At 37.2% G+C, this 115,343-nt stretch carries 97 protein-coding genes, 2 tRNA genes, 2 rRNA genes and 1 pseudogene (2 of these 102 only partly in view); 40 read left to right on the plus strand and 62 right to left on the minus strand.

All coding sequences use genetic code 11. The features are described from left to right. Together ACSSV9_RS06870 and rrf are read left to right on the plus strand one after the other, a co-directional pair. Positions 1–1,177 (plus strand): 23S ribosomal RNA (locus tag ACSSV9_RS06870); it begins 1,840 nt to the left of the window's first position. Between the two features lie 68 nt (positions 1,178–1,245). Further along, positions 1,246–1,362 (plus strand): 5S ribosomal RNA (gene rrf / locus ACSSV9_RS06875). An 884-nt stretch (positions 1,363–2,246) separates the two neighbouring features. Here the strand turns inward: rrf and dnaX are convergent. The 3 genes from dnaX to lon are packed head-to-tail and all read right to left on the minus strand — an operon-like array spanning position 2,247 to position 6,770. Next, entirely contained in the window at positions 2,247–3,830 is a 1,584-nt protein-coding gene (gene dnaX, locus ACSSV9_RS06880) for a DNA polymerase III subunit gamma/tau (RefSeq protein WP_437346507.1), read from the minus strand. A gap of 4 nt (positions 3,831–3,834) precedes the next feature. Further along, positions 3,835–4,350, minus strand: a complete 516-nt coding sequence (msrC, locus tag ACSSV9_RS06885; RefSeq protein ID WP_437346508.1) for a free L-methionine (R)-S-oxide reductase MsrC — start codon at positions 4,348–4,350, stop codon at positions 3,835–3,837. Then, entirely contained in the window at positions 4,350–6,770 is a 2,421-nt protein-coding gene (lon, locus tag ACSSV9_RS06890) for an endopeptidase La (protein WP_437346509.1), read from the minus strand. Before lon ends, msrC begins: the two co-directional genes overlap by 1 nt. Positions 6,771–6,922: 152 nt before the next feature. Here lon and ACSSV9_RS06895 point away from each other — a divergent pair, with 152 nt between their 5' ends. From ACSSV9_RS06895 to ACSSV9_RS06940, 10 genes are all read left to right on the plus strand, one after another. Then, positions 6,923–7,690: an inositol monophosphatase family protein gene (locus tag ACSSV9_RS06895; RefSeq protein ID WP_437346510.1), complete on the plus strand. Its 768-nt coding sequence runs from the start codon at positions 6,923–6,925 to the stop codon at positions 7,688–7,690. 209 nt (positions 7,691–7,899) lie between these two features. Next, positions 7,900–8,688 (plus strand): 3-methyl-2-oxobutanoate hydroxymethyltransferase, encoded by a 789-nt coding sequence (gene panB / locus ACSSV9_RS06900; protein ID WP_437346511.1) that lies wholly within the window; start codon positions 7,900–7,902, stop codon positions 8,686–8,688. Further along, positions 8,688–9,446 carry a pantoate--beta-alanine ligase gene (panC, locus tag ACSSV9_RS06905; protein WP_437346512.1) on the plus strand — a complete coding sequence of 253 codons (759 nt, stop codon included), beginning with the start codon at positions 8,688–8,690 and terminating at the stop codon, positions 9,444–9,446. The genes panB and panC overlap by 1 nt, the downstream gene beginning before the upstream one ends. Further along, positions 9,433–10,692, plus strand: coding sequence for a bifunctional phosphopantothenoylcysteine decarboxylase/phosphopantothenate--cysteine ligase CoaBC (gene coaBC / locus ACSSV9_RS06910; RefSeq protein ID WP_437346513.1), 1,260 nt, complete (start codon positions 9,433–9,435; stop codon positions 10,690–10,692). The genes panC and coaBC overlap by 14 nt, the downstream gene beginning before the upstream one ends. Then, complete coding sequence (locus ACSSV9_RS06915) at positions 10,676–11,458, plus strand: type III pantothenate kinase (protein ID WP_437346514.1); 783 nt, start codon at positions 10,676–10,678, stop codon at positions 11,456–11,458. The genes coaBC and ACSSV9_RS06915 overlap by 17 nt, the downstream gene beginning before the upstream one ends. Then, positions 11,455–11,796, plus strand: a complete 342-nt coding sequence (panD, locus tag ACSSV9_RS06920) for an aspartate 1-decarboxylase (RefSeq protein WP_437346515.1) — start codon at positions 11,455–11,457, stop codon at positions 11,794–11,796. The genes ACSSV9_RS06915 and panD overlap by 4 nt, the downstream gene beginning before the upstream one ends. Positions 11,797–11,835: 39 nt before the next feature. Then, complete coding sequence (gene cmk, locus ACSSV9_RS06925) at positions 11,836–12,543, plus strand: (d)CMP kinase (protein ID WP_437346516.1); 708 nt, start codon at positions 11,836–11,838, stop codon at positions 12,541–12,543. An 82-nt stretch (positions 12,544–12,625) separates the two neighbouring features. After that, a complete protein-coding gene (rpsA, locus tag ACSSV9_RS06930; protein ID WP_437346517.1) occupies positions 12,626–14,455 on the plus strand; it encodes a 30S ribosomal protein S1 in 1,830 nt (609 codons plus the stop codon). Positions 14,456–14,558: 103 nt separating this feature from the next. Further along, entirely contained in the window at positions 14,559–15,884 is a 1,326-nt protein-coding gene (gene mtaB / locus ACSSV9_RS06935) for a tRNA (N(6)-L-threonylcarbamoyladenosine(37)-C(2))-methylthiotransferase MtaB (protein ID WP_437346671.1), read from the plus strand. Positions 15,885–15,886: 2 nt separating this feature from the next. After that, on the plus strand, positions 15,887–16,615 hold the full coding sequence (locus ACSSV9_RS06940) for a hypothetical protein (RefSeq protein WP_437346518.1): 729 nt from the start codon (positions 15,887–15,889) through the stop codon (positions 16,613–16,615). Between the two features lie 38 nt (positions 16,616–16,653). Here the strand turns inward: ACSSV9_RS06940 and ACSSV9_RS06945 are convergent, their stop codons facing one another. Continuing rightward, positions 16,654–17,883 (minus strand): RagB/SusD family nutrient uptake outer membrane protein, encoded by a 1,230-nt coding sequence (locus tag ACSSV9_RS06945; RefSeq protein WP_437346519.1) that lies wholly within the window; start codon positions 17,881–17,883, stop codon positions 16,654–16,656. A 16-nt stretch (positions 17,884–17,899) separates the two neighbouring features. Further along, a complete protein-coding gene (locus ACSSV9_RS06950) occupies positions 17,900–20,791 on the minus strand; it encodes a TonB-dependent receptor domain-containing protein (RefSeq protein ID WP_437346520.1) in 2,892 nt (963 codons plus the stop codon). Between the two features lie 182 nt (positions 20,792–20,973). Between ACSSV9_RS06950 and truA the strand changes: the two genes are divergently transcribed. The 6 genes from truA to ACSSV9_RS06980 are packed head-to-tail and all read left to right on the plus strand — an operon-like array spanning position 20,974 to position 25,311. Beyond that, on the plus strand, positions 20,974–21,726 hold the full coding sequence (gene truA, locus ACSSV9_RS06955) for a tRNA pseudouridine(38-40) synthase TruA (protein ID WP_437346521.1): 753 nt from the start codon (positions 20,974–20,976) through the stop codon (positions 21,724–21,726). Next, on the plus strand, positions 21,707–22,456 hold the full coding sequence (locus ACSSV9_RS06960; RefSeq protein WP_437346522.1) for an SDR family NAD(P)-dependent oxidoreductase: 750 nt from the start codon (positions 21,707–21,709) through the stop codon (positions 22,454–22,456). The genes truA and ACSSV9_RS06960 overlap by 20 nt, the downstream gene beginning before the upstream one ends. A gap of 16 nt (positions 22,457–22,472) precedes the next feature. Beyond that, positions 22,473–22,922: a DUF2231 domain-containing protein gene (locus ACSSV9_RS06965; RefSeq protein ID WP_437346523.1), complete on the plus strand. Its 450-nt coding sequence runs from the start codon at positions 22,473–22,475 to the stop codon at positions 22,920–22,922. Next, the gene (locus ACSSV9_RS06970) at positions 22,923–23,513 is read left to right on the plus strand and encodes a hypothetical protein (protein ID WP_437346524.1); all 591 of its coding nucleotides are present in this window, start codon (positions 22,923–22,925) and stop codon (positions 23,511–23,513) included. It begins immediately after the preceding gene. Between the two features lie 11 nt (positions 23,514–23,524). After that, positions 23,525–24,304: an enoyl-CoA hydratase/isomerase family protein gene (locus tag ACSSV9_RS06975; RefSeq protein ID WP_437346525.1), complete on the plus strand. Its 780-nt coding sequence runs from the start codon at positions 23,525–23,527 to the stop codon at positions 24,302–24,304. A gap of 17 nt (positions 24,305–24,321) precedes the next feature. Next, positions 24,322–25,311 (plus strand): hypothetical protein, encoded by a 990-nt coding sequence (locus ACSSV9_RS06980; protein ID WP_437346526.1) that lies wholly within the window; start codon positions 24,322–24,324, stop codon positions 25,309–25,311. Here the strand turns inward: ACSSV9_RS06980 and ACSSV9_RS06985 are convergent. From ACSSV9_RS06985 to ACSSV9_RS06995, 3 genes are read right to left on the minus strand one after another with little or no spacing between them, the layout of a single operon-like run. Then, complete coding sequence (locus ACSSV9_RS06985; protein WP_437346527.1) at positions 25,308–26,666, minus strand: M16 family metallopeptidase; 1,359 nt, start codon at positions 26,664–26,666, stop codon at positions 25,308–25,310. The genes ACSSV9_RS06980 and ACSSV9_RS06985 overlap by 4 nt on opposite strands. Further along, positions 26,659–27,942, minus strand: coding sequence for a M16 family metallopeptidase (locus ACSSV9_RS06990; protein WP_437346528.1), 1,284 nt, complete (start codon positions 27,940–27,942; stop codon positions 26,659–26,661). Before ACSSV9_RS06990 ends, ACSSV9_RS06985 begins: the two co-directional genes overlap by 8 nt. Position 27,943: 1 nt before the next feature. Next, positions 27,944–29,152, minus strand: coding sequence for an alkaline phosphatase family protein (locus tag ACSSV9_RS06995; protein WP_437346529.1), 1,209 nt, complete (start codon positions 29,150–29,152; stop codon positions 27,944–27,946). A gap of 419 nt (positions 29,153–29,571) precedes the next feature. On the opposite strand from ACSSV9_RS06995, the gene ACSSV9_RS07000 reads away from it, so the two are divergent. Then, positions 29,572–32,280 carry a TonB-dependent receptor gene (locus tag ACSSV9_RS07000; RefSeq protein WP_437346530.1) on the plus strand — a complete coding sequence of 903 codons (2,709 nt, stop codon included), beginning with the start codon at positions 29,572–29,574 and terminating at the stop codon, positions 32,278–32,280. 41 nt (positions 32,281–32,321) lie between these two features. On the opposite strand, the gene ACSSV9_RS07005 is transcribed toward ACSSV9_RS07000, so the two are convergent. Continuing rightward, positions 32,322–32,819, minus strand: coding sequence for a YajQ family cyclic di-GMP-binding protein (locus ACSSV9_RS07005; protein ID WP_437346531.1), 498 nt, complete (start codon positions 32,817–32,819; stop codon positions 32,322–32,324). 238 nt (positions 32,820–33,057) lie between these two features. On the opposite strand from ACSSV9_RS07005, the gene ACSSV9_RS07010 reads away from it, so the two are divergent. Both ACSSV9_RS07010 and ACSSV9_RS07015 read left to right on the plus strand, forming a co-directional pair. Continuing rightward, positions 33,058–34,212: a hypothetical protein gene (locus ACSSV9_RS07010; protein WP_437346532.1), complete on the plus strand. Its 1,155-nt coding sequence runs from the start codon at positions 33,058–33,060 to the stop codon at positions 34,210–34,212. Further along, positions 34,202–35,530, plus strand: coding sequence for a hypothetical protein (locus ACSSV9_RS07015; RefSeq protein ID WP_437346533.1), 1,329 nt, complete (start codon positions 34,202–34,204; stop codon positions 35,528–35,530). The genes ACSSV9_RS07010 and ACSSV9_RS07015 overlap by 11 nt, the downstream gene beginning before the upstream one ends. A 200-nt stretch (positions 35,531–35,730) precedes the next feature. On the opposite strand, the gene ACSSV9_RS07020 is transcribed toward ACSSV9_RS07015, so the two are convergent. The 4 genes from ACSSV9_RS07020 to ACSSV9_RS07035 all read right to left on the minus strand — a co-directional run bounded on the left by ACSSV9_RS07020 (position 35,731) and on the right by ACSSV9_RS07035 (position 36,654). Beyond that, a complete protein-coding gene (locus ACSSV9_RS07020) occupies positions 35,731–35,946 on the minus strand; it encodes a GIY-YIG nuclease family protein (RefSeq protein WP_437346534.1) in 216 nt (71 codons plus the stop codon). A 62-nt stretch (positions 35,947–36,008) separates the two neighbouring features. Continuing rightward, positions 36,009–36,257: a GIY-YIG nuclease family protein gene (locus ACSSV9_RS07025; RefSeq protein WP_437346535.1), complete on the minus strand. Its 249-nt coding sequence runs from the start codon at positions 36,255–36,257 to the stop codon at positions 36,009–36,011. A gap of 62 nt (positions 36,258–36,319) precedes the next feature. Next, on the minus strand, positions 36,320–36,568 hold the full coding sequence (locus ACSSV9_RS07030) for a GIY-YIG nuclease family protein (protein ID WP_437346536.1): 249 nt from the start codon (positions 36,566–36,568) through the stop codon (positions 36,320–36,322). Between the two features lie 11 nt (positions 36,569–36,579). After that, a tRNA-Pro gene (locus tag ACSSV9_RS07035) sits at positions 36,580–36,654 on the minus strand. A gap of 73 nt (positions 36,655–36,727) precedes the next feature. Between ACSSV9_RS07035 and ACSSV9_RS07040 the strand changes: the two genes are divergently transcribed. The 5 genes from ACSSV9_RS07040 (at position 36,728) to ACSSV9_RS07060 (ending at position 43,072) form a co-directional block, all read left to right on the plus strand. Beyond that, positions 36,728–37,813, plus strand: coding sequence for an OmpA family protein (locus ACSSV9_RS07040; protein WP_437346537.1), 1,086 nt, complete (start codon positions 36,728–36,730; stop codon positions 37,811–37,813). Between the two features lie 102 nt (positions 37,814–37,915). Next, complete coding sequence (locus ACSSV9_RS07045; RefSeq protein ID WP_437346538.1) at positions 37,916–39,937, plus strand: sensor histidine kinase; 2,022 nt, start codon at positions 37,916–37,918, stop codon at positions 39,935–39,937. Position 39,938: 1 nt separating this feature from the next. After that, complete coding sequence (locus tag ACSSV9_RS07050) at positions 39,939–40,382, plus strand: response regulator (protein ID WP_437346539.1); 444 nt, start codon at positions 39,939–39,941, stop codon at positions 40,380–40,382. 60 nt (positions 40,383–40,442) lie between these two features. Then, entirely contained in the window at positions 40,443–40,772 is a 330-nt protein-coding gene (locus ACSSV9_RS07055) for a hypothetical protein (protein ID WP_437346540.1), read from the plus strand. An 8-nt stretch (positions 40,773–40,780) separates the two neighbouring features. Further along, positions 40,781–43,072, plus strand: a complete 2,292-nt coding sequence (locus tag ACSSV9_RS07060) for a FlgD immunoglobulin-like domain containing protein (protein WP_437346541.1) — start codon at positions 40,781–40,783, stop codon at positions 43,070–43,072. Between the two features lie 129 nt (positions 43,073–43,201). On the opposite strand, the gene ACSSV9_RS07065 is transcribed toward ACSSV9_RS07060, so the two are convergent. The 20 genes from ACSSV9_RS07065 to apbC all read right to left on the minus strand — a co-directional run bounded on the left by ACSSV9_RS07065 (position 43,202) and on the right by apbC (position 68,062). After that, complete coding sequence (locus ACSSV9_RS07065) at positions 43,202–44,356, minus strand: KamA family radical SAM protein (RefSeq protein ID WP_437346542.1); 1,155 nt, start codon at positions 44,354–44,356, stop codon at positions 43,202–43,204. 17 nt (positions 44,357–44,373) lie between these two features. After that, entirely contained in the window at positions 44,374–44,847 is a 474-nt protein-coding gene (locus tag ACSSV9_RS07070) for a GNAT family N-acetyltransferase (RefSeq protein ID WP_437346543.1), read from the minus strand. Further along, the gene (locus ACSSV9_RS07075) at positions 44,825–45,883 is read right to left on the minus strand and encodes a D-alanine--D-alanine ligase family protein (RefSeq protein WP_437346544.1); all 1,059 of its coding nucleotides are present in this window, start codon (positions 45,881–45,883) and stop codon (positions 44,825–44,827) included. Before ACSSV9_RS07075 ends, ACSSV9_RS07070 begins: the two co-directional genes overlap by 23 nt. Further along, entirely contained in the window at positions 45,880–46,836 is a 957-nt protein-coding gene (locus ACSSV9_RS07080; protein WP_437346545.1) for a D-alanine--D-alanine ligase family protein, read from the minus strand. Before ACSSV9_RS07080 ends, ACSSV9_RS07075 begins: the two co-directional genes overlap by 4 nt. 192 nt (positions 46,837–47,028) lie before the next feature. Then, positions 47,029–49,200, minus strand: coding sequence for an ATP-dependent DNA helicase RecG (gene recG / locus ACSSV9_RS07085; protein WP_437346546.1), 2,172 nt, complete (start codon positions 49,198–49,200; stop codon positions 47,029–47,031). A 53-nt stretch (positions 49,201–49,253) separates the two neighbouring features. Further along, entirely contained in the window at positions 49,254–50,255 is a 1,002-nt protein-coding gene (locus ACSSV9_RS07090) for an NAD(P)H-dependent glycerol-3-phosphate dehydrogenase (RefSeq protein ID WP_437346547.1), read from the minus strand. Next, positions 50,256–50,915 (minus strand): glycerol-3-phosphate 1-O-acyltransferase PlsY, encoded by a 660-nt coding sequence (gene plsY / locus ACSSV9_RS07095; protein WP_437346548.1) that lies wholly within the window; start codon positions 50,913–50,915, stop codon positions 50,256–50,258. A 57-nt stretch (positions 50,916–50,972) separates the two neighbouring features. After that, positions 50,973–51,668 (minus strand): 2-C-methyl-D-erythritol 4-phosphate cytidylyltransferase, encoded by a 696-nt coding sequence (gene ispD, locus ACSSV9_RS07100; RefSeq protein ID WP_437346549.1) that lies wholly within the window; start codon positions 51,666–51,668, stop codon positions 50,973–50,975. Between the two features lie 5 nt (positions 51,669–51,673). Further along, on the minus strand, positions 51,674–52,711 hold the full coding sequence (queA, locus tag ACSSV9_RS07105; RefSeq protein WP_437346550.1) for a tRNA preQ1(34) S-adenosylmethionine ribosyltransferase-isomerase QueA: 1,038 nt from the start codon (positions 52,709–52,711) through the stop codon (positions 51,674–51,676). Between the two features lie 76 nt (positions 52,712–52,787). Beyond that, on the minus strand, positions 52,788–55,592 hold the full coding sequence (gene ppdK / locus ACSSV9_RS07110; RefSeq protein WP_437346551.1) for a pyruvate, phosphate dikinase: 2,805 nt from the start codon (positions 55,590–55,592) through the stop codon (positions 52,788–52,790). Positions 55,593–55,606: 14 nt separating this feature from the next. After that, complete coding sequence (lpxK, locus tag ACSSV9_RS07115; protein ID WP_437346552.1) at positions 55,607–56,674, minus strand: tetraacyldisaccharide 4'-kinase; 1,068 nt, start codon at positions 56,672–56,674, stop codon at positions 55,607–55,609. Beyond that, the gene (locus tag ACSSV9_RS07120) at positions 56,667–57,326 is read right to left on the minus strand and encodes a lysophospholipid acyltransferase family protein (RefSeq protein WP_437346553.1); all 660 of its coding nucleotides are present in this window, start codon (positions 57,324–57,326) and stop codon (positions 56,667–56,669) included. The genes lpxK and ACSSV9_RS07120 overlap by 8 nt, the downstream gene beginning before the upstream one ends. Next, complete coding sequence (gene lpxB, locus ACSSV9_RS07125; RefSeq protein WP_437346554.1) at positions 57,316–58,449, minus strand: lipid-A-disaccharide synthase; 1,134 nt, start codon at positions 58,447–58,449, stop codon at positions 57,316–57,318. The genes ACSSV9_RS07120 and lpxB overlap by 11 nt, the downstream gene beginning before the upstream one ends. After that, a complete protein-coding gene (locus ACSSV9_RS07130) occupies positions 58,446–59,030 on the minus strand; it encodes a methyltransferase family protein (RefSeq protein WP_437346555.1) in 585 nt (194 codons plus the stop codon). Before ACSSV9_RS07130 ends, lpxB begins: the two co-directional genes overlap by 4 nt. A 2-nt stretch (positions 59,031–59,032) precedes the next feature. Next, complete coding sequence (locus tag ACSSV9_RS07135; RefSeq protein ID WP_437346556.1) at positions 59,033–59,761, minus strand: MtnX-like HAD-IB family phosphatase; 729 nt, start codon at positions 59,759–59,761, stop codon at positions 59,033–59,035. Continuing rightward, the gene (gene smc, locus ACSSV9_RS07140; RefSeq protein ID WP_437346557.1) at positions 59,758–63,348 is read right to left on the minus strand and encodes a chromosome segregation protein SMC; all 3,591 of its coding nucleotides are present in this window, start codon (positions 63,346–63,348) and stop codon (positions 59,758–59,760) included. Before smc ends, ACSSV9_RS07135 begins: the two co-directional genes overlap by 4 nt. Before the next feature lie 9 nt (positions 63,349–63,357). Further along, positions 63,358–65,763 (minus strand): sugar-binding domain-containing protein, encoded by a 2,406-nt coding sequence (locus tag ACSSV9_RS07145; protein WP_437346558.1) that lies wholly within the window; start codon positions 65,761–65,763, stop codon positions 63,358–63,360. 175 nt (positions 65,764–65,938) lie between these two features. Then, a complete protein-coding gene (gene tpiA, locus ACSSV9_RS07150) occupies positions 65,939–66,697 on the minus strand; it encodes a triose-phosphate isomerase (protein WP_437346559.1) in 759 nt (252 codons plus the stop codon). A gap of 29 nt (positions 66,698–66,726) precedes the next feature. Then, positions 66,727–66,963 carry a NifU family protein gene (locus tag ACSSV9_RS07155; RefSeq protein WP_437346560.1) on the minus strand — a complete coding sequence of 79 codons (237 nt, stop codon included), beginning with the start codon at positions 66,961–66,963 and terminating at the stop codon, positions 66,727–66,729. 10 nt (positions 66,964–66,973) lie between these two features. Further along, positions 66,974–68,062, minus strand: a complete 1,089-nt coding sequence (gene apbC, locus ACSSV9_RS07160; protein ID WP_437346561.1) for an iron-sulfur cluster carrier protein ApbC — start codon at positions 68,060–68,062, stop codon at positions 66,974–66,976. A gap of 176 nt (positions 68,063–68,238) precedes the next feature. On the opposite strand from apbC, the gene ACSSV9_RS07165 reads away from it, so the two are divergent. The 3 genes and pseudogenes from ACSSV9_RS07165 (at position 68,239) to feoB (ending at position 72,094) form a co-directional block, all read left to right on the plus strand. Further along, positions 68,239–68,910 (plus strand): metal-dependent transcriptional regulator, encoded by a 672-nt coding sequence (locus tag ACSSV9_RS07165; protein ID WP_437346562.1) that lies wholly within the window; start codon positions 68,239–68,241, stop codon positions 68,908–68,910. Next, positions 68,910–69,908, plus strand: coding sequence for a metal-dependent transcriptional regulator (locus tag ACSSV9_RS07170; protein WP_437346672.1), 999 nt, complete (start codon positions 68,910–68,912; stop codon positions 69,906–69,908). Before ACSSV9_RS07165 ends, ACSSV9_RS07170 begins: the two co-directional genes overlap by 1 nt. Continuing rightward, a pseudogene (gene feoB / locus ACSSV9_RS07175) lies at positions 69,905–72,094 on the plus strand (ferrous iron transport protein B). The gene ACSSV9_RS07170 and the pseudogene feoB overlap by 4 nt, the downstream one beginning before the upstream one ends. Here the strand turns inward: feoB and ppk1 are convergent. The 5 genes from ppk1 to ACSSV9_RS07200 form a co-directional block, all read right to left on the minus strand. After that, on the minus strand, positions 72,095–74,224 hold the full coding sequence (gene ppk1 / locus ACSSV9_RS07180) for a polyphosphate kinase 1 (RefSeq protein WP_437346563.1): 2,130 nt from the start codon (positions 74,222–74,224) through the stop codon (positions 72,095–72,097). A 13-nt stretch (positions 74,225–74,237) separates the two neighbouring features. Further along, entirely contained in the window at positions 74,238–74,726 is a 489-nt protein-coding gene (locus tag ACSSV9_RS07185; protein WP_437346564.1) for a deoxycytidylate deaminase, read from the minus strand. Positions 74,727–75,009: 283 nt separating this feature from the next. After that, positions 75,010–76,224 carry a sensor histidine kinase gene (locus ACSSV9_RS07190; protein ID WP_437346565.1) on the minus strand — a complete coding sequence of 405 codons (1,215 nt, stop codon included), beginning with the start codon at positions 76,222–76,224 and terminating at the stop codon, positions 75,010–75,012. 27 nt (positions 76,225–76,251) lie between these two features. Continuing rightward, on the minus strand, positions 76,252–77,520 hold the full coding sequence (locus ACSSV9_RS07195; protein ID WP_437346566.1) for an adenylosuccinate synthase: 1,269 nt from the start codon (positions 77,518–77,520) through the stop codon (positions 76,252–76,254). Positions 77,521–77,613: 93 nt separating this feature from the next. After that, positions 77,614–77,958, minus strand: coding sequence for an STAS domain-containing protein (locus tag ACSSV9_RS07200; protein WP_437346567.1), 345 nt, complete (start codon positions 77,956–77,958; stop codon positions 77,614–77,616). Between the two features lie 155 nt (positions 77,959–78,113). Here ACSSV9_RS07200 and ACSSV9_RS07205 point away from each other — a divergent pair, with 155 nt between their 5' ends. From ACSSV9_RS07205 to ACSSV9_RS07230, 6 genes are read left to right on the plus strand one after another with little or no spacing between them, the layout of a single operon-like run. After that, a complete protein-coding gene (locus ACSSV9_RS07205; protein ID WP_437346568.1) occupies positions 78,114–78,701 on the plus strand; it encodes an RNA polymerase sigma factor in 588 nt (195 codons plus the stop codon). Beyond that, positions 78,701–79,819 (plus strand): hypothetical protein, encoded by a 1,119-nt coding sequence (locus tag ACSSV9_RS07210; RefSeq protein ID WP_437346569.1) that lies wholly within the window; start codon positions 78,701–78,703, stop codon positions 79,817–79,819. The genes ACSSV9_RS07205 and ACSSV9_RS07210 overlap by 1 nt, the downstream gene beginning before the upstream one ends. A gap of 4 nt (positions 79,820–79,823) precedes the next feature. Next, the gene (locus ACSSV9_RS07215) at positions 79,824–81,845 is read left to right on the plus strand and encodes a PP2C family protein-serine/threonine phosphatase (RefSeq protein WP_437346570.1); all 2,022 of its coding nucleotides are present in this window, start codon (positions 79,824–79,826) and stop codon (positions 81,843–81,845) included. A gap of 24 nt (positions 81,846–81,869) precedes the next feature. After that, positions 81,870–82,229 carry an STAS domain-containing protein gene (locus tag ACSSV9_RS07220; RefSeq protein WP_437346571.1) on the plus strand — a complete coding sequence of 120 codons (360 nt, stop codon included), beginning with the start codon at positions 81,870–81,872 and terminating at the stop codon, positions 82,227–82,229. Next, positions 82,226–82,660, plus strand: a complete 435-nt coding sequence (locus ACSSV9_RS07225; protein WP_437346572.1) for an ATP-binding protein — start codon at positions 82,226–82,228, stop codon at positions 82,658–82,660. The genes ACSSV9_RS07220 and ACSSV9_RS07225 overlap by 4 nt, the downstream gene beginning before the upstream one ends. Further along, positions 82,660–84,327 carry a PP2C family protein-serine/threonine phosphatase gene (locus ACSSV9_RS07230; protein ID WP_437346573.1) on the plus strand — a complete coding sequence of 556 codons (1,668 nt, stop codon included), beginning with the start codon at positions 82,660–82,662 and terminating at the stop codon, positions 84,325–84,327. Before ACSSV9_RS07225 ends, ACSSV9_RS07230 begins: the two co-directional genes overlap by 1 nt. Before the next feature lie 29 nt (positions 84,328–84,356). Here ACSSV9_RS07230 and secF read toward each other — a convergent pair whose 3' ends face one another. The 10 genes from secF to ACSSV9_RS07280 form a co-directional block, all read right to left on the minus strand. Further along, positions 84,357–85,463 (minus strand): protein translocase subunit SecF, encoded by a 1,107-nt coding sequence (secF, locus tag ACSSV9_RS07235; RefSeq protein WP_437346574.1) that lies wholly within the window; start codon positions 85,461–85,463, stop codon positions 84,357–84,359. A 52-nt stretch (positions 85,464–85,515) separates the two neighbouring features. After that, positions 85,516–87,402, minus strand: a complete 1,887-nt coding sequence (gene secD, locus ACSSV9_RS07240; protein WP_437346575.1) for a protein translocase subunit SecD — start codon at positions 87,400–87,402, stop codon at positions 85,516–85,518. Positions 87,403–87,489: 87 nt separating this feature from the next. Continuing rightward, on the minus strand, positions 87,490–87,933 hold the full coding sequence (gene rplI / locus ACSSV9_RS07245) for a 50S ribosomal protein L9 (protein WP_437346576.1): 444 nt from the start codon (positions 87,931–87,933) through the stop codon (positions 87,490–87,492). Between the two features lie 11 nt (positions 87,934–87,944). Further along, positions 87,945–88,157, minus strand: a complete 213-nt coding sequence (gene rpsR, locus ACSSV9_RS07250; protein WP_014856529.1) for a 30S ribosomal protein S18 — start codon at positions 88,155–88,157, stop codon at positions 87,945–87,947. A gap of 17 nt (positions 88,158–88,174) precedes the next feature. Beyond that, positions 88,175–88,663 carry a single-stranded DNA-binding protein gene (locus ACSSV9_RS07255; protein ID WP_437346577.1) on the minus strand — a complete coding sequence of 163 codons (489 nt, stop codon included), beginning with the start codon at positions 88,661–88,663 and terminating at the stop codon, positions 88,175–88,177. Between the two features lie 26 nt (positions 88,664–88,689). Further along, on the minus strand, positions 88,690–89,070 hold the full coding sequence (rpsF, locus tag ACSSV9_RS07260) for a 30S ribosomal protein S6 (RefSeq protein ID WP_437346578.1): 381 nt from the start codon (positions 89,068–89,070) through the stop codon (positions 88,690–88,692). A gap of 144 nt (positions 89,071–89,214) precedes the next feature. Beyond that, on the minus strand, positions 89,215–89,778 hold the full coding sequence (gene pth, locus ACSSV9_RS07265) for an aminoacyl-tRNA hydrolase (RefSeq protein ID WP_437346579.1): 564 nt from the start codon (positions 89,776–89,778) through the stop codon (positions 89,215–89,217). A gap of 6 nt (positions 89,779–89,784) precedes the next feature. Beyond that, positions 89,785–90,420, minus strand: a complete 636-nt coding sequence (locus ACSSV9_RS07270; RefSeq protein ID WP_437346580.1) for a 50S ribosomal protein L25 — start codon at positions 90,418–90,420, stop codon at positions 89,785–89,787. A 23-nt stretch (positions 90,421–90,443) separates the two neighbouring features. Next, a complete protein-coding gene (locus tag ACSSV9_RS07275) occupies positions 90,444–91,385 on the minus strand; it encodes a ribose-phosphate diphosphokinase (RefSeq protein WP_437346581.1) in 942 nt (313 codons plus the stop codon). Positions 91,386–91,460: 75 nt separating this feature from the next. Then, on the minus strand, positions 91,461–92,120 hold the full coding sequence (locus ACSSV9_RS07280; protein WP_437346582.1) for a hypothetical protein: 660 nt from the start codon (positions 92,118–92,120) through the stop codon (positions 91,461–91,463). 128 nt (positions 92,121–92,248) lie between these two features. On the opposite strand from ACSSV9_RS07280, the gene ACSSV9_RS07285 reads away from it, so the two are divergent. Beyond that, a complete protein-coding gene (locus tag ACSSV9_RS07285; RefSeq protein ID WP_437346583.1) occupies positions 92,249–92,470 on the plus strand; it encodes an FmdB family zinc ribbon protein in 222 nt (73 codons plus the stop codon). Positions 92,471–92,504: 34 nt separating this feature from the next. On the opposite strand, the gene ACSSV9_RS07290 is transcribed toward ACSSV9_RS07285, so the two are convergent. From ACSSV9_RS07290 to uppS, 14 genes are read right to left on the minus strand one after another with little or no spacing between them, the layout of a single operon-like run. Beyond that, on the minus strand, positions 92,505–95,669 hold the full coding sequence (locus ACSSV9_RS07290) for a peptidase MA family metallohydrolase (RefSeq protein ID WP_437346584.1): 3,165 nt from the start codon (positions 95,667–95,669) through the stop codon (positions 92,505–92,507). An 18-nt stretch (positions 95,670–95,687) separates the two neighbouring features. Next, the gene (gene rnr, locus ACSSV9_RS07295; RefSeq protein ID WP_437346585.1) at positions 95,688–97,787 is read right to left on the minus strand and encodes a ribonuclease R; all 2,100 of its coding nucleotides are present in this window, start codon (positions 97,785–97,787) and stop codon (positions 95,688–95,690) included. Further along, positions 97,788–102,272: a translocation/assembly module TamB domain-containing protein gene (locus ACSSV9_RS07300; RefSeq protein ID WP_437346586.1), complete on the minus strand. Its 4,485-nt coding sequence runs from the start codon at positions 102,270–102,272 to the stop codon at positions 97,788–97,790. Continuing rightward, positions 102,272–102,748 carry a D-glycero-beta-D-manno-heptose 1-phosphate adenylyltransferase gene (gene rfaE2 / locus ACSSV9_RS07305; RefSeq protein WP_437346587.1) on the minus strand — a complete coding sequence of 159 codons (477 nt, stop codon included), beginning with the start codon at positions 102,746–102,748 and terminating at the stop codon, positions 102,272–102,274. The genes ACSSV9_RS07300 and rfaE2 overlap by 1 nt, the downstream gene beginning before the upstream one ends. Beyond that, on the minus strand, positions 102,745–103,743 hold the full coding sequence (gene rfaE1, locus ACSSV9_RS07310; RefSeq protein ID WP_437346588.1) for a D-glycero-beta-D-manno-heptose-7-phosphate kinase: 999 nt from the start codon (positions 103,741–103,743) through the stop codon (positions 102,745–102,747). Before rfaE1 ends, rfaE2 begins: the two co-directional genes overlap by 4 nt. A gap of 12 nt (positions 103,744–103,755) precedes the next feature. Further along, positions 103,756–104,814, minus strand: coding sequence for a ligand-binding sensor domain-containing protein (locus tag ACSSV9_RS07315; RefSeq protein WP_437346589.1), 1,059 nt, complete (start codon positions 104,812–104,814; stop codon positions 103,756–103,758). A 42-nt stretch (positions 104,815–104,856) separates the two neighbouring features. Continuing rightward, positions 104,857–105,624: a lipoate--protein ligase family protein gene (locus tag ACSSV9_RS07320; protein WP_437346590.1), complete on the minus strand. Its 768-nt coding sequence runs from the start codon at positions 105,622–105,624 to the stop codon at positions 104,857–104,859. After that, on the minus strand, positions 105,621–106,400 hold the full coding sequence (gene lpxA / locus ACSSV9_RS07325; protein WP_437346591.1) for an acyl-ACP--UDP-N-acetylglucosamine O-acyltransferase: 780 nt from the start codon (positions 106,398–106,400) through the stop codon (positions 105,621–105,623). The genes ACSSV9_RS07320 and lpxA overlap by 4 nt, the downstream gene beginning before the upstream one ends. Before the next feature lie 3 nt (positions 106,401–106,403). Beyond that, the gene (locus tag ACSSV9_RS07330; protein ID WP_437346592.1) at positions 106,404–107,819 is read right to left on the minus strand and encodes a bifunctional UDP-3-O-[3-hydroxymyristoyl] N-acetylglucosamine deacetylase/3-hydroxyacyl-ACP dehydratase; all 1,416 of its coding nucleotides are present in this window, start codon (positions 107,817–107,819) and stop codon (positions 106,404–106,406) included. After that, positions 107,819–108,874, minus strand: coding sequence for a UDP-3-O-(3-hydroxymyristoyl)glucosamine N-acyltransferase (lpxD, locus tag ACSSV9_RS07335; protein ID WP_437346593.1), 1,056 nt, complete (start codon positions 108,872–108,874; stop codon positions 107,819–107,821). Before lpxD ends, ACSSV9_RS07330 begins: the two co-directional genes overlap by 1 nt. Positions 108,875–108,880: 6 nt before the next feature. Then, the gene (locus ACSSV9_RS07340) at positions 108,881–109,381 is read right to left on the minus strand and encodes an OmpH/Skp family outer membrane protein (protein WP_437346594.1); all 501 of its coding nucleotides are present in this window, start codon (positions 109,379–109,381) and stop codon (positions 108,881–108,883) included. Between the two features lie 11 nt (positions 109,382–109,392). Next, positions 109,393–109,923 (minus strand): OmpH/Skp family outer membrane protein, encoded by a 531-nt coding sequence (locus ACSSV9_RS07345; protein ID WP_437346595.1) that lies wholly within the window; start codon positions 109,921–109,923, stop codon positions 109,393–109,395. 30 nt (positions 109,924–109,953) lie between these two features. Further along, positions 109,954–112,443, minus strand: a complete 2,490-nt coding sequence (gene bamA, locus ACSSV9_RS07350; RefSeq protein ID WP_437346596.1) for an outer membrane protein assembly factor BamA — start codon at positions 112,441–112,443, stop codon at positions 109,954–109,956. After that, positions 112,412–113,245, minus strand: a complete 834-nt coding sequence (gene uppS / locus ACSSV9_RS07355) for an undecaprenyl pyrophosphate synthase (RefSeq protein WP_437346597.1) — start codon at positions 113,243–113,245, stop codon at positions 112,412–112,414. The genes bamA and uppS overlap by 32 nt, the downstream gene beginning before the upstream one ends. 208 nt (positions 113,246–113,453) lie before the next feature. On the opposite strand from uppS, the gene ACSSV9_RS07360 reads away from it, so the two are divergent. The 4 genes from ACSSV9_RS07360 to porU all read left to right on the plus strand — a co-directional run. Beyond that, positions 113,454–113,527, plus strand: a tRNA-Glu gene (locus tag ACSSV9_RS07360). Between the two features lie 57 nt (positions 113,528–113,584). After that, entirely contained in the window at positions 113,585–114,232 is a 648-nt protein-coding gene (gene nth / locus ACSSV9_RS07365; RefSeq protein ID WP_437346598.1) for an endonuclease III, read from the plus strand. Next, complete coding sequence (locus ACSSV9_RS07370) at positions 114,229–114,795, plus strand: HDIG domain-containing metalloprotein (RefSeq protein ID WP_437346599.1); 567 nt, start codon at positions 114,229–114,231, stop codon at positions 114,793–114,795. Before nth ends, ACSSV9_RS07370 begins: the two co-directional genes overlap by 4 nt. Positions 114,796–114,966: 171 nt before the next feature. Beyond that, on the plus strand, positions 114,967–115,343 hold the 5' end (the start) of the coding sequence (gene porU / locus ACSSV9_RS07375) for a type IX secretion system sortase PorU (protein ID WP_437346600.1). The gene runs 3,529 nt beyond the window's last position; the window shows 377 of its 3,906 coding nt (coding positions 1–377); the start codon lies at positions 114,967–114,969; its stop codon lies off the right edge, out of view.

The following is a 115,343-nucleotide window of genomic DNA, read 5'->3' on the forward strand; positions in this document are numbered from 1 at the left end:
GAAAAAGGTCGCAGTGAAATGGCCCAAGCGACTGTTTAACAAAAACACATGTCTCTGCGAAGTCAATTAAGACGACGTATAGGGACTGACACCTGCCCGGTGCTGGAAGGTTAAGGGGAGGGGTTATGGCGTCTTTGACGTCAGAAGCTCTGAACCGAAGCCCCAGTAAACGGCGGCCGTAACTATAACGGTCCTAAGGTAGCGAAATTCCTTGTCGGGTAAGTTCCGACCTGCACGAATGGTGTAACGATTTGGGCACTGTCTCAACCACGGGCTCGGTGAAATTGTGGTACCGGTGAAGACGCCGGTTACCCGCATATGGACGGAAAGACCCCGTGCACCTTTACTGCACCCTAGCATTGGGTTCGAGTAAAGCATGTGTAGGATAGGTGGGAGACTGTGAAGCGGCACCGCTAGGTGTCGTGGAGTCGCCGGTGAAATACCACCCTTGCTTTATTTGGATTCTAACCTCGACTCTTTTATCAGGGTCAGGGACAGTGTTAGGCGGGTAGTTTGACTGGGGCGGTCGCCTCCCAAATTGTAACGGAGGCTCCCAAAGGTTCTCTCAGCATGGTTGGTAATCATGCGTTGAGTGCAAAGGCATAAGAGAGCTTAACTGCGAGACACACAGGTCGAGCAGATGCGAAAGCAGGGCTTAGTGATCCGGTGGTTCCGAGTGGAAGGGCCATCGCTCAAAGGATAAAAGGTACGCCGGGGATAACAGGCTGATCTTGCCCAAGAGTTCATATCGACGGCAAGGTTTGGCACCTCGATGTCGGTTCATCGCATCCTGGGGCTGAAGAAGGTCCCAAGGGTTTGGCTGTTCGCCAATTAAAGCGGTACGTGAACTGGGTTCAGAACGTCGTGAGACAGTTCGGTCCCTATCCTATGCGGGCGCAGGATACTTGAGAAGAGTCGCTTCTAGTACGAGAGGACCGAAGCGAACGTTCCTCTAGTGTACCAGTTGTCGCGCCAGCGGCAGCGCTGGGTAGCTATGAACGGATGTGATAAGCACTGAAAGCATCTAAGTGCGAAGCACACTTCAAGATGAGGTATCCCTTCCCAACGAAAGTTGGGTCTAAAGACTCCTCGGAGATTACGAGGTTGATAGGCTGCAGGTGTAAGCCCGGTAACGGGTTCAGCCAAGCAGTACTAATAGGTCGTGAGACTTAGCCATTAATTTTATTCCAAGATAGATGCATATGTTTTCGTTCTCTCCAATCTTTATTAAATTTTGAAGAATTTTCTGGTGGTTATAGCTACGGGGAAACACCTCTTCCCATTCCGAACAGAGAAGTTAAGCCCGTAAACGCCGATGGTACTGCACTGGCAACGGTGCGGGAGAGTAGGTAGCTGCCAGGATTAAAATTAAAGCCCGATTAAATGTCGGGCTTTTTTATTTTAAAATAAATGAAAAATTAATAAGGCAACGGTGCGAGAGTCCCGCCGTTGGCGGGATAAAATCCGGTAGCTGCCAGGATTAAAATTAAAGCCCGATTAAATGTCGGGCTTTTTTATTTTAAAATAAATGAAAAATTAATAAGGCAACGGTGCGAGAGTCCCGCCGTTGGCGGGATAAAATCCGGTAGCTGCCAGGATTAAAATTAAAGCCCGATTAAATGTCGGGCTTTTTTATTTTAAAATAAATGAAAAATTAATAAGGCAACGGTGCGAGAGTCCCGCCGTTGGCGGGATAAAATCCGGTAGCTGCCAGGATTAAAATTAAAGCCCGATTAAATGTCGGGCTTTTTTATTTTAAAATAAATGAAAAATTAATAAGGCAACGGTGCGAGAGTCCCGCCGTTGGCGGGATAAAATCCGGTAGCTGCCAGGATTAAAATTAAAGCCCGATTAAATGTCGGGCTTTTTTATTTTAAAATAAATGAAAAATTAATAAGGCAACGGTGCGAGAGTCCCGCCGTTGGCGGGATAAAATCCGGTAGCTGCCAGGATTAAAATTAAAGCCCGATTAAATGTCGGGCTTTTTTATTTTAAAATAAATGAAAAATTAATAAGGCAACGGTGCGAGAGTCCCGCCGTTGGCGGGATAAAATCCGGTAGCTGCCAGGATTAAAATTAAAGCCCGATTAAATGTCGGGCTTTTTTATTTTAAAATAAATGAAAAATTAATAAGGCAACGGTGCAAGAGTTCCGCCCTTGGCAAGATGTTTAATAGTAAAAATTATATTTATTTTAGGTGTAAAAGGTCTTCTATATTACGTGTCAAATCCTTGGCTATCTTAACATTAAATTTCCTTTCCGCCGAGCTTTTCTATAACAGCCCTGGTTAGAGGATCAACTTCTTCTAAATTGGAATGACTTTTTGCTTTTGATATGTTGAATTCAATCTTTTTACCAAAAACTTCTTTTGTCTTTTGTTCTAAATAATTTTTGTGGTCATTAATAATGTCAAAGTCATCGGGGTGCTCAACTTCCAGCACAATATGGTTGTCAATAAAATCGATAGGATTAGTTTTGGTTAAAAGCGATCCGAAAAAAAGTTTTTCAGATTTTACCTGTTCAACAAATTCGTTCCATCTAGAGATGATACTTTTTAATTCTTTTTCGTCCTTAGGTGAAGGCGAAATGAATTGCTTTACTTCAGGTACATTGACCTCTTCTTTAAAAGCTGGTCTTACATTCGATATTTTCTGTTTAACATTTTGTATGCCGGCAGATTCTATGTTTTTGCTAGCCGATGTTGAAGATATTTGTTTGATAATTTCGCTAATTGTTGCAGTTTTTTCCAAACCAATTAATTGACACAAAGCAATTTCGATTTTGAGTCTTTGATCGGTAGCAGATTTGATTTCATACTGAGTTTTATTTATAAATGTTAATATCCGCAGTAAGTCGCTTTCAGAAAAACTATCTTTATATTGCATATATTTTTGTTTATACAAATCTGCTGCTTCTACAAGATCAGTAGATTTTCTTAAAACCACAGTAAAAATATTTCTGAAATGTTCATTTAGCTCGTTCAAAAAATCGATAAAGTTCCAGCCATTATCATAGATTATGCGTGTAACTTCGAATGCTGTATTGAAATCTCTGGTAATTATTGCATCGGAAATCCGAAAATAAATATCCTGGTCGATTAAATTTAGCATTTGTGAAATTTCTTCTGAACTAACTTTTTTGCCACTGTATGAGACAATTTGGTCAAAAAGGCTTTCAGCGTCTCTCAGTGCTCCGTCGGCTTTCTTAGCTATTAACGAAAGAGCAGTGTCGTCAATATCGATATTCTCTGCTCTGGCTATCTTAGAGAGGAGATCCTTTATTGTATTTAATTCGATTCTTCTAAAGTCAAATCGCTGGCAGCGCGAAACGATTGTCAAGGGGACTTTATGAACATCGGTAGTGGCAAAGATGAAAAGAGTATGTTCAGGTGGCTCTTCCAGTGTTTTTAAAAGTGCATTAAAAGACTCGGGTGTTAGCATATGAACTTCGTCGATGATATAAACTTTGTAATTTCCTTTAGTAGGAGCATACTTTACAGATTCCCTCAAAGATCGGATCTCCTCAATTCTTCTATTAGAAGCACCGTCGATCTCTATCACATCGAGAGATTGAGAATTTAGAAAAGAGATACACATTTCGCATTCGTTACATGGTTCTCCATCGACTGGATTGAGACAATTGAGGGCCTTCGCTAATATACGTGCAGTAGTTGTTTTGCCTACTCCACGAGGACCAGCGAAAAGATAGGCATGAGCTATACGATTGTTCTTAATGGCATTTTTCAGTGTGGTGGTTATATGCTCCTGACCAACTACTTCCTCAAATTTTTGAGGCCGCCATTTACGCGCTGTTACTAAGAAATTACTCATAATGTTATATCGTTATCCGTTCTAATTTATCTAAATTTAATTTTTCAGACAAAATTTCCACGAGGCGTTCAAGGTAAATTTTATCCGTGTTGTTAAATGCCGAAGGAATATAACTGTCTAAATCCAGTACTCCATATTTAATCTTATCTTTGATAATAGGAACTACTATCTCTGATTTTGAATCGGCGTCACAATAGATATGACCAGGAAATTTTTCTACATCTTCAACTATAATGGTATGTCCGGCTTCAATTGACTTCCCGCAAACTCCTTTCCCAAAGTTGATTTTTGTACAGGCTGTTTTACCCTGGAAAGGACCGAGATAAAGAATTTCGTCTTTGCTAAAATAAAAACCAACCCAGCTAATCTTTTCAAAAGTCTCTTTCAAAAGTGCTGTAATATTCGATAAATTTGACAATAGAGGTACGCTCTCGTCAATTAAACTCAAAGCTTGTTTAATGACCAGTTTATATTTTTCTTCCTCTGGAAGAGTAGGATCTATCTGAAAGAAATATTCCATTATTTTCTACTTTTTTTAGTCGTTGTTTTCTTTTTCCTTGTTCTGGTTGTTTTCTCAAACACATATGGAATAGCATCTTTAATATTTTCGATCGGAATAATTTGAAGACCCTCTTTTACTTCGGGTTTGATCTCGCTTAAATCTTTTTCGTTATCTTTTGGAATAAGAACGATCGACATACCGTTTCTTTGTGCTGCAAGTAATTTTTCGTTCAAACCTCCAATCGGAATTACTTTACCTCGCAGTGTAATTTCACCGGTCATAGCAACGTCGTTGCGAGCCGGTTTACCGCTGAAGACTGAATAAAGTGCCATAGCCATTGTTATTCCTGCCGAAGGTCCATCTTTTGGAATAGCGCCTTCGGGTAGATGGATATGAATTTCTTTGCCTTTATTGAAATTTGACGGTAAACCCAATTCTTTAGCATTCGAACGGAGATAACTTAATGCAGCGAGTGCAGATTCTTTCATAACATTACCGATTTGTCCTGTAAGCGTAAGTTTTTCCTGACCTTCCATCACAGTGGCGTCGACCTGCAAGATTTCGCCTCCGACACTCGTCCATGCCAGACCAGTAACGCTTCCAACGCGCAATTCTTTGTCGGCTTTTTTAGGACGAAAACGGGGTACCCCGAGATATTTTTCAATTGTTTCCGGTGTTATTATAATCGTCGGTTTTGTTTTTTTTCTGCCGTTTGAAGAAATTATAATCTCATGGGCGGTTTTTCTAAAAACGGATGCTATTTCACGTTCAAGATTTCTTACCCCAGCTTCTCGAGTATATTCATTAATGATTTTTTTAATTGCTTCATCCTGAATTTCAATTTTAAATTTATCCAGTCCATGAGCTTTTAACTCTTTGGGAATGATATGTCTTTTGGCAATTTCAAGTTTCTCAAATTCAAGGTAGCCGGGCAATTCGATTATTTCCATTCTATCCTGAAGTGGAAGAGGAATGTTATATCTCACGTTGGCTGTGGTAATAAACATTACCTGCGATAGGTCATAATCGACATCTAAATAATGATCGTTAAAAGAATGATTTTGTTCTGGGTCCAGAACTTCGAGCATAGCCGAAGACGGATCTCCTCGAAAATCCATGCTCATCTTATCGATTTCGTCAAGAAGCATTACGGGATTGATGGTTTTAGCTTTTTTCATCGATTGAATAATTTTTCCCGGCATCGAACCGATATATGTTCTGCGGTGTCCTCTAATTTCAGCTTCATCACGTACACCGCCCAGTGAAATCCTTACAAAATTTCTCCCGAGCGCTCTTGCAATTGACTTTCCCAACGAAGTTTTTCCAACTCCGGGAGGTCCTACAAAACAAAGTATTTGTCCCCTCATACTTTTAACGAGATTAAGAACTGCAATATGTTCGACTATTCTTTCTTTCGGTTTTTCAAGTCCGTAATGGTCTTCGTCGAGAATTTTTCTAACATTTTTAACATCAAGATTGTCGCGTGTTTTCTTGTGCCATGGAACCGCAATTAACCAATCGAGATAGTTTCTTATTACTGTGGCTTCGGGAGAAGAAGGAGGGGTTTTCTTTAGTTTATTTAATTCGTCAATTGCTTTTTCATAGACTGGTTGCGGCATTTTCGCTTTTTCAATCTGTTCTTTCAATTTGACAAATTCAGGAGCAATTTCCTCTTCATCTCCCAGTTCTTCCTGTAATATTCTAATCTGTTCCTGTATAATAAATTTGCGTTGTGTCTTAGCAATATTTTCCTGGACTTTATTCTCGATCTCTTTTTCTATCTTGAGAATTTCTATTTCTGAAGTGAGTATTCTAATAACTTCGTAAAGTTGGTCTTTGAGCGAAAAGTTCTGCAATATCTTTTGCTTAACTTCGATAGATTGATTTATGTTAGCGGCAACATAAAATAGTTTTCTGTCAGGCTCGTCGATATTTTCGAATGCATTAATTGCTTCGGGCGGAATTGCTTTGTTGATCTTTACATACTCTTTGAAAAGGTTGGTCATTTGACGCAATAATGCATTAAGCTCGCGTGGATTTTCTTCCGTCGGCGTTATAACTTCCAACTCAGCTTCAAAAAATTCTTTTCTGTCCGTAAAGCGTACAATTCTACCCTGTATAACACCGTCGACCAAAATCTTAAGTAAACCGTTGGGGAGTTTAAGAATCTGGATAATCTTTGCTATTGTCCCTTCCGGATAAATATCCTCTGCAGTTGGCTCCTCGATCGATGCCTTCTTTTGTGCAGCAAGAAAAATATATTTGGAAGTTTCAAGTGCATAATTAGCAGCCCTTATCGATTGTTCTCTACCGACGAGTACGGGAAAAATCATGTATGGAAAAACAACCGTATCCCTCAATGGCAGCACAGGTAGTTTATTGGGGATATCCTCGATCATCGAATAATCAGTTTCGCTGGCTTTAATTTTATCTTCCATAAAAAACTTTGTTCCTCTGGATTATTTGAATTAAATATACATAATAATGAGTAAGCTATCAATTAATATAAACAGGTTGTAGAAGTTACAAATTTTATTCCCACAAAAATACTATTTTTGAGTGATATAATTTTTATTTATATGGAGTATAAATGCTTGACAAAGTAATAGAGGTTGCAAAAATAGCAGGCGAAATAATAAAAGAAGGCTACAGAAAGAATGTATCCGTTGAGTATAAAACCAATTTAGCAAATCTTGTTACAGAGGTAGACAAAAAATCCGAAAAAGCAATTATTGAATTCATTACATCAAATTTCCCCGGGCATTCGATACTGGCTGAAGAAAGTGGTGTTAAAGAAATGGATTCAGAATATAAATGGATTATCGATCCATTAGACGGGACGACGAATTTCGCGCACGGACTCCCTATTTTTTCGGTTTCGATTGGAGTGCAAAAAAACAACGAGATTATATGCGGTGTTGTGTTTGATATAATGAGAGATTCAATCTACAGTGCTGAAAAAGGAAGTGGAGCCTTTTGCAACAATCGAAAGCTAAAAGTAAGTTCGAATGACGATTTGAGAAAAAGTTTACTTGTAACGGGTTTTCCGTATAATATTGATGAAAATCCCGACCATGCAATTGAGCGTTTCGAGATATTTCTTAAGAATTCCAGAGCGGTCAGACGTCTCGGATCAGCGGCTATCGACTTATGTTATGTGGCCGAGGGTATTTTTGACGGCTTCTGGGAAGTCTACTTAAATCCGTGGGATATGGCTGCTGGTAAATTAATTATCGAAGAAGCAGGTGGTGTAGTGACCAATTTTAAAAATGAACCGTTAGATCTAAATGGTAAACAGATTCTTGCCACAAACGGTAAGATTCATAATAAAATGCTGAGTCTGCTCAACAGCTTCTGATGCTTGTTAAATTGAGGTTATTATTATAATTTTGTAGCCAATAATAGAACCGATTCGTAAGAACGGTTACTGTAATTAAATAACATTATTAAATAAGAAAGACAGGACTTGATCCTCGGGACAGGTACCATAAAGTAGGTCAAAGCTTCTTTTCAAATCGCTCGCTGCTCGATTGTACTCGCCCGGCATTAGTCCTGTAAATGAATTAGATGAAAACAGTATCTGAATTTAGAAAATCGAAATCGGAAAGAAAAATTTCGGTTGTAACCTGCTACGACTATTGGTCAGCAAGGATAATTGACGAATCGGGTATTGACGCGGTTCTGGTCGGCGATAGTCTTTCGATGGTAATTCACGGCTTTGAAACTACTGTAAACGCCGATATTGAATTAATGGTTCTACATACATCTGCAGTTAAACGAGGGGTCAAAAACAAACTAATAATAGCCGATCTGCCTTTTCTTGCGCATCGAATGGGTAGGGATAAGCTGATGGAAAATGCAGGGAAGTTAATAAAAGCTGGAGCACAAGCATTAAAAATTGAAGGAGGGGATGGTAACACAATCGATTCAATTGGATACCTGGTTGAATCCGGTATTCCTGTTATGGGACATCTTGGTTTGACACCGCAATCTGTCCATCAATTCGGCGGATTTAAATTGAGAGGAAAAGAAAAAAAAGATGCAGATTATATAATTGAAAGCGCAGTGAAACTCGAAGCTGCAGGATGTTTCGGAATTGTTCTCGAAATGATTCCTTCAGAGATTGCTAAAATAGTTACGGAAAAAATTTCGATTCCAACAATTGGTATTGGCGCGGGAATGTACACCGACGGGCAAGTGCTAGTTCTTCATGATATGTTAGGATTTAATAAAGATTTTAGTCCGAAATTCCTAAGAAAATATCAGGACGGTTATAGCCTGATTAAAGAAGCATTAAACAATTATTCGCGTGATGTCAAAAATGGAAATTTCCCGAATATAAATGAGAGCTACTGATGACACAAATAGTAAAAAAAATTTCCGAGTGGAAATCTATAAGAAATACCATCGTTAATAAAACAATTGGTTTCGTTCCAACAATGGGTGCTTTACATCGCGGCCACGAATCATTAATCGAAAGAAGTATAGATGATAATGACATTACAGTTGTAAGTATATTTGTCAATCCGACACAATTCAACGACCCGCAGGACCTGGAAAATTATCCCAGAACTTTTGAAGAAGATCTTCTGATATTGAATTCACATAATGTGGATTATCTATTTTATCCAGACTATGAAGAAATTTATAACGACAATTACAGGTATAAAATCAGCGAATCCGATTTGAGTAAAATTCTCTGCGGAAAATTCAGACCCGGTCATTTTGATGGAGTACTTACCGTGGTCATGAAACTTTTTAACATAATAAAACCGCATAAAGCTTATTTCGGCGAAAAAGATTATCAGCAGCTGAAATTAATTGAAGGGATGTGCAGGGCGTTTTTTATCGATACAGAAATTGTCCCTTGCCCTATCGTAAGGGATGAAGATGGACTTGCGCTGAGTTCGAGAAATAAATTACTTACTGAAGAAGAGCGAAAGTTTGCACTTAATTTCCCGCGCCTTTTGAAATCAAATAAATCGAAAGAGGACTTATTCAAAGAACTCGAAAATCTTGGTTTCAAAGTTGATTATATCGAAGAGCTGGACGGTAGAAGATTTGGTGCTGTACATGTAGGAAAAGTTAGGTTGATTGACAATGTTAAACTCTAAAAAAATACTAATCGGGATTACAGGTTCGATTGCAGCTTATAAGGCGCTTTATTTGATTTCACGATTGGTTCAGGAAGGCTGCGATGTTAAAGTAGTGACTACAAAGTCGGCACTGCAGTTTATAGGGAAAGCTTCGATCGAAGGGCTTACAGGAAATCCAGTTTATAACGATTTATTCGAAACTGGCGCTGTAATGAGTCACATTAATTTGATCAAGTGGTGCGATATTTTTGTGATTGTGCCCGCTACGGCCAATATTATAAATAAAATTGCTGGTGGCATCGCCGATGATTTGCTGACTTCGCTTGCTCTGGCAAGAGATAAAAACACGCCTTTTCTTTTGGCTCCGGCAATGAACACTAATATGTATTTTAATCCTGCTACACAGTCGTCTATCAAAAAGTTAATGGAATTCGGTATCGATGTTTTACCAACGGCAGAAGGTTATCTTGCTTGTGGAGATGAGGGCGCTGGTAAGCTTTTAGAGCCCGATATTATTTTTAATTTTATTAGAGCGTATTTGCTTAAAAAAGAGAGAAGCCGTAAAAAATTAAAAATTTTGATTACTGCAGGCGCTACGAAAGAAAATATCGACGGGGTTCGATTCCTTACCAATTTGAGTACAGGCAGGACGGCGGCTGTAATGGCCAATTATTTTAATTCACGAGGACACATTGTCGACTATCTTTCGTCGAAAGATGCAGCTAAACCGGCTCTCATAAATAATATACATTACTTCACCGACTTTGTAAGTCTGGATAATCAATTGAAATTGTTGCTTGGGAAAAATGATTATGACCTTGTCATTCATAATGCTGCAGTGAGTGATTATTCTCCAGTTTCAATAGAAACAACAAATAAGAAAATTGAGTTACCGGCGTTGACTAAGCTATCGTCGGATTTCGACAGTATTAGAATTAATTTTAAGAGGAACCATAAAATTCTTACAAATCTAAGAGAATATAGTCGGGAAAAAAGTATTTTCATCGTTGGATTTAAATTTACAAATACACTGAATGAGGACCAAAGAAGAGATGCGGTAAATAAACTTTTTATGGAAAGTAATTGCGATCTGGTAGTGCAGAATGATTTGAACGATCGTACAAATGACGGTGTACAACAAAATTTTAATCTTTATGACAAAGACGGAAAAATAGTTTCGTCTATCGATCCTTTTACTCTTGCTATGCATCTGGAAAATTATATTGAAAAAATAAACGGAATAGAAAATGATTATATGTCTTGATGTTGGGAATTCTCACATTTACGGAGGATTGTACCGTAATTCCGAATTGGTATTACAATTCAGGAAGACATCACGCGAACGCTTCACGTCAGATGAATTCGGAGTTTTTTTAAGGAGCGTACTGAAAGAAAATAATTTTACGCCTGAGGAAGTTAGCGACATATCCATTTGCAGTGTTGTGCCCGATCTCAATCATTCAATTCGTTCTGCGGCATTAAAATATTTCGGTATCGAGCCGTTTTTTTTGAAAGCGGGTGTGAAGACGGGGCTAAAAATAAAATACAGGAATCCGCTTGAAGTAGGTGCTGATAGAATTGCAAATGCAATTGCGGCGGTCGACAAATTCCCCGGAAAAAATCTGATTGTTGTCGATTTTGGTACTGCCACTACTTTCTGTGTAATCAGCAAACAAAAAGAATATTTAGGAGGAGTTATTATTCCAGGTGTGAAAATATCGATGGAAGTTCTGGAAAGTTCAACTGCTCAATTACCTGCTGTGGAAATAATCGAAGCTAAGGAAGTTGTAGGTCGCTCGACAGTCGAAAGTATTCAATCAGGACTGTATTTCGGGCAAATTGGTATGGTTAATGGAATCAAAAAAAGAATTATCGAAGAAGCTTTCGGAGATGATAAACCAGTGGTAATTGGTACGGGAGGATTTTCGCGGCTATTTGAATCAGCAGGCTTGTTCGATATTATTATTCCTACATTGGTACTTGATGGTTTATACAAAGCAATATTAATTAACAGAGAAACAGAAAAATGAAAAGAACATTACTAAAATCAAAACTGCACAGGGCAATTGTTACATCAGCCGACTTGAATTACGAAGGCTCAATTTCAATTGATAGAGAATTATGTGAACTGGCAGACATTAAAGAATTTGAAAAAGTTGATATTTATAATATCAATAATGGAGAACGTTTTTCGACGTACGTTATTTATGGTGGTAAAGGGGAAATAGGGTTAAATGGAGCGGCAGCCAGATTAGTACACCCTGGCGATTTAATCATTATTGCCAGCTATGCCCTCTTCGACGAGACAGAGATTATAAATTTCAAACCTAAAATCCTGCTCCTCGACGACCAAAACCGTGTAAAATAATTTGCAGTAAGATTTCTCTTTTCATATTTTTGTAAGCCAATGTCGAAAAAAATTATTATAGCAATAGATGGTCCTGCTGGCTCGGGTAAATCGACAGCCGCAAAGAATTTAGCCCGTAAGCTTAATTTCACTTATCTTGATACCGGAGCGATGTATCGGGCAATTACATACTTTGCTTTAAAGAGCGGCATTGTCGACGATGCAGACGCTGTGGTAGAGATGACCAAAAATTTGGATTTAAAATTACGTTACGAAAACGGAATTACCCGTGTATTTGTTAACGGGGAAGAAATTACAGACAAAATCAGATCGGCTGAAGTTAATTCAAAAGTGAGCGAAATCAGTGCAATCCCGTGTGTGCGTAAGGAAATGGTTAAACTACAACGGTCAATCGGAAATGATTGCAATATAATAGCTGAAGGACGCGATATAGCAACTGTGGTTTTTCCCGATGCCGATGTGAAAATCTTTTTAACTGCTTCGCTCGACGAGAGAGCTAATAGAAGATTTAAAGAATATCAGGAAAATAATGTTAGTATTACTTTTGAAGAAGTAAAAAATAATCTTGCTAAACGAGATGCAATTGACAGTGGTCGGGACATTGCACCTCTTAAAAAAGCCGACGACGCTTTTGAAATTGACAATACTGGTTTAACTCCTGATGACGATCTGGAATTATTGGTCAAAAAAATTCAAGAAGCTCTGGAAAAAAAAGGAATTCAGTTGAAAAGTTTATTGCCATCGTAATTAACTCTATGTGTAACAAATTATTACTGCTTCGGCTTTTTTGATGGCAGAAAGACGTAAGCAGTTAACATTAGGAGGACTAATGTCCGATAAACAAGAAAATCTAAGAAATCAATCAGACATCGTCAAATTTATCAATCCGGAAGAATATTCAGAAGAAGAGCTTAAAGCGCTTACCAAGCTTTATTCTGAGTCTTTCAGAGATATTAAAGAAGACGAAATTATTCAGGGTACAATTGTCGGAATCCATGGGGATAACGTAGTTATCGATGTTGGCTATAAAACCGACGGTACCATTCCGAAATCGGAATTTTCAGCTACCGAAGAAATTAAGATTGGCAACAAAGTCGATATTGTTATCGAAAGCTTTGAAGACGAAGACGGTAATCTCGTATTGAGTAAGAAAAGAGCAGACTTCCTCAAAGTCTGGTCGCGTGTTCTTAAAGCTTACGAAAACGACGAAGTAATTCAGGGTAAAATACTCAAACGAATCAAAGGTGGTATGGTTGTCGATCTTATGGGTATAGAAGCCTTTTTGCCCGGTTCCCAGATCGATATAAGACCTGTTAGAGATTTTGATGCCTTCGTAGGTCAAACAATGGATTTTAAAATTGTCAAAGTAAATATTCCCACTGAAAATATCGTTGTTTCGCATAAAGTTCTTATCGAAGAGACAATTTCTGATCAGCGCAAAGAAATTCTTGACAAGCTCGAAAAGGGACAGATACTCGAAGGCATAGTAAAAGCCATTACCGATTTCGGTGTATTTGTAGACCTCGGCGGTGTAGATGGTCTTATTCACATTACCGATTTAAGCTGGGGCAGAATTAACCATCCGAGCGAAGTAGTTAAACTTGATGAAAAAATAAAGGTTGTCGTTACCGACTTCGACAAAGAAAAGAAGCGAATTTCGCTTAGCTTGAAACAACTCATGCCACATCCATGGGAAAATATCGACGCAAAATACAAAGTGGGCGATAAAGTTTCCGGCCGTGTTGTCTCGCTTACCGATTATGGTGCATTTATCGAAATCGAAAAAGGTATCGAAGGTTTAATCCATATTTCTGAAATGAGCTGGACTCAACATATTAGTCATCCATCGCAATTCGTATCGATGGGACAGATTGTGGAGGCAGTTATTTTGAGCCTCGATAAGGAAGAAAAGAAAATTTCTCTCGGTATGAAGCAATTGACGCCGGATCCATGGCAGGATATAGTTAAGAAATATCCCGTCGGTTCGCGCCATACAGGTATTGCCAGAAATCTTACTAATTTTGGCGTCTTTGTTGAACTCGAGCCTGGAGTTGACGGTCTTATTCATATTTCCGATTTGTCGTGGACAAAGAAAATTCGTCACCCCGGCGAAGTCGTTAAAAAAGGCGAAAGCATTGAAGTTGTTGTTCTGAGTGTCGATACCGAACAACGTAAAATATCACTTGGCCATAAACAAATTAATCCCAACCCATGGGACAACTTTGAATCAGTTTATGCAGCAGGCACAAAAACCGAAGGCAAAGTTGTACGTATAATCGAGAAAGGTCTGATAGCCGAATTGCCTCTGGGAGTAGACGGATTTATTCCGGCAACTCAATTGTCGCCATCGAAAATAAAAAATCTATCGTACTGTTTCCCGGTAGGAACGACACTCGAACTTAAAGTTGTCGAGTTCGATAAAGAGAACAAGAAAATAGTCTTGAGCGCTCTTGCAGTCTTGAAAGAGAAATCCGACGATGAAATAGCAGAATATATCACTACACATAAGCTGGATAAAGTATCTGTAGATGATATTAAACAGGCTGACGCAGGTAAATTTGATTCGTCAGATTTCAATTTATATGAAGACCGGATTCCGCCACAGATGCCTCAAGCGCCTCAACAGGAATCTAAAGAAGCTGAAGAAAAATCAGAATAAAAGCAATTGATAAATTGATTCAAGGCTGTGCTTATTGAATATAAGTACAGCCTTTTTTATAAATTGTACATAACAAGATTTCGAATAAATGAAAGACTTTGCCATGTCGAAAGTGGCTTTTTATACATTAGGATGTAAATTGAATTTCGCTGAAACTTCAACTATTGGAGATAAGTTTCTCGACCGTGGATATGAAGTAGTTGGCTTTAGCGATTTTGCAGACGTTTATGTAATAAACACCTGCTCGGTAACCGAAGGTGCCGAGAAGGAATGCAGACAAATCGTACGCCGAGCACTGAGAACCAATCCCGAAGCTTTTGTAATTGTTACGGGATGCTATGCTCAGTTACGACCCGAAGAAATTGCTCGAATTGATGGAGTAGGCGCTGTACTTGGCAGCAAGGAAAAATTTAATTTGTTCGATTATCTCAAGAATTTCAAAAAAGATATAAAACCGGAAATTTATGTTTCTCCCACAGAAGAACTCGATTCTTTTCATACTTCATATTCCACCGAAGCCGATTCAAGAACGAGAGCATTCTTTAAGATTCAGGATGGTTGCGATTACAAGTGTTCCTTTTGCACAATTCCATTGGCAAGAGGTGGGAGTCGCAGTGCAAGGCCTGACGAGGTAATTTCCGAATTCAAAAGTCTTCTCGAAAAAGGATATAAGGAAGTAATTCTGACCGGAGTTAATGTAGGTGATTACGGCAAAAAAATCGATTATAATCTTTACAAACTTCTTACCGATTTGTTAAAAATAGATGGTAATTATCGAATAAGAATTAGTTCCATCGAGCCGAATCTTTTAACAGACGAAATTATCGAGTTGGTTGCTAAAGACGAAAGACTTTGTAAACATTTTCACATTCCTCTGCAAAGCGGAAGCCCGAAGATTCTTAAATTGATGCAAAGAAGATATAAAGCAGAAGATTATTATAGATTGATACATAAAATAGTGAATCGCATTCCCGATGCAGGTATTGGTGTGGATGTAATTGTTGGCTTTCCGGGTGAAACAAACGATGATTTTTTAGAGACATATAATTTTTTAAAAGATTTGCCGATTTCATATCTTCATGTATTTACCTATTCGGAAAGACCAAACACCAAAGCCGAAAAAATGCCTGAGCACATTGCACCAGAGATCAGAAAAAAACGCAATAATATGCTCAGAATATTAAGTGATAAAAAAAGGAACGAATTCTACCGTAAAATGATAGGGAAAAGTCTAACAGTTCTGTTCGAAAGTGAAAATAATAATGGCTTTATTAAAGGATTTTCATCAAATTACGTACGTGTGAAAATTCCTTTTGACGAAAATTTAATTAATCAATTCGTCAAAGTAAAAATAAAGGAGATTGATGAGAACATTGCTACCGGTGAGTATTCTTTAATCACTAATTCTTTCAAAACAAAAGTAGGTTAAAAATGAAAAGAATATTTTTGTTGCTAATGTTCTCGTCAATAATTGCAGGGCAGCCCTCAGGAAGTCTTCTTGAAATTAAGTATTCCGAAAGTTATCAATCGATGGAAACAAAAAAATATAGTTTGGTTGCTGACGAAGTGTTTCAGTCTAAAAAGAGCGCTGGATTGGCAATTCTGTATTCGTTGATATTACCCGGAATGGGTGAACTCTACGCTGGGGATTACAGTAGTGGTATCTATTTTACAGCGGCAGATGCAGCTCTATGGATGGTTTATAGTGGATATAGTATTTACGGTAAATGGAAAGAAGACGATTACAAAGCTTTTGCCATTTCCAACGGAGGAATTTCAACAGAAGGAAAAGACGATACTTATTATGCTTCCATTGGTATCTATATGAATATTGATGATTATAACAGAATACAGGAATTAAATCGTAACTTTGCATATGCTTATAATATAGATACACATTACTGGAAATGGAACAATAACGAAGACAGACGTAAATATAGGGAATTATGGAAGTCGAGCGAGCAGGCATATAATAACCTGCGATTCGCTGTTGGAGCATTAATTTTGAATCGAATAATTAGCGCCATTAACGCTGTGCGGCTTGTTGCAATTCATAACAGGAATTTAAATAAATCATTAAGCTGGGATCTTTCTTTCGAAGTGGAAAACAACCCCGATATGCCTTCCGTCTTTAAATTAAACTTTGTAAAGAGTTTCTAAAAAAAGAGGCGGAATTAAATCCGCCTCCTTCTTAAAGATTATTGAAGATTGGGATTTCTCACTCTTTCGTTCTGTGTAATAGGCAGGTATTGCCATTTACCCGGCATATGGAAAATATTAAATCTTCTCTGGTCGGGGAGCCTCATTCCCTGGCAGAAAAGTTCTTTATCCCTTTCTTCTACTATTGATGGCGAAGTAGTGTCGAGACTGATTGTGCTAATAGTTGAAACTGAATGTGACTCCCTTACTTCGTTGACAAGAGCAACTGCATCGCCGGACATTGCGCCTCTCAATATTAATTCGGCTTTCATTAAATTATTTTCCTGCCATGTCATGATTGGGATGCTTGATACCAGACCGGTTGCATCCAATTTGTATTTGTATTGATAATAATAAATTACTCCATCACCACCTTTACGAGTCTTCAATTGGATACGACCTGCTTCTGTGGGATCCTGGTTTATATACTGATTGAAACGAAAATCTACTACAAACTGGGAGCGTAATTCACCAGCCTGTACTCTATAGTTATTGTCGCTAAGCGTGCTATATTTGGCTTCGAGTGGAGCATCTCCCTTTAATAGACCCTGTTGCGCATATGTTGCTGCATTGACGTAGTCGCCTTTGAAGAGATAGCAGCGAGCAATGAGAGAATTCACAAGGCGAGTTTCGTAATCTCCTGGTGCGTAAGTTAAGGCTGTCTTAAATCGTTCAATTGCCAGATCATACATCTGATTTGAAGGTATGAAAGGCCCAACATTGATTACTCCGCCTCCTTGTGTTTCTGTCAATCCGAAGTATGTAGCCAGATAATATCTTGCTATTGCACCGTACAAATAAGCATTAAAATATCCTTCTTTTTGTAAGTCGGTATCTTGGAATGTAATTTTATCCAGACGTGCAATCAAAGTATCGGCATATTTACGAAATCTTTGTAATGGATCAAATGCATTATCGATCGAATTGTTATCCAGCAGTATTTCTCCAATATCAATTTGTTCGTAAGTTGGGTAGGTTGCATTGGGAACGTTTCTTGTAAAGAAAAGCTGATCTGAAAGTCCATCAGCGGCTATGAATAAATCATCTGTAGCAAGAGCAAATTCATTTTGAATGCCAATAATAAGAAACTGGACTTCAGATTCATTAGTTAACACCTCGTCTTCAACCGCATCGACAAGGGGATCTACGTTCGATACATAATCTTCGCAAGATACAAATAGAGCTGTAAATACGAAGAGAAATAACAATGATATATATTTTCTTTTCATATTAAATTCTCCCTTTTTATAATCCGAGTTGTACCCAGAATGTATAAGTTCTTGGATTTTGCAATGTCAGGAAGTCGCTGCCGCGGCTAAGACTTCTGCCGCCATCAAAATTAAGTTCGTAGTCAGCGCCGCTGTATTTAGTCAGTTTAAGAAGGTTGCGTACAGAAAATCCTACCACAACTCTCTGGAGATAAGTAGAGGTATGTAAGTACTGACTAAACAATTCAGTAAAGTCGTAACTCAAACTTACTTCTCTGACTGTAAAATAATCCGCATCTTCAATAAAGTTGCCGTCGTAACTAATGGACAATTTTGCATATTGTTCTGCAGCAGCTTTATATTCGGGAGAACCAACTTCAAGTGGTGTTACTTCGGTATGAGAAGAAGAAAGTCCCAATTTAGCTCTCAATATATTATATTCAGTATCGTTGCCGAATTGAATTGCAAATTGTCTTGTGAGGTTATAAACCTTGTTATTCAGTCCCCATTCTGCCAGGGCATATAAGTTAAAATTCTTCAGGAAGCGGAAATTAAAGCTAATTGAGCCTGTATGATCTGGAATTGGATTACCGAGGTCTACACGATCTTCTGAAACCTGGGGACCTAAATATTTACCACTTTCATCAAAGCGAGCACCGACTGTTTTAAAAGTATAGAACTCATGCTTTTTCATACCTTCTTTAATATAATTTACATCAAATCCATCGGGAATTTCCTGGCCGTCCATATCAGTTACTTCGTTTGTCTGGTAATTCCAGATTATATTTACGTCCAGATTATAATCCCTCCCTTTAATCGGGTTTATTTGCAACAGTGTTTCAAATCCGTGATTCTTCATTGCGCCAATATTGAAAGGCACTGTGCTGGCAGTAAGTCCAGATGAAGGTGGATTGTTTTTGTAAATTATTGAGTTCTTTGCGTTGCCGTTAAAGTAAGTAAATTCGAGTGCAAACATATTTAAGAATTCTGTATCAAAACCAATTTCGAATTCTTTAATTCTTTCAGGTTCAATGTTTGTATTACCGATTGAATTCAAAATGCCACCTATACCTGCTCCGCCGTTATATGCTTGCCAGAGTAATGGTATAGCATCATCAGTACCTGGAAGTTGCCCACTTTCACCATAAGCTGCTCTTAACTTAAATAGGTCAAAGAATTCCGGGAAGAAATCATATTTATCCATTCTTACGGCGAGACTTACCTTCGGATATGTTATAGCAGGTGCATTTTCACCTATTGTACTGGCATAATCTCTTCGAATAGCCAGGGTCAAAAAGTACTGATCTTTGTACGAGAAATTGTTGTCAATATAGATGCCTGCCTGGCGGAGATGGCTGAATCCTTCGTCGTATTCATTAATCGTCAGACCTGAACCGATATTCATAATATATTGACTACCAAAATTTTCGGCAGACATAAAACTTGTTGTTACTTTGCTGTCCAGTATTTGGCTACCAATTACGGATGAGCCTTTCAGTTCTTTTGCTATGTCATAATTATAACGAGCATTTAAATCGTACGTAAACTGACGATTGTGTCTGTTATAAATGCTTTTTTGTCCCTTGTTGATAGTTGAATAGCTGCCAGTAACAGGGAATATTTGATCCTGACGCCAATCGTTGTCGTCAATGCCTACGCCAGCATTCAGTTCGAGGTTCTCAATCGGTTTCCAGGTAATCTTGAAAGAGCCAAGGTACTGATTGTTTTTGTTAAGATCTTTTATACTGGCTACCGAAGTGCTATCTGTGAAATACCAGAGACGTAATAATGTATTACCCAACCAGCCATATATATTGTTATCATTATTCGGTCGCTGAATATCGTTAAATATGAACGCAGAGTTTAATTGGAATGTCAATTTTTCTGTCGGATAAGCCGAAAGATTTAATCTTACCGACGACCTATCCATAGAGGAATTAGGAAGAATGCCATTTTCGAGCCGATTTTCGTAAGAAGCATAATAACGAAGTACACCAGTGCCGCCGGAGAAATTAACATAGTGATTTCTAATTAAACCGTCCTGATAAATACCATTTGCACGATCAGCACTTTCGAAACGGTCTTTTTTGAATTTGTATGCCTGTGTATTGTAACCGTAGTCATATTTATAGGTAATTGAGTAAGGTTTTAAACCTGCGCCCAGTTTTCCCGATTTTGTTGTAATCAACACAACGCCATTCGAACCGTCTGTACCATACATTGCAGCTGCGGCAGGTCCTTTGAGTACTTCAATATTTTCGATATCCTGTACGTTCAAATTAGCCAGAATACTCGAACCCTGACCACCAACACCATAGCCCTCAATTTCTGCATCTTCTACACGTATACCATCGATGTAAATTACAGGTTGTTCATCACCATTCAATCCGCCGCCACCTCTTACGAAGAAACGGAATCCGCCGCCGACATTTCCAGATGAAGGTGCAACCTGAACACCGGCAATTTTACCTGAGACTAATTGTGATAATCCCTGGTAACTTTGTATCTCGGCTAGCTGAGCAGCGGGAACTCTCGAAACTGCAACTTCGGCTACTGCTTTGGAAGTTTTCGATGCAATACCTGTAACGACGATTGTTTCACTTTCAAATACATCTTCTTCCAATACAAAATCTTGTTGGATGGAATTCCCAGCAAGTGTTAATGTTACTGATTGGGCTTTATAACCCACATACGTAACATTTAGAACTACTTGCTGTCCTTTAGCGATTTCCTTTGAAAGTTCTATTACATATTTTCCTGCCATATCCGTAGCAGCACCAGCATTTAGGGCAGGAATATAGACATTTGCGCCGATCAACGGCTCTCCGTATGTATCGGTTACCGTTCCCATAATTCTGAATGTGTTTTGTGCCATTAGATTAATGGGAAGCAAAAGGATTAATAATAGAAGTGGTATCTTATTTTTCATACTCACCCCTCAATTTGTTAATAAGTATATTTGTTTAGTTATGTTGAGCCATAAATTTTATTTTTCTTGCTGCCCAATTTTTTTGCAATTTAATGTTATCATATAAAAAAAACAACAAGAAAGTATTAGTATATCAATCTCATTTGATGTAATTTTGAAATGCATTGATTTTTTAAGCAATAATGTACAATTATAAACTTACTATTCAATACGACGGTACTAATTATTTTGGCTGGCAAGTACAGAGGAATAAAATTTCTGTGCAGCAAAAAATAATTGATGCTATTGAGATTATTTTAAAAGAAAAAGTTAATCTTATTGGTTCAGGAAGGACGGATTCAGGAGTACATGCTCTGGGACAAGTTGCAAATTTTAGATATGAAAAGGAAATTGATATAAATAAATTTACCTATTCTTTAAATTCTCTTTTGCCAGAAGATATAGCAATTAAAAAAATTGAACAGGTAGATGAAAATTTTCATTCAAGATACGATGCGAAGGAACGAAAATATATTTATTTATTCAGTCACATAAAATCTCCTTTTTATTTGAGATACTCCTATTTGTATCCGCCCATACGTAACATTGATATAAACTTTCTCAATGTTATAAGCAGTGTATTTTGCGGAAAGATAGATTTTACATCATTTTGTAAGGCCGGGTCTTCTGTACAAAACAAATTTTGTGAAGTTAGAGAAATTAAATGGTTCAGAAAAACAGACATTACACTTTTTGCCATTACAGCCGACAGGTTTTTACACGGTATGGTACGTTCTATTGTAGGTACATTGTTGAAAGCAGCTATTAATAATTATAGTATTGAATACCTAAAAAAAATATTGGAAGAAAAGGATAGAACTGCAGCGGGCGAAGCTTTGCCTGCCAAAGGTTTATTTTTATATAAAGTGAGGTACAATGATCGATTTAAAAAATAAAGTGGCCATAGTAACAGGTGGTTCACGCGGAATAGGCGAGGCATGTGTGAAATATTTTACGCATGCCAACGGAAGAGTAGCATTCACATATAAAACTGCAGTCGAACGTGCAAAAAAATTAGAGACACAACTTCAGGGGAAAGCAAAAGCTTATCGCGTGGATATGGAATCTGAAAATGAAATATTCAAGATGGTTGAGCAGACGGCTGAAGATTTTGGGGGAATTGACATACTTGTTCACAATGCAGGCATCTGGAACGATGGTACGATTGACAGATTAACTCTCGATAAATGGAACGAAATTATTCGGATTAATCTTACATCGGCTTTTTTATTTACAAAAGCTGTTATACCGTATATGAAAAAAAATAAATACGGCAGAATAATTTTAATTTCTTCTACGGCAGGGCAACGCGGTGAAGCATACCATTCCCATTACGCTGCCACAAAAGGCGGTATGATCTCGTTTACAAAATCGTTGGCTGTTGAACTGGCAAAGTTTGGTATCACTGTTAATTCTGTAGCCCCCGGCTGGGTTGATACAGAGATGAACAATGAAGTTTTTGCAGACGAAAAATATAAACAGGAAATAATTAATACTATTCCACTTGGCAAAATTGCAACTGCGGAAGATATAGCTGGACCTGTTTTATTTCTTGCATCTGATTTAGCAGCGCATATCAACGGCGAAATCCTTAATGTCAATGGCGGTAGTGTGCTCTGCGGCTAATCGGAAAGGAAATTTTATGGAAACTGTTCATCCACTCTTTGTTCATTTCCCGATTGTATTGTATTCGGTCTATTTTGTTGTCGATGTTGCGGGTATTATTGCCGGTAAAAAGAATATGAGTAAATTGGCACTAATTTTCTTATTGCTGGTTATAGTTTTTTCAACTGCAGCCGTATTGACTGGTAATATGGAAACCCAGAAAATAAATCAAAAAATAATTCAAAATACAGAATTGCAACAGACTATAAAGCGCCACGAGCTCTATTCTTCACTCTTCATATGGCTTTGCTCTACTCTCCTTTTTTATCGATTTTATACAATTAAGAAAAACAAAGACCTGTTTTATCACAATTTATTTATTCTTTTTTTTGCTATTATTGGTATGGCGTTAATAATTGCTACTGCATATTACGGCGGCGAATTGGTTTATAAATTCGGAGTCGGAACCAAATTATTTGGTGTGTAAATGAAGATATTCTTACTGTTAATGTTATTATTTTTTTCAGTAACAAATAATGCGCAACCGACGAGCTTCGGCGATGCTAAAGGTTTGTTTATGTCGTTAGGAGTTGGCCCGAAGTTCCCAGTTGGAAATTTTTCCGATAAGAATAACATTGGTGTAGGAGCGGAAACTTCACTCCTCTACACAGATAATTTGTTGGTCCCATTCTTTTTTTACTCAACGCTTGGATATCAGCATTACCCAGGTAAACAAACGCTCTACAAGAAAACGGATTATGCATCTTATTCGAGTAATATGATTTTTCTGGCTGCTGGAATAAGATATTATTTCCCCCCACTTGTAGAAAACGTTGCCTTGCTTATGCCGCTGGTTGATGCGGGTATTCAATATTCATATTTTGAAAATTCTCATATCTTTAAAGAAGATAAAAACAGGCAGAATTTTACCGAAGGTAAATCGAAATTTGGGTTTCAAATTGGTGGAGGCTTTTCAATGTTTATTCTTGATGTAATGACGTATTATAACTATTTGCCGGACAATCAGTATCTGTCGTTTGTCTTTAAAGCTACAATCCCAATATTTGTTAAAATATAGAGGAAGAAAAGATGGATTTAGAAAACATAATTTTCAACAGGGAAGGAAAATTAGGAATCGTAAAAATTAACAGACCTGACAAGCTGAATGCATTAAATATCGGGACACTCGATGAGCTGCGTACTGTTTTTAACATGATCGAAGAAGATTCGTCTATTGCAGTGGTGATAATTACGGGTTCGGGCGATAAAGCCTTCGTAGCTGGAGCCGATATAACAGAACTAAATAAATTAAACAAAGATGAAGCTGAAGCATTTTCAAGGAACGGTCAGGACATTTTTAATTATATAGAAAATTTTGATAAGCCTGTCATAGCTGCAGTAAATGGATATGCGCTCGGCGGCGGATGCGAATTGGCAATGTCCTGTCATATAAGAATTGCATCGGAAAACGCGCGTTTCGGCCAACCTGAAATTAATCTTGGAATTATTCCTGGCTATGGTGGTACTGTGCGTCTTAAGGAAATTACAGGCAAATCAAAAGCTCTCGAAATGATTTTGACGGGAGATATGATCGATGCAAACGAAGCATTAAGAATAGGACTTGTAAACAAAATTACACCGCATGAAGAATTGCTCGAAACTGCAAAAAATATTGGCGAAAAGATCGCTTCTAAGAGTAGTCTGATAGTTAAATATGCACTTGAATCCGTTAGAACGAATTCGACTCTACGCAAGGAAGAAATGAAAAATGAAAGCCGCCTTTTTGCGCTTTGTACAGAAACTGAAGATTTTAAGGAAGGAACTTCTGCATTTATCGAAAAAAGAAAAGCGCAATTTAAAAACAAATAAGACTTACCAAGTAATCCATGAATTATAAATTAACCTATTATCTTATCGGAACTGCTGTCATATTACTAATTATTAATCTATCCGTCGACTTATTCTTAAATAAGCAGAACAATAGCATTGACCATGTGGTTGGAGAATTCGAGGTACAAGTTATCGACTCGGTTTTTAACGCAATTTTGGATAACCACGGAATTGATAAAGATTGGATTAGTAAAAAGAAAATAAAAATAAGCAACGAAGATTCGATTCATCATAAAATCATTGTACATTTGCCAGAGGACTTGCCGATTCCTCTAATCTTAAGAGACCTCGAATATGCCATTGAAAATGATATGACAAGCTTTGTGTCGGAAGAAAAAAAGATCTACGGAGAGACGGAACTCCGCGTCTATTCGAATGAAAAACTGAAATTACTGGCGGATTTAATTCCCGACCCTAAAATTAAAAGAGAACAAAATAATCTGGCTTTTATATTTTATGATGTGGAAACTGACAATACCGAATTTACAGATATACTCAATATGCCGTATCGTTTCGCTGTCGGATTTATTCCTTCTGAGGAATCTAAAATTGCCGCCGATTCGATCGATAAATACGATAAAGATTATGTCGTACTAATGAATGACGAAATTTCATCTGATTATAGAATCAAAATTCGTTCGCATAAAAAAGTTATCGACAATGCAATTGACAAAATTAGAATCGATTTCCCCCACGCGCTTTTTTTTATGATTGATAAAAATTCTGAACTCTATAATTCACCGGTTTTTAATTACGTCGAGGAAAAGTTTAATAAGAAAGGGATTGCACTAAAAATTAATTCTGATTTTATACTGCTTGACGATGAAGATAAAGACGAATTAGTCTCACGGTTTAAATACTATTGCGAAGATAAAACAGGTGACAAAACTAAAGTGTTTTTGATCACCCCAGAAAATTTCAAGGTTATCAAACCCGAATTCGACAAATACCGCAAAAAGGGATACAGAATAGTGCCTGTGATTTAATTGGTCTCTAAGACATTACCAGTTTCATCAATTATAAGAATCTCCGCACCGAATCCTTTTATTTGATCGTAAATTTTATTCCTGTCTCCAACAGCTACAATAACAAGATTATTCGGGTGCAAATATTGCTTTGCCGCATTAAGTATCTCTTCGTCTTTGACTGAATTAATTTTTTCAATGTAATTCTGATAATAATTCGTATCCAGTTTATGTATTATTAACGGTGTGATATTTTTTGCTAATTGAGTATAAGTTTCAAAAAGTGAAGGAAACTTTTTTGTGTGATACGATTTGGCAAAATTAATCTCGTCCTCTTCGATTTTATCTTTAATACCATTAATTTCTTTGATTATTTCATAAATCGATTCGCCAGTGTTTTCAGTATTAACGGCAGTAAAGACTTCAAAAAATCCGGCATTTTTATGATAATTGTATACTGAGCCGGCTCCGTAGGTAAATCCTTTTTTTTCTCTGAGATTTAAATTTATTCTGCTCGAAAAGTCGCCACCTAAAATTGTATTCATTAATTTTATCGAGTAATAAGTCTCTTCGTTGCGTTTGCTACCTATGTGACCAATTCTTAATTCAGTTTGAGGAGCTTCCTTCTTATCGACAATGTATATTTTTGTCTTTTGTGCTAAAGTAGGTTCTATAAACTGTTCGTTGTTTAATTCTTGCCTGCCAGAAAAATTTTTGTTTACCAGGCTGACGATGTTATCTTTAGATACATTACCTACTACTGTTAAATTTAATCTATTATTTTGAATGTATTTTTGATAATATTCTTTTACATCATCAATCGTTATGTTTTCCAATGTTTCGAGATATCCAATTTCTGGGTATGCGTAATAGGTGCCATCAAAAATTATTTTGTCGAATGCTGTGTTCGCGATGTAAGAAGGTTCTTTTTTTAGTTGAATGATTTTACTCTTGAGTTTCTTTTTCTCCCTTTCGAAGTCTTCGGCTTTCAAACTGGGACTATTTAAAATTTCTGTAAGGAGGGCAAACGACTTTTCAAAATTTTCACTTAATGAAAGCATCGAGAAAGAGAATGTGTCGTGATTTACATTGATACTTAAAACCGTACCCAGCTTTTCAAATTCATCGTTTAGTTCGAATGAATCATATTTACCTGCTCCTTCGTCTATCAACAACGAAGTCAGTAAAGCGAGGCCTTTTTTGTCAACTGGATCCAGGCAGCTACCCACTTCTATGATAATGTTAAGCTGTACAATTGGTAGTTTAACTTTTTTAGAATAATAAATTATATTATTACCCGCATTAAATTTTTCTATTTCGGGTAGATTGAAATCGATTTTTGATTTGGGTTTAGGTGGTGTTGATCTGTCAAACATTTAAACCTCCCTCTTTCGGAACGATATGCAATTCTACATAGTCGTTGGATAAATATTTGTTTGCAGTTTGCTGCACTTTAGAGCTACTTACATTTGAATATCTTTCCAGGTCATATTCAAACGAGTTGGGCTCACCCAAATGATAGTTATAAAGATTAAGCTGGTCGACTATGTTGTCGATTTTTTGTAACGAATAAACGTAATGAGATTTTATAGAGTTCTTTGCTCTGTCTAGCTCTTCAAGAGTAATTCCACTTTTTATTAATTGATCAATTTGACGGAAAATTTCTTCTTTTAGTTCATTTGTTGAAACGCCTGGCTTTGCAGTAGCCACAATAATGAACACACCAGCAAGACGAGCGGAAAACTGAAATGCATTAACATCTTGTGCGATTTGCTTTTCGAAGACTAACGACTTTTGAAGGCGTGAACTTTTAGCTGACGATAGAACATCGGCAAGAATATCAAGCGAGGCATCGTCGTCTCCAAATATTTTATCGGAATGCCATGCTAAATAAATTCTTGGGAGCTCAATATTATCGGGGTGCACAACTTTTTTTGTTTTACTCAACGAAATCTGTTCAGAAACAGGTAATTCTGGTTTAGCGCCACCTGGTATTTCGCCGAAATATTTAACAATTAAATCAATTGCTTCTTCCTTTTCGAAATTCCCGCCAACAGCAAGCGTTGCGTTAGAAGGTTTATAATATTTCTTGAAAAAATCCTTAACGTCATCGAGACTGAAATTTTCAATGTCTTTCATCCAGCCGATGGTAGGCCACGAGTAGGGGTGATCTGGCGGAAAGAGATTCGAGAAAATTAATTCCCATGCCAGTCCATATGGCTGATTTTCATAGCGTTGTCGTCTCTCATTCATTACGACTTCTTTCTGATTGTCGAGCTTTTCTTGGTTTAGCGCATCGAGTAAGAAACCCATACGGTCAGATTCGAGCCAGAGCGCTAGTTCGAGATAATTTGCCGGTACAGTTTCGTAATAATTTGTTCTGTCGAATGAAGTTGAGCCATTTAAGCTCCCGCCTGCTTCCTCGATGAATTTGAAATGACCTTCCTTAGGCACGTGCTTGGAACCCTGAAACATCATGTGTTCGAACAGATGAGCAAAACCAGTTTTGCCCGGAACTTCATTTGCTGAACCTACTTTATACCAGATGTTTACTGATACTGTCGGTACAGTTCTATCCTGAAAAAGTATTATTTCAAGTCCATTTTGTAGAAAGTGTTTGCTGTAATTTATATTGAAGATATTTCCGGACATTTCATTTCTCCTTTAATATAAATTCGATCCGTTCGAGCTTACCGTCGATATTTGAACGTGGCGATATTCCGAAAATTTTGCAAAGAAGGGGGTAAATATCGATATTCCATAAGGTTCCAGTTTTATAATTAGTTTTAAATGCGGGACCATATGCCAGAAATATACCGTGCATGTCGAGTAAATTATTATCGTAGCCATGATTTCCTTTTGTTTTGCTCAACCATTTGGGCTCTTTATTTGTGCGGAGACTCCAGCCTAAATCTGCAACGATAACTATTCTATAAATAAATGGATGAGTACTAAAATGAAAATAGTCTGGCATTTCTTCTTTTTTATATACTGTGAAATGATTTTCGGACTTTTTCAGAGTTTTATAAACTTCTTCAACTTTGTCTGACGGTGGATTAACGAACATAATAGGACCGTCGTACTGGAAATTGCATTTATATTCCTCAATGATCGATTCAATATTGATTATTTTTTCCTGATCAATAGCGGTCATTCCGTGGTCGGAAACGAAAATAAGGTTAATACTATCTTTAAGCTCGGTTTTATAAATCTCGTTGAGAAGATGTGCAGCAACAGAATCGAGTCTGGCAATTGCTCGATTTATTTCGGGTGAATTTGGCCCAAAGTCGTGTCCGTAGGTATCAGTATCGTGAAAATAAAGTGTAATGAAGTGTGGGCGTCTATTGGCAGGCATTTTCAGCCAATCGACAATGCCTTTTACTTTTTCTTGGTAACTTCGATTGTGATCGTATTTCTCAAAATAAGTTGGGTGTCTATAATCTAAAGAGATTTCCGAGCCAGGCCAGAAATAGCTTGCAGTAATAATACCGTTTCTCTCTGCAGTTTCCCAGAAGGCTTCTCCAAGGTACCAGAAAGACTCCTTTATTGCCGCAGTATCGCTGAGGGAATATTCTCTATTTTTGATTGTATCTCTAAAATAATTTCCGATTATTCCATGGTTGTCGGGATACATACCGGTAATTATTGAAAAGTGATTTGGAAAAGTTTTGGATGGAAATGCTGGTCTTAAAGAGAGAGCTTTTACTCCTGAGTTTGCCAGGTTGTTTAGATTTGGCGTTAATCCTCTGTCCAGGTAATCCCATCTAAAACCGTCAAATGAAATTAAAATTACATATGGCTTATCTGATGTGTAAACAAGAGAAGTAAAAAATAATGATAAAAGGATAATGTATCGCCTCATATGAGCCTCATATAACTATCAAAGTAATTCAGAAATATATAAAAAAATATTTTTACGAATATTTAGATGATTTCAAAAAATAAAAATTTAAATTGGTAATTGAAAATTAGAAGATTTTTTTTCCTCATTTAAAAGTATTTTCCTATTTTCAAAAGAGCGAAATAAATTCCATAGGGTATTAAGAAATCGTTAAGTATTATTAAGCAAGTTGAAAATGAAATTAATTCCCATCATATTAGTTGCTGAGAAATAATAATAGTTAAGTGAAATTTTATTAGTGGAGTCGGGATAATTTTTTAGCTCAGAAAATTTATGAATATTAATTTAAGTCAAATTAAATCTTACATGATAATTAGCAATTCGAATATACTTACCTTTTTATTAATAAATATAATTTCCCAAAAAACAGAGGTTAAACTATGAGTAAATCATTTTACCGTATTTCAGCATTATTATTAATGCTGTTGACATTACCAACTTTTTTGATGGCTCAGAACTACACAATAAGTGGTGTAGTTAAATCGCAGTATGGCGAAGCCCTTATCGGAGCAAATGTATTTCTAAAAGGTACAACAATTGGAGCTGCTTCCGAGGCAGACGGTTCATACAAAATTACAGCGCCGAAAGGCCGTTACACCATAGTATGTAGCTACATCGGCTATGAAAAAGTTGAGTACGATGTAAATCTTACAAATAATATGGAAGTAAACTTCGCACTGAAAGAACACGAATTCTCCCTTTCAGTTGAAGTAATAGCAGACCGTGCTAAAGAACAAAAAACTCCCGTTGCTTTTACAGATATTGACAAAAAAAATATTGAACAAATTTTAGGTTCGCGAGATATACCTCTTGTACTTAATTATACGCCTTCGGTATTTGCTACCGATAATGGTGGTGGTGCCGGTGATGCACGTATTAATGTGAGAGGATTTAATCAAAGAAATATTGCCATAATGATAAATGGTGTACCGATCAACGACATGGAAAATGGATGGGTCTACTGGTCGAACTGGGATGGACTTGGTGACGCTACTTCCTCTATTCAGGTACAAAGAGGATTAACTGCAGTTACTCTGGCTACTCCATCGGTTGGCGGTGTTATCAACATTGTTACAGATCCTACAGCTGCCAAAAGAGGTGTATTCTACAAAAATGAAATAGGTAGTGGCGATTTTTCAAAACAAACACTATTTGTCCATACTGGTTTAATTAACAATAAATTTGCGCTTACTTTTGGGGGTGTTAAAAAGACTGGCAAAGGCGTAGTCGATCGTACATGGACAGATGCCTATGCATATTACATTGGAGCTGCTTATCAGGTAGATCAGAATAACAGGCTTGAAATTTATGCTACTGGTGCTCCTCAAAGGCACGGACAAAGATCGTATCGTTTAAATGCCGCAACTTTTTCTCACGAATTAGCAAGAGAATTAGGTTATAGCGAATCGATTCTCCAGGATCCCAAATTAGCTGAACAGGGAATCCTTTATAATGCCAACTGGAATTCTGTTAATCCTTCATATAGTGGAAAACAATACTGGAACGACAATTCTTATGACCGCTATTCACCGAACTTCCTGATGGAAAGAGAAAATTACTATCATAAACCAATTGTAAACTTCAACTGGTATTCCAATTTAACTAAAGATTTTTCACTCTATACAACACTATACTGGTCAGGCGGTACAGGAGGTGGTTCGGGTACATTCGGATCTATGGTCTTTGATAATTCATTGCTACAGAGAGTAGTAGATTGGAATGCTACTATCGACAGAAATATAAAAAATCTCGATACTCTTGCAAATGGTAATATAGTTTCGTTATCCCGTGGTATATTGAGAAATAGTGTGAATAATCAATGGACTATTGGTGGAATATCAAAAGCATTCTACAAAGTCAATGAAAACCTTACTACATCATTCGGTGTCGATGTACGTTACGCCGAAATTGAACACTACAGAGAAGTAAGAGACTTATTAGGTGGCGATTATTTCTATAGTTCAGCTAACGACTTTGATACCCCAGATCAGTACTACAAGAAACTCGGTGATAAAATCGATTATTTCTTTACAAATACTGTTAGCTGGGCAGGAGCCTTTGCACAAGCTGAATATAGCCAGGATCGATTAACGTACTATGCAACTGCCGGTTATTCAATGATTAAATATGATCATACAAATCATTTTACAAAAGCTGCTGACGGCGGTGAATTGTACGCTGAAACCGACTGGATTGGCGGATATCAGGTTAAGGGTGGAGCTAGCTTCCGTTATAGCACAGATTTGAGTTTTTATGCCAATGCAGGTTACATAGCCAGAGTACCAATATTCGATCAGGTTATTGACGATAGGAGCGGCGCTAAAATTACAGATCCGAAGAATGAAAAAATTCTTTCATTTGAAGCAGGCACCAATTACAAAGCTTTTAATAACAGACTTAATGCTAAAGCAAATGTTTACTACACGATCTGGAAAGATAGAGCACAATCAAGAGGCGTGGTCAATGCCGATGGTTCGGAAGGACTTGTATTTCTAAATGGTATCAATTCAACTCATGCTGGTCTGGAATTAGAGCTTGCATACCAGGCTTCTAATTTACTCCGTTTTGATGCTGCTGGTTCATTCGGTAGCTGGAAGTATACTGATGATGTCTCAGGTGTTTATGTAGTTGATTACCAAACTAATAAACAAGAATCCTATAATTACTATATAAAAGACTTAAAAGTTGGAGATGCACCTCAAACTCAGATTGCAGCTGGAGTAACAGTATCGCCTGTTCAGGGAATGAATGCTCAATTACAATGGAGATATAATACTGAGTATTATGCTGATTTTGATCCATTTACCAGAACTAATGCAAACGACAGAGGACAGGTATGGAAAATTCCAGCTTTCAGTCTGTTTGAATTGCATTTCTATTACAATATTCCTCTTGAATTCAACGGATTGGACTTAACCATTTATGCACATGTATTCAATTTGTTTGATGAGTTATATGTACAGGATGCTACTGACAATAGTAGTTATAATGCTTACAAAGCTAATGGTGTTAATCACTCTGCTGACGATGCTGAAATTTTCCCAGGGTTACCGAGAACATTCAATCTTGGTTTCTCAATCAGATTCTAAGGATTATCTGAAGAAAAGCCGTCCATTAAGGACGGCTTTTTTTATTTATAGTTCACGAACTGAATAGGAAAGTCGAAATCCGCATCTTTTATAAGCTGAATAACTTTCTGTAGGTCGTCAATTTTAGGTGCACTAACACGCACCTGTTCATCTTGAATTTGAGTCGTTACTTTAAGTTTGCTCTCTTTTATTAACTTCGTAATCAGTTTGGCGTTTTCTTTTGAAATTCCGCTTTGTAATGTTATAGTTTGTTTTAGTCTTCCGCCTGCTGCTGCATAAGGTTGATTTGGTTTCATAGCTTTTATCGATAAACCTCGCTTGATGAATTTACTCTGTAAAATATCATAAGATTGTTTCAATGAATAATCGTCTTTTGTGTTGATGTTTATTAGCTTATCCTTTTTGTTTAATTCAATTTCAGTTTGCGAATCTTTCAAATCATATCGCTGGCGAATTTCTTTCAAAGCCTGGTTTATTGCATTATCAACTTCTTGAAAATCGATAATCGATACAATATCAAAAGAATGATTATCAGGCATTTTACCTCCAAATAAAAAATTATTTCTTTACAAAAAAATAATCAATTTTATTTTGATATTAAAAATTATATATGCTATATTGCACGCTAAATAATAGGATTATCAGTGGGCATTGTCCTGTCAACAGGTAGTTCCTTAATCACGGGTTAGTTCCATCAATATGAAATACACGTTCATTAGGGTAATTTTAATTTTTTTTTTACTTCCATTATCATATTTCGGTTCACCTAATGCGACTTTGGTTAAAGAATTAAGTCGTAGGGGCTTCGAAAATATTTCGGCAAGCGTGGTTGGGACAAGAATTTCTATTGCGTATGAAAATCGCCTCTACAGATTTAATGTTGATGGACTATTCGAAGTTATGAATATAATAAAGGATTATAAAGGATATGATATGGTAGTTATTACTATGCTAAATAATAAAATTCCGATGCTTGAGGTCAAATACAATAATCGTCTGTTTTATTCTGTGATGGAAGGCACAACGGATTGGAGTGACTTCGAAAAAAGTTTAATTATTTCGTATACTTCAGTAAACTTTGAAAGGGATACTGAAAATCAATCTGACTTTCGCACAGATTTAACAATCCACCCGGGGTTCAAAGGGCAATTTGGTGATTATGATAATCCAGTAAGAGCTCAAGTCAATATTATTCCTGAACTAAGAACATCGTGGTGGAAAGGAATGGAACTGAATATACAAACGATTATTCCAATTTATAACGAATTTAAAGGCGAAGGCGATTATATCAGGCCTGGAATTGTTTCTCTTGGACAAACGTTAAAAATAAGCGAAACAACTTTTTTTACATCTACAATCGGATATTTTACGGAAAATAGGTATGGAACTGATTTTTCGATGATGAAAGTCTTCAACAATGGAAACATAATTTTGAGAGGAAATGCCGGATATACAGGATATTTGTCAATCTACCAAAATAAATACTATTATTCCGATTTATATCTCTTTACATATAACATTAGTATGAAGTATCGAATAAATAAATATGACCTTACAGTAGGAGTAACTACGGGCAAATTCCTATACAAAGACAAAAGTATTCGACTCGATATTAACCGTCAATTTGGAGAAACTGAACTGGGCTTTTTTGCTGTTCGTTCTTATGATGGAAATACAAATGGAGGATTTAATTTTTCGATACCGATTTTCCCTTCAAAATATTCCACTCCATCATTTTTTAGGATTAGAACAGCAGAAAATTTCAGGTGGGAATATCGGGTAAAAGGAGAAATATCCTCTCTTGTAGGAATGACATATAATACAGGCAACTATTTTGAAAAAGAATTTTATAGTTATAATCCTGCATTTATTAAAAACGAATTAAAAAAGAAATTGATATCAAACCATGAAAGGGGTATGTATGTACACTAAAAAATCATTATTTGCTTCAATAATCCTTTCCATATTTCTTGTGTTTGCACTGATTGCTTACACAGGATGTGAGGGTACCAAAACAGAGCCGATAGTTAATGCTCCTCCAACACCTGTTGAACCGACTGCACCTCTGGTTCTAAACGGCTATGTAAAAGATGCTGTAACTCTTGGTGGAATTCAGGGAGCTACAGTTATTTTAGCAAATGAATCTGGAGAAATATTAACTACTCTTGCTACAGACAATACTGGCAATTATCAATATGACGTTTCCAATGTCCCAGGCGCTAAACTAAAAGTCAGTGCAGTGGCAGCATCATACGGCGCTAAAAAGGTAACAGCGACAATTGATAAGAATAATTATATAGCGCAGGTGCCTACTGCTTATTTAATTAAATTGAAATCGGTGACCAAATCGGTTTCAGCTACAAATGGAGGGCAGGTTGGTACAACTACTACTGAAGCTGTAACAACAAAACAAGTTTCGGTTGATGTCCCTGCTGGAGCATTATCATCCGATACGCAGATATCTGTTGCACCTATTACATCAAACAATGTTGTGCCTTTGCCTGCAACATCTAATAAAGTTATAACTGCAGCTGCAAATTTTGAACCGACAGGGATTACATTTGCAAAACCTGTTACCGTTTCTTTCCCTCTGCCTTATATTTCGACCCCAGGGAAAGCGTTATCTGTATACAGATTAAACCCATCCACTCTTGAATGGGAAGTAAAGGGGACTGCTACGGTTGATGCTGAAGGTACTTCTGCATCAACTCAAATTACAGGTTTCTCATCCTGGACTGTTGCTGACAATGGTACATTTTCAATTTCGAGTGTAAACACCAACGAGCCTGATGCAAACGAACAGGTAGTTGCTAAGGGAAATACAATAAGTCACTCATACACGCCGATTTTGAACATAACGCCACTATCTGGAACCGTCAGTGAAAGTTGGGTGCGTAACTTAATTTCTCAGATTGATGTGTTTGGTGATTATGATCTACGCTATGACGAAAATGGAAATATCCTTGCAGTAACGATAAGTTATACTGCTTCGCCTCAACCTGCATTACCGGACGAATATCAAGACGACCTGGATGGTGACGGAACAAGAGACCATTATAATCCGGAATTCCCAACTCAAAGGGGTACGTGGGTATGGTCAGCGGTTGTTCAGCGTTTTAAAGTAGTTGTAACAGGGACTCTTAACGCTGGCGAAACTTCTGCTCGGATTACTGCAAATCTGAAAGTCTATAAAAAAGTAAGAGATCAATGGGTATGGGTTCCGAAACATGATCAGGGGGCTGGAGGCTGATTTTAAAATTAAGAGCGCCTGATAAATTTACAGGCGCTCCTTTTTAGATGCATTTTACTCCTTTAAATTGCCGTTGTCTTCTCTTTTAATTAATAGATAGTATTATTCCTGAGGGACAAGAAATTTGATTAAATATCCGTTAAAGACTTTAAATAATGTTGAATAGATAAACGATAAGTAAAAATATAAAGGTTGGAGAATCATTTAACACGGCGTTTTTTGATTTTATGACTAATGGCTTCTGATCTGGAGGTAAATTCTTTAAAGAAGACGAGCTTCCATGGTTTGCCGGAATTAGTAGATTTGGATTGTCCGGAATTGTGTTCAGTTAGACGTCTATTGATGTCGTTTGTGGAACCGACGTAAAATCTGTTCTTTGAAGGACTGAAAATAATATATGTAAAAAAAGTTTCCATTGAAGATCTTGTCGGGGTGGAGAGATTCGAACTGTTGACCTTGGCGCCTCGGGCGCCACGCGCTAACCGGGCATAATGTCGTCGAGGAATCTTTTGATGCCACGTTTTTTGATTTTGATTTCAAGATTAATGGCATCGGATCGAGAGGTAAATTCTTTAAGGAAGACGAGCTTCCATGGTTTGCCGGAATTAGTAGATTTGGATTGTCCGGAATTGTGTTCAGTTAGACGTCTATTGATGTCGTTTGTGGAACCGACGTAAAATCTGTTCTTTGAAGGACTGAAAATAATATATGTAAAAAAAGTTTCCATTGAAGATCTTGTCGGGGTGGAGAGATTCGAACTGTTGACCTTGGCGCCTCGGGCGCCACGCGCTAACCGGGCATAACGTCGTCGAGGAATCTTTTGATGCCACGTTTTTTGATTTTGATTTCAAGATTAATGGCATCGGATCGAGAGGTAAATTCTTTAAGGAAGACGAGCTTCCATGGTTTGCCGGAATTAGTAGATTTGGATTGTCCGGAGTTGTGTTCAGTTAAACGTCTATCGATGTCGTTTGTGGAGCCGACGTAAAATCTGTTCTTTGAAGGACTGAAAATAATATATGTAAAAAAAGTTTCCATTGAAGATCTTGTCGGGGTGGAGAGATTCGAACTCTCGACCTCTTCGTCCCGAACGAAGCGCGCTAACCGGGCTGCGCTACACCCCGACTTAAATGGACAAGCAAAAATATAACTTTTTTTAATAATTTAAAACCAATAACCTCGAAAAGGGGAGGATGTATGAAAAAAATAATCACTATTCTATTTCTTTTAGTGCTTTTTGTCGTTCAATCTGTAAACGCTCAGTTATCTAAAAATAGCTGGGCAGTAGGTGTTGGATTTGACTATCCTCGATATGTAAATTCCAATATAACTGCCACAAACGCTAATTATGGTGCTTACTTATCGATTCAAAGGAATTTTTCAGAACATGTGGGGCTTCGACTCTCGGGTGAATATCTTCATCTGGAAGGAGAATGGGGAACACCAGTTACTACTACACTTAACAATACGATCACAGGTGATTTGAATCTTCTCTATTATCTTGCTCCATGTGAGCCGGTATCTCCATATCTTAGTGTCGGCGGCGGTGTAGCATATCGAATGCTTACAGATCAAGCTACGCCTGGAGTGGAAGATAATGCCGCAAGCGGTTTATTCAATGCTGGATTGGGTGTCGAGTGGTGTCTGAGTGCTGACTTTAAATTAGTAACAGAGGGAAATTACAACCTCGTGGCCAACTCGGAATTTGATGGTGCCCTCGGTGTGGGGGAAATCAATGGTAAAGATTCTTATTTGACAGCTAAAATTGGCGTTCTCTACTATTTCAAAAAAGGAGAGCCTTCAAAACTGTGTAATCTTTATTCTGGTCTGAGCGTAGAAGAGAAAGCACTGCCTATCGATTATGCACGCATTGAAGAAATTGTTCAAAGATATATTCCGAAAGAAGTGGTTAAAGAAGTTGTTGTAGAAAAACCGACCAAAGAAGAAAAAAGATGGATTCTTGTAGGCGTAAATTTTGAATTTAATAGTGCTGAATTGACTGCAGAATCATATCCCATTCTCTATGACGCTGTAAAAACACTGCTTGCTAATCCCGATATGAAAGTTGAAATCCAAGGCTATACCGATAATATCGGCTCCGAAGAGTATAATAAAAAGTTATCTCAAAAAAGAGCCGATGCAGTTAAAAATTATTTGATTGCCAAAGGCGTAAACGGTGATAGATTGACTTCAGTTGGTTACGGCGAGAGCAATCCAATCGCAGATAATAAAACCGCAGAAGGTAGGGCAGCCAATCGAAGAATTGAATTTGTAATAAGATAACTTTCTAATTGTATGAGAGAAGCCCTTTGCGACTTCTCTCATTTTGTTTTATTTAAATTTTTCTTAATTTTTCATTTAGAACAACGGAATCGAAGAGGTCCTGTGAACTATCGATATTGGCTCTTCAGCATTTTAGTATTTCTCTTGATTTCTTTCTACACTTTTACCTCATTTTACAACGACGAGAAAAATAACGTCATCAAAAATTCTTACCGCCTTCAAAACATTCACGCGCGACAAACTTCATTGTCATTTCAAGAAATGTTCGAAGACTGGAAAAGCATTTTGAATTATCTTGCAGCTGATGAGGACATTATTAAAATAAATGAACGTGGTAAAGAGGAGTTAAGATTTTTGTACAAAAATTTGAGCAGTGAATTAAAGAGCATTACACGCGTAGGACCGGACGGAAGAATTTCTTTTACAGTTCCTTATGAAGAAGCAATTGGTATGGACATTTCTTCTCAGGAACACATCCAAGAAATCTTTAAAAATAAAAAAACTGTTATAAGCGACGTATTTTTAACCGTTCAGGGCTTTTATGCCATCGGAATTCACGTGCCCGTCTTCAGAAAAAATAAATTCGATGGCACAATTGCTTTCGTGCTAAACTTCGAAAAAATAGCCGAGAATTTTGTTAGAGATGTAAGAATAGGTAAAAGTGGTTATGTGTTGTTACTAAGTCGAAACGGCACCGAACTTTATTGTCCTCAGCGGAAACATGTGGGCAATAATATCAAAAAGAGAATACATGACGATCCAGATTTTGAAGCTATGATTAAAAATATGCTCACCGGTAAGCAAGGTACTTCCGTATTTTTCTATGATCATGTTTCTGAATCGTACCGTAAAATGCATGCTTTTTATATGCCAATCTATCTCGACGGAATCCACTGGTCGATGGCTGTTATAATATCTGAAGATGAATTAATTGCCGGACTTTCCAACTTCAGAAACAAGTTGATGATACTTATCGGTGTTATTTTTTTGGGAGCTATTTTGCTATCATATTATGCCTTCAAAGCGTGGGGTTTAGCTAAAGAAACAAAAGAAAGAAAAAAAATTGAGGCAAAATTCCGTGCTATGCTCAGTAATTCCAACGATATCTTTATGCTTGTTGATCCCTCCGGGATTATTCTTTATGTCAGCCCGGCTATTGAAATGCTTACAAATTTTGAAAGAACAGACATTGAGAATTCATCGTTCAAAAAATTTATTCATCCAGATGACCTCGATAACGTTATGCAAGTTTGGGAGCAAGCGCTACAAAATGAAAAAATTGGTTTCAGGGTTGAATACAGGGCTTTAAAGAAAGACGGAAATTATATCTGGCTGGAAGCAGTAGGTAGAAATTTCCTATCGGATGAAAACCTCAATGCAATAGTTGTTAATATTAGAGATATTACTCAAAGAAGAATTAAAGACGAAGAAATACGTCAGAAAAATGAAGAGATTACAAGTTTTATATACAGCGTGTCCCATGATTTAAAGAGCCCAGTTATAACAATTCGCAGTTTTGTCGATTATATGAAAGAAGATCTGGAAAGAAACGACTTCCAGAGGTTATCAGATGATCTCATTTATATCGAAAAAGCATCAGAAAAGATGAGTTATTTGATTGAAGATTTGATAGAGCTTTCGCGACTTGGACGAGTAAGCTATAAAACGGAAGAACTACTTTTACAGGATGTGATTAATGAATCATTAGACATTCTTGCTGGATTGATAAAAGATAAAAATATTGCTATCGAAGTCACTGAAAAACCTGTAGTTATCTTTGGTGATCGGGAAAATCTAATCGAAGTTTTTCAAAACTTGCTTGAAAATGCCATCAAATTTACTTCTGACTGTGAGCGCCCTCACATCGAAGTTGGCATCAAGGAAAGTGAAGAAATAATTATCTATATTAAAGACAACGGTATAGGAATCGAACCAGAATATCAGAATAAACTTTTCGGATTGTTCGAAAAATTGCATAATAATTACGAAGGAACGGGTTTGGGATTAACAATTGTGAAAAAAATAATCGAAATACATGGGGGCAAAATATGGATTGAATCAGATGGACTGAACAAAGGAACAACTGTATTCATTACCCTTCCCAAAACAAAAATAAGGGGGTAATATGAAAAAAAGGACTGCAGTTATCCTATTAATTGAAGATGATTTTGCTCATGCAGAAATCGTGAAAAGAAGTATCGAAAACTCTGAATTTAAAATTGATCTAATTCACCTTTTCGATGGAAAAGAGGGGCTCGATTTCATTTTCAAAGCAGGAAAGTATACCGAAAACAATATTCAACCTGATATTATCCTGCTCGATATTCGTTTACCCAGAATCAATGGTTTCGAATTTCTTCAAAAGATAAAAAACAACGATACCTTCAAAGTTATTCCGATTGTTATTTTGTCTACCTCTTCGAATCAATCGGATATCGACAAAGCTTTTGAACTTGGCGCTAACAGTTATTTAGTTAAACCCCTTAGTTTCGACCGATATAAAGGAATGTTTCAAAAATTTACTGATTATTGGATAGGAGAAAATTTTTTTCCCCAGCCTCAAATATGAATTTTTTAGTAAACTTGTCTGTTTTCTAACTATATTTGGTATAAAATTCCAGGGATTTCTATGAAATATAAGAGATTCATCGCCGTTGCGACTCTGGCATTGGTTGTTTTAAGTCTAAATGCCTGTTGCACTTGTAAAAATATTCCTTATGAAAGTGGGAAAATCAAAGGTAGTATAGTAATTATCGGAAACGAGCCTTTTTCTAAACTTGCTCTTAAAACTGACGATGATAATGTATATATTCTTAAATGTAAACCAGATGTAGAAAGAGAATTATGGAAAAAACAAGGCAATTACTATCAGGTTACTTTTAGCAAAACCGAAAAAGGAGACAGAGCTATTGTGTTGGTTGTCGATGAAATTGTTCCTATAAACATCAATACAAAATAGGTAGTAATATGAAGAAAATAATTTTTGCACTAATGGTATTCTGGGCTATAAATATTTATGGCCAGATGCCCATTAAAATCAATAAATCAGCGGAAAAATCATCAATTTCCCTAAGCTATTCCGTTGATGTACGACCCTATCTTGAAAAATTCAGCAAAGCTAACGGAATTGACTTTTCAAAAATAGAACCACAGAGGACGCTCAAAAAAAGTTCTATGTGGGGATTTACTGTCGGCTCTAAGCATACATGGACCGCTTCGGATTTGGAAAATAACAATTTTTATAACGTACCTTCGACATGCCGTGCCGTCGGAAATAACTGCTATATTTTTGTTGAAGATGCTCTCTGGAATAAAGAAACTGTTGATCAGGATGCTGTTAATGCCGTATTAAATGCATTTGACAAATCGACTCCTGCAAATTCAACAAAAGGCATATACCAAACCGTTGTTGAAACTTTTGGAAATCCCCCAGATGTAGATGGCGATCCGAAAATAATTATTTTAATTCTCGATATTAAAGATGGCTATATGGAGTCTGGCGGCTATGTTTCGGGTTATTTCTATTCGTACAATGAAATGCCTAAGAGTGAACCGAATTATTCTTACAGCAACGAAGCAGAAATATATTACCTAGATGGCGTGCAGAATAAATTGCTCACCGAAGCAGGACTTACAAACGCTATGAGTACTACAGCTCATGAGTTTCAGCATATGGTCCATTTTAATTATATCTCCCAGCAAGAAACCTTTTTCGACGAAGCCTGGTCGCTTGCAGCTGAGTTTATATGTGGTTACGAAATTTATAATCAGAATCTGTATGCTCAGGAGTCCGATCATTATCTTCTCGACTGGCGTAGAGATGACAACAACGCAGTTTTGACTGACTATTCGAGAGCAGCGCGATTCTCACTCTATCTTTACGAACAGTATGGTGCGTCGTTCTTTAAAGAATATTTGAATAAGAAAATTAAGGGATTTAATGGAGTATCAAGTACACTCAGTTCATTCGATAATACTCTTACTTCTTCAACATTGCTTGAGAACTGGTTCCTGGCTAATTTTATCAATGACAGAAATGTAAATCCGAAATGGGGTTATTCCTATCCTGGTCTTCCCAAGATGACGGATATCAAATACTTTAATCCAAACGTTTCTGTAGCATCTGCCTCTGTTTTTAAGTACGGAGTCGATTATATTACTTTTACAAATGGTAGCAACTTGAACGTGAAATTTACAACCAACGAGAAACTTAATATAAAAGCAATTAAGAAGACTTCGTCAGGAAATATCGAAGTTGAAAACGTTCAGTTTGGTACTGATTACTCGTTAACATCATTTGGGTCCGAATATTCTGCTGTTACTTTTATGGTTTATCATGTTGACCAGAACGCCTATCCACTTACGAAGGCATTTCAATACTCTTTTAATGCCACCGGCACTTTCGAAAACAAACCGATCGAAATTGCCTATGACAAAACTGAGCCTGTAGGTGTATATGTATTGAGTGTCGGTGACACTGTTGCGGTAATATTTGATGGTATTGCAGGTACGCAATTGGATTCAATTAGAGTTGCTTTAAGAAATGAAGTACCAATGGAAGGCGGTGTATGGAGTTCTTTAAGCAATAAGGTACTAGCTAAAAGATATGCTCATTTTGAAGCAAAAGGCACAAGTACACCGGCATATAATAATGCAACACAAAGTTACCCGGTTCCTTATCCTAATTGGGTTACTGTTGATCTTAGAGAATTCAAAATTGATGCAGGTTCGAACTTTGCTGTAGCATTTGTAATCGATGGGGTCTACGAAAATTCTTCTTCGCCCACTAATAGAGTAATGCATACCGAGATAACAAGTTCTGGGCCTTATCATAGTTATACTTATTTGCATGAGCCATCAGAAGGTAAACTTCCTGGATGGTATTACATCGGGGATGGCGATAATATTTCGCTCTATTTAATTCGAGCTTATGTCAGTTACAAAGTTAAAGAAAATAAAGAGATAATTGAATTGTTGCCTGCTTCATTTAGTCTCGAGCAAAATTATCCTAATCCTTTTAACCCGACGACTATAATTACATATACATTGCCAGAAATGAGTGAAGTGCAAATAAAAATATATGATATTCTGGGAAGGGAAGTAAGGAATTTAATTAATGAAGTAAAGAGTGCGGGTAAGCACAGTATCCTCTGGGACGGCAAAGACAATTCCGGAAATCGCGTAAACAGCGGAACCTATTTCTATCAAATAAAAGCCGGAAATTTTGTCCAGACGAGAAAAATGTTGATGGTTAAGTGAGTAAAGAGGGATTAGAATTTAGGGATTAGGGAATAGGGATTAGGGATTAGGGGTTAGAGATTAGGGGTTAAGATTTGATTAAATTTAATAAGAGGAGCCTCAGCGGGATAGAGAGAGGCTCCTTTATTTTTATATTATTTCATAGACTGGAGTAGTTACTTTGCCATTCTTCTTGAGCTTCTTAGGTTGAGGAAGCTTAGTGTTACCGTTATCGGATGTTTCCACTTTAATTTTGGTTTCATCATTCTTTGCTTCACGATAAACGTAAATTTTATTTTGGTAATTACGCATTACAATTTTTTCTTCGTCACGATGCAAAATATAATCAGGTAGAACGGGTATTTTGCCACCACCGCCTGGTGCATCAATTACAAAATGTGGAATTGCCAATCCGCTTATGTTTCCGCGTAGTGCAAACATTATTTCAAGTCCTTTATCGAGCGTAGTTCTAAAATGGTTAGCGCCCCGTGTTTCATCAGCCATAAAAAGGTAATAAGGTCTTACGCGAATTTTAAGTAATTTTAGGAACAACTCTTTTAAAACTTCCGGGTCGTCGTTAACACCTTTCATTAATACTGCTTGATTATTAACAGGGAAGCCAGCATCTACAAGCATCTGGCAGGCTCTAGAACTTTCAGGAGTAATTTCCCAGGGGTGATTAAAATGCGTATTGATGTAGATAGGATGATATTTTTTTAGCATCTCAACAAGTTTAGGTGTAATTCGATGAGGCAAAACGCACGGCATCTTTGTGCCAAGACGTATTATTTCAATGTGAGGAATCTGGCGTATTCTTTTAATTATTTTTTCGAGCATTGTGTCGGTGAGCATTAGCGGGTCGCCACCGGACATAATGACATCACGTACTTCGGTATGTTCTTCGAGATATTTAAATGCCGATTCAAGCTGACGCATCGAAATTTTATCTGAGTTGCCCACTTTCCTTTTCCTCGTGCAAAATCGGCAGTACATTCCACATTGACTCGTAGTTAGGAACAATACTCGATCGGGATATCGATGAGTAATGTTTGGCACAGGACTCATAGCATCTTCTTGAAGAGGGTCTTCATAACCCTCGAGATCCTCAAGTTCTTTAACGTCGGGAACGCATTGAAGCCAAATTGGGTCGCCGGGGTAGCGGATTAAGCTGAGGTAATAAGGATTAATGCGTGCTTGAAAAAATTCGTCGAGCTCCTCGGCCACTTTTCTGTCGAGTTTGAATTTTTCAACGAGTTGATCTACTGTGTGTATACTATCTCTAATCATTTGTTGCCAGAGTTCCATTTTTGTGCCCTTTATTTTTATTTTTTTATATACTTTCCGAAGACAATAAGATTATCGTTTAGTTTGTAAAAATCTTTTATTTCGGCAACAATCGAGTAATTATTTCTGAAATAAAAATTCCGCGTCTCGTTATAGTTATCTTGCGAAGAAGTTTCTGCAAGTATCCACCTGCCGTTGTTTGTAATAGCAAATTTTTCGGCATGTTCGAGTAATTTTTTTCCGATCCCTTTATTCTGAAATTTCTTAGCTACTACTATCCAATAAAGGTCGAAAACCCCATCGGTCAAAGGTCTGCGTCCGATGCAATAGTAACCTGCAATTTTTGAACCTCGAAGATATACGAATACATTATAGTTATCGATGCCATCTTTTTCTAAAGCTTCTTCTATTAGTTCAATGGCAACCTTTTTTTCCTCTTGGCTGAAATTGTCAATACTATCGATAATCTCAAATAATTGTTGCTTGTCTTCAGATTGCAGCTTGCGTATCATATCGTATCCTCTTTTCTGCAAGTTCAGCAATTGTTAAAATAATATCTTCAAAACTTAAACCTGCAGCATTGGCAGACCTTATAAATCCTGCATCGGGTGATATATCGGGATTTGGATTGACTTCTATTACGTAGGGCACATTTCTTTTACTTAATCGAATATCAATCCTCGCATAATCCCTGCAGTCCAATGCATTGTATGCAGCTTGAGCAGTTCTCTTAATTTTTTCTTCTACATCTTTTGGTAGTTTAGCCGGGCATTCGGGCACAGTATGGTTATAATAGATGCTCTCGGGCGACCATTTGGCTTCGTAAGTTATAATCTTCGGTAAGTTCTCAGGCAAGCTGTCGAATTTTATCTCAGACAAAGGTAGTATTAGTGTATCAAGGATAGCAACATTAATTTCCCTTCCCTCGATATATTCTTCTATTAAAATTTCTTGTTTGTATGTTCTGAAAAGATATTCAAGTTGTTCATACAGTTCAGTAAAGTTTCTGACTAACGAGTTTTCCGAAATTCCTATGCTTGCATCTTCTCTTGCAAGTTTTGTTATAACCGGAAATTTCAATGAAAAATCTTCTCTTCTTGGATAAGAATTCAATTCAACGACTATAAATTTTGGAGTAAGAATACCATCTGATAATAAAATTTGTTTTGTTCTGCTTTTGTTTAAACAATTGCCAAGACAAAGCGGCGTATTTCCTGTATATGAAATTTCAAGAAGTTCATACACGCCTGCAATATAACTTTCAAAATTTGCATTTCCCTCGACTGACTCAACAAGGTTGAATACAAAGTCTGGGGAAATTGCTCTTAATTTGTCGATAAAATTTTTTATGTCTTTATTTACCGAAAGTACTTCTACTGAAGTATATTTTTTATTTAGAATCGAACGAATATTTTCAATCTGTTCGACAACGTTTTTTTCAGAGGAATCAATGTAATTAGTAATTTCAAGAGAATGTTTACCTGTGTAATTCTCATAGTAACGAACTGGTTCGTTAAAACAAATCAATATCTTTTTGTCACTCTTCATATGAGATTGTACCTTTTTGCAGCGTGGTAAAGTACTTTGTTAATCATTTCGCTGTAGGATAAACCAGCTGCTCGTGCAGCTTTAGGAAAACAGGAATTATCTTCTGGATTTGGTAAAACTCCAGGCAAAGGATTAACTTCTATAACATTTGGAATATCGTTAATATCGAGGCGGATGTCGATTCGAGCCCAGTCACGGCATCTTAAAATCTTATATGTAGAGAGTGCCGTCTTTTCAATCTGTATTTTAAGGTTATCGTCCAGTTGAGCAGGGCAGTTGAATATATTGAGCGGATTTTCTGGTGTATCGACAATCCACTTTGCTTCGAAAGAATAAATGGGAAGAAGATTTTCAGGCAACGAACTGTAGTTTATTTCTACAATTGGTAAAACTTCGATGTCGTCGTTGTTACCCATTATTGCAACGGTAAATTCGCGCCCGGGAAGAAACTCTTCTATCAATAAAGGTTGCTTATATGTATCGAGAAGTTCAGATAATCTTGTATGCAGCTCCTGTGTGTTGTTTACAAGTGATGAGTTAAATATTCCTTTGCTGGAGCCTTCAGCGATTGGTTTTATAATTACCGGGAATGAAAGTGTAAAATTTATAATGTCATCAATTGATTCTACAGTCATGAACTTAGCGTTAGGAATTCCGTAATAGGAAAGAATTTCTTTTGTTCTGGATTTGTCCAGGCATGTAGTAAGCGTTAGGGGATCAGAACCTGTATAAGGAATGCCGAGCATGTCGAGCATAGCTGGAATTTGTGCTTCGCGGCTTATACCATTAAAACCTTCTGCTACATTAAAAACTATATCAGGTTTGAGTGCCCTGAATTTTTCATAGGCTTCTTCATTTGCTTCGATTAAATATACTTCGTGAAATAGTTCGAGTGCATCTTTTATAGCATTTATCGTTTCGATAGTATCCCATTCTGCATAAGTGTCGTTCATTGTTAAGGTGTTGTTATTTTGAAAAGAGAGAGAGGTGCCTTCGGAAGTACTATCGACATCCGGTTTAATGTTATATGCTAATGCTAATCTCAGTCTTCTATTTAGTAAAGAAGAACTAATAGGAAATCCTTTTTATTTTTTTGTTACCAATATACAGATTTAAAAATTTTTTGCAAGAACAATAATAAATAATTAACCTATTTGTGATAATAAAATGTGTTTCGAATAAGTTTCTCTTAATACTTCTTTGATTCTAATATGCTCTTGTTGTTCTAGAAGAGGATCAGCATTAATTATATTGAAAGCAGCAGCGCGCGCAGAGTAAAGAATATCAAAGTCCTCAGCAATATTTGCATATTTAAATTCAGGCAATCCACTTTGCTTAGTACCAAAGAGATCGCCAGGTCCTCTTAATTTTAAGTCTATTTCAGATAACTCGAAGCCGCTGTTATATTTTGTCATCGCGTTTAAGCGTATCAATGTTTTGTATTTTTCTATTTGATTTGACGAAAGGTAGTCGAAATTAAAGTTGAATTGGTCAATCTTAACAGCAAATTCATCCTTTGTAATTAATATACAATAGGCTTGCTTGTCGCTGCGTCCAACTCTTCCTCTTAATTGATGCAACTGTGAAAGTCCGAATCTGTAAGCGTCGTGAATAACGATAATGTTTGCATCGGGTATATCGATGCCCACTTCAATTACTGTCGTCGTTACAAGTACATCAAATTCTTTACGAGCAAAACTCATCATCACTTCTTCTTTTTCTTGCCATTTCATTCTGCCATGTATTAGGGCAACTCTCAAATCAGTTAAATGGTTTTTGCGAAGAATTTCGTATTGCGCAATTGCAGCTTTGAGATCGAGTGTTTCTGAGTCTTCAATAAGCGGATAAACAAGAAAAGCCTGATAACCTTCTTTTACTTTCTGTTTTATGAAATTATAGATGTCTTTTAATTTACTTTCTCCTCGCAGAACTGTTTTAATAGGTTTTCTATTAGCAGGCATTTCGTCGATAACCGAAACATCGAGGTCGCCATAAAGTGTCATTGATAGAGTTCGTGGAATGGGAGTAGCTGTCATAATCAGTATATCGGGGTTCAATCCTTTGTTAATTAATCGAGAACGTTGCAATACTCCGAAACGGTGCTGTTCGTCGATTACTACTAAGCCTAGTTTATTGAATTCGACATTATCTTCTATCAGGGCGTGAGTTCCTATTATAATTTTTGCGTCTCCCGATTTTATACTTTCGAGAAACATTTCCCGTTCTTTTTTCTTTTGTCCTCCAATTAGCAAAGCAACTTTAATCCCGAGTGGTTTAAGAAGCTCGGATATTTTTTTATAATGTTGGTCGGCAAGAATTTCGGTGGGAGCCATCAAAGCCGATTGGTAACCACAACCGGAAGCAATTAGCATTGCAATCAAAGCCACGATAGTTTTACCACTACCGACATCGCCTTGTAGCAACCGATTCATCGGTCGGTTACTTTCGAGGTCGACACGTATTTCATGTAATGCTTTCAACTGCGAGCGAGTTAAATCAAAGGGAAGTAGTTTTAAAAAGCTTTTAATTAATTCTGCATTAGTTTTGTATGTATTTGTTTTGGTTTGACTTTTTAGATGTTGCTTTCTGAGAGCAACAAGGATCTCAAAATAAAATAATTCTTCGAATTTGAATCTATAACGAGCACGTTCCAGAATTTCATTTGATTCGGGAAAATGAATATTTTTTAGAGCAAGGTTAAGTGGCAGTAGATTATAGTCTTTGATAATTTTTGTAGGTAGAGTTTCATCTATCGAATTGGCAAACTCAGTAACAGCCTGTGAAACTATTCTGCGTAGTCCAAGGTCGCCTAAATTAATCGAACGGAGTTCTTTTGGAATTCTGTAGAAGGGAATAATCTTACCAGTGTTCAAGAAATCGTTCGACTCTTTGTCGCTGATTCTATCAAAATCTGGATGTACAAATTGAAGATGTCCATATTTGGTAATTATGGGTTTAGCAGAGATGGCAAAATAATAGCCCGCGTTGAAAACATCTTTAAAATAATTAATGCCCTGAAACCAAACGCACTCGAAAGAACCAGTGTTATCGCTAAAGAATACTTTCAACAATTGCTTCTTGCCGTATCGTATTATTTCCTTATCTGTGACTCTGCCAATAATGGTTACTTCACCTTCATAGCCATTTCTAAGATATTGAACAACCTTAATACTGGAAAGAATGGTAGAACGGTCTAAATATTTTGAAGGGAAATAAAAGAGAAGATCTTTTATTTTTTCTATACCAATTTTAGAAAAAGCCTTAGCTCGTTTAGGACCAACAAATTTGAGATACTGAATAGATGAGTTTAAGTCCATCTGTTCAAAATTTTTAGGTCAAGATAATAAAAAAGGTGGAAAGAAATGAAGTGTTATTCTGTTTCTGGTTTCATATCCCGTGTCATTAATTCATAAGTGACTTTAACTGGATCGCGCTCTTCGAATAAAATTTTATAAACAGCCGAACAAATTGGAGTTTCAATTTTGTGTTCTTCGGATAACTTATGGACTGCTTTACTGGTTTCGACGCCTTCGGCGACCATTTTCATCGATTTGAGAATCTCCTTTAATTTTTTGCCTTTGCCAATTTGTTCTCCCACATATCGATTACGGCTATGTCGACTCATACACGTTACAATTAAATCGCCCATACCGGACAAACCAGCAAAAGTTTCAGGACGTGCCCCCAGCGCTAAACCGAGTCTCGATATTTCAGCAATGCCTCTTGTCATTATTGCGGCTTTCGTATTGTCTCCGAAATTTGCTCCATCGACAATACCTGCACCAATTGCAATTACGTTCTTTAAAGCTCCACCATATTCAACTCCTAAGATATCGGTAGAAGAGTAGACGCGAAAATACGATGTAATAAAAGCTGCTTGAATTTCCTTGGCGGTCAATTCGTCGCTCGATGCAGCTACGACTGCAGTCGGTATTTTTCTGCTTACTTCTTCGGCGTGGCTCGGACCGGAAAGTACACCTATCTGTGAATGAGAGATGTTTTTTAATTCATCCTGTATGATTTGAGAAACTGTCATCAACGTATCGCGCTCAATTCCTTTTGAAACACTTACAATGGTTGTGTTGGAAAAATCATTTTTCTTTATTTGGGAAAGGACACTGCGAATATACTGAGTGGGTATTGCTATAACAATCATATGCCGTTGATGGCATGCTTCTTCAAGCGAATGCGTTATCTGAATTTCTTTTGGAATCTTAATACCGGGAAGATAAATCTTGTTTTCTCTCGTTCTGACTAATGTTTTGGCATAATCTTTTTTGTATTCCCAGAGGGTAACTTCGTGACCGTTAAAGTGTAGAAGGATTGCCAAGGTGGTGCCCCAGCCACCGGCTCCTAAAACTGAAATTCGCATTTATTTCTTTCCGAAAGAAATTTTATTTTCGCTTCCTTTAAGTAGTCGATCTATGTTCTTACGGTGAGTGTATATTACAAGTAATGCAAGAGCAATAGCAAACGGTAGTATTATGCCATAGCTGGCAATGTGCACGCCAAATACATTTTCGCGTACGATTAGAATTATCGGCACCGATACTGCAGCAGTTAGAGAACCGAGCGATATATAACGAGAGAAATAAACAACTATTAAAAATATACCAAGCGCAAACAGCATGTCGACTGTAATAATAGTTAACAGAAAACCGAGTGCAGTTGCAATTCCTTTACCACCCTTAAATCCAGCAAATACAGTCCATATATGGCCAATGACCGCTGCAACGCCACAAAGTATTTGTACTAGTGTGAAATCATCGAATGGAGTAATATTGTTAAATGGGAAATTATCCAGATAGAGTCGCGCCACAACAATAACTGCAATGGCTCCTTTCAGTGCATCGAACAATATGGTCAATACTCCCCATTTCCAACCAAGTACTCTAAAAACATTTGTACCGCCAGCGTTTCCGCTACCGTACTGACGGATGTCAATTCCTTTTACAAGTTTGCTAATGATAATACTTGTAGGTATAGACCCTACAAGATACGATAGAATAACAACAAATAATAAATTAAGCATAACTACTTCTTTTTAATTTCTAACACAATTTTATGCAATTTTAAAACAAAATAAAAGCTATAAATGTTCACCAGATTTAAGTAGAAGTTCAAATAGTTTGAGATCGTCTTCTGTAGTTATTTTGAAATTAAGTGACGATCCTTCTACAATTTTCACTTTGTTACCGTTCCGATAGAACAACATCGATTCATCAGTGCCAAGGAAATTCTCTTTAGCTGCTTTTTCAAAAGCTTCTTTGAAAATTCCGTACCTGGCACCCTGAGGTGTCTGTGCATAATAATATTTTGACCTATCCAAATAAGAATTAACAAAACCTTCACCTTCGATTAAAGTATCTTTTGCTTTAATAGCTGTAACGAAACAACCAAATTTTTTTGCCGCATCTACGGAAGAAATTAAAATATTATCGGTTACAAGTGGTCTTACAGCATCGTGTACTATAACTATGTCTTCATCAAATGCATCGTCAATCGAATTCAAAGCGTAATAAACAGAATATTGTCTTTCTGACCCGCCGGTAATTATTTTTTTCAATTTGTCGAATGAGTATTTATCTTTAATTTCTTTCAATTGAGTGATATAATCTTTATGTGTAGCAACTATAATTTCACTTATTATCGATGATTTTTGGAATTTATGTAGTGTGTATGCAATTATTTCTTTACCATTGACACGGATAAATTGTTTAGGAACAGACGACTTAAGTCTTTTGCCTGTTCCGCCTGCTGGTATAATTGCGATAACTTTTTCCATAATATTTAGAGAATTAACATTGCATCACCGTAACTCAGGAAACGGTATCCTTCCTTCAATGCCTTTTTGTAAGCCTTCATCGTAAAATCGTATCCTGCAAAAGCAGCTGTGAGCATTAGTAGTGTCGATTCGGGTGCATGGAAGTTAGTTATCAACTTTTTAGTAATTTTGAAATCGTAAGGCGGAAAGATGAATTTGTCAGTCCAGCCTTTGTTGGGTTTCGAAAAACCTTCAGCCGTAACGCTGCTTTCAAGAGCACGACATGTACTCGTTCCAACTACAAACACATTTTTTTTACTTTTAAGAGCTTTATTTATTATTTCAGAAGTCTCTACCGGAATTTCATAATATTCTGAATCCATTCTGTGTTTTGTTAAATCTTCAACTTCAACGGGTCTGAATGTGCCGAGTCCTATGTGTAGAATTACTGACGCAAATTGTATTCCTTTCTTTTCGATTTTCTTTACGAGTTGAGGAGTAAAATGAAGACCGGCAGTTGGAGCAGCAACCGAGCCGTCGATTTCTGCGAAAATAGTTTGATAATTTTCACGGTCTTCTGGAACAGGGTCGCGTTTAATGTAAGGTGGTAAAGGAGTATTACCGATTTCTTCAATTGCTTTGAATATGTCGCCAGCATCTTCATTGAACCTGACAGTTCTACCACGTGAAGTTGTATTGTCAATAACTTCACACCAGAGTTTATCGTTAAAATAGATTCTATTGCCAATTCTTACTTTTCTTGCCGGGTCAACGATTACATCCCAGATATTTTCCTCTTTGTTAAGCTCACGTAGGACAAAAACTTCAATCTTTGCATTTGTCCTTTCTTTTTTGCCGATAAGGCGCGCTTGCATAACTTTTGTCTTGTTAATAACGACGACGTCACCTTTGTCCATATAGTCGATTATGTCGGAAAAGACTTTGTGCTCAATTTCTTGAGTTGCTCTGTTAAGCACCATTAATTTTGCTGCATCTCGTGGATTAACTGGAAATTTTGCAATGGCAGTCTTAGGTAAATTGTATTTGAAATCCGATAGCTTCATTATTTCCTCGTCTCCTTTTTGTCAAAAAATATTTCGGCTGCCCCATTATAGAGGCAGCCTTGTAATTTAATCAGGATTATTTTCTTTTCTTGGTTGTCTTGGCAACTTTTTTCTTAGTAGCAGTTTTAGCAGCTTTTGCTTCTTTAATTGCTGCCTGAGCTGCTGCAAGGCGTGCAATTGGTACGCGGAAAGGTGAACAACTTACGTAGTCGAGACCGATATTGTGGCAGAATTCGACCGACTTGGGTTCGCCACCATGTTCACCGCAGATACCAATTTTAAGATCGGGTCGGGTAGCACGTCCTTTTGTTACGCCAATTCTCATCAATTCACCAACACCTTCCTGATCGATTGACTGGAATGGATCTTCGGGAAGTATTTTCTTTTCAAGATAATCCGGGAGGAATCCACCTATATCGTCACGCGAAAATCCAAATCCCATTTGTGTAAGGTCGTTTGTACCGAATGAGAAGAATTGTGCATACTCGGCAATTTTATTTGCAGTTATTGCAGCACGAGGAATTTCAATCATAGTACCTGTCAGATGTGGAATTTTTTTCAAACCAAATTTTTCACATACTTCTTGATGAACACGAACAACGATATCATATTGGTGCTTCAATTCGTTAACATGACTTACAACCGGAATCATAATTTCGGGGAAAGGCTTTTTACCTTCTTTGATTAATTCTGCAGCAGCTTCGAAAATTGCACGAACTTGCATTTCAGTAACTTCGGGGAATGTAATTCCAAGACGAACGCCTCTGTGTCCCATCATAGGATTATTTTCATGTAGCGATTCAGCACGTTCGTTTAATTCTTCGAGCGTAATGCCGAGGCTATTGGCAAGCTTTTCTCGTTCATCCTGACGATTTGGTACGAATTCATGCAATGGTGGATCGAGTGTTCTGATTGTGACACCGTATTTATCCATTGCTTCGAGAGTACCTTTTATATCAGCTTTTACATACGGGAATAATTCGTCGAGAGCATTCCTTCTTTCTTCTTCAGTTTTAGAAACAATCATTTTGCGTAGTTTGGAAAGGGGTTCCTCTGAATTCTTGCCGTAGAACATATGCTCGGTTCTGAAAAGACCAATGCCTTCTGCACCGAAAGCTCTTGCTTTGATAGCATCTTCTGGTGTGTCGGCATTAGTTCTGATTTTGAGTTTTCTGAATTGATCGCACAATTTCATCAATTTCTGGAAGTATGGATTCTCTTCGGCAGCTTTAATCATTGGTAATTCGCCGAGATAAACAACGCCTTTGGTGCCGTTGAGTGTAATCCAATCGCCTTCTTTAAGAGTGTAACCGTTAGTGGTCATTGTTTTTTCACTGAAATTGATTTTTATGGAGCCAGCACCAACAATACAGCATTTACCCCAGCCACGTGCTACCAAAGCTGCGTGAGAAGTCATACCTCCTCTTGCAGTTAAAATAGCTTCGGCTGCGCGCATTCCTTCGATATCTTCTGGATTGGTTTCTTCGCGTACAAGAATAACTCTTTTACCTGCTTTAGCCCATTTAACAGCATCTTCGGAAGTAAATACAATTTGTCCGCTTGCGCCGCCAGGTCCTGCAGGCAAACCTTTTGCAACCATTGTTGCTGATGTTTCTGCTTTCGGATCGATAATCGGGTGAAGAAGTTCGTCCAGCTGTGAAGGATTAACGCGTAAAACTGCTTCTTCTTTTGTAATTAATTTTTCCTGCAACATATCGAGCGCCATTTTTACGGCTGCAGGTCCATTGCGTTTACCAACTCGGCATTGCAGCATATAAAGTTTGCCTTCTTGAATTGTAAACTCGATATCGAGCATATCGCGGTAATGTTTTTCGAGTACTTTCTGATAGCCGAGCAATTCTTTATAAACCTTTGGCATTGCTGTTTCAAGCGAGGGAAGATGCTTATTGTGTTCGGATTTTCCGACTTCGTTGATTGGATTGGGAGTTCTAATTCCGGCAACTACGTCCTCGCCCTGTGCGTTTGGTAACCATTCGCCGTAGAAATAATTTTCGCCGGTAGCAGGATTTCGTGTAAATGCAACACCGGTGGCTGAAGTGTCGCCCATATTTCCGAATACCATCGACTGAACGTTAACTGCAGTTCCCCAATCGTCGGGTATTCCTTCGAAACGACGGTATGCAATAGCACGTTTACCCATCCAGCTCTGGAATACTGCAGCAATTGCGCCCCACAATTGTTCCATCGGATCTTCCGGGAAAGGTTTTCCCAGTACTTCCAGAACCTTAGCTTTGTAGATTTCAACAAGTTCTTTCAAATCATCTGCAGTAAGGTCGACATCGCTTTGATAGCCTTTTGCTTCTTTCATTTTTTCGAGTTCAGCTTCGAGCTGTTGACGTACGCCCTTACCTTCTTCTGGTTCGATTCCTGCAGCTTTTTCCATAACTACATCCGAATACATCTGGATTAAGCGGCGGTGCGAATCGTATACAAAGCGGGGATTGTTTGTCTTTTTAATCAATCCTTCGCGTGTTTCGTTGTTTAATCCTACATTCAGAATTGTTTCCATCATACCGGGCATCGAAGCTCTGGCACCCGAACGTACTGAAACAAGCAACGGATTGTCTTTGTCTCCGAATTTTGCTCCCATTACATTTTCAACCTTCTTGAGTGCGTCGAGTACCTGCTGCTTGAGCTCTTTCGGATATTTTTTGTTGTTTTTGTAGTAAGCGGTACATACTTCGGTTGTGATTGTAAATCCTGCAGGTACAGGCAATCCAATGTTAACCATTTCTGCAAGGTTTGCACCTTTACCGCCAAGAAGCTCCTTCATGTCTGCTCTTCCTTCGGCTTTCTTACCTCCGAAGAAATAAACATATTTTGGAGTCTTGGGCTGCGATTGTGACTTACTTTTTGCCATTATTTTACCTCCAATTAGTTATTGTGAGTGGGATTATGTTTTATTTTATCAATTATCATTTTTTCAAAAGTCTCGGCGTCTTCCATTCTTAAAGAAATCTTTAGATAGAAAATATCGATGTCGTCCAGCTCCTTTGAATATTTTGTCAGTTTGACTGCATCTTTCTGTGTAGTAAGAACCGAATATGCATTCGTATCGTAAAACTGCTTACGTATTGCCTGTACTTCCTTCAAAGTATAATTTTTGTGATCGGGGAAGAGCATTTTATTGGTAAAATCAATATCGTTTTTTTCGAGTACATTGAGGAATGAATGTGGCTTTGCAATTCCGCAAACTATTAAACTTTTTTGTCCCTTGAAATCTTCTAACGAATACTTTTTGTGTGTCTTTACGTCGTAAATTCCTTCGACTTCGTAATATGCTTGAAAAATGGGTTTACTATCGAAGTGATGTTTCAGTGATTCTGGGAGATAATAATTGTCGAGGAATTTGCGATTTAAAATTATGATATCTGCGCGTTTAAGTGAATCGAACGGCTCTCGCATATTGCCGAGTGGCAATAACTGTTGTTCTCTACTACCTGCTTTGTTTATAAAGCGCTGGTCGATTATCACGATGTCGATATCCCTGAAAATCCATCTATGTTGAAAAGCATCGTCGAGTATTATGGCTTCGATATCAGTCTCTTCAATCATTCGCTTGCAGCCATCAACCCGGTTTTCCGAAACTGCTGTTGGAAGATTTGTCTCAGTAGTTATAAAATGCATTTCATCTCCACAATCGTCAACGGTTGCGAAAATATTATTTCCATCGGAGACCAGCAGATACCCGCTTGTTTTACGGCGATACCCACGGCTCAGAATTCCCGTTTTAATTCCATTCTTTTTCAAAATGTCCGCAATATATAAAACTGCTGGAGTTTTACCCGAGCCTCCCACCGTTATGTTACCGACCGAAATCACTTTCGCATCAACTTTTTCTGTTTTAAAGATTCCCTTGTCGAACAGATAGTTTCTTAATCTCATCGCCAAATAATAGAAGGCAACCAAAGGTGCCAATAATATTCTTATCAGGTCAATCAATTTTTTCTGCTTCCTGTTGAAGTTTATTCAAAGCAATTTCACATTCATTAATAAGTTTAGTAGTTGCATCGTAATCGAGTTCCTTATCGATGTAAATAGGTTCGGAATATATTACGTTAATTTTAGTAAAAGGAAGAGGGAATTCGAATTTATCCCAGCTGTTGAAACAAATTTTATTTTTTATCGATATGCCGGCCAGAAATAGAGCAACGCCAGCTTTCTTGGCCGTAACTACAGCTCCGGCTTTCATTACATGTCGAGGGCCTCGCGGTCCATCGGGTGTAATTACCAGATTGTATTTTCCTCGCAAAAGTGTAATCATTTCTTCAAGAGCTTCCTTTCCTCCAATATGACTTGAACCACGAACAACTTTAAAACCCCACTTATCAAGTATGTGGTATAGTACATCTCCATCCTTGCTCCTACTTACCAGAGCGGCGGAATTTAAATTTTTATGCAAATACCATCCGGGTATCATCGAGCCGTGCCAGAAAGCAACCACAAAATTTTTACCTTTTTCAATCATTTCATCCAGATGGTTCCCATTTATTCGTTTTATTCTGTAAGTTTTTACCAAAGTATTAATTAAAAAGTATCCAGCTCTAATGCCCAAGTAACGGGCAATTTTTTTTTGAAAATTGTTAAGCTTCATTTAGTTGGCTGTAAATTAATTCCGCTGCTCTTCGGGAAGCGCCCGAATTTCCAAGCATCAATTTTATTTTACTCAATTTGTTTTTTATTTCATCATACTTTTGAGGATTATTGAGTATCTCGTTTGAGATATTGATAATCTTGTCTGCCTTAAGGTCATTCTGGATCAATTCCTCAACGACTTTTTCTCCAAGCAATATATTCGGCATTGCAATATGCTCGAGCCTTACAAACATACGACCCAACAAATAAGTGATTATATTGGTTGAATATACTACGACAAATGGAAGACCGAGCAATGCTGCTTCAAGTGTGGATGTACCAGATTTTACAATACCAAAATGTGCATACTTGTAAAGCTCGTATGTATGTCCTTTAATAATTTTATAATTATTGTTACCAAATTTCTGGTATATCGAAGTATCGATGTTATCGGCGCAAGCCACTACAATTTGTAAATTGTTGTTGCTCGCAATTTTTTGGGCAGCCGGAAGAATTATTGGAAAAATTTTTTCAATTTCATGTTTCCTGCTTCCTGGTACAAGTAATAAAATTTCTTTGTTTATGTCGAGATTGAATTGTTTAAAGAAATCATTCCGCGGTATGAATTCGTAATTTTCAATCTTCTCAATCAAAGGATGTCCGACATAACTGACATCGATATTATTGTCTTTGTACAATTTTTCTTCGAAAGGGAAGACGACGATCATTTTGTCGATTATTTTTTTTATTATCTTAATTCTTCTTCTACCCCATGCCCATACTTGCGGCGAAATGTAATAGAAGTTCTTTAATCCCAGTTTTTTGAATTTATTTGCGATTCGAAGATTGAATCCCGGATAGTCGATTAATATAGCATTTCGAATTTTGTGTTTATTAACTAAATCGATCAGTTGATTGCGCACTTTTCTGATAAAAGGTAGATGTCGAATAATCTCAGTTACACCTAAGAATGCCATACGTTTAATGTGAACAACAGGCTGAAGACCAGCGGAAATCATACGGTCGCCCCCTATTCCGTAAAATTCGATTGTCGGGTCGATTTTTTTAATTTGTTTTATTAGTTCTGCCCCGTGCAAATCACCTGAGGCTTCGCCTGCTATGATCATAATCTTTTTGTTCAATTTGTAACCAAATAAAGTATTATTAACAATAATACGGTAATGGAAATTGCCTGAAGAGTACGTCGTTCGGATTTAAGTCCGGCTTTAAGATTAAATTCCGGTTGGGGGAGTCCGGGGTTATTATATTTCGAAAAAGTCGGTATCCATCTCGGAACTTGATTGCAATAATCTTCGTAAGGTTTGCCGAATTTTTTTCTCAAATAGTTTTCTTCTTCTTTTATGATTACGCTGTACTGCCATATAAAAAATGCAAGAGCAATAATCAGTAAATATGGATAAAGTGCCATCGACATAACGCCAATACCCGTATAAATCAAGAGATTGCCAAAGTAGAGAGGATTACGCACTTGTGCAAATGCTCCCGATACTACGAGATAAGTTCCCCCGACACCTCCCGTAGTTCGTGTTTCGCTACCGGCATACGATACTCCCCAGAGTCTAAAAAATTCTCCTACCAGAACAATTATAAATCCAACAATCAGGCTTGCAGGAGTAGCTTGCTGGAATATCAACATCAACAATAAAAAAGGAATAGGAGTATAACTTCTGTACTTGAAAATTTTTGTTGCAAAATTGCTCATAGTTATCCTTGAATATAAACTTCTCTTCTTTTTAACTGTGCCTGGAAACGTTTTTTCAAGCGTTTCTTTGTGCCAAGTTCGTTTAATTTATTAATTACATCGTCAAAATTTTCAAAAGGAAAGTACGTGATCCTATTGATTTCGCAGTAACGCAGGAGCGAACCTTTCGCAAAAATAAAATCACAATATTGAGCAGGACATAAGTCGGAATAACCATCACCAATATAGACGGTATAGTCTTTATCGTCAGAATAATTAATGATATGATTTCTTTTACAGTTGGCGCATCTGTGACATTCTTCATCAGTATAAGGAAACTCAGGATAAAAGCCGCCGTGAGCATCAAAAACAAGTTTGTTTGAAAAACGTTGAACAAACGATAAATTTTCTTTTTTCAATATCCGGTCGATATAATAATCGAGTCCGTCGCTTACAATGCGAAGTTCATGGTTATTATTTTTGCAATAGTCAACGAAAGTTTTAAATGATTCGTCGATTTCCTGTAAATCAATAAAATTGTTGAATTCGTTTTTATCCAGATTCTCGATTGTACTACAGAGGAGGCGCCAAGATTCTCTGGAATTTATTTTATGGTCGATCCAATCGCGTACGATTTTGTCGGCTTTTTCTTTATCGCCAAATCGAAGGAATAATATTTCTCCGACGTCGTTTTTGGTGATTGTTCCGTCGAAGTCAACAAATATTTTAAATGTTATTTTCGAAGTAATCAACTTTGTGTCTCCGGAATTTCTTCGAATCGCACACCAACAAGTTTCGATATTCCTTCTTCCTGCATGGTAACGCCGTACATAGTTTCAGCTGCTTCCATTGTCCTTTTATTGTGCGTTACAATGATAAACTGAGTATCCTTGCTGAATTCTTTTAATAGTTTGGTAAACCGATCGATATTGGCGTCGTCGAGTGGCGCGTCCACTTCGTCGAGTATACAGAAAGGTGAAGGCTTAACGAGATAAATAGCAAAGAGGAGGGCGGTGGCAGTGAGGGTTTTTTCACCACCCGAAAGTAATTCAATCGAAGTTGGACGTTTGCCTTTCGGTTTTGCCATTATTTCAATTTTTGCTTCAAGTGGATCGACACCTTCTTCCAGCTTAAGGTCGGCTTCGTCGCCTGGATTGAAAAGAGTCTGGAATATCTTTATGAAATTCTCTCTAATTTTTTCAAATGTATCGAGGAATAAATTTTGTGCCGTGTCGTTTATTTCGTTGATTGTGTTAATCAAGTCCTTCTCGGATTCAATTAAGTCGTCTCTTTGTTTGAGAAGGAAATCGAGTCGCTTCTTTTCTTCTTCATATTCTGAATATGCCAGCAAGTTCACCGGTCCGAGATTCTTCAACTTTTCTTTGAGGTCGTGTACTTCTTTCGATATTTCTTCGAAGTTGAATTCGTGCAAGTCGTGGAATTCTTTCAATTCGAGTTCTACGTTGTAGTTTTCGCGTATATGTTCTTTCAACGTTTCTATTTTATAGTTGATTTCACTTTCCTTTATATCGAATGAATGGATAGCATCAGAAATCTCCTGTCGCTTATTTCGTAAATCGCGCAATTGATTTTCATAAGAAGAAGCTTCGTCTTTTATTTTTCTCAACTCGTCGGCAATTTTATTTTCTTCTTCACGTATAGCATTTCGTTCGCCTTCAAGGATATCGAGCTCAGCGATTAATTCTTCAATTCGAGTTCTTAGCTCTTCGGTTTCAAGTTGATTATTTTTGATCGAAGCCTCTCTCTTTTCAATTCCTCTGGTAGAATTGATGATGTCAACTTCGTAGCGTTCAACTACAGACTTTATATTATTAATTTCACCGCGGAGTCGTTCCAGTTCGAGTTTTCTATCGTTAAAAGATTTTGTAAGTAGATTATATGAATCTTCTAATTCTTTCAAGTTAGTTTCAAATTCCGATATTTCCGAATCAATCTTTTCTTTCCTGATATATAATTCTTCCAGCGTTGAGTTGATTTCTGAAATCTGGGATTGAAGCATATTCGACTTCTCGGCCAGTTCAGTAATTTCGTGACGTGAGCTCTCTATCTCCTCATTTGCTTTTTTCTTTTCAAATTCGAGCTGTGAAATTTGCTTGTCGATGTTCAACAAATCGTTTGATATCAGTCGTTCTCTTTCTGAAAGATGTTTTAAGTCAATTTCAGAAATCCGCAATTCTACTTTTTCTATGCTTATTTTAATTTCTTCGAGCTCTTTTTCGTGTGATGGAAGTTGTGCTCTGAGATTTTCGAGTAGTTTACGCCTTCCGAAGAGAGTTTCGTCTTCTTTAGGAAGCGACCCGGCTATGATAATCCCATTGGATAATATAAGGTCACCTTCGAGAGTAGCCAATCCAAAATCAGGGAAGAGAGAGTGGAGACGTAAGCAGGTATTAAGGTCCTTTACAATCCCGATATTATTGAGAATCTGAATAAAGTAGGGTTCCCATTTTTTATCGGTTTCAACAAATTGAGCTGCCCATCCGAGAAAGCCTTCTTCCTTTTCAATTTTTTTTGCTCGCCTTCTTTGTGCAAAACTGTTCAGTTTTCCGATAATCGAAGTTTTGACCTGGTTGTTTTTGAGCAAATAAAATGAAGCTTTGCCGAGCTGGTTTTTTTTCAAATAATCGACTGCTTTTACGAGCTCGTCTGTACTTTCTATCAAAAGGTTATTGAGCACAGATTTTAGAGCTGCTTCGAGTGCAAATCTAAATTCTTCTTTTGTATTGCCGACATCGGCAAAGATGAGTTTTTCTTTTTCGGTCCATTCGTCATTTTCTATAAGAATTTTTGAGCCGTTTGAGAGTCCCTCGAGGTTTGTAATTAGTGTCTGGATGAAGTCGATTTTTTCCTTCAGGGAAACGAGCAAGGTTTTCTTTTCTATTTCGGATTCTTTTAACAAATTGAGTTCGGTTTCGAGGTCGGCTTTTTCTTTCTGGCGTATGGTCAATTCCAGACCGGCTTCGTTTAATTTTTTCTCAGCTTCATTTCTTTCATTGTTCAGTTCTTCAATAAATCCAACCGTCTTGGCTATTTTGTTGGTTATATCCTGTATCTTGGTATTTAAGCGTTCAATGCTGGAAGAATGTGAATCGAGTTCTTTATTGAGAGCTGAAAGATAATTTTCTTTGTCCGATATTTCTCTTAGAATTGCAAATCTCTTTTCCTGTAGTTCTCTTAATTCTTTTCGTTTGGATTCAAGCTCTGCACGTTTAGTCTCAATTGTTTTCTCGGTGGTTTGCAGATCCGTCGTACCGTTTTCCAGCTCCGTCTCAATATTTTTAAGTTTTTGTTCTGCTTCTTCCCTTGAAAATTCAGTATCTTCAATTAAGTTACGAAACTCTTCAATTTCGTTAATCAACCGATCGTGGTTAGATGACAATGAATTAAGGCGTTCCTGTGAGACCGACAGGCTCTTTTGATTGTTGTGAATCGAATCTGTTATCTCTGAAATTTCTTTTCTTTTCTTCTGAAGTGCGGCGTCGACTTCGTTAATCTTGTTCCTGTAGTCAATTAGTTGATTTTCAATTTCACGTATTTTTTTGTCGATTTCATCTTTCTGTATTTTAAATGATTCAATTTCTGAATGGAGTTGATTTTTCTTTTCGTAATAAAGCGCAAACTCGCGTTCGGCGAGGTCGAGTTCTTTATCTCTAAGAATCGATTGAATTTGAGTGTATTGATTTGCTCGTTTAGCCTGTCGTTCAAGCGAACGAACGGATTTTTCGACCTCTGAAACGATATCATTTACTCTGGTCAAATCTGCTTTTACATCATCGAGCTTTTTTAGAGAAAGTCTTCTGCGCAGTTTGTATTTGTTTACGCCTGCCGCCTCTTCGAACAATCGCCTTCTTTCTTCTGCTTTGCTACTTAATATAGTTTCGATCATCTTGAGTTCGATTACTGAATAGGCATTAGTACCAATACCCGTGTCCATGAAGAGATTAGTAATATCTTTCAGACGGCAAATGTTTTTATTGAGCAGATACTCGCTTTCTCCCGAGCGGAAGATGCGACGTGTGATTGTAACTTCAGAATATTCGGTTGGAAGAATGCCTTTGTCGTTTACTAAAGTTAAGGATACTTCGGACATTCCCATCGGCTTTTTGAATCGAGTGCCGTTGAAAATGACATTTTCCATTTTATCGCTGCGAAGCGTCGTTGTTTTTTGTTCGCCCAGAACCCAGCGAATTGCATCGACTATATTTGTCTTTCCACAACCGTTCGGCCCTACTATGCCGGTTATACCGCGATTGAAATTTATTACGGTTCTGTTTGCGAACGACTTAAAACCGAATATTTCCAGTTTAGATAAAAACAATTCCGCCTCTTAGTGTAATAAAGTCTCGTATTCTTTCAACGTGTTAATAATATAATATCCTGTCGAATTCGTTGCCTGCAAATAAAGAGTAATAAAAAACAAAATTGCAATTATGGTAGCAAATCCATAGAAATAAACTTTTAACGGATGTAATTCCGTCAATATATAAACAGCTTTCAAAATTCTAAACAAAATCCAGAGACAAAGCATTAATAAAATCGTAAGAGCAATAATGTTTATTGTATCGATTGCCAGTATTTTATACAATACCAGTTCGACTGGCAACACAATCGTGAAGGGTAAAAACGACCACACGATAGCATAAAATAAAGTTTGAAAGTCAATTTCGTTTTTTAAAGGCAATGAAAATAATTTTAGCACAATAGCAAGGAATACCATTTTAACGAGGAAAAAGAGATATAAAAATATAAATGATTCTTCCGGGTGCCATGCAAGATAATTCATTAAATCGATTAATTTGTACGAACCAATATCAACAAGCAATTTTTCGAACAAAATATTCGTACGCAAGTAGTAAAGCAATATTGTAAAAAGGAGCGACATTGAGCCGACTTCTATAAAGAGTAATAGATAAGTATGAATACCCGATAAAATTCTGTGATCTCTTAAGTCGGCAAAAAAGTTATAACTTCTAAATAAAGCACGGCTGCAATCGTCTTTAAATTTTTTGCGCCAGTTAATTACAAATGCCATTAATATCGAAATACCAAGTGAAATTAATATGAATAATGGTTTGTTCTCGTTTATGCTCGTACCAATTGGAATGGTAACTTTGGATAAATTTTTCAACCTCGATTCAATAACTCGATAGCTGAGGCTATTAGTTGCATCCGGCCGATTGAATAGCGCAATCCTTGTGTAATTATTCTCTGAGGAACCACCATAAAAAGAAGAATAGGCGCTTTTGAAATTATATACTGTATTTATAATAAAACCGATCTCCTCTTTAAGCGTGATATCCAGAAATTTGTCAAAATAATAAGCCTGTGCTTGAGTGGAATTGTTTACTAAATATCCCGATGCATTTCCATAATAGTCGGGATATGTTACCTCGCTTAGAAAATAGGGATGCTTGAGTTCTTTAAATTCCGCTTCGATTTTTTCAATTGGGTATGAATAGAGCTCAATTCCGTATAGATCGAGAGCATTTGAGAAGATGCTGGGGATACCTGCAAAAGATGCATATGTTACGTAGCCTTTTTGTTTTATATCAGAAGCAATTTCATCAATGAAATTTTTTGTTGCCTCCGAATTAGGTAAGAATGAGCTGCCAAGACCTACAATGAAAATATTCGAAAAATGAGTATAGTTTTCGATCAAATCGTTTAGTATTCCTTTATACCTCATTCTATACTCTTTGGTCGTGAAAATCTCTTCTGGAACAGAATTTAATGGCATCTCAATCAATGGCAAAAGTCCAATCTCTCTGCATATTTTTATTGCATAAGGATTGGGATATTGCTTGGCAAATCGTACTGAATTGAATCCGGCGTTCTTAATTCGAATCAGCTGCTCTTTAATCTTTTCTTGTGCCGATAAATTATCATACTCGCCATCGTTGAAATAATAAGTAGAACCCTTTATTGTAAAATGCCTGCCGTTAAGTAAAATTTTCCCTGAATTAACTTTTAATTCCGTTAATGCAAAATTTGTAACTGTACGGTCTGTCAAGGAATCGTTTATAAACAAACTTGTCTTGATTAAATAATATTCGGGATTCTCAGGAGACCAGACTGCAGGATTTTTTAATTTTATGTTAAATGTATTTTTATTTTCACCTGCTTTCAACTCAGGCAATGTAAAAGAGAATCTTTCTGGCTCAATAGAATTGCTTACAGGCTGAAATTCGAATTCCAAACGGTAATTTGAATATGAATTCTTATTTAGTGAAAGATTAATTGCGGCATCAATCGAAATGCCTGATTGAGTAAAATTTGTTTTGAAATTAATCTCTTTCAAATAATTTCTGGGCTTTACAGTAAGATATACGTTTCTGATGATGCCATTGTAATTACGTGGGGTCAGGAACTGCTGTCTAACAGGTATCGTAGTTTTTGAATCGACGTCGGAATAAACTTTGACAATAAGAGTATTTTTACCAACTCGAAGAAGGTCTGATGGAAGCTCTACTTCGAAAGGAATTTCAGCGGCTGACTTTTTAAAAATCAAAGAATTATTTACAGAAATGTCTGCAGAGTAATTAATTCCTTCGAAAAAGAGGGAGTAAGTTTTATTTTCTTTTTCAGAAATATAAAAACTTGTTTCGAAATTAATAGAAGACGTCCCTTCGAAAATGGCGGGTATGTTTAATTTTGTTTTTGATTCGTTATCCGGGTAAACTTTCCAGTTTTTGTTTAAGAATAGTACGTTGCGAGTTGCTGTCGAGTCAATCATTTTGAAACTCTTTTCCGAATATAGAGATTTTATTAAAACACCGGAAAAGGCGTTGAAGTAAGTTGTAAGGAATATTATAAAGATTATCAAATTTTTAATCATTGTATGGAAAGTATAAAAAATAAACCCTCAAATATAAAGAAATAAGGGGGGCATATCAATTTTGATATGACTCTTATTGTGCGGATTCGATAATTTTTATGAACGAGTCTGCTTTAAGGCAGGCTCCTCCTACAAGTGCACCATCGATATCGGGTTGGGACATCAATTCTGCTGAATTTTCTGGCTTAACGCTACCGCCATACTGAATAATTAGTTTCTCTGCGAATTCGGTCGAATAGAGTTCTCCTATCAGTTTGCGAATGAATGCATGGACTTCCTGGGCCTGTTCAGGTGTTGCCGTATTTCCGGTACCGATAGCCCAGACTGGTTCGTATGCAATGATCAGATTTTTAAGTTCGTCAGCGTTGAGACCTTGCAGTCCCTCGCGCACCTGTGTTTCGATAACTTTAAACGTAACTCTGTTTTCACGTTCTTCCAGTGTTTCGCCGATGCAAAAAATGGGATGCAAATCGTTTTCAACGGCAGCTTTAATTTTTTTGTTAATTAATTGATTCGATTCGTGGAAGATAGTCCTTCTTTCGGAGTGGCCTAAAATTACATATTGACACCCAACGCTTTTTAACATTAGAGGTGAAATTTCACCTGTAAATGCGCCGCTCTTTTCAAAATACATATTTTGAGCGCCTAATTTAATTTGAGTGTTTTTAATTAAACTACTGGCAGCATCAAGCGAGGTGAAAGGGGGGCAAATTATAATCTCTACGTTTAACGATTTTGATGCCAGCAAATTTTTAATTTCTGAAATAAGAGCAACGGAAGAATCGAGGTCGTTATTCATCTTCCAGTTACCTGCAACAACCTTTTTACGCATAGATTAACTCACAATTTATGAATGGAAAATTAATTCACAGCTTCAACTCTTCTTACTCCCGGTACCTCTCGTATAAGAGCTCTTTCAACGCCAGCTCTTAATGTCATTTGCGACATGGGACATTCGATACAGGCTCCGGTGAGTTTAACTTCTACAATCCCCTCCGGGGTTACCTGGACAAGTTCTATATCTCCTCCGTCGGCACGTAGATAAGGACGGATATTTTCCAATGCTTTTTCTACTTTTTCTTTTAATTTATCGTTCATAACTAACCTCTTAATTTCCTAAAACAATTTTAGGAATTGAATTTTGAGAACTTGCTTCTACCTGTTTTGCTAGGTTACGGGCAATCTCAAGAATAATTTTTGCTTCTTCGGAATCAGGATTTGAAATTACTATCGGTTTTCCATAATCGCCTCCAACGCGGATATCGGGATTTATTGGAATCTTTCCGAGTAGAGGAACTGAAAATTCTTTAGATAGTTTTTCACCCCCGCCGCTTCCAAATATATCATATTTTTTTCCTGTATCCGGAGCGATAAAATAACTCATATTTTCAACTATTCCAAGAATTGGCACATTTACCTTCTGGAACATTCGCGCTGCTTTTTTTACATCGGCAAGCGATATATCCTGAGGCGTAGTAACAATTACTGACCCACTTAAAGGGATTGTCTGTACAAGTGTAAGTTGTATGTCACCAGTCCCTGGAGGAAGGTCAAAAATTAAGTAATCAAGTTGAGCCCAGTTGACGTCTGTCATGAATTGTTTAATTGCTCCACTTGCCATTGGTCCGCGCCAGATTACAGGTGAATCCTCGTCAATTAAAAATCCGATTGAAATAGTTTTAATACCGTAACTTTCGAGTGGCAGCATTTGCCCTGTTAGAGGATCTTGATAAATTCGGGGATTCTTATCGATTCCAAGCATTAGAGGGATGCTCGGACCATAAACATCAGCATCAATCAAACCAACCCTGGCACCTTCCTTAGCAAGGGCTACCGCCAGATTAACCGATACTGTGCTTTTCCCGACTCCACCTTTACCGCTTGCAATAGCAATTGTATATCTTACATCTGGGAGAAGGGAATTTGCAGTAGCTGTTGTTTTTTGTGCTGTCGATTTATTCTTGATCTCGATATTGCCAATATCCGGCAACGCTTTTTTTATTTCAGCTATACATTCTTCTCTGATTTTATTCTGATAGCTCGATGTAGAAGTAGGTAAGTCTATTTCTACTGTAACAGAAGAATTGTATATATCAATATTCTTTATAAAATTTGCCGATACAATGTCTTTTCCCGTAGCAGTATCAATCACGTTCCGCAATGCATCGAGTATATCTATTTTTTTAAGCTCCGACATTTATCCTCCATTTTTAAGATACAAAAATACTAATTTTTGATTAGACTACATAATAAACAAATTTTCTCACATCTCGGTTCGTAAGTGAAAGATGAATTAAATGAGCATAAAAAAATAATGCAATATACTTGACAATAAAGTTAAGTAAGCTTAAATTTCGGCAAAAAAATTTGCTTATGACGACTATTTCGAAAGAAAATTATCTGAAATTAATTTACAATTACAATGCACGTGGCATTGCAGCTTCAACCTCGCAGATAGCTAAGGAATTAAATGTATCTAACTCTGCTATAAGCGACATGGCAAAAAAGCTTTCTAAAGAAGGTTTGATAATATACGAGAAATATAAAGGGATGAAATTGACGAGGCGAGGTGAACACGAAGCATTGAAAGTGCTCAGAAAACACCGTCTTTGGGAGCTGTTTTTGCAATCGGTACTAGAAATTCCATGGAGTAAATTGCACGATGAAGCGGAAAGACTGGAGCATCACACTTCGGAATATTTAATCGACAAAATCGATTCATATCTGGGTTATCCGAGGTTTGACCCTCACGGTCATCCTATACCGAAAAAAGATGGGACTATTGAAGGCGCCGATATGTTGATTCCAATGCTCGAGTGTACCGAAGGCAAAAGATATAAATTAAAGCAGGTAGATGACAAAGATGTCGATCTAATTAAATATTTAACAGACATTGGTTTGCTATTGGATACTGAGTTTGAATTTATCGACAGAATTCGATACGACAATTCGATCAAAATAAATTATGGCAAGAAAGAGACTATTTTAAGTGAAAAAGCCGCAAGTAACCTGCTTGTGAAAGAATTAACCAAGGGGGAAATGTGATGGTTCTTTATTTTATATTAACAGTATTAGTTGTGCTGATGGCAATATGGATTAAAAAATTGTTGGGCAGAAGGTGGGAAATTTCTGACAAGGAATTAATTGAAGATACACTGAAACATCTTTATAATTCTGAAGAAACAAGTATTGAAACTGATGAGAATACACTCTCGAAAGTATTGTCAATATCCACCAAACGAGCAGCGAGATTAATTAAAAAGCTTGAAGCCAGTGGGCTTACTCAGAATGTAGATGGCAAACAAAAACTTACAAAAAATGGCCGTTCCTATGCTTTAAAAATTGTGAGGGTTCACCGTCTGCTTGAAAAATACTTTGCAGAAAACACGAGTATAAACGAAACCGAATGGCATAAAATAGCCGAGGAAAAAGAGCATCAAATTGATGATGACAAAGCCAGAGAACTTGCGGCTCAACTTGGTAATCCTTTGCGAGATCCTCACGGTGACCCAATTCCTACAGCAAAAGGAGAAATTTATTCACATAACGGTATTCCTTTGTCAAAGTTGGAAATCAATGATTTTGGCAATATAGTTCATATCGAAGATGAACCTAAAAATTTGTACAAGGAGATTTCAGAATCTGGTATTTATCCTGGTATGCAAATTCAAATAAAAGATAAATTCGAGGGTGGTATCGAAATAAAAGGCGATGGCAAGCATCAATTTATTTCGAATGAAGCGGCGGATAACATTTCTATCGTACCACTAAATAAAGATGAGATTATTAAACAGGATTACCTACCCTTATCGAGTCTCGAAGTAGGTGAGGAAGCCGAGGTTGTCGGAATTTCAAAGGCATTGAGAGGAATGCAAAGAAGGCGATTACTTGATTTCGGGATTGTGCCGGGCACACGCATTCGAGCCGTCTTGAAAAGTCTTGGTAATGACCCCGTAGCTTACGAATTGAGAAGTACTCTGATTGCTTTACGTAAAAATCAATCGGATTATATATTTATAAGAAAAATCGGGAAAGATAAATGAATACTACTCACGATTCAAAGAATTTGGTAAAACTCGGTATCGACATGACCAATGTGGATTTTATTATTGCTTTAGCAGGGAATCCGAACACCGGGAAAAGTACTGTATTTAACAGTTTGACGGGCTTGCAACAGCATACCGGTAATTGGCCTGGTAAAACAGTTACAAGAACTGAGGGGGCATTTAGTTATTTGGGACACAAATACAAAATTGTCGATTTACCAGGAACATATTCGCTCCTGTCTACGAGTACAGACGAAGAAATTGCACGGGATTTTATTCTGTTTAGCAAACCGGATGTAACAATAATAGTAGCCGATGCCACGCGCTTGGAACGCAATTTAAATTTGACACTCCAGGTACTCGAAATAACAGATCGCGCCATCTTATGTCTTAATTTAATTGATGAAGCAAGAAGGCATAATATAAAAGTTGATCACATAAAGCTCTCGGAGATTCTCGGTATTCCAGTAGTCCCAACTGCCGCACGTCAGAAGGAGGGAATACCTGAATTACTAGAAACTATCCATAAAGTTGTTACAGGAGAAATTAAATGTAAGCCATACAGAGTAAATACAAATTTCAAAAATGTGGCGCCGGCAGTCGAAAAATTAGAAAGTAAAATTAAAGCCTTGTTCCCCGAGCTCCCTAATACACGCTGGATTGCCCTGCGATTACTTGAGGGCGACCAGAAAATAATTGACGCAGTACGCAGTGGGGAAATAGGTAAATTAATTTTAGAAGAGATGGAAGGTTGATCCATGAAAAACGAACGTGAATTAATTATCGAAGAAGCCGAAAAACTTCGGTGGGAAGTTGGTGAAAACTTACACGATTCGCTTTTAGAAAGCATCTATAAAAGCGCCGAAGAAATAAGCAGAAAAGTTGTAAGTAAAAATGATGCAGATAAAATATCCCGTAAAAATATCGATTATTTAATTGATAAGATTGTTACGAACAAATGGACGGGATTACCAATAATGTTTTTACTGATGGCTATCGTATTCTGGATAACGATTGTCGGGGCAAATTATCCTTCCTCTTTCCTGGCGACAGTTTTGGTTGATACTCTTCATCCTTTAATAAAAAATTTATTTGTTTCGTTATCCTCACCTGAATGGCTTACAGGTGCATTAATTGACGGTGGATATCTGGCGGTTGCATGGGTTGTAAGTGTAATGTTACCGCCTATGGCAATCTTTTTCCCGTTATTTACTCTACTCGAGGATTTTGGATATCTGCCGCGAGTTGCATTCAATATGGATGGAATATATAAACGGGTAGGCGCTCACGGAAAGCAGGCACTTACAATGAGTATGGGATTCGGTTGTAACGCCGCAGGAGTTATTGCTGCCCGTATAATCGATAGTCCTCGTGAGAGATTAATTGCAATTATTACTAACAATTTTTCGCTTTGTAACGGAAGATGGCCTACGCAAATTTTGATTGCATCCATATTTATAGGTAATCTCGTGCCGCCATATTTAGCAGGTATTGCATCAGCAGGGGCAGTTGTCGCTATTGCTGTTTTAGGAGTAGTTCTCAGTTTGGTAGTATCATGGGGACTTACGCGCACTGTATTGAAGGGCGAGCCTTCTGCATTCAGTCTTGAATTGCCACCTTATCGGCCGCCGAGAATACTGCAAATTTTGTATACATCATTGATTGACCGTACAATATTTGTTTTATGGCGGGCTATTGTATTTGCATTTCCAGCGGGCATAGTAATCTGGTCAGTTGCAAATATTAATATAGATGGCATTAGCATAGCCGAACATTTTATCGACTGGGCTAATCCTTATGCTATGTTGATTGGATTGAATGGTGTAATAATTTTAGCTTATATAATAGCAATCCCTGCTAATGAAATTGTGATACCGACAATATTAATGTTGACAGTTTTATCTTTGAAAATAAGTGGAGTAGGAGCAGGCGCAGGTGTGATGTTCGAAATGGATAATCCGGCAGATGTAGCTGAATTGTTAAAACTTGGAGGGTGGACGGCTTTGACGGGAATTAATTTGATGTTAATCAGTTTATTACATAATCCTTGTTCTACTACTATTTACACCATCTATAAAGAAACTAAGAGTATTAAATGGACTGTGGTTGCAACATTACTACCGATAGCTTTAGGCTTGCTGGCCTGCTATACTACTACGCAGCTGTGGAATTTCTTTGCCTGATTATTTATTCTTTGCTTGGGTAGATTTCATGTGTGCTTGGGTTACATATTTAATTAAGTATTCTTGATGATTTAAAGGTTTTTCCGTATAAACCGGATGATTAAATACATACTTGCCTGTAGGCAATAAAATTCTTGCTTTTTGATTGTCCCGCAAGCATGTATTTAGAATTTTCTCTTTTATGAATTTACGCAGTTTGGGATCTTCTACAGGGAATGTAACTTCGACGCGTCTATCGAGATTCCTTTGCATTAAATCCGCACTGCTCAAATAAAGTTCTTCATTTCCGTTGTTGTAGAAGTAATAGATTCTATTGTGTTCCAGAAAACGGCCGACTATACTGATTACTCTAATATTTTCACTCAAACCTGGAACTTGTGGTACCAGGCAACAAATTCCTCTTACAATTAGATCAATCTTTACCCCTTGATTAGAAGCTTCGTAAAGTGAGGCTATTATTATCGGATCGACCAGCGAATTGAGCTTGAAAATCATCCTACCTTTGCCACCCGATTTTACATTCACTATTTCACGGTTTATAAGCTCCAAAAACGTTTGTCTTTTGTTTACTGGGGCAACCGACAATTTCCTGAATTTTTTTTGTTCGGAGTATCCGGTCAGATAATTAAAAATTTCCGAAACATCGGCGCAAATTTCTTCGTCGGCAGTGAAAAGTCCTAAGTCGGTATATAACTTTGCAGTTGTTGTATTATAATTGCCGGTGCTAAGATGCACATATCGTTTAACGCCATCAGGTTCTTTGCGAACAACGAGCGTCATTTTTGCATGTGTTTTAAGACCAACAAGTCCATATACAACATGCACACCGGCTTTTTCGAGTTCTCGAGCCCAGTATATATTATTCTCTTCGTCAAATCGTGCTTTTAATTCTACAAGAACGGCTACCTGCTTTTTGCTTTCAGCAGCTTCTATCAGGTATTTTACAATAGGTGAATTCTGGCCTATTCTGTAAAGTGTTTGTTTTATTGCCAGAACGTCGGGATCTCTCGAAGCTTCTTTAATAAAATCCACCACTGGCGTGAATGATTCATAAGGATGATTTAAAAGAATGTCTTTCTTCGCAATTAACGAAAAAATATTTTCTTCCTCATCAAGATTAATAGAAGGCGCTGGATAAAAAGGTTTTTCTTTCAAGTGGGGGAGTGATAGGTCGTATAAAATCATTAAATCGGCAAGTCCCAGATTGCCGTCAATAATGTGTACATCGTTGCGTGTTATCTCGAGATTTTCGACGAGTGTATCGAGCATATAATCAGGCATATTGCTTTCGACTTCAAGTCTTACTACAGAACCAAACTTTCGCAGGCGAATATTTTCTTCGATTAACTGCAGCAAGTCGTCGGCTTCGTCTTCCTGAATTTCGAGATCGGTATTTCGTGTAATTCTGAATCGATATGCTTCTACAACATCGAGTCCCGGAAAAAGGATGTGTAAATTGGACTTTATAAGATCGCCAATCCACACGTATTTAATAGTATTACTATTCTGAGAAGAAGAATTACAACCAATAATATGGTCGATTCTCAAAAGTCTCGGTAAAATGCTCGGAATTTTTACTCTGGCAAAATGTTTCTCGCCATCTGGTTTTTTTACCAGAATTGCAAAGCTAAGACTGAGATTCGATATGTATGGAAACGGTCTTCCAGGGTCAAATGCAAGTGGAGTAAGAACGGGATAAATTTCTTTCAGAAAATATTTGTTAAGACCATCTTTTTCTTCTTGTGTCAGTTCATTGATGTCGCAAATATAAATGTTATTGTCTCTAAGCTCAGGAATTACTGTCGTGTGCCAGTAATTGTAAATTTGTTTAACCATAGGCTGGACGGTTTCTTCAATTTTTGCGAGCTGTTCTAACGGCGTAAGTCCGTCAATTGAAGTTTCAAAAACCCGCGCTCTAATTTGCTCTTTCAAACCAGAAACACGAATCATATAAAATTCGTCGAGATTCGAAAAGAAGATGGAGATGAACTTTACTCTTTCGAGTAGAGGCAGATTCGGATTGGTAGCTTCTTCGAGTACACGTCTGTTAAATTCCAGCCAGCTCAATTCCCGATTGAAGAAGTTTTCACTCTTGAAATATTTCTTTATATATTCTTTTGTGAGTTTCATTTCTCGTAACTTTTTATTTTTTAATGGAGGTAAAATTCTCGATATCGTATTTAATGATTTTTTCCGGCATTGGCAGTCTTTTCAATTCAACATGAGCACGTTTGAAAAATTCTTCTGCAAGTGTATCATGATAATCTGAAAATATTACAACTTCTTTAATTCCGGCTGTAATGAGTGCTTTGGCACAATTGGTACACGGCATGTTAGTTACATAAGCCGTAGCGCCTTGAGTACTAATTCCGTGTGAAGAACATTGCAAGAGAGCATTCATTTCGGCATGGATGGTTCTTACACAATGATTGTCGATTACTAAACAACCTACATCTTCACAGTGGTCGTCGCCCGGAATAGAACCGTTATAACCTGTCGATAAAATTTGCTTATCTTTTACAAGTACGCATCCGCAATGCATCCTTAGACAAGTAGCTCTTTCCGAAACAAGCATTGCAACCTTTAAAAAGTACTCGTCCCACGATGGGCGTTTACTGTGATTAGAGCTCATCTTATTTCCAATATGATTGATAATGAAGTGACAAATTTAACCAAATTCTATTTAAAAAAAACACTGCTATGGTGGAGGGCGACACCATAGCAGCGAGGTTAGTTTTTAGGAGGGTTATGTAAGTTATGTATACTTAATTTAATTTCCACAAGGAGCGTGCCAAATTAAAATTGTTTTATTGCTCATATAATCCTATCCAAAGTCCGAATATTTTTCAAAAATTAAAAAAATGCAGAAATTTTTTCTTATGAATGGTAGTGGTAAAAGTAGCGATAAAAAAAAGTTAAATATTTCTTTTTAGAATGATTCTGAAGGTAGTACCTTTATTTATTATCGATTCTTTTACAAAGATTTTACCGTCGTGATAATTTTCAATAATTCTTTTCGAAAGGCTTAAACCCAAACCCCAACCTCTTTTCTTTGTCGAATAACCAGGTTTGAAAACTTCTTTTTTATTACGTGCTTCAATTCCTTTGCCTGTGTCTTTAATGTCGATTACGAGTAAATCGTTTTTTTGTTTGATGTTGAATTCGATCGACCCGTTTTCGTTTTCGATGGCGTCGAGAGCATTTTTAATCAAATTTTCGATTACCCATTCGAATAATTCTTTATTGAGAAGAGCCTTTAACGAAGCATCGCCCGTTATTGAAATATTGATGTTCTTACCTATATGTGGCAGGCGTCGTTCGAAATATCGAATTACGTTTTCAATTATTTCATAGGGCGATTCAACTTTTAACTCAGGTTTGGAGCCAATTTTTGAAAAACGCATCGTAATCTTGTTCAGGCGTTCGAGATCGTTCGAAATTTCGTCTACTATATCAAGTACTTTATCGGGGTTGTCATAATTGATTCTGAGGATTTCATTCCAGCCCATAAGACTAGAAATCGGCGTGCCCAGTTGGTGTGCGGTTTCTTTCGACATACCTACCCAGATGCGGCTCTGTTCGTTTTTGCGGATAAAGTTAAATCCAGTATATGCTATCAGTATGAAAACAATCGCAAAAAGAATTTGAAGGTATGGATAATAACGTAATTTACGAACCACAGTGGAATCGCCATAATAAATTAACTGTATTACCTTTCCGTCAGGAGCTTTTATTTCGATGGGGGGATGTTCACTCTTAAGTTCTTTTAACATTTCAGTGAGTAATTCGAATAATTTCTCTTTCGGTATGTTGGGCTCGAAATAGATATTCTTATAACCGATGCCTGCTTCAGTAGAAACGATATTGCCTTGAGCGTCGGTTAGGATGAGAGGAAAATCGATTCGCTGTATCAGATTCTGGAATATAAATGTAATGTCGCTCCCAGTTTCGTCGGGACGTGCTATATATTCCAGACTGTTTGCGTATAACTGAATTATCTCCTTTTCTCTTTCCTGCAATTTATTGACGAGATACTGTGTGTAATACCAGGTGCCGAGAGCTATTAGTGAACCAATAAAGAGGAGAGCAAACTTAATTTTTGATGTTGTCGAGTTGCTCAATTTATTCATAACGTTCTTCCGTAAGTGGAAGAAATATTATAATTCAATAGTTTGACTTCTTGCGGGACCTACTGAAATCATTTTGATTTCAAATCCGCTCTGTTGAGATATAAATGTTAAATACTCTTTTGCTTCCGAAGGAAGGTCGTCGTAATATTTAATTTTTGATATGTCTTTTTTCCATCCTTTGAGTGTTTCATAAACGGGAGTTACATTTTCCAATCTATTGACATCCGTAGGATACGACTTAAGTTTCTTGCCGTTAATTTCGTAGCCGACACACACTTTAATTTCGTCGAGGTAGCTGAGTACGTCGAGTTTGGTAATGGCAGCTCTTTCGATACCGTTAATCATTCTTGAATAATTAACCAAGAATGCATCGTACCAGCCGCAGCGTCGTGGTCTGCCGGTCGTAGCGCCGAACTCAATACCAGCCTTACGTAATTCTTCAGCTTGATCTCCTTTCAACTCGGTAGGGAAAGGTCCAAGCCCTACTCGTGTAGTATAAGCTTTTACAATACCAATAACCGAATCAATTTTCGTGGGTGGAATTCCCGTACCAGTTGCTGCACCGCCTGATGTCGGATTTGAAGAAGTTACATACGGGTATGTGCCGAAATCGACATCGAGTAATGTACCTTGTGCTCCTTCGAGCAGAATTGATTTGCCTTCATTTATTGCATTGTTTAAAAGCACTGATGTATCGGTTATATATTGATCAATTTTTCGGTCGAAGTCAGTATATTCTTTAATAATCTCGTCGACGTCCAGTTCCTCGCGATTATAGATTTTTCGAATTATGGCATTTTTTTCTTCGAGATTTATTTTAATTTTTTCTTCTAACACTTTCTTATCGAGCAAGTCGACGATTTTAATTCCTTTGCGTGCATATTTATCGATATAACATGGACCAATGCCTCTGCCTGTGGTACCGATTTTTGTTGAACTGCTTTCATTTAATGAATCGAGCAATTTATGATAGGGCATTATAAGATGAGCATTATGACTAATAAATAATCGGCCCTTTATATTGATTCCCATCTCTTCGAGCAGTTTTATTTCCTCGAGTAAAGCTTTCGGGTCGATTACTACTCCGTTTCCTATAACACAAATAATATTTTCGCGTAATATACCGGATGGGATCAAATGGAGAATGTATTGTTTATCGCCTACCTGAACGGTATGTCCTGCGTTTGCCCCGCCCTGATAACGGGCTACAATGTCGTATCGTTCTGAAAGTATATCAACAACTTTGCCTTTGCCTTCGTCACCCCATTGGCTACCAACTATTACGGTAACGCTCATCTTTATCTCCATTAATTATAAAAAGGTGGGTAAACCACAAACTATTAAATTTCCCCTTCCCCGTACTATCAAGAATAAAACGGAATTAGGAAATTATTTTTCGGAAAAACTTTTTACAGCTTCCTCAACAGATTGATAATGCTCGAAAATAGTTATTAGTTTGGTAATTACCAGTAGACTTTCGATTTTATCGGTAGCGTTAGCAAGTTTAAAGTTACCACCGCCATTTTTCATCGTGGTATATCCGCTTATAAGCATACCGAGCCCTGAACTGTTCATAAATTTACAACCGGAGAGGTCGACAACTACATTTTTTTTACCTTCGTCAAGGAGTTTGTGCAGTAAATCGCTGAATTCCTGAGCTTCCGGCCCGCCCATTACATTCCCTTTTAACTCGATTACTACTGCTCCGTATTTTTCATATGTGTTAATTTTCATGAGTTCTCCTTAAATTTATCAATTCTATTATTACTCGATTTGCAGATTATTCATTATTAATAATTATATTAGTATCTAAATTATCGAATACTATTGTAAAAATAAAGAAATATTTCCTCAAGAGAAACATTAATTTTTTTACAACGTCTAAAACTATGACTTTGCTTAATAATAATGAAGAGAAGATTGATAATCTGCACGATGAAGACTTTGAGCTGATTGAAAAGTTTATTAACGGAGACGAGTCGGTATTTAGAGTTCTTGTTTTGAAGCATAAAGACAAAGTAAGAAATCTTGTCTTTCTTACTTTGGGCGACAATGAGTTTGTTGACGATATTTCACAGGATGTTTTTATAAACGTTTATAATAAACTGAAAGACTTCCGGTTTGAATCTAAATTTACAACCTGGATTTATAGAATTACCGTAAACAGATGTCACGATTACTTGAGGAAGAAAAGAGTGCGCAGCATTTTTTCACCGCTTGAAGATACCGATCGCCAGTACGGTGTTAAATCTTTTTCTGAAAATATCGATTTACAGAAAATTGTCAGAAAGGCGATTGAAAGATTACCTGAAAATCTGAAAGTGCCTCTCGTTTTAAGAGATATAGACGGATTTACTTATAAGGAGATTGCTGAACAACTTAATACCGAAGTTGGCACAATTAAATCGAGAATATTCAGAGCCCGCGAGGCGTTGAAAGTTATTCTCGAACCATATTACAAAGAAATGAATAGATAATGAACAAAAATCAGAAAGAAAATATTAAAAGATTCCTGCCAATTCTACCGATCATTTTATTGACAATCATATTAATGCTGGTATTCAAATTCAACAAAGAAAATATTGAAGAATTTATTGAAGAAAGACAGAATGATATTATCTCCTTCTATACAGGGAATCTCAAACCTCTTTTTTACAAAACCGAGATCAGCAACGAGGATGTCTTTAACTTTGCGCTCTACAAATACCTGCCCATCGACAAAGTTAATAACGAAATTGTAATGATATCGGACGATCCTGCAAAGCGTGATGTGGTCTACGAAATAAAAACATTACCCGCCGAAGTTAAACAAAACCATTATAAATTATTTACGGATTATCTCAAACTAAACAAAAACCAGAAGCAGAGAGTCGACTCACTGCTCGATTACTATAAAAGACAAATTTATTATTCAATACTTACAGACGACAATCAAACACTGGCATTCAATCCCAGATTGTCTGAACTTCAAAAAGCATTACTTGCCGACTTGATTAAATTTGCTTCGAAGATTGATAAAAACAAAATTGATATACTTTTTGCCAACAATTACTTGCCAAAAGAGCAAGAACTAACAGATTTCGTGGAGAATATCCAGAAAGTTAGTGATAACAGGTTTCTGTTTGTTACTCCCGACACAGTCTTTTTTGCGATGGGAGAAATCGATACTCAGGCATTAGACAAGGAATTTATGCATACCGGCATAAAAGGAGTGCCCGCTGCAGGCAATATCAAATTCGAATTATTGAAAGAACATTCCAAAATAAACTTCAATTTTGATTCCAATAAATTTAAGGTATGCATACCATATGCGGAAAATTACTACAAGGATGCAGAAGATTTCAGAATCGAAATGGGAGAGTTGAATGAAGAATTACAACGAATTCAAATAGAGCTTCCCAGACTACTCGAGGCAAAAGTTTCGGTTGAGAAAAAATTTAAGTACGGCCGACATCACGTCGACCCTTCAGAAATGATTAAAGCTGCGTTAAAAGCAGTACGGGCTAAAGATGAGATTGACTGGGAAGAATTCGGAAGAAAAATCGACTCGATTGCTCGTAGTTATGCCGACTCGGTTTCTAAACAGAAAAAGTGAATCCATGAATCTTAAAAGTATTATAAAATTAACACGAAGCCGCAGTCTCGAAAATGCAGTTGTTGTCTCGGTTCTTCTTCTGATTTATAATTTTATTTTCCCTATTCACTCCAATCCATTTATATTATTATTTAATGAAGTACTTGTCTTCTTCACTATTTTCTTCATCTATAATTATATTTCGCCATATACAGAATTAAGAAAAGATGCACCGCTTTCGTTAGTTTTGAATGCGGGTATACTCGGTGCAATGGTCTTTTTTATTATTTCACTCGCCAATTCAGCTTTTGACGATGGCAATTCAATTAAGTCAGATACAGGCGCCGTAAATACTCTTTTTATTACGGTTTCGAACTACATTTTCATAATTGTTCTTACATATATCTTTTCAACATTCCGCACACTCTATTACTTGCGACAAAAGAAAGACCAATCGCTCTATTTCAATACAATGTTATTCTTTTTTGTAATGACTTTTTTCTCAGAGCTTGCAAATTTGAATTCGTCTTTGGACTTTATACACGATGCATTCTATATTGTCACTATTGTGCTTATCTCTTTGAATTCTCTAAAAGTATCGTGGATTGCATTCCTTACCAAAAAACAGAAATTGTATCTCCTCCTGATATCAATTATACTTTCAATATTATTTGGTTTTAATTTTGGTCTTTTGAGCGAAAGCAGCGTAATTAAAATGATTCTGTTTAAGCTGTCGGTAGGACTTTATTCTGTATTTAGTCTGGTGATGATATATGGCATGATTTATTTCGGCGTTATTTTTTTCACTACCTTATTTCATCTTCCGACAGCCGAAGCTTTTGATCGACGTTCCGAAGAAATTTCCTCGCTAATGGATCTTACAAAACTGATTACTCAGGTTTTTGATTTTAAGGAACTGGCTGATTCAATAATTAATTTTACTACAAAGATTTGCAATTCAAATGCTGCGTGGCTTGTAACAATTAGCGAAGACGGAATTGAAGTAAATGCAGTTAACAATATCGGTTATGTTGAAGCACGGCGAGCTGCAGAATTGTTTCTGAAAGATTCCGTCAACGGCGTCTATTCGATTACGAATGCGCATGAAATCGACGATCAATTTGACTTCCGTACAGTCGCCGTAGCCCCATTGAATGTTCACAGTAAATTGAGCGGCTATTTATTTACAGCAAGATACAGCGAAGTCGACTTTGACAAAGATGAAAAGAATACTCTTCAAACATATGCAGATTATGCTTCGGTAGCGCTCGAAAATGCCAAACTTATAGCCGAATCGATTGAAAAAGAACGTCTTGAAAAGGAACTCGATGTTGCCAGAGACGTACAACGTAAAATATTGCCCGTAATGTTTCCCGTCTCCGATAAGTATGAATTAACTGCTCTCTTTATCCCTGCATTTGAAGTGGGCGGAGATTATTATGATTTCTTTGAACTTTCCGACAACAGACTCGGTTTTATTGTGGCTGATGTATCAGGTAAAGGAATTTCCGCAGCGTTTATAATGGCCGAACTGAAGGGGATTTTCGAATCGCTTGCTAAGATTGTAAATTCACCGACCCAGCTCCTGATTAAAGCAAATGAAATTCTTAAAGATAGCCTGGATAAAAAAAACTTTGTTACTGCCGTATACGGGATACTCGATTATGAAAAAGGTGAAGTTAAAATTGCAAGGGCAGGGCACACACCTATTATTTATTGTAGCGGTGGGAAAATATCGAGACTCCTGCCTAAGGGTATCGGCTTGGGACTCGATTACTCCGATAAATTTGAAAATTCTCTCGAAGAGTTACAAATTAATTTGAAACAAGGCGACCTTTTTGTAATTTATTCTGACGGAATTCCAGAAGCTAAAAATTCAATGAATGAAGACTTTGGTTATGACCGTTTTGAAAAGATAATTTCCTCGAACTGTAGTAAAAAACTCGACGGAATTACAAACGAGATTGTAAAAGAGATCACTTTATTTTCGAAAGACAATACTCAACACGATGATATCACTCTTGTTATCATTAGATGGGGTAAATAAAATTATTAAAACGGAGAATTATAAATGGCAGATTTTAATGTCGGCTTGAGGCATGCCGGTTCCGTTAGCATTGTAGAATTAAAAGGTTATCTGGATGCTCACACAGCTCCAGAGCTTGAAAATGTGTTCAACAAATTGATCCAGGAAAATAAATACAAAGTGGTAGTCAATTTCGATCAACTAAATTATATAAGCAGTGCAGGACTCGGTGTGTTCATGGCTTATGTCGAAACGATGAGAGAAAACAACGGCGATATAAAATTTGCCAATCTTAAAGAAAACGTATATAATATTTTTGACCTGCTCGGGTTTCCCCTCCTTTACGAATTCTACAAAGATGAGAACGAAGCTATTAATAAGTTTAATGAGCTGAGTAAATCTTGAAAAACGACAGATTGCAAAAACAACTTAAAGTATACAGCAGCACGGAAAATCTGGCAAAAGTCAGAAAATTTGTGAAGGAAAGTGCTTTTGAGTGTGGCTTCGGCGAAGACGAAGTAGAACAGATTATTCTGGCTGTGGACGAAGCTTGTACAAATATAATAAAGCATGCATATCACTACTCGCCCGAAGGCGTGATCGATATCAAAATTATCTTTATCAATGATAAATTTACGGTTACAATTACAGACGAAGGCAACGGCTTCGATCCGAATTTAATCCCGATACCCGACGTCCAGGAATTTTATAAACAAAAAAAGGTCGGAGGTCTCGGTATCTATTTGATGAAAAAACTAATGGATGAGGTAGTCTATTCTGTTGAAGACAATCGCAAAAACAGAGTAACTTTAGTCAAATATCTTAAGAACTCTTGATGGATAGAACCGATAATATTGGTTTGTTGAGAAATCTATCGGCTCTCGTCGATTTCAGCAATCTTATCAACTCAAGCCTCGATATCAATTTCATACTCAACAATATACTGTTGACATGTATGGGTAAATTCCATACATCCAGAGGAATGGTCGTATTGTTTGACAGGGAGGGGGAGCCATATATAAATCTGACGAAAGGTTTTATCAATGCTCCTAAAATTCCAGAAAAGTTAAATTCGAACGACGAGACGCTCGATAATTTTATGAGGAATTGTCAGTTCGCAATTCGTAAGGAAATTAACTCTACTACCGGAACAATCGGTATGATTTTTCTTGGTAAAAAATTGATAGGCGAAGAGTATAACAAAACGGACATCGAATTTCTGGGTACAATAATCAATATCGGAGCTACGGCAATTGAGAATTCCCTGACTGTAGAAGAACTAAAAAGAGTCAACAGGGAACTTGATTCGAAAGTTAATCAATTAAGTTCACTCTTCGACTTAAGCAAAGAATTCAGCGGCTTATTGAAGATTGAAACGATTGGTAAGCTGCTGGCATTTTCATTAATCGGTCAGATGACAGTTTCGGAATTTGCCATTGTAATTTGTAGTGGCGAAAAATACCAAATACTCGAAACGAAATTCGACAAAAATAAAATAACAGCTTTTTTGAATAATTGTGATGCCAAGAAAATTAATAATGTTATAGTCGGACGTCAGTTTAAAGACGAATTAATTCCGTTGAACGAATTGGGTGTTGAATTGATTGTGCCAATGCAGATCAAAGGCGAAACCAAAGGACTAATTATGCTGGGTGAAAGAAAGAATAGTAAAAAATACGAGAAGACGGACATAGAATTTATTTCTTCGCTGGGAAGTATTGCCATAATATCGATTGAAAATGCATTGCTATTCGAAACTGCGCTTGAAAAACAAAGAATGGAAAAAGATCTTGAAACTGCCCGAACAATACAAAAAAATTTACTTCCTAAATACATACCAAAGTTTGATACAATTGAGATTGCTGCATTTAGCGAATCGGCAAAAATTGTCGGTGGAGATTATTACGATATTATTCAACTCGACGATGAGAATCTATTGATTGCAATAGCAGACGTATCAGGTAAAGGAGTGCCTGCATCATTGCTGATGGCAAATCTTCAGGCATTTATTAAAACAATTTGTAAAATGAAATTGCCCCTCGACCGAGCGACAAATTTAATTAATGACTTAATTGCTGAAAATACAACCATGGGAAATTACGTTACTTTTTTCTGGTCGGTATTTAATATAAAGTCAAAAGAATTAACTTATGTCAATGCTGGTCATAATCCGCCGTTCATAATTAGAGAGGGTAAAATCACTAAACTAAAAAAGGGAGGGATGATTATTGGCTTTTTACCAACCACAATTCCTTATGAATCTGAAACAATCAAACTTCAAAAAGGGGATTTCCTTATTTTGTATACCGATGGAATTACAGAAGCAATGGACAAGGATAACAATGAATACACAGATGAAAAATTCGAACAGCTAGTAAAACATTTTAAAGAAGAATCGCCTTATGATGCCATGAGAATTATTAAAGAAAGTTTGGATGATCATACAAAGGGAGCTGAACAGAGCGACGATTTAACTTACATAGTTGCCAAAGTGATAAAATAAAAAAGCCGCTGATATCAGCGGCTTTTATTTTAGAATTCAACTTTTTTGGCTGACCTGTTTGCCATTTCAAGCACAAATGCGCTCGCGATGAAAATAGAAGAGTAGGTTCCAGTAATCATACCGATTAATAACGCAAAAGCAAAACCTCTTAATACCTCTCCGCCAAATATTAATAAAACTATTACTGTTAATAAAGTGGTTAAAACCGTAATAATTGTACGGCTTAATGTTTTATTAATTGCTCTATTTATGTTCTCTATTAAAGGAAGTGATTTATGAATTTTGATTTCCTCCCTTACTCTGTCGAAAACAATCACAGTATCGTTAATAGAATATCCAACGAGGGTGAGAAATGCAGCGACAACACTGATTGATATTTCCAGATTTAATCCTGGTATCAATCCGTATAAAGCAGCAAAAAGACCCAGCGTTATTAACACATCGTGAAATAGAGCTATAACTGCACCGAGTGCAAAGATAAATTTAAAGCGGAATCCGAGATAGATAAGAATTACAAGCAGCGACAACATTACGGCGATGATTGCGTCTGTCTTTAATTCCTGACCTATTTTTGGACCAACCTTATCCTCTTTTAAGACATTGAACGGATTGTCCACAAAATATTCAGAAAAATTTTCTTTAATCCAGTCTGCAATACCGAGTCTGACTATGATCTGCGTATTTTCAGGTTCTACCGAAGCTTTGGCTGTTTGGAAACCGGCTTCGAAAAGTTTGTCATAGACCAGATTTGCAATTTGAGCATTAGGGAAATCATACGTCAATGCTGTAAATGATGAGTCAATTAACTTGAATTCTTCGCTCTGGGCCACTTTTTTTATTATGGATTCAATTTTATTTTTTACTGTAGGTATTATTTCTGGTGGCAATTCTTGCAATTCAGTTCTCAATAGTATCCCTAAAGAACCTCCAAAAGTCTTAACTTCAACATTACCCAATCCCATATTTTCTACTGCTTTACGAACTTCTGCAATGTCTATCGGTTTACTAAATTCCAGTGCTACTTCAGTACCACCTTTGAAGTCAATACCAAACTGTAAACCTCTGACAAGAATACTGATTAATCCTAATAATAATATGACGGAAGAAAGGATGTAATAAGTTGTCCGTTTTGACATAAAGTTGATATTTGAATTCTCGAATAGTCGCATCTATTTGACCTCTCCTCAATTAACCAATATTAATTTTTTGTCCTTTGTTTAACATATAGTCAAACATCATACGCACCAGGATCAAAGCGGAGAACAAGCTTGTCAGAATACCTATCATTAACGTAAGCGCAAATCCTTGAATGGGTCCGCTACCAAACTGGTAGAGAATAATCCCGGTAAAGAATGTTGTGATATTCGAGTCGATAATAGCTGAGAATGAATGACTATATCCGGCGTCGACCGCAGCTCGTGCGGTTTTTCCGGTATTTAATTCTTCACGTATTCTTTCGTAGATAATAACATTGGCATCAACTGCCATTCCCATCGTTAATACGATACCAGCAATACCAGGTAAAGTAAGAGTAGCCTGAAATCCTGCCAGGACACCCAGTATTAACAAGACTGTCACAATAAGCCCAATATCTGCCAGAGTGCCGGCTTTTTTATAGTAGAAAATCATAAAAATTGCAACGAGTGTATAACCTAACCATAGTGAATTGAAACCCTGTCGTATCGAGTCCTGACCTAAGGATGGTCCAACTGTTCTCTGTTCAATTATATCGACGGGCGCAGGTAGTGCACCAGCTTTTAAAACAATTTCGAGTAGTTTAGCTTCGTCTAAATTTGGAATTCCGCTGATTTGAGAATTTCCTGAAGGAATTTTGCTCTGTATTACAGGAGCCGAATAGACAACGCCGTCCAGAACGATTGCACACCTTTTGCCAATGTTTGAACCTGTAATTCTTGCCCATTCCCGTGCTCCTTCCGCATTCATTTGCATAGATACTACAGGTGCAGATGTAGTCGGATCAATGTTTGCCTGTGCATCGACAATAACTCCACCAGTAAGTTCGGGAGTCTTGTTTACCATATACATACGAAAATATTTCTCACCATCTTCCCCTACGATCGGTTTGGCATCAAAAAGAAATTCAATATTATCGGGCATTACTTTCTTAACTTCTTCAAGGTTCAGGTATGTAAGCAATTTCTGTTTATCGTTTTCTTTTACATAGGCATCGGGTACCCTACCTTGAGGGTCGGCTAAACGTGCTATTGCAAAGAAAGGATGTTGTTTTGCAAATTCTTCTTCAGTAAGTTGTTTGGTAGTATCTGTATTATTGATTTGGGAAGAATCCACACCCAAAGACTTAGCGAGTGCTTCATCGATTCGATTCATTATCGGGATTGCAAAATCGGCGTCCTTTACCAATTTAAATTCGAGGAGTGCTCTACCTTGCAATAGTCTTTTAGCTTCTTCTTCTCGGGCGACACCGGGCAATTCAACTACAATTCTTCTTGAACCCTGCTTTTGAATATTTGGTTCGGAAACGCCATATTGGTCTACTCTGTTGCGAATAATTTCGATAGCTCTTGTTACTGCGTCGGATTCCTGTTCTTGAAGACGGCTGATAATCTGGGAGTCGTCTTCACGAATTGAACCGAAGTAACGGCTTAAGCGGATGTTCTTTTCTTGCAATTTTCTAGCAAGAATTGTTACCACATTTTCATCCGAAATTTGAGATTCCTTTTCTGCTTGTTTGAGAATTTCTAAGAATTGTTCGTCGGGATCTTTTGCCAGTCTTTCAAGCAGTTTAGCTGTATTTACTTCCATGACAAGATACATACCGCCTTGAAGGTCGAGACCCAATTTAATCCTTTTTTCGCGGGCGGATCGATAATCTGGAGTATTTGCAAGTATACTGTCTTTTTTGGTAGTAATCAATTCTCTTATTTCAATTGGAGTTAAATTCGGGCTGCTCTTCTTTAGGCTATCTTCAATGTGAACAAGTTTTTCCGAGACTTTGATATTATTTCTATAGTCCTGGTAAGTAGGATAGAGGAGATAGAGTGAAAGAGCAATTGCACCGATTACAAGGAACAGTCTAAATCTTATTTCTTTCATCACGGGATCTTAAATTAGTTGATGAATTAATTTTTAGTTAAAGGAACAAAATTTAGAAAGCCGGTTGAAAATGCCGGCTTTCTAAAACTATTCTCTCACTACCCAGATTTTAACAGTAGCTGTAACGCTGGGATGAAGCTTTATTGAAACGCTATAAATGCCCAAAGCTTTAATCGGTTCGGTAATTTCGATTTTGCGTTTATCGAGGTCAAAACCCTTCTCTTTGAGTGCATCGGCAATCATTTGAGTAGTTACCGAACCAAATATTTTTTCTTCTTCTCCGACTTTTACAGGGATAGAAATGGATACTTTTTCCAATTCAGCAGCCAATGCCTGCGCACTTTCCAATTCCTTAGCTTCTCTTTTGAGAATTTGTTTTTTCTCTTCCTCAAAAGCCCTTATGTTACCTTTAGTTGCCTGATATGCTATCTGTCGGGGAATCAGATAATTACGGGCATAGCCATCTTTAACATTGACTATATCGCCCACATTACCCAATTGACTGAAATTTTTTCTAAGTATAACTTTCATCATTATCTCCTTTACTTAACAGCTTCGGATACAAATGGTAAAATAGCCAGATGTCTTGCTCTTTTGATAGCTCTGACCAATTCTCTGTGCTGCTTTGCACTCAGACCGGTAATGCGACGTGGAATAATTTTTCCCTGGTCGGTCAGGAATTTCTGGAGCTGTTTGGAATCTTTATAATCGATGTATCCTTCAATTACACGTTTTACTCTTTTGGTAGTTTTCATTTTTTAATTAATAACTCCTAATTTTCTTCTCCATTGATTAAATCCGATTCTTCATCGGTTAAGAATTTGTCGAATGAATTATCTTCAAAGCTAGAATCTTCGTTCTCGTCAACTATACTGTCGTTATCCGAAGTGTCTTCTCCGTTGTTTTGTGCTTTGCTGAATTTATTAAGAAATTGAATTCTCTTGGCTTTGATTTCAACTATAGTTCTATTGCGGCCGTCTTCTGTTTTGAAAGTTCTGCTCTGTAATTCGCCGTCAATTAAAACAGCACTTCCTTTTTTCAATCTGTCTCTGCAACTGTCTGCCAGTTTGTTCCATGCTACTACTCCAACATAACATACATCTTCCTGCCATTGATTGCTGCTATCTTTGTATCTTCTATTTGCAGCTATGTGAAAATTAACTACAGGTGTGTTGTTGGATGTTTGTCTGAACACAGGATCTTTGGTTAAATTTCCTGCAACAATAACACTGTTAATTTCTGGCATCTTTAATTCAGCCATCGTAACCTCCATACTTAACTTGTTTTTTATTCTTTACTTTCGTTATTAATTTCGGAGTCGTTTGAGGTTTCATTCTCAGCCGACTCTTTTTTCTTAGCAATTGCTTCTAATGCAAACTTATCGAGTAAAATGGTAAGGAACCGAATTATATTTTCTTCCAGACGATAATTACGCTCGAGTTCTTTGATTGAATCTGTTGGAGCATTAAAACGGAAAATTGCATAATAACCGCTTTTTGCTTTCTGAATTGGATATGCGAGGCGTTTTCTGCCCCACTTATCGATATCGAGTATTTCACCACCGTTAGTCGTGATGATATCTTCGATACGCTTTAGAATAGATTCGATTTGTTCATCTTCAAGTGCAGCATTAATGACAACCACACTTTCGTATGTTCTTATACGCATCTTTTCACCTCCCTTTGGACTTTTAGGCCCCTTAATTCTAATTAATAAGGAGCAGGGTTAATAATTAAAATCAATTAGGCTTCAAAAATACAATAAATTTTAGAGTCGAGCAATATTTTTTTGTACTGTATATTAATCCGATTTTCAGGAAGCAATTTTGCTAAAAGTATCTAACATTGCTTTGTAACCTCCAGTTATAAAATTTTCTACAAGATGGACTGCTAAATCAATTGACGAATCAATCATTTTCAATTCATCTTCGGGGAACGGAGAAAGCACATATTCCGATAGAATTAAATTGCCAGGATTGCCAATGCCGAATCGCAATCTAGGAAAATCGGTTGCTCCCAGTTGTTCTATTATAGATTTGAGGCCATTATGGCCACCATTGCTGCCGCGTTGACGTATTCTTATTTTTCCAATTTTAAGATAGACATCATCTGTAATTACGAGAACTTCTGCAAGAGGGATTTTATATTTATTCAGAAAATCTTTTACAGCGACACCGCTAAGATTCATGAAAGTGGTAGGTTTAACCAAAATAAAATCGGAAGACCCTAATGAGCCTTCCGATTTCAGATAATTGTTTTCACGATTAAAACTAAGTCGATAGACCGAAGCAAAACGGTCTAAAATAATAAATCCAATATTATGTCGTGTATTTGCGTATTCTTTACCGGGATTTCCGAGACCTATTACAGCACGCAATTAAAACTAGTCCTCTGATTCCTCTGACTTACCTTTCGATATAACTTCTGGCTCTCGAGGTTCTTCTGTTTCAGCAACTTGGGTTTCTTCCTGAACTCTTGCATGGACTATAGAAGCAATCACAACCTCTTCGTTATGTTCTATCTTGTACTTATCTGTCATGATATCTTTTACATGAACAGAATCTCCAATTTTTAGATTAGTTATATCTATTGCTATATGTTCTGGAATATTGCCGGGTAGACATTTAATTGTAAGTTTATGTAAAAGTTGCTGGAGAATCCCACCTTCTTTAATGCCTATTGCCGTTCCCTCGAGCACAACTGGTACTTCGACTTCGATTTCATGATCGAGAGATATCCCCATAAAGTCGCAGTGAATCATCTTATCCGTAACGGGGTCGAACTGAACTTCTTTAATAATTGCTTTGCGTGGTTGATCTTCGTCAATAACCAGATTAACAATGTGTGTTTCTGCAGTATAGACTAACGGTCGAAGTGCAGATTCTGTTAAATATAGAGGGATCGGATCCTGACCGCTGATATAAAATATTCCTGGTACGTTACCAGCTTTGCGTAATTTATTCACAGCGCCTTTGGTGGTAAGTACTCTACGTTTTGCTTTGATTGTGAATTCTGACATCGTTTATCACTCCTTGTACTAATTTATTTATCTTTATCTATTTCGAACAATGAACTAATTGATTCATTTCTGTTTGAACGAATTATTGCTTCGGCAAGAAGCGTTGAAGCAGTTCTTACTTCGATTTTTTCACATTTATGTCTTAATGGTATACTGTCTGTTACGTATAATTTATTTAAAGGTGAGGATTCAATTCTTGAAATGGCTTCGCCAGACAATAGAGGATGAGTAACTGCGCCGAAAATTTGATTTGCACCTTTTTCTTTTAATGCTTTCACAGCGGAAACAAAAGTTCCACCAGTATCGATTAAATCGTCAACTATCAAAACATTTTTGCCTTCTACGTCACCAATAAGATGCATTACTTCGACAACATTGTGTCTGGGTCTTCTTTTATCGATGACCACAAGCCCCGCATTTAATCGATTTGCATAAGATCTTGCAAGTTTAATTCCTCCAACATCTGGCGAAACAACGACCAAGTTATCAATCTGGTCTTTAAATAAATGTGTAAAAATTGGGGATGCATACAAGTGGTCGAATGGTATATCGAAAAATCCCTGAATTTGTGCTGCGTGGAGATCCATTGTTATTACACGATCGGCTCCGGCCACGGTAATTAAATTAGCTACCAATTTTGCCGTAATTGAAACGCGTGGTTGGTCCTTTCTATCCTGACGTGCATATCCAAAATAAGGCAAAACAGCAGTCACGCGTTTAGCAGATGCCCTTTTGGCAGCATCGATCATTATTAACAATTCCATTAAATTTTCAGCTGGGGGCTGAGTCGATTGTACAATGTAAATATCCTGTCCACGTATATTCTGGAGAAACTTTACCCAGATTTCCCCGTCGCTAAAACGCCGAATATCAATTTTACCTTCTTTTAAATGAAGATAATTGCAAATTTTTTGCGTAAGCTCAGGATTCGATGTGCCAGAAAATATTAAAGGGACGTTTTCCAATTTCTTAGGCTCGATTTTTTTCTTCTAAAACAAGCCACAAATATAATTAATTACAAGAGGTTAGTCAAACCGATACTATCTTACTCTTTTTGTAAAAAGAAATACTATCACGGTCAGTAAAACCAAAAGAGCAGCATAATAAATCCAGGACGGTGTTTCTTTTAATTTAAATGGTCTATAAGTAGCTGTTATATATTTGCCTGTTCCGATTTCATTAAGAGAATATTTCCAGGTTAATTTATTACGTGTAATTTCGGTTGCATTATGGCTAAGAATTTCTCCCGGCAGGTAATAGATGAATGTAAGTGAAAAGTTGCTGCTTTCGAATCCGAAGCCGGTTGCAATTGGCTTGATAAACTGGGAAAATACTTTTGTTTTGTCGTCAATATCTTTTATGCTGAGTTTGGAATCCCTGAAGATGGGCGTGAGGTTAAGAGAATCGAGGTTTGTAAACTCAAATTCAATCTGCGCATGAATTGTGCTGTCATTGAAATCACGATAGGTTGCCACGCTTGTCAATTTGTTAAATTCTGAAGTAAATTCCTTACGAATTGAATCCTGATTGAAAAGTCCTAATTGCTCGACGATAATTGAATCTCTTTGAGATGTCCATTTCATCCAGTAATGAATGAACATTTTTCCTGAGCCGTCTGTTTTGATGGTAGTTACTTGAGTGTAATTAAGACACCCAGTGAAAGCTGTAGAGAGCAAAAAGAGTAATATGAATTTTTTCATAGAGTCATCATATTTTTTATGAATCAAATATGCAAAAAATCTATCTAATAAACGTAGTGTTTTTATCAACTAATGTTATTATTTTAGAAAGTTAAATTTACTGTGTTTGTGACAAATGAGGAGTAATTATGCCCACATACGAATATAAGTGTAATGATTGCGGTTATTTGTTTGAAGAATTTCAAAAAATTTCAGACGAACCACTCAGCACATGCCCCAAATGTGGTGGCACTGTTAAGAGGCTTATTGGAGCCGGAGCAGGGCCAATTTTCAAAGGAAGTGGATTTTATCACACAGATTACAAAGTCAAATCCAGTTCCTCAGGAAAAGACAATTCTAAAAAAGATTAACTAAGGAGAGCTGTCTATGAAAAAGGCAGCTCTCTTAAAAGTCCAATCCTATCGAAAGGTAATATCTTGGTTTAGAAAAACCTTCCAGATTCCATTTCCAGGCTATATCAATCTTCCATAGGAAGAGCATGTAAATTCTGAAACCAACACCTGTACCAAGGAGCAAGTCGTCTGTTACCAGAGTGCCATTCTCGTTGCGTCCGAATAATTTTAATTTAGAATTGTCCGTCCATGCCGTACCTGCATCGAGAAAAGCAGTGCCAAGAATATTCTGGAAGAAAAGGGGGAGGGGACCGGTAAGCAGATAACGAATTAACGGCATTCTCAGCTCTAAGTTGAGAAGAGAATATTTTGTCCCAATTTGCTCGGCATAATCGTAACCTCTCATCGGCATAGCCGGCGACAAGAATGCAAAGTCGGCGGCCGATTCTACGGGCACATCCTGTGTGGCAAAACTTCTGTTAATCCAGTTTTCTGTGCCACCCATAAAGAATCTTTGCGGATTGCCACCGCCAGAATAACCACCTGAGAGGCGTATTGCAAAGGAGTTGTCGAAGAAGAATCTGAAATATTTTCTGTAATCCCAATTAATAGAATAGAAACTTTGTCTTGTGTTGAAAAGACCTGCATTCCCGAATAGTGTGATCGAATAACGGGTACCTTCAATAGGTGACGTGTAACCCCATAATGAATTATCGTGAACAAAACTGACAGCCGGTACTGTATAAGTCGATTTATCCACTGGTTCGTAGTAGTTATCCAGATTTTCAGCCGTAACATTCATTACACTGAACGAACCGTCTATCCGATAAAAACGATTGAGTGGATAGCTGAAAGATGTTACCAGTCCCAGATTGCGGAATCGATAAAGCTCATATCCGAAAAAGGTTGTCCTGTAAAGAAAACGAGCCGTATGAAACGCTTCAATTCCGAAATCCAGACGTTTTTCGAGGTAATAATAAGCAAGCCCATAATCGCTGTTTTTTAAGTCAACCTGCAAACTAGTAATTCCAATCAAGCGGTGATTGCCAAGTACATCACTGAACGAAAGGACTGTTGTACCCAATAATCCATAAAGTGTACTGTAGCCGGCATTTGCATAAATTAAATCGGGTGTAAAATTAACTTTGTACCTGTTAACGAGAAAATTACCTTCGTCGTCGAGTTTCTCTGTAAATAATTTTTGTCTTGCTATTACTTGTGTAGTATCGTTTGCATCGATTTTTCCAAAGACATATCTGCTTAAATCATAACTCGTTGTATCCTTATCTTCTTTTTCTTTATACTGCCCTATGAAAAATTTAGGAGTAGTTCTGTTATCAGTTGAATCGGGCTCGGTTTCTTTCGTTAAATTCAATGAATCAATTTCAAGGGAATCGCTCAAAACAAAAACATCTTTTCTAAACAACGACTCCATAAATTTTGTCGGCTTCAAGGAGTCAGAAGCAGGATGGATGTCGAAAGGATTATTCAGCATAAAAAGATTGTAGCCCTGTTTGTAAAGCGCAGTGAATACAAGTTTTTTCCCATCATAAGAAATTGAAGGCTGGCTGACTTCACAAAGTGAATTCGTAATTGGATAGGCTTTTATTTTAACTATCGACTCGGTAGAATCGGGAACAATCTTTTTGCGGTAAATATTATTTATACCGTTTCTGTCCGATATGAAAAGAATTTCTTTACCATCGGGCGATAATTCTGGATACCTTTCATTACTTAAATCCCAGTCCGTTATCCTATCGATTTTGTAGGAATCGACATCAACAATGTAAAGATCAAGTTGACTATAATTGTGATTGCTCATCATAAAATCACTCGGAATCATATCGGGATTGATATATTCTCGGCGGTCGGAAGAAAAAATTATTTTTCTTGCATCGGGAGTCCATTTCGGGTCGGTATCGCTGAAAATGTCGTTGGTCACATTAATCAGTTGTTTCTTGTCAAAGTCGTAGCAATAAATATCGGATTGCTTTTCATTATGTGCCGAGAAAGCAATTTTTTTCCCGTCGCGAGACCAATCGACCGATTCGATACCGGGCAATCGAAAAGGTAATTCTTCTACTTCGCCAGTTTCTGTATTAATGACGGATATTACGTCGTAACCTTTACTTTTTGTTGAAAGTGCAATATGGATATTATCTGGTGCCCATGTAAGGGATGGATAAAGAATGTTTAGTTCTTCAAAGTCCGCAGTCTTACCACTTTCAACTACCTTTTTAATGATTTTTCCTTCGATAGCGTCCATTATATAAACATCGAGGAAAATATCGCGGTCAGAAATAAAAGCAATTTTATCACCCTGAGGGGAAAGTGCCGGGCTTGTGTTATAAAAGCCGTACTGTTTTTCGTTATCAGTTAATCTTTTTGCAAATTCATCGGGATCTTTGTAATTAGCAATATCGGGCCAATAATCTTTTTTTAGACTTTTTTTCCATCTTTCATTTAACTCTTCGAGGTCGATTCCAAGCGAAGCCTTCATGGCTGCTTCGAGCGAGCCGAGTCCCTGAATTTTATTAATCAATTCTCCCAGTTTTTCTCTTCCATATGTATCGGCGATATACTTAAAGACGGATTGTCCGCCTCTGTAACCGAGATAACCACTAAGTCCCTGAATATCGGGTAAAACCTCGCTGATTATGGCATTTCTGATGAACATGTCAGTATAAGTTTCCCAGCCTTGCGAAAAGTACTCGGCAGTTCCTTCCATGAACCAATGTGGCAATTGCAGTGTAATCCCTTTTGAAATAATATTTTGAATTGACCCGCCGAAATAGAGGTCCTGCATAACGGCGTGCACAAGTTCGTGGTGTATGACGTGTCTAAATTTTTCATAAGAACCTTCGAAGGGGATAACTACTCTATTTTTAAACGGTTCGGTAAAACCACCAACTCCCTGACCTGTATACTCATCAGTTACGTTGGTTTCCTGAAAATCATTGTGAGAATTATAAATTATTAAAATAATCCTGTTGTTGATCTGGTAATTAAAATCATCTTCAATTCTTTGCAATGCATCTTCAGCAGCCGAAGCTGTAAATTCCGCTACTGTTTCGCCGCCTCCGGCAAAATAGATGTCGAAGTGTTTTGTCTGGATGTAATACCAGTCATAGGTTTTATATTGAACCTTATTTTGCCCGAACTGCGGGTAAACTACGACTTGAATAAACAAAAGGAATATCAAAATGAATTTTTTCATCGTCTTAACTCCAGACAATTAATCGATTAAAATAAAGTCAATTTCTCGTTTTTCTTCATCCAGTCGAATAAGTTGAACTCTGATTTTATCGCCGAGCCGAATACTTCTGCCTGTACGTTTACCAATTAGCATATAATTTTTTTCATCGAATATGTAGTAGTCGTCTTCCATGTCTTTCAATTTTATCAAACCTTCTGCCAGCGTGTCTTTCAATTCGACGAAAATGCCGAAGTTTGTAATTCCCGATACAACGCCTTCAAATTCATCACCGAGTTTACTTTGCAGATATTCAATTTGTTTCAGTTTTACGGATAATCTTTCAGCGTTCATTGCATCTCGCTCGCGGGCAGAAATATAATCGCAAATCTCCTCGAGCTCTTCAATCTTGTAGTTGGTTTTTTTGTTATTTGAATAATCATATATCAGTTTATGTACCATCAGGTCGGCAAAGCGTCTTATTGGAGAAGTAAAATGAGTATAATCCTTAAAGCCAAGACCATAATGACCGATATTGTTTGTCGAGTAGACTGCTTTAGCCATCGACCTGATTGCAACTTCATTTATAACAGCTTCTTCTTCGCTTCCTTTGACAGATTCGAGAAGTTTTTGAAATTCCATCGGCTTGTTAGCAGAATTCGGGTCAAACGAGTATCCCAGGGATTTGATGAATCGCGCAAATTCTTTAATCTTGTCTGGATCTGGTACGTCATGAACCCTGTAAATAAAGGGATAATCATTCGATTTATTTTTTCGTGCAATTTTTATATGGCGCGCCACTATTTGATTTGCTAACAACATGAATTCTTCTACAAGATTGTTGCTTTCTTTTATCTCCTTTATACGGATATCAATAGGTTTACCATTTTTATCCAGTTTAAAGACAACTTCAGGCTTGAAGAAGTTTATACTGCCTCTTTTAGTTCTTTTCTGTCTTAGTTTTTTTGCAATTTTATTTAACAGAAGAAGCTCGTCTTTAAAGTCTCCGGTACCTGTATCAAGAATTTCCTGCACTTCATCATAAGTAAAACGTCGCTTGCTCTGAATGATTGTTTTTACAATTTCATAGCTTTCTACTTTGGCATTTGGAGTCATCTGGACGATTACAGAGTAAGTAAGTCGATCAACATCTGGATTAAGCGAACAAATTTCATTGGATAATTTTTCGGGCAACATTGGAATGACTTTGCCGACAAGGTAAACGCTATTGCCTCTTTCCAGTGCTTCTTCAAAAAGATATGAATTTTCATCGACATAATAACTTACGTCTGCAATATGAATTCCCACCTCGAAATTTCCATTTGGCAGTGTCTCAATTGAGAGCGCATCGTCGAAATCTTTTGCATCTTCCGGGTCAATTGTAAAAACATTTTTATCTCTTAAATCGATACGCCGGGCAATCTCTTCCTCGGGAATTTTATCGGGTATGGAATTAGCCTCCTTTAATACCTTTTTCGGGAATTTGTATTTAAGTCCCAATTCTCTGGCAATTGAAGCGATTTCGGTATCGTATAATCCCGCTTTGCCGAGCACTTCAATAATCTCGCCTTCCGGATTGAGGTTGTGGGATTCCCAGATGATATTGCCTGCAACAACCTTATCACCGATTTGAGCCCCTTTGAGTTTTGACGGTGGAATATAAATATCGCGATGTATATTCGGGTCGTCGGGTTCTAAGAAAAAGAAAGAGTCACTTTTTTTCAAAGTTCCAACTATCTCTTTGCGTTTCCTTTCAAGAACATTTGTAATAATACCCTCGATATTTTTGCCTCGTCGCTTTTCGAGCAATTTAACTTCAACTAAATCGCCGTCCATAGCTGTGTTGAGGTTTTTGCCGGCTACAAATATGTCGTTCCTTTTCATGTTTTTCAGAACTACAAAACCGTAAGCCCCGTTTTCGACTATTTGAAGAGTCCCAATCAAATTTTTATTTCCACCTGAATTTAGCTGATAACGTTTGCCCAGCTTGGTTAAAAATTGTTCCTCTGTGAGTTTGAAAAGAACATGTTTCAATTCGGCGTACTGATGCTCGGTGATAATGTTCAATTCTCTGGCTAAATCTTTGGCTTTTATTTTTAGCCCGGGATGCCTTTTAAAGAAGGCTTTGACGTTGTTTTTCATTTAGAATTCGAATTTATATTTTAATGCAAGTTCATTTACTTTTTCGTCCAGACCCGGAGTTTGAATAATCGGATCTTTACGTTCCAACCTGATAAGGAAACTCGGGTTAAATGGATATTCAATTTTTATATTGGCTTTGTTTATATTTTGAAAAACCTCAGTAGTACCGCCGAAACTGTAACGCAAGTTCTGAATTTTTCCGGAAAAACGAAACTTAGTTTGCTCGCCAGTTCTACTGATTTGAATATTGTTAACGAGATCTCCTACTGCCGAGTTCACAAAATTCGTTAAGAGGGAACCGAGAAAAGATGTGGCTGTACTCTGAAAATCGCTCAATATTCCGGCTGTTTCTGCTCTGTCCTCAGCGGTTAAGTCGTTTTTAAATTTGCCGAACAAAATAAAAGAAAATGCATCCGAGTAGTCGTATTTAGTTTCGCGTACGTTGTTTTGAATATTTTTTTTGCCCACATAAATTGCAATGCTTTCGGAATTGTTTACCAGATTTCTACCGATAGACGACAGGGGGCCTTTTATGAAAATTTTAATTGCCACTTCCTCAGGCGTGGCATTCGGGTCAGAAGGCGGCACATAATCGTTTTGATAAGTTGCAGTTATGTCCAGATAAGGTTCCGAGATGCTGCTTTCAAAACGGATAAATCCTTCAGCGTCGAATGTTTTGAAGAATTCCAGCTTTGAGCCGTTTAACAGTTCGAATACTCCTTGAGCTCTTGTATTTCCGGAAAGACTCTCGTAAGTCATATCTCCCCTGGTTTCTACAATGAGTTTTTGATTTGCAACCTGTGATAGAATAAAGACAAGTTGCGCACGGTCTGGAACGCGTATTCCCAACGAGTAATCGACGTTAATCGAAGATTCTCTGCTGATCATTAAATCTTTGCGTATTTTTTTCTCTTGTTCGAGGACTTCTTGAAACTTTAACAGCTCTTTGTCGATTTTTGATGAGTCGACCAGGAAAACAATTCGATAATCATTTTTCTGCGTTCCACCTGTTTCTTCTCCCAATGTATAAAATAGATTAGCATTATCGACCACTACATTACCCTGAATAAAGATACGATCGTCTCGCCAGGTTAATAACCATTCGGGGTCGGTTTCAATTGTAAGGTTACCATACATTTGTGGACTTACGGCTTTCGAATTTTCATTCAATATCGTTAACTTACCTCTGGCTTTAACTGACAAATTTTTCAATGAAAATCCTTCCATAAGGATTGAGCCTATACCGTAAATAGTACCACCACTTTTTGTACCTCCAGTATTTGAGATGTAGAGTGTGTCGATATCAACTTTTTGTTCGTTTAGTCTAAAATGGAGACCAAAATTATAGTTGATATTATTTGCCAGGAATTTGAATGAACCGTTAATTATCGATAAATTACCGTAGTATCGGGGATTGTCGATTCGCCCTCGTAGTTTAATATCGGATAGAAGTAGCCCATCCTGCTCTTCGATTCCCGGCAGAATTTTACCAAGCGTTTTTAAATTAAAATTGTCGGAGAAAATACTAATACTCATTTCTTTATCTGCTGGCACTCTTTCATCAACTTTCGTAAATGCAAGGTCGTATGGAATTGTTCCCTTGATCGTCATAACAGGTTTGTTGTAATTGAAAGTTGAATCCATAAAGACAAAATCGACACTGATAATTTTATCTCCGTAGCTTAAATTGCCTTCCATTTTCCCTAAGTTATAATCCGAGTAATAGATTGACTTGAAATCAATTTTTGATTTAATTAATGGCGAATTCAGACTACCTCCAATATCGGCACTTAAATTGCAATTAATATTGAGTAAAGGATCTTCACCGCCGAGGAAGTATGAGCTTAAAATTTTTCCCGACAGTTTCTTCAGTTCGATTGAAATTTTCTGGTTACTTCTGCTATCAACAAATCCCGAAGCAGCTAGGAAAGTTGTATCGCTCCACAGATTCAGGTTGTCAAAACGGAAATTGTTGTCGTCATAAACAGCTTTGATAGTGTCCTTGTTTTTCCACTCGATCTCTTTATATCGAACTACCAGGTTACTAATGTTGAAATATTTTGTCGTTGGGGTTGTGGTAAGGTATCCTTCTGCATGAGCAGAGGCATAGTCTTCAATGTCTGCCGATAGGTTATAAAACAATTTGCTCTGGTTGAAAACAAGGTCGGCGGTTATATTCTCAACATTTGTTCCGCTGTAAAATCGTTTCGATGTAAACGATGCTATTCCGAATAATTTATCGAATGAATTATAATAATTGTTTCTTATGAAATTGATATCGGCATCAACATCGGAAAGATAGATTGTTGACTTTTTATCCAGAAGAATAACATAATCAAGATTCATTGAAGTGTTTATGGAAAAATTAGGCGACTTGTTTCTTACAGTGCCATATCCGGTGCCTGAAATATCGAGATTCTCCTTTCCGATCAGCGCAGCAACCAGTTCAAAATTCTTGAATGTAAAATTAAACTCGAATTCTATCTCTTTTTTAATTACGTCGGGCAATTCTATTTCCATTGAATCTGAAACCTCTTCACTGTATACAATATTAATTGGGTTTACGTTTTCAATTTTCTCCCTGAAAATTTTTATGATTGTATTCGTCTGGTAATTAATGAGAGCTATGGCATCATTTAAGGAAAAATTACCTTCAATGTTGAAATCCAATAAGTCGGAGTTGATATTGATGGCACGGTAATCTTTTCTGTTGGAGAGTTTTAAATCCAGATTTGCATAGTCAATGAACTTATCGTTAATTGAAGAAGAATCGATTCCAAAGGAGAATGTTCCTTTTATACTATCGGGATTGAAGTGTACGCCATCGGCTTTAAAATAGAAATTCAAGTCGCTTTTGTAGTTCTCGTCGTTGTAAAATCTCGATAGATCAAGATTATTCAGTCTACCGACGAGGAAATATTTAGGTATGTATTCAGGAAGAAATGTAAGATTACCTTTAATGTCGAGCTGAGCCGCTGTTCCCGATGCTACGGCTTCGAGTTCAATTTCGCCGTTAGAGGCTGTCGAATTTATTTTATAATTCGATATCGGAATATTATTGATATCTGAATCAGTGCCTTCGAGTTTTAATAAAGTGTTGAGAGTGTTTAAGTTAAACGAACTGCCTGCAATTTCTCCTTTGCCGTTTATGCGTGTCGGTATGTTAATAACGGGCTGTAGATTTAGATTTTTTGTTATAAAATTAATTTTATACTCCACCGGGCTTTTGTTCAGATTCAATAAGCAATCGATGTCAAGCTTCTGATTCCTTCCTGTTTCTGCACTCAGCCTGGCTTTGAAATTTGTAGGATAACCGTGATAATCGATGTTTAACTTTGCAAGCTCGAGGTTATTAAAATGTGGAAGATTCAAAGACGGAAGCAAACTCAATACATTTTTATAAACTATGGAAGAATTCTTAATATTTGCATCGATGTACAATTCCGATGGACGGTGTAAATTTTTGAGATAACCATTAAGATTTAGTTCAGTATCAGAATATCTGAGAGAAAGTTTGTCAATTTTAATATTGCCAAATACGCCCCCTGCTTCGAGTGTGAGTGATGGTTTGCCTTTAAGAATTTCCGTGCTGCCGACGAACGAAGAAAGGTCGTCGAAGTCAAAGGCTTTTATTTCAGCTTTCAATCCTACTGGATATGACTCAAAATCAGACAAATTAATTTTGCTGAAAATATTCAGACTGTCGAAGCGGGCGCTTATTTTGACTTCCGAGCGACCTGTCAGAATATTGAGGTTTTTAACCGATGCATATTTACTTGTTACTTCGAAAATGCCACTGAGATTGTTTATCAAAAAGTTATTGAAATTGCCCGCCATTGACATCGACTTGATGTTCAGCATATAAGCTTTTTCGGAAGGGGAGGCAAAAGCTGCCGCATCGAAATTCAGGTTCTCGATTCTCAAGTCGTCGGTATTTAATATTTTATAATCGGAAACTGAACCGCGATAATTATATTTCTGCATTCTGAAATTTACATTAACCAGACTTATTCGAGGGGCAATTATTTTGAATGTAAACTCGGATTTAGTTTCCTTTTCTTCTTTTGGTTTGAATAAAGCAGAAAAATTCCATTCACCGTTTTTATCCTGTAATAGATTTATTGAGGCGTTCCTTAATTCAACTTCTCTTATATAAATTCTTTTCAATAATAGTTGTAATGGGCTGGTTTTGATTATCAATTTTTCTGCGTTGAGTAAAGTATCTGAACCGGTTGTCAAATGAGGTTTGTTGATAAAAACAGAGGTTAAGATTGTTCCTTCAATATTCTCAATTGATAATTTTGCATCTGTATTCGAATTGACAATTTTTACAAGATTATCCTTGATAAAATTTCGAAATGTACGTGTTTGAGAAAAGCCGATGAAAAGAATAATCAGTCCGATAAATAGCAATCCAGCTGCAATAAAAATGTTTACAATTCTTCTGAACAATGACTTTTTTGATTTGTTCTTTTCCGCCGGCATTATTTATACCGCTCTAAAATAGTATTGATAATATTAGAGGTAGATTGAATGTTGACAAATTCAATGGTCTCAACTTTGCCGCCATTGCTTTCAACAATATCTGCTCCAACAATTTTATCTTTTGACCAATCGGCTCCTTTTACAAGAATATCGGGTACTATTTTTTTAATTATCTCGTAAGGAGTATCTTCCTCAAATACTGTTACAAAGTCGACGGGTTTGAGATTCGAAACAATAAATGTACGCTCTTTCTGATTTAGTATTGGTCGTTTTTCTCCTTTAATTCTCCTGACGGATTCGTCCGAGTTAATTGCTACAATTAAAATATCACCGAGTTGTTTTGCTTTAATAAGGTAATCAACATGACCGGCATGAATTATGTCAAAGCAACCATTTGTGAAAACAACCTTTTTGCCTTGCATGGCTAATTGTTTTCGGATAAGTAGAAGCTCCTCGTGCGATAAAATAATGTTCATTTTTTCAACTCTTCCTTAACTGCAGAAATTAAATCATCGATATTAATAGGAACTATTCCGACTTCCTGACATACTATACCGCCTGCATAATTTGCAAGATAAGCTGCATTATAAATATCAACACCTGCAGCCAGCGCTATTGTGATTGTTGATATCACGGTATCGCCCGCGCCGGATACATCTGCTACCTTTCGGGCTTTAGTAGGCACTCTTTTCTCTGGCTTTCCTTTTTCAAATAAGGCAATACCTGCTTCGCCTAAAGTTAGCAAAATATAACGAGCATTTAAACTGTGCAGTAATTTTTCTCCAGCTTCAGAAATATCATCATCATTTTTGAGTTTCATACTCAAGGCGTCTTCAGTTTCTTTTCTGTTCGGTTTGAAAACAGTTACGTTTTTATATTCAAAGAAGTTATTGAATTTAGGGTCTACGGTAACAATTTTATTTTCCTCGTTAGCCTTTTTAATTACTTCTCTTATAAGGTTTTGTGTAAGAACGCCTTTGTTGTAATCCTGCAGAATTATTGCGTCGATGTTTGAAAAGTCATGTTTAATATAATCGATAATTTTTTTTTCTAACTGTCTTGATAGCGGTGCGGTCGATTCTTTATCGATTCGTACAACTTGTTGGCTGTGGGCAATAACACGCGTTTTGGAAGTGGTAGGTCTCGATTTGTCCGTAAAAATTGCTTCATCGGAAATGTTCGCTTCCCTCATCAACTTTTTGAGTAGTTTCCCTTCGGCGTCGTCACCAATAATTCCGATGGGTAAAGGTATTCCGCCGAGCGTTAAAATATTGTAAGCTACGTTTAATGCGCCACCAAATCTCATAAATTCATTTTCTACTTCTACTATTGGGACAGGTGCTTCTGGAGATATTCTGCTGACTTTCCCTTGGAAATAACTGTCGAGCATCATGTCGCCGATAACCGCAATTCGTTTGTTTCTGAATTTATCCTTCAGGGTCATAAGCTGTTTGTGAGAAATATTTAACATTTTATCAAGCTCCTATTTCCATTGTGCAAATTCGTTTTTGAAATTGATACGGATTAGACCGTCACTGGTTCCGAGCCATAGATAGCTGCCATCGAAAAAAAGTTTATTTATTGTGGAGGGTATCCTGCTGTCCCGAACGGGAATGATCTGATTGTTTAATCTATTAATCAATACAAGTCCTCTGCCATAAGGTTCTTTTGTCTGAACGCCAAATTGATATAGCGAAGCGCAGATGTAATTCCCAATAAGTGTAAGGTCGTATATGCCATTTCCTGTAAGTCCGTTCGTGACGTCAAAACGTAACCAGTCATTGATTCTATCGTATCTGAATAATCCGCCGGTATTGAATTCAGGGCGTTCTTCGGTGATAAATTCATCGAGTCCTATCCATAAATAATTTCGTTCTGAAAGGATAGATGAAATTGAGATTTGTTCTCCTTCGCCGTTGAAGTAATTAAGCTTGTTGTCGAAAAATATAATTGCCGAGGGGTCAGTCAGTTCCTTCGATTTGTCGTATCTGTGCAGGCCGGCTTCGGTTCCGAACCATACCAGCGAATCACCTTCGACCTTGATAGTCTTAATTGTGTTGGATTGGTTATTGCCGCCAACTGTCAAGTCGTAATCTATATATCTACGAGTTTTTAGATCGTACTTTGTTAGATATTTAAATCTGCCGATCCAGACAACGTTTTCATACCGGTCATATTCGATGGAACGAATCCAGTTAGCTAACTGTCCACCCAATCCGAATTTTCTTTTCGACCAGCTTTTCCTTTTTTTGTCGTATGTGAATAATCCATCTATTGAGCCAGCCCAAACATAATCTTTATTTGAAGTTATGCAGAAAAAATAATCGTGCTGAATGTTTCCCTTCGAAGTTGCAAAATGTTCCCATCGATCGTTTCTATATAAGAAAATACCACTTCCATTTGTAGTAACCCACAAATCATTACCATCTTTATGAATGTCTGTAATGTTAGTTCCTTTTAAAAAAAAATCGAAGTTGTTGCTTTCAGATTGTGCAACAAGCAACGAAGCAAAAAACAGAAAGTAAAAAATTATTTTTTTCATAAGTGCTTTGAATTTACAAAAATTTTGAATGGAAAAATAATATTATGACTGCTGGAATGAAAACTCACTTTTATAATTTTTTACCGAGTCAAATTTAATATCCCAGAATTTAGCAAAACCTTCTTTTAGACATCCTATTAATTTGTAGTAATCAGTTTTAGCATTTGTAATCGATTCGATTTCGATTGTCTTTGAATTCATTTCTTGACGTAAAGCGGTTCGTGTCGATTCGTCAACTGCAATAAATTCAGGAAGTCGACGATGGAATTTTCCACACAAAATGGAGCCGTGTTGTAAAATTACCTTATCCAATTTACGTTGTGCACTTCCAACAATTTTTTTTCCGCGGAATTTAATTTCGTTTTTTGCAGTACTGCCAAAACAGAGAACGCCTTCGGGCTGTTGAAGCAGGGAAGGGAAGTGGGGACTTTCATCTTCGAGCGAAAGTTCATCGAAAACAGGATCGTATAATTTTAATCCTTCTATCAGCGCAAGTGAAACGGCTTTGTAAATTTTCTTTGGAGTCAATTCATTAGAATAAGGAATTATAACAGAATATGTTATTTCTTCGGCATGTAAAATTGCTCGGCCGCCTGTAGGTCTTCGCACAATATCGATCGATTCTTTAGATGCTTTTTCCAAATCGATATCTTCAAATTTTTGATTGGCGCCGAGCGATATGCAGTAAGGGTTCCAACCGTAAAGCCTGAAAAATGCTTCGTCAGGGCGGCATGAACGGGCGAGTGAAAGATCAATGTCCATATTTTCTCGACCCGATTGAACGCTGTATTCAATCAGATGCCATTTCATTTTCGCAATATTCCGCGTTCGGAATTTTCGATAAATCTGATGATCGAGGCTACGTATTCATTGGATTGAAAATTAGATTTCAGTTTATCCAGAGCATTACGAAATGTAAGCCCGGAAAGATAAAGTATTCTGTAAGCTTCCTTAATTGCATTGATTGACTCGTTCGAAAAATTTCTTCTACGAAGTCCAACAACATTCAAACCCATGTAACGTGCTGGGTAGCCGCTGGTCATTACAAACGGCGGAACATCCATATTGACCATCGAACCCCCGCCAACCATAGCGTGCTGACCAACCTTACTGAACTGATGAATTGCACTCAATCCACCGATTATAACATTATCTTCGATGGTTACATGGCCCGCTATTTGAACTCCGTTTGAACAAATCACCTTGCTGCCAATTGTACAGTCGTGAGCAACGTGTGTGTATGCCATCAATAAACAATTTTGACCAATAACCGTTTTGCCAGTGGCTGTTGTTCCTTTGTGAAGTGTTACAAATTCTCGCACAACAGTATCGTCCCCAATAATTAGATATGTTTCTTCTCCGTTGTATTTCAAATCCTGCGGTAAATTGGAGACCGACGCTCCTTGAAATATTTTAACCCTGTTACCGATTCTTGCGCCGTTATAAACACACGCATGCTGTCCAATAGTTGAGTCGTCACCAATTACCACGTCGTCTTCAACTATGGCATAAGGACCGATTGTAACATTCTTGCCAATTTTTGCTTTTGGGCTTACAATTGCAGTAGGATGGATGGTGGCTGACATAATTTATAAGTCTTGTTTTTTATTTTCTTTGTCGATAATAGCTCCCATAAATTCGGCTTCGGCAACAAGAGTGCCGTCGACGTAGGCAGCTGCTTTAATTGAAAAGTATTTTGATTTCTTAGATATCAATTCGGCTTCCATAACTAATTGATCACCAGGGACAACCGGTTTTCTGAACTTTGCGTTATTAATGCTCATGAAATAAACAAGATGTTTGTCGGGATCAATAAAAGAATTGAGTATCATGATACCGCTAACCTGCGCCATCGCCTCAACAATCAAAACTCCTGGCATGATTGGTTGCCCCGGGAAGTGACCCTGGAAGAATGGCTCGTTAATAGTTACCGATTTTACACCAACGACTCTTTTGTCGAGTTCGAGGTCGATGATTTTATCAACCAGCAGGAATGGATAGCGGTGTGGAAGAATTCTTTGAATTGCATTGGCATCGAATACCACGCCTTCCTTTTTTACGAACTGATATTTTTTAACAAGTTTTTTCTGTTGATAAAGAGCACGTATTTTTTTTGCAAATTCAACATTTGCTCTGTGACCGGGGCGAGCTGCGAGTATCTGAGCTTTTATCGGGGCGCCGATTAATGCCAGATCACCTATCATGTCGAGGAGTTTGTGTCGTACAGGTTCGTTCTTGAAACGTAATTTATTGTGGGATAAAAAACCTTCGTGTGTTACAGATACATCAGGGGGAAGTTTAAGTTTTTGTTTCAATCTATTGAGACCTTCTTCGTTGAGTTCATGATCTACAATTACAACCGCATTATCGATGTTACCACCTTTGATCAATCCCTGGTCGGCTAACATTTCAACTTCACTTAAAAAACAGAATGTACGTGCCGGTGCAAATTCCTTGACAAATTCTTTTTCGAGATTAAACAATCCAGTGTGCTGACTGCCGAGCGCAGGATTCTGATAGTCCACCATAATTGTTATACGATAATCATTTAGTGGCAGGGCAACAATATCAATCTGGTTCTCTTCGTCATGATACATAACTTCCTGGTCAATAACCAGATAATCTTTTGGAGTCTCTTGAGTGACAAACCCGGCTTCGAGCAATTTTTCTACGAACGGCATTGCACTTCCGTCGCCAACAGGTGGTTCAATACCGTCAATTTCTATAATTATATTGTCGATTTGGAGACCAACAATTGCAGCCAGTACATGTTCGACAGTGTGCACTCTTGCTTCGCCAACTGCCAATGTAGTACCTCTGGAAAGGTCAACTACATAATCGACGGTGGCTGGAATTTCTGGGTTGCCGCCAAGGTCTACTCTTACAAATTTAATTCCATGATTATCTGGTGCAGGTTTGAAAGTAATTGTACATGAAGTGCCTGTATGAAGTCCCGTTCCCGAAAGCGAAACGGGTTTTGCAATAGTTCGTTGGAGTTCGAGCATTAATTACCTTTCCTTAATTCTGAAATTTGACTCTCCAAAAATGCAATTTTTTCTTCTAATTTCTTAATCTTTTCTGCATACTTTGGCAGGTTTCTCATGTGGGCTTCCATATGGAGCTGTTCGGACATCTCCTGAGCCGGAGTTCCTCTATATTTCCCCGCTTTTTTTATCGACTTTGATACACCGGATTGAGCACCAATTATTACACCATCAGTAATTTCAATATGTCCCACAAAACCGGATTGTCCAGCAATCATACAGTGTTTGCCTATTTTAGTACTGCCTGAAATTCCTGCCTGTGCAGCAATTGCAGTGTGCTCGTCGATTTGAACGTTGTGAGCAATTTGAACTAAATTGTCGATTTTAACTCCTCTTCTTATTAAAGTAGAACCGATTGCTGCCCGGTCAATCGATACATTAGAACCAATTTCAACATTGTCTTCGATAACGACGTTTCCAATTTGGGGTACTTTTTCGTATTCGTGTTTTTGATTCATAACGTATCCGAAACCATCGGAACCGATACATGTATTTGAATGAATTATCACGTTATTGCCGATTGAAGTATTCTCGCGAATGGTAACATTAGGATATATCAGACAGTTATTACCTATTGTAGAATTTTCCATTATTACAGTATTATGCAGTATGACTGAATTATCCCCAATTTTACATCCAGCTGAAATTACAACATTTTTTCCGAGTGTAACGTTGTTGCCAAGTGTTGCTGTTTTGTCAACTGAAGCCGAAGAGTCAATGCCCTGAAACTTTATAGTGGGTTTTAAGAATGTCGAAATTATTTTTTGTATTGCAACGTTTGGATTATCAATTTCAATGTAACTTAAGTCGGAGCGAGTTTTTTTGAATTTCGGGCTGATAATTACAGCCGAAGCCTTAGTGGTTTCGAGAAATTTTTCGTATGCGGGAAGATAAAGAAAAGTAAGATCGCCTTCGCCGGCTTCTTCAATTTTTGCAATGTTGTAGATTTCGAGTTCCGGATTTCCGATAACAGTACCGCCGACAAAGTCGGCGGCTTCTTTCAATTTTATTTTCATAGTATTTCATTTTAATTTTTCTAAAACGAGATTGGTCACGTCGTATTCTTCTTTTGCATAGAGAAACATAATATCGCCGCTCTTGTCGAAAATGAAGTCGAAGTCGTTTTCTTTTGCCACTTCTTCAATGGCATTGAAAATTCTATTTAAAATCGGTTTGTCGAGTTCCTCTTTTTTCTGGAAGAGTTCACCTTTGACGCCGAATTTTTCCTGCCGAAATTTGGAAATTTGTTCTTCTAATTGGACCAGTTCTTTTTCGATTTCAACGCGCTTTTGTTCACTAAGAATTAATTTCCGCTTTTCGTAATCTTCATATTTGGTTTTCCAGTCTTTTTCCAATTTATTTAATTCTTCCTGCCATTCTTTAATTATGGCGTCGAGTTTTTTCTGGGCGTCCTGAGCTTCGGGCAACTGGCTCATAATTGCTTCACTGTCGACATAACCGATTTTCAGTTGTGCAAAAGAGACCGAAGAGAAAGCAAGTATTAATAATAATATTTTCTTCATAACCTTAACTTTTATTTTTTGCCTCTTTTAAGAAGATCAAGCACTTTGAATGTAATATCGAACTGCGGGTCAGCATAGAGAACGACAACGTCGCCCGCTTTGTCGAGCACATAGTGCATTCCCTCTTCTTTTGCAATCTGTTCAATTGCTTCGAATACTTTTTCTTTAACTGGAGCCATCAGCTGTTCCTGACGTACGAAATATTCACCGTTTGGTTGAGAAAATTTTTGTTCTCTGAATTGTTGTATTTTTTGATCTTTTTCAACGAGTTTTTGCTGAGCTTCTTTTTGTTTTTCCGGAGTCATAGTTTGCGCTTGTTTCTGGAAATCAGAATAAGCCTGCTGAAGGTCTGTGGTCATACTGTCTACCTGTTGTCTCCATTTTGCAACCAATGCTTCTAAATCACTTTTTGCCTTGATTGCCGCAGGATATTGAGCCAGAATTGTTTCGGAATCAACATATCCCACTTTTAATTGAAACGGCTGATTTTGTCCGAATGCAACAACTGCTGATAGAAGTAGGAGTAATAATACTTTTTTCACGATAACCTCATTATTTTATTTATTGATAAATTATAAACCTTGTCCAAACTGAAAATGGAAAATCCACTGTGGATCTTTCCCGTCAACGCTTCTGCGGTCGAAACCATAACCATAATCGAAACCGATTAAACCAATAGGATTAATTAGTATACGAGCACCAATACCTACAGAGCGTTTCAAATCAAATAAATTTGTTTGTTTGATGTCGAAATATACATTACCTGCTTCAGCAAATGCCAAAAGATAAATAGGAATCGGTTCGAGTGCAAGGGCAGCTCTCAGTTCGAGCGTATTCTTAAACATAACACGGCTTCCAATGATATTACCCTCGCTGCTAACAACGCCGAGACTTCTGTCGTCGTATCCGCGCAATGGAATGGTAGCTATTATCATTCCGCTGCCGCCCATATAATAAAAGTCAAATGGATTTATATGTTTATAATCTCCTAAATTGTGGATGTAACCGAGTCTCATTCCGTTGTAAAGAACTATCCTGTTAGTATTAAATAAAGATTTATACCAATCTGTATTTAATTCCACTCTATAATAATCGACATTGCCAGGTAGAATCGGTCCGCCTGAAAGCTCCAGGTTCAATGAAAATTTTGATCCGCGTGATGGAAAAATTGGATTATCGATGTCGGTACGAGATAAAATAGTGCTCACTGTATATTGTCTCGTTAACCCTTCGGGATAAATATTGGCTCCGTCGATAGTATTGTTGTACTGAAACTTAAAGCCGCCTTGAATATAGAAATAATCGTCGGGCCAAGTAAGGCGTCTACCAACCCGAAACGAAATACCCGACTGTCGCATGTCGTACACATATCGTTGACGTGTATCGTAAAGGTCGAAGCCGACAGAAGTAGGAGTGTCCATTAGCCAGGGTTCTGTGAAACCGAGTGTGAATGTTCGATAAAAATTGCCCACGCCAAACTGCCAGTTGAAATTCAGGATCTGTCCACCGCCCATCTGAAACGGTTCTGTAATTGAAAAGTTTGTGAGTGTAAAACCAATTGCACCGCTGAATCCAAATGCGCCACTATAACCAACAGAAGCATTCAAATAGTCGCTCGATTTTTCCTGTACTTTGTAAATTAAATTTACCGTACTGTCGTTTACCGGTCGATAATCAAAACCGGATTTGTATAATTCTTCAGCATTGAAGTACTGCAGGTTTGCCAGTTGCTGAAGACTACGAAGAATTAAAGCGCGGCTGAAGTAATTGCCGGGAATTGTATATAATTCACGCCTTATGACTTTATCCTTTGTTTTGTCGTTTCCCTGAATATCAACCTTGCCGATTTTGAATCGGTTGCCTTCGTTGACTGTTATAAGTATGTCAATCGAATCGGGTTCAACTTTAACTTCTTTTGCCTGAAGATTGAAACCGAGATAACCGTTGTCCTGATAAAGCGACGATACATCAGTCTGTTTTTCATTGTAATGTAAGTTGGTATTAAATTTTTCGTAATCGAAAATATCGCCTTTACGAAAACCGAGTCGTGCCGAAAGTAAATTATCGTCATAAACTGTGTTCCCTTCCCAGACCAGATTTCTTATTTTATACTGAGGTCCTTCATAAACATCGATTACTATATGAAGGTCCTGCTTATCGTTTGTATAATAGATTGAATCTTTGAGTATGACAAAATCGCGGTAGCCGTTTTTCTGGTAGAATTTTGTGAGTAAAGTTTTGTCTTTTTCGTAGTCTTCCTTTTTAAAATTTCCCGAGGACCAGAATTTCCACCATTTTTTGATTTTAGTTTCTTCAAACTCACTAATCAAATCGTCGTCGTCGAAAGCTTCGTTACCGTTAAATTCAATGCTGCGTACTTTAACTTCTTCTCCTTCGTCGATGTCGAGAACAACAAGTACTCTGCGTTTAATTCTTTCGACTGAATTAATTGAAATAGTTTTTTCTTTATCGTAGGTGGTTTCGTAAAAATCGTCTGGATTATCTTTATTTTGCCAGGTAATTTTAATTTCGTCGTCTGAAGTATCAGCATCAAAAAAATGGAAATAGAGTGGTTTTATTTTTGCATTTAGATGCCCTTCGTCGATGTAGAGGTCGTAAATTTTTGTAATAATCTTTTGTACTTCCTGCGCTTTGAGAGTCTGCCCTCTGACAATTGTAATTACTTTATTTATGTCCGATTCACTCAGTTCGTCGTTACCACGAAATACAAACTGTTCAAGTCTCGGATATTCTTTTACGATAATTTTCAGAAAGATTCCATTTTCTATCTTTTTTTCTGCTATTATCTGGACATCTTCAAAAATGCCGAATTTCCATAAGTTCTGGATTGCATTGTTTGTTTGATCACCGGGGATTGTAATATCATCGCCCACTTTAAGATTGCTGCTTGCAATAATTGTATTTGGGTCTGCCGTGTTACTTCCTTCGACTGTAATACCTAAAATTTTATAAGTGTTTCTTTGATACTGCGGATAAATTAAGGACGACGTGATCGCCAGAATAAAGAGACTAAAATTCAATAATTTTTTTGATATCGCCATTATTATTTCTACTTATATTGAGTAAACCGTTATTTTTAATTTGCTCGCTTACCATACCGAATCTTCTTTCTCTCGATTGATAATCGGCGATGGCTTCAAGCAAATGCTTGCATCTGAAATCTGGCCAGAGAACATTGGAAATAAAAATTTCTGAATAAGCAATTTGCCAGAGTAAAAAATTGCTAATTCGAAATTCGCCGCCGCTCCGTATCAACAAATCTGGGTCGGGCAGACCGGCAGTATTTAAAAAATTAGAAACAAGATTTTCGTCAATACTGTTTTTGTCTACTTTTCCACTTTCGACGTGCTCGATTATAGTTTTAATAGCTTCAACAAGTTCCCATCTGCCACTGTAACTAAGCGCGAGATTGAGAGTCATTTTTGTATTCCCGGCAGTTTTGGCAATCGCAATGTCGAGCTCGTTTTTTACTATGTTCGGTAAAATATTTTTGTTACCAATGGTTGTAAGACGGATATTATTTTGATTTAGTTCGTCAGTTTCAGTTTGAAGGCTTTTAACAATAAGTCGCATCAAAGTGGAAACTTCGTCCTTTGGACGGCGCCAATTCTCTGTTGAAAAAGTATAGAGTGTAAGGACATCCACGCCGAGCGCTACGCAGGCTTCTACAACAATTCGAACAATTTCGACTCCTTTTCTGTGACCGGCCACTCTGGGTAAATTTCTCTTTTTAGCCCATCGACCATTACCGTCCATGATGATTGCAATATGACGCGGTATATTTCCCTTGCTTTTGATTTCTTCGATAGCCTGAAGTTCTTTATTTGTCAGTTTTTTCCTCAAAGTAGATTTTTAACCCCCAGTTTGAAATAAAAATAGTCGCACTTTATACAATTATCAAGGCAAATTGTTGTCATTTAATTTCTATAATTTATTAAAAAGAGCGAAAGCAAAGATATTAATTTTTTAACGATATATCGATGTTTTGTAAAATTTAATTTTAAGGAGGGCAAAAGATATAAAAAAATTTTATTTTTAGAGCCGTAATAATGGCGCGTTCGTCTAGCGGTCGAGGACGCCGCCCTCTCAAGGCGGAGACCACGGGTTCGAATCCCGTACGCGCTACTAATACTTTGAACGAACTAGAACGTAATTCCTCTATCTTATACCAAATGGGACAGGATGAATCCCGAAGAAAAAAGAGCCCGAAAAATTTTTCAGATTCTCAAAGAAGAATATCCTGATGCAAAACCGGCTCTCAATTATAAATCCCCTTTTGAACTTCTGATAGCAACAATATTATCCGCTCAATGCACAGACGAACGCGTCAATATCGTTACTGAGAAATTATTTAAAAAGTATAGAAGACCGGAAGACTATCTTAAGGTTAATAACGAAGAACTCGAAAAGGATATCTTTTCAACTGGCTTTTATAAGCAAAAGGCAAAAAGTATTAAAAACTGTTGCAAGGAATTGATCGAAAAATACGAGGGCAAAGTGCCGGTTGATTTTGAAGCTTTGACGAAATTGCCGGGAGTGGGAAGGAAAACAGCCTCTGTGGTAGCCGGCAATGCTTTCGGTATTCCTTCAATAGCAGTCGATACGCATGTTATTAGATTGTCTAATTTGCTCGGGTTTGTGAATACAAACGACCCAAAGAAAATTGAAATTAAACTGAAGGAATTATTGCCAGAAGAATTATGGATTGTTTCTTCGCACCTTTTAATGAACCACGGCCGTAAAGTTTGCATAGCCCGTCGTCCCCGATGCGAAGAATGCATTATATCAAATTATTGCCCTTCGAAAAACAAAAATAAGGTGGTCAAATGAACGATAAAATGAGAAATAGAAGTTATTGTTTTGATTTATTGAAACAGTATACGAAAAGCGAAAGCCTCATAAAACATGCTCTATCAGTTGAATCCTGTGTAAGAGCTTATGCTGAAAAATTTGGAGAAGACGTCGAATACTGGGGTAACGTTGCATTGCTGCACGATTTCGATTACGAAAAATATCCAACTGCAGAAGAACACCCTTTCAAAGGTGCTGAAATTTTGAGAGAACTCGGTTTCGAGGAAGAATTTATCGATGCAATCCTTTCTCATGCTGATTATACCGGCGTCGAAAGAAATAATCTTTTGAAAAAGACTTTGTATGCCTGCGACGAACTTGCCGGATTTATTACGGCCGTTACTTATGTCCGTCCATCGAAGTCGATTGATGAAGTAGAAGTTAAGTCTGTATTGAAGAAAATGAAGGACAAAGCTTTTGCCAGAACCGTAAACAGGGAGGATATTAAAAAAGGTGCAGAAGAATTAGGAATACCACTTGACGAGCATATTCAATTTTGTATCGATGCAATGAAAAAGAATAAAGAAATTCTTGGGCTGTGAAAACCCTCTGCTATTTTTTCTTAAATGGAAAATGTTTGATTTAAACTTGACAAGTTGATACCATCTTCTATAAATTTGATTCCCAAAATATCAGGGAGAAATATTATAGAGAATTTCCGCTACCTTAATTTTGTTTATTTTTAATGTCTATCTAAAAAAATAAGTAATCTGATGAAAACAAAATTCTCTGTAATATTTCTCATAATATTCACGTCGATTGCAGCAGGCCAGGATATACATATCCTCAAATCCACTAAGTCAGAGTTTGTTTTCGACTACGTTCCAAATATAAAAGACACAAACTTTTTCGTTTATAATGGGAAAAATTACGTCACACTGGATATAGAGGGAACTTATATTGAAAATGAAAACTTTCCGGATTCGGTACAATTACCCGTTAGAGAATTCAAGCTCGGTGTTGACAGCGAGACGGGAAATACAATTCAGATATTATTTGTTGAAGAAAGCCAGATTGATGGAATTTATTCATTCGATAAAACACCAGATATTTTACCGCAGCAAAGAAAACGTGATTACATCACATTCGG

This window comes from Melioribacter sulfuriphilus (assembly GCF_051488685.1).
Classification (GTDB): Bacteria; Bacteroidota; Ignavibacteria; order Ignavibacteriales; family Melioribacteraceae; genus Melioribacter.

Bases quoted from the DNA above. Each gene is read 5' to 3' on its own strand.
- dnaX (WP_437346507.1), bottom strand. From the start codon at position 3,830: ATGAGTAATTTCTTAGTAACAGCGCGTAAATGGCGGCCTCAAAAATTT.
- msrC (WP_437346508.1), bottom strand. From the start codon at position 4,350: ATGGAATATTTCTTTCAGATAGATCCTACTCTTCCAGAGGAAGAAAAA.
- lon (WP_437346509.1), bottom strand. From the start codon at position 6,770: ATGGAAGATAAAATTAAAGCCAGCGAAACTGATTATTCGATGATCGAG.
- ACSSV9_RS06895 (WP_437346510.1), top strand. From the start codon at position 6,923: ATGCTTGACAAAGTAATAGAGGTTGCAAAAATAGCAGGCGAAATAATA.
- panB (WP_437346511.1), top strand. From the start codon at position 7,900: ATGAAAACAGTATCTGAATTTAGAAAATCGAAATCGGAAAGAAAAATT.
- panC (WP_437346512.1), top strand. From the start codon at position 8,688: ATGACACAAATAGTAAAAAAAATTTCCGAGTGGAAATCTATAAGAAAT.
- coaBC (WP_437346513.1), top strand. From the start codon at position 9,433: ATGTTAAACTCTAAAAAAATACTAATCGGGATTACAGGTTCGATTGCA.
- ACSSV9_RS06915 (WP_437346514.1), top strand. From the start codon at position 10,676: ATGATTATATGTCTTGATGTTGGGAATTCTCACATTTACGGAGGATTG.
- panD (WP_437346515.1), top strand. From the start codon at position 11,455: ATGAAAAGAACATTACTAAAATCAAAACTGCACAGGGCAATTGTTACA.
- cmk (WP_437346516.1), top strand. From the start codon at position 11,836: ATGTCGAAAAAAATTATTATAGCAATAGATGGTCCTGCTGGCTCGGGT.
- rpsA (WP_437346517.1), top strand. From the start codon at position 12,626: ATGTCCGATAAACAAGAAAATCTAAGAAATCAATCAGACATCGTCAAA.
- mtaB (WP_437346671.1), top strand. From the start codon at position 14,559: ATGTCGAAAGTGGCTTTTTATACATTAGGATGTAAATTGAATTTCGCT.
- ACSSV9_RS06940 (WP_437346518.1), top strand. From the start codon at position 15,887: ATGAAAAGAATATTTTTGTTGCTAATGTTCTCGTCAATAATTGCAGGG.
- ACSSV9_RS06945 (WP_437346519.1), bottom strand. From the start codon at position 17,883: ATGAAAAGAAAATATATATCATTGTTATTTCTCTTCGTATTTACAGCT.
- ACSSV9_RS06950 (WP_437346520.1), bottom strand. From the start codon at position 20,791: ATGAAAAATAAGATACCACTTCTATTATTAATCCTTTTGCTTCCCATT.
- truA (WP_437346521.1), top strand. From the start codon at position 20,974: ATGTACAATTATAAACTTACTATTCAATACGACGGTACTAATTATTTT.
- ACSSV9_RS06960 (WP_437346522.1), top strand. From the start codon at position 21,707: ATGATCGATTTAAAAAATAAAGTGGCCATAGTAACAGGTGGTTCACGC.
- ACSSV9_RS06965 (WP_437346523.1), top strand. From the start codon at position 22,473: ATGGAAACTGTTCATCCACTCTTTGTTCATTTCCCGATTGTATTGTAT.
- ACSSV9_RS06970 (WP_437346524.1), top strand. From the start codon at position 22,923: ATGAAGATATTCTTACTGTTAATGTTATTATTTTTTTCAGTAACAAAT.
- ACSSV9_RS06975 (WP_437346525.1), top strand. From the start codon at position 23,525: ATGGATTTAGAAAACATAATTTTCAACAGGGAAGGAAAATTAGGAATC.
- ACSSV9_RS06980 (WP_437346526.1), top strand. From the start codon at position 24,322: ATGAATTATAAATTAACCTATTATCTTATCGGAACTGCTGTCATATTA.
- ACSSV9_RS06985 (WP_437346527.1), bottom strand. From the start codon at position 26,666: ATGTTTGACAGATCAACACCACCTAAACCCAAATCAAAAATCGATTTC.
- ACSSV9_RS06990 (WP_437346528.1), bottom strand. From the start codon at position 27,942: ATGTCCGGAAATATCTTCAATATAAATTACAGCAAACACTTTCTACAA.
- ACSSV9_RS06995 (WP_437346529.1), bottom strand. From the start codon at position 29,152: ATGAGGCGATACATTATCCTTTTATCATTATTTTTTACTTCTCTTGTT.
- ACSSV9_RS07000 (WP_437346530.1), top strand. From the start codon at position 29,572: ATGAGTAAATCATTTTACCGTATTTCAGCATTATTATTAATGCTGTTG.
- ACSSV9_RS07005 (WP_437346531.1), bottom strand. From the start codon at position 32,819: ATGCCTGATAATCATTCTTTTGATATTGTATCGATTATCGATTTTCAA.
- ACSSV9_RS07015 (WP_437346533.1), top strand. From the start codon at position 34,202: ATGTACACTAAAAAATCATTATTTGCTTCAATAATCCTTTCCATATTT.
- ACSSV9_RS07020 (WP_437346534.1), bottom strand. From the start codon at position 35,946: ATGGAAACTTTTTTTACATATATTATTTTCAGTCCTTCAAAGAACAGA.
- ACSSV9_RS07025 (WP_437346535.1), bottom strand. From the start codon at position 36,257: ATGGAAACTTTTTTTACATATATTATTTTCAGTCCTTCAAAGAACAGA.
- ACSSV9_RS07030 (WP_437346536.1), bottom strand. From the start codon at position 36,568: ATGGAAACTTTTTTTACATATATTATTTTCAGTCCTTCAAAGAACAGA.
- ACSSV9_RS07040 (WP_437346537.1), top strand. From the start codon at position 36,728: ATGAAAAAAATAATCACTATTCTATTTCTTTTAGTGCTTTTTGTCGTT.
- ACSSV9_RS07050 (WP_437346539.1), top strand. From the start codon at position 39,939: ATGAAAAAAAGGACTGCAGTTATCCTATTAATTGAAGATGATTTTGCT.
- ACSSV9_RS07055 (WP_437346540.1), top strand. From the start codon at position 40,443: ATGAAATATAAGAGATTCATCGCCGTTGCGACTCTGGCATTGGTTGTT.
- ACSSV9_RS07060 (WP_437346541.1), top strand. From the start codon at position 40,781: ATGAAGAAAATAATTTTTGCACTAATGGTATTCTGGGCTATAAATATT.
- ACSSV9_RS07065 (WP_437346542.1), bottom strand. From the start codon at position 44,356: ATGGAACTCTGGCAACAAATGATTAGAGATAGTATACACACAGTAGAT.
- ACSSV9_RS07070 (WP_437346543.1), bottom strand. From the start codon at position 44,847: ATGATACGCAAGCTGCAATCTGAAGACAAGCAACAATTATTTGAGATT.
- ACSSV9_RS07075 (WP_437346544.1), bottom strand. From the start codon at position 45,883: ATGAAGAGTGACAAAAAGATATTGATTTGTTTTAACGAACCAGTTCGT.
- ACSSV9_RS07080 (WP_437346545.1), bottom strand. From the start codon at position 46,836: ATGAACGACACTTATGCAGAATGGGATACTATCGAAACGATAAATGCT.
- recG (WP_437346546.1), bottom strand. From the start codon at position 49,200: ATGGACTTAAACTCATCTATTCAGTATCTCAAATTTGTTGGTCCTAAA.
- ACSSV9_RS07090 (WP_437346547.1), bottom strand. From the start codon at position 50,255: ATGCGAATTTCAGTTTTAGGAGCCGGTGGCTGGGGCACCACCTTGGCA.
- plsY (WP_437346548.1), bottom strand. From the start codon at position 50,915: ATGCTTAATTTATTATTTGTTGTTATTCTATCGTATCTTGTAGGGTCT.
- ispD (WP_437346549.1), bottom strand. From the start codon at position 51,668: ATGGAAAAAGTTATCGCAATTATACCAGCAGGCGGAACAGGCAAAAGA.
- queA (WP_437346550.1), bottom strand. From the start codon at position 52,711: ATGAAGCTATCGGATTTCAAATACAATTTACCTAAGACTGCCATTGCA.
- ppdK (WP_437346551.1), bottom strand. From the start codon at position 55,592: ATGGCAAAAAGTAAGTCACAATCGCAGCCCAAGACTCCAAAATATGTT.
- ACSSV9_RS07120 (WP_437346553.1), bottom strand. From the start codon at position 57,326: ATGAAGCTTAACAATTTTCAAAAAAAAATTGCCCGTTACTTGGGCATT.
- ACSSV9_RS07130 (WP_437346555.1), bottom strand. From the start codon at position 59,030: ATGAGCAATTTTGCAACAAAAATTTTCAAGTACAGAAGTTATACTCCT.
- ACSSV9_RS07145 (WP_437346558.1), bottom strand. From the start codon at position 65,763: ATGATTGACTCGACAGCAACTCGCAACGTACTATTCTTAAACAAAAAC.
- tpiA (WP_437346559.1), bottom strand. From the start codon at position 66,697: ATGCGTAAAAAGGTTGTTGCAGGTAACTGGAAGATGAATAACGACCTC.
- ACSSV9_RS07155 (WP_437346560.1), bottom strand. From the start codon at position 66,963: ATGAACGATAAATTAAAAGAAAAAGTAGAAAAAGCATTGGAAAATATC.
- apbC (WP_437346561.1), bottom strand. From the start codon at position 68,062: ATGTCGGAGCTTAAAAAAATAGATATACTCGATGCATTGCGGAACGTG.
- ACSSV9_RS07165 (WP_437346562.1), top strand. From the start codon at position 68,239: ATGACGACTATTTCGAAAGAAAATTATCTGAAATTAATTTACAATTAC.
- ACSSV9_RS07170 (WP_437346672.1), top strand. From the start codon at position 68,910: ATGGTTCTTTATTTTATATTAACAGTATTAGTTGTGCTGATGGCAATA.
- ppk1 (WP_437346563.1), bottom strand. From the start codon at position 74,224: ATGAAACTCACAAAAGAATATATAAAGAAATATTTCAAGAGTGAAAAC.
- ACSSV9_RS07185 (WP_437346564.1), bottom strand. From the start codon at position 74,726: ATGAGCTCTAATCACAGTAAACGCCCATCGTGGGACGAGTACTTTTTA.
- ACSSV9_RS07190 (WP_437346565.1), bottom strand. From the start codon at position 76,224: ATGAATAAATTGAGCAACTCGACAACATCAAAAATTAAGTTTGCTCTC.
- ACSSV9_RS07195 (WP_437346566.1), bottom strand. From the start codon at position 77,520: ATGAGCGTTACCGTAATAGTTGGTAGCCAATGGGGTGACGAAGGCAAA.
- ACSSV9_RS07200 (WP_437346567.1), bottom strand. From the start codon at position 77,958: ATGAAAATTAACACATATGAAAAATACGGAGCAGTAGTAATCGAGTTA.
- ACSSV9_RS07205 (WP_437346568.1), top strand. From the start codon at position 78,114: ATGACTTTGCTTAATAATAATGAAGAGAAGATTGATAATCTGCACGAT.
- ACSSV9_RS07210 (WP_437346569.1), top strand. From the start codon at position 78,701: ATGAACAAAAATCAGAAAGAAAATATTAAAAGATTCCTGCCAATTCTA.
- ACSSV9_RS07215 (WP_437346570.1), top strand. From the start codon at position 79,824: ATGAATCTTAAAAGTATTATAAAATTAACACGAAGCCGCAGTCTCGAA.
- ACSSV9_RS07220 (WP_437346571.1), top strand. From the start codon at position 81,870: ATGGCAGATTTTAATGTCGGCTTGAGGCATGCCGGTTCCGTTAGCATT.
- ACSSV9_RS07230 (WP_437346573.1), top strand. From the start codon at position 82,660: ATGGATAGAACCGATAATATTGGTTTGTTGAGAAATCTATCGGCTCTC.
- secF (WP_437346574.1), bottom strand. From the start codon at position 85,463: ATGTCAAAACGGACAACTTATTACATCCTTTCTTCCGTCATATTATTA.
- secD (WP_437346575.1), bottom strand. From the start codon at position 87,402: ATGAAAGAAATAAGATTTAGACTGTTCCTTGTAATCGGTGCAATTGCT.
- rplI (WP_437346576.1), bottom strand. From the start codon at position 87,933: ATGAAAGTTATACTTAGAAAAAATTTCAGTCAATTGGGTAATGTGGGC.
- rpsR (WP_014856529.1), bottom strand. From the start codon at position 88,157: ATGAAAACTACCAAAAGAGTAAAACGTGTAATTGAAGGATACATCGAT.
- ACSSV9_RS07255 (WP_437346577.1), bottom strand. From the start codon at position 88,663: ATGGCTGAATTAAAGATGCCAGAAATTAACAGTGTTATTGTTGCAGGA.
- rpsF (WP_437346578.1), bottom strand. From the start codon at position 89,070: ATGCGTATAAGAACATACGAAAGTGTGGTTGTCATTAATGCTGCACTT.
- ACSSV9_RS07270 (WP_437346580.1), bottom strand. From the start codon at position 90,420: ATGTCAGAATTCACAATCAAAGCAAAACGTAGAGTACTTACCACCAAA.
- ACSSV9_RS07280 (WP_437346582.1), bottom strand. From the start codon at position 92,120: ATGAAAAAATTCATATTACTCTTTTTGCTCTCTACAGCTTTCACTGGG.
- ACSSV9_RS07285 (WP_437346583.1), top strand. From the start codon at position 92,249: ATGCCCACATACGAATATAAGTGTAATGATTGCGGTTATTTGTTTGAA.
- ACSSV9_RS07290 (WP_437346584.1), bottom strand. From the start codon at position 95,669: ATGAAAAAATTCATTTTGATATTCCTTTTGTTTATTCAAGTCGTAGTT.
- rnr (WP_437346585.1), bottom strand. From the start codon at position 97,787: ATGAAAAACAACGTCAAAGCCTTCTTTAAAAGGCATCCCGGGCTAAAA.
- ACSSV9_RS07300 (WP_437346586.1), bottom strand. From the start codon at position 102,272: ATGCCGGCGGAAAAGAACAAATCAAAAAAGTCATTGTTCAGAAGAATT.
- rfaE2 (WP_437346587.1), bottom strand. From the start codon at position 102,748: ATGAACATTATTTTATCGCACGAGGAGCTTCTACTTATCCGAAAACAA.
- rfaE1 (WP_437346588.1), bottom strand. From the start codon at position 103,743: ATGTTAAATATTTCTCACAAACAGCTTATGACCCTGAAGGATAAATTC.
- ACSSV9_RS07315 (WP_437346589.1), bottom strand. From the start codon at position 104,814: ATGAAAAAAATAATTTTTTACTTTCTGTTTTTTGCTTCGTTGCTTGTT.
- ACSSV9_RS07320 (WP_437346590.1), bottom strand. From the start codon at position 105,624: ATGAAATGGCATCTGATTGAATACAGCGTTCAATCGGGTCGAGAAAAT.
- lpxA (WP_437346591.1), bottom strand. From the start codon at position 106,400: ATGTCAGCCACCATCCATCCTACTGCAATTGTAAGCCCAAAAGCAAAA.
- ACSSV9_RS07330 (WP_437346592.1), bottom strand. From the start codon at position 107,819: ATGCTCGAACTCCAACGAACTATTGCAAAACCCGTTTCGCTTTCGGGA.
- lpxD (WP_437346593.1), bottom strand. From the start codon at position 108,874: ATGAAAATAAAATTGAAAGAAGCCGCCGACTTTGTCGGCGGTACTGTT.
- ACSSV9_RS07340 (WP_437346594.1), bottom strand. From the start codon at position 109,381: ATGAAGAAAATATTATTATTAATACTTGCTTTCTCTTCGGTCTCTTTT.
- bamA (WP_437346596.1), bottom strand. From the start codon at position 112,443: ATGGCGATATCAAAAAAATTATTGAATTTTAGTCTCTTTATTCTGGCG.
- nth (WP_437346598.1), top strand. From the start codon at position 113,585: ATGAATCCCGAAGAAAAAAGAGCCCGAAAAATTTTTCAGATTCTCAAA.
- ACSSV9_RS07370 (WP_437346599.1), top strand. From the start codon at position 114,229: ATGAACGATAAAATGAGAAATAGAAGTTATTGTTTTGATTTATTGAAA.